General features: G+C 44.5%; 117 protein-coding genes, 1 other RNA gene and 14 pseudogenes (1 of these 132 cut by a window edge). 61 read left to right on the top strand and 71 right to left on the bottom strand.

Going from position 1 to position 113,309, the window contains the following annotated elements; genetic code table 11:
* From AACL30_RS01540 to traJ, 11 genes are all read left to right on the top strand, one after another.
* A protein-coding gene (locus AACL30_RS01540) for a type II secretion system F family protein (RefSeq protein ID WP_339057580.1) crosses the window boundary here: on the top strand, window positions 1-1,080 show its 3' portion. Its footprint begins 36 nt before the window's first position; only the last 1,080 of its 1,116 coding nucleotides appear in the window; the start codon falls outside the window, past its left edge; it ends in the stop codon at window positions 1,078-1,080.
* A gap of 64 nt (window positions 1,081-1,144) precedes the next feature.
* The gene (locus AACL30_RS01535; RefSeq protein ID WP_339057579.1) at window positions 1,145-1,723 is read left to right on the top strand and encodes a type 4 pilus major pilin; all 579 of its coding nucleotides are present in this window, start codon (window positions 1,145-1,147) and stop codon (window positions 1,721-1,723) included.
* A gap of 68 nt (window positions 1,724-1,791) precedes the next feature.
* Window positions 1,792-2,256 carry a lytic transglycosylase domain-containing protein gene (locus AACL30_RS01530; protein WP_339057578.1) on the top strand — a complete coding sequence of 155 codons (465 nt, stop codon included), beginning with the start codon at window positions 1,792-1,794 and terminating at the stop codon, window positions 2,254-2,256.
* Window positions 2,257-2,264: 8 nt separating this feature from the next.
* Complete coding sequence (locus AACL30_RS01525) at window positions 2,265-2,909, top strand: prepilin peptidase (protein WP_339057577.1); 645 nt, start codon at window positions 2,265-2,267, stop codon at window positions 2,907-2,909.
* A 12-nt stretch (window positions 2,910-2,921) separates the two neighbouring features.
* Window positions 2,922-4,178, top strand: coding sequence for a shufflon system plasmid conjugative transfer pilus tip adhesin PilV (pilV, locus tag AACL30_RS01520; RefSeq protein ID WP_339057576.1), 1,257 nt, complete (start codon window positions 2,922-2,924; stop codon window positions 4,176-4,178).
* 52 nt (window positions 4,179-4,230) lie between these two features.
* Window positions 4,231-4,449, top strand: coding sequence for a Rop family plasmid primer RNA-binding protein (locus tag AACL30_RS01515; RefSeq protein ID WP_339057575.1), 219 nt, complete (start codon window positions 4,231-4,233; stop codon window positions 4,447-4,449).
* Window positions 4,450-4,583: 134 nt separating this feature from the next.
* A complete protein-coding gene (locus AACL30_RS01510; protein ID WP_339057574.1) occupies window positions 4,584-4,826 on the top strand; it encodes an AbrB/MazE/SpoVT family DNA-binding domain-containing protein in 243 nt (80 codons plus the stop codon).
* Window positions 4,823-5,218: a type II toxin-antitoxin system VapC family toxin gene (locus AACL30_RS01505; RefSeq protein WP_339057573.1), complete on the top strand. Its 396-nt coding sequence runs from the start codon at window positions 4,823-4,825 to the stop codon at window positions 5,216-5,218. The genes AACL30_RS01510 and AACL30_RS01505 overlap by 4 nt, the downstream gene beginning before the upstream one ends.
* Before the next feature lie 83 nt (window positions 5,219-5,301).
* Window positions 5,302-5,754 (top strand): DotD/TraH family lipoprotein, encoded by a 453-nt coding sequence (locus tag AACL30_RS01500; RefSeq protein ID WP_339057572.1) that lies wholly within the window; start codon window positions 5,302-5,304, stop codon window positions 5,752-5,754.
* A complete protein-coding gene (locus tag AACL30_RS01495; protein WP_339057571.1) occupies window positions 5,751-6,536 on the top strand; it encodes a type IV secretion system DotC family protein in 786 nt (261 codons plus the stop codon). Before AACL30_RS01500 ends, AACL30_RS01495 begins: the two co-directional genes overlap by 4 nt.
* Before the next feature lie 4 nt (window positions 6,537-6,540).
* Entirely contained in the window at window positions 6,541-7,716 is a 1,176-nt protein-coding gene (gene traJ / locus AACL30_RS01490) for a plasmid transfer ATPase TraJ (RefSeq protein ID WP_339057570.1), read from the top strand.
* On the opposite strand, the gene AACL30_RS01485 is transcribed toward traJ, so the two are convergent.
* Window positions 7,713-7,994 (bottom strand): type II toxin-antitoxin system YafQ family toxin, encoded by a 282-nt coding sequence (locus AACL30_RS01485; RefSeq protein WP_339057569.1) that lies wholly within the window; start codon window positions 7,992-7,994, stop codon window positions 7,713-7,715. The genes traJ and AACL30_RS01485 overlap by 4 nt on opposite strands.
* Window positions 7,981-8,244 (bottom strand): type II toxin-antitoxin system RelB/DinJ family antitoxin, encoded by a 264-nt coding sequence (locus AACL30_RS01480; RefSeq protein WP_339057568.1) that lies wholly within the window; start codon window positions 8,242-8,244, stop codon window positions 7,981-7,983. The genes AACL30_RS01485 and AACL30_RS01480 overlap by 14 nt, the downstream gene beginning before the upstream one ends.
* A gap of 119 nt (window positions 8,245-8,363) precedes the next feature.
* Here AACL30_RS01480 and icmT point away from each other — a divergent pair, with 119 nt between their 5' ends.
* Genes icmT through AACL30_RS01460 form a run of 4 tightly spaced genes read left to right on the top strand, consistent with a single transcriptional unit; the run spans window position 8,364 to window position 12,570 of the window.
* Complete coding sequence (icmT, locus tag AACL30_RS01475) at window positions 8,364-8,624, top strand: IcmT/TraK family protein (RefSeq protein ID WP_176488743.1); 261 nt, start codon at window positions 8,364-8,366, stop codon at window positions 8,622-8,624.
* A 14-nt stretch (window positions 8,625-8,638) separates the two neighbouring features.
* Window positions 8,639-11,410, top strand: a complete 2,772-nt coding sequence (locus AACL30_RS01470; RefSeq protein ID WP_339057567.1) for an LPD7 domain-containing protein — start codon at window positions 8,639-8,641, stop codon at window positions 11,408-11,410.
* Window positions 11,411-11,430: 20 nt separating this feature from the next.
* A complete protein-coding gene (locus AACL30_RS01465) occupies window positions 11,431-11,862 on the top strand; it encodes a conjugal transfer protein TraL (RefSeq protein ID WP_339057566.1) in 432 nt (143 codons plus the stop codon).
* A 24-nt stretch (window positions 11,863-11,886) separates the two neighbouring features.
* The gene (locus tag AACL30_RS01460) at window positions 11,887-12,570 is read left to right on the top strand and encodes a DotI/IcmL/TraM family protein (protein WP_339057565.1); all 684 of its coding nucleotides are present in this window, start codon (window positions 11,887-11,889) and stop codon (window positions 12,568-12,570) included.
* A gap of 79 nt (window positions 12,571-12,649) precedes the next feature.
* On the opposite strand, the gene istB (AACL30_RS01455) is transcribed toward AACL30_RS01460, so the two are convergent.
* Both istB (AACL30_RS01455) and istA (AACL30_RS01450) read right to left on the bottom strand, forming a co-directional pair.
* Window positions 12,650-13,447, bottom strand: coding sequence for an IS21-like element helper ATPase IstB (gene istB / locus AACL30_RS01455; RefSeq protein WP_339058365.1), 798 nt, complete (start codon window positions 13,445-13,447; stop codon window positions 12,650-12,652).
* Complete coding sequence (gene istA, locus AACL30_RS01450) at window positions 13,444-14,622, bottom strand: IS21 family transposase (RefSeq protein WP_339056344.1); 1,179 nt, start codon at window positions 14,620-14,622, stop codon at window positions 13,444-13,446. Before istA (AACL30_RS01450) ends, istB (AACL30_RS01455) begins: the two co-directional genes overlap by 4 nt.
* Here istA (AACL30_RS01450) and AACL30_RS01445 point away from each other — a divergent pair.
* Window positions 14,621-14,797: a hypothetical protein gene (locus AACL30_RS01445; RefSeq protein ID WP_339057564.1), complete on the top strand. Its 177-nt coding sequence runs from the start codon at window positions 14,621-14,623 to the stop codon at window positions 14,795-14,797. The genes istA (AACL30_RS01450) and AACL30_RS01445 overlap by 2 nt on opposite strands.
* On the opposite strand, the gene AACL30_RS01440 is transcribed toward AACL30_RS01445, so the two are convergent.
* The 3 genes and pseudogenes from AACL30_RS01440 to AACL30_RS01430 all read right to left on the bottom strand — a co-directional run bounded on the left by AACL30_RS01440 (window position 14,714) and on the right by AACL30_RS01430 (window position 19,638).
* Window positions 14,714-18,733 (bottom strand): NEL-type E3 ubiquitin ligase domain-containing protein, encoded by a 4,020-nt coding sequence (locus AACL30_RS01440; protein WP_339057563.1) that lies wholly within the window; start codon window positions 18,731-18,733, stop codon window positions 14,714-14,716. The genes AACL30_RS01445 and AACL30_RS01440 overlap by 84 nt on opposite strands.
* A 161-nt stretch (window positions 18,734-18,894) precedes the next feature.
* Complete coding sequence (locus tag AACL30_RS01435) at window positions 18,895-19,038, bottom strand: hypothetical protein (RefSeq protein ID WP_339057562.1); 144 nt, start codon at window positions 19,036-19,038, stop codon at window positions 18,895-18,897.
* Between the two features lie 6 nt (window positions 19,039-19,044).
* A pseudogene (locus AACL30_RS01430) lies at window positions 19,045-19,638 on the bottom strand (recombinase family protein).
* A 206-nt stretch (window positions 19,639-19,844) separates the two neighbouring features.
* Between AACL30_RS01430 and AACL30_RS01425 the strand changes: the two are divergent.
* Both AACL30_RS01425 and AACL30_RS01420 read left to right on the top strand, forming a co-directional pair.
* Window positions 19,845-20,084 (top strand): FitA-like ribbon-helix-helix domain-containing protein, encoded by a 240-nt coding sequence (locus AACL30_RS01425; RefSeq protein WP_339057561.1) that lies wholly within the window; start codon window positions 19,845-19,847, stop codon window positions 20,082-20,084.
* The gene (locus tag AACL30_RS01420) at window positions 20,081-20,506 is read left to right on the top strand and encodes a type II toxin-antitoxin system VapC family toxin (RefSeq protein WP_339057560.1); all 426 of its coding nucleotides are present in this window, start codon (window positions 20,081-20,083) and stop codon (window positions 20,504-20,506) included. Before AACL30_RS01425 ends, AACL30_RS01420 begins: the two co-directional genes overlap by 4 nt.
* Window positions 20,507-20,681: 175 nt before the next feature.
* On the opposite strand, the gene AACL30_RS01415 is transcribed toward AACL30_RS01420, so the two are convergent.
* Entirely contained in the window at window positions 20,682-20,879 is a 198-nt protein-coding gene (locus tag AACL30_RS01415; protein ID WP_339057559.1) for a transposase family protein, read from the bottom strand.
* A 298-nt stretch (window positions 20,880-21,177) separates the two neighbouring features.
* Here AACL30_RS01415 and AACL30_RS01410 point away from each other — a divergent pair, with 298 nt between their 5' ends.
* Together AACL30_RS01410 and AACL30_RS01405 are read left to right on the top strand one after the other, a co-directional pair.
* On the top strand, window positions 21,178-21,435 hold the full coding sequence (locus tag AACL30_RS01410; protein ID WP_339057558.1) for a YjhX family toxin: 258 nt from the start codon (window positions 21,178-21,180) through the stop codon (window positions 21,433-21,435).
* A gap of 172 nt (window positions 21,436-21,607) precedes the next feature.
* Window positions 21,608-22,315 carry an MFS transporter gene (locus AACL30_RS01405; protein WP_339057557.1) on the top strand — a complete coding sequence of 236 codons (708 nt, stop codon included), beginning with the start codon at window positions 21,608-21,610 and terminating at the stop codon, window positions 22,313-22,315.
* Between the two features lie 34 nt (window positions 22,316-22,349).
* Here the strand turns inward: AACL30_RS01405 and istB (AACL30_RS01400) are convergent, their stop codons facing one another.
* Together istB (AACL30_RS01400) and istA (AACL30_RS01395) are read right to left on the bottom strand one after the other, a co-directional pair.
* Window positions 22,350-23,147 carry an IS21-like element helper ATPase IstB gene (gene istB, locus AACL30_RS01400; RefSeq protein ID WP_339058365.1) on the bottom strand — a complete coding sequence of 266 codons (798 nt, stop codon included), beginning with the start codon at window positions 23,145-23,147 and terminating at the stop codon, window positions 22,350-22,352.
* The gene (gene istA / locus AACL30_RS01395; protein ID WP_339056344.1) at window positions 23,144-24,322 is read right to left on the bottom strand and encodes an IS21 family transposase; all 1,179 of its coding nucleotides are present in this window, start codon (window positions 24,320-24,322) and stop codon (window positions 23,144-23,146) included. Before istA (AACL30_RS01395) ends, istB (AACL30_RS01400) begins: the two co-directional genes overlap by 4 nt.
* On the opposite strand from istA (AACL30_RS01395), the gene AACL30_RS01390 reads away from it, so the two are divergent.
* The 5 genes and pseudogenes from AACL30_RS01390 (at window position 24,321) to AACL30_RS01370 (ending at window position 28,046) form a co-directional block, all read left to right on the top strand.
* Entirely contained in the window at window positions 24,321-24,458 is a 138-nt protein-coding gene (locus tag AACL30_RS01390) for a hypothetical protein (RefSeq protein ID WP_339057556.1), read from the top strand. The genes istA (AACL30_RS01395) and AACL30_RS01390 overlap by 2 nt on opposite strands.
* Window positions 24,425-25,123: pseudogene (locus AACL30_RS01385) on the top strand (reverse transcriptase domain-containing protein); the annotation flags it as partial. The gene AACL30_RS01390 and the pseudogene AACL30_RS01385, both read left to right, overlap by 34 nt.
* 199 nt (window positions 25,124-25,322) lie before the next feature.
* A complete protein-coding gene (locus AACL30_RS01380; RefSeq protein ID WP_339057555.1) occupies window positions 25,323-25,901 on the top strand; it encodes a tail assembly protein in 579 nt (192 codons plus the stop codon).
* A 60-nt stretch (window positions 25,902-25,961) separates the two neighbouring features.
* Window positions 25,962-26,417 (top strand): annotated as a pseudogene (gpJ, locus tag AACL30_RS01375) (TipJ family phage tail tip protein); the annotation flags it as partial.
* An 88-nt stretch (window positions 26,418-26,505) separates the two neighbouring features.
* Window positions 26,506-28,046 (top strand): IS3 family transposase gene (locus AACL30_RS01370; protein ID WP_339057554.1). Its coding sequence is split into 2 segments (ribosomal slippage): window positions 26,506-26,980 and window positions 26,980-28,046, totalling 1,542 coding nucleotides; the frame shifts between segments, so codons are not numbered across the junction.
* Window positions 28,047-28,085: 39 nt separating this feature from the next.
* Here AACL30_RS01370 and AACL30_RS16275 read toward each other — a convergent pair.
* Window positions 28,086-28,187, bottom strand: a pseudogene (locus AACL30_RS16275) (baseplate assembly protein); the annotation flags it as partial.
* A 42-nt stretch (window positions 28,188-28,229) separates the two neighbouring features.
* On the bottom strand, window positions 28,230-28,430 hold the full coding sequence (locus tag AACL30_RS01365) for a hypothetical protein (RefSeq protein ID WP_339057553.1): 201 nt from the start codon (window positions 28,428-28,430) through the stop codon (window positions 28,230-28,232).
* Between AACL30_RS01365 and istA (AACL30_RS01360) the strand changes: the two genes are divergently transcribed.
* Together istA (AACL30_RS01360) and istB (AACL30_RS01355) are read left to right on the top strand one after the other, a co-directional pair.
* A complete protein-coding gene (istA, locus tag AACL30_RS01360; protein WP_339056344.1) occupies window positions 28,429-29,607 on the top strand; it encodes an IS21 family transposase in 1,179 nt (392 codons plus the stop codon). The two genes, AACL30_RS01365 and istA (AACL30_RS01360), sit on opposite strands and share 2 nt — an antisense overlap.
* Window positions 29,604-30,401: an IS21-like element helper ATPase IstB gene (istB, locus tag AACL30_RS01355; RefSeq protein WP_339058365.1), complete on the top strand. Its 798-nt coding sequence runs from the start codon at window positions 29,604-29,606 to the stop codon at window positions 30,399-30,401. The genes istA (AACL30_RS01360) and istB (AACL30_RS01355) overlap by 4 nt, the downstream gene beginning before the upstream one ends.
* Window positions 30,402-30,503: 102 nt before the next feature.
* On the opposite strand, the gene AACL30_RS01350 is transcribed toward istB (AACL30_RS01355), so the two are convergent.
* Window positions 30,504-31,097, bottom strand: coding sequence for a phage baseplate assembly protein V (locus tag AACL30_RS01350; protein ID WP_339057552.1), 594 nt, complete (start codon window positions 31,095-31,097; stop codon window positions 30,504-30,506).
* A gap of 179 nt (window positions 31,098-31,276) precedes the next feature.
* Between AACL30_RS01350 and AACL30_RS01345 the strand changes: the two genes are divergently transcribed.
* Window positions 31,277-31,591: a type II toxin-antitoxin system RelE/ParE family toxin gene (locus AACL30_RS01345; RefSeq protein WP_339057551.1), complete on the top strand. Its 315-nt coding sequence runs from the start codon at window positions 31,277-31,279 to the stop codon at window positions 31,589-31,591.
* The gene (locus AACL30_RS01340; protein ID WP_176487715.1) at window positions 31,588-31,872 is read left to right on the top strand and encodes a helix-turn-helix domain-containing protein; all 285 of its coding nucleotides are present in this window, start codon (window positions 31,588-31,590) and stop codon (window positions 31,870-31,872) included. Before AACL30_RS01345 ends, AACL30_RS01340 begins: the two co-directional genes overlap by 4 nt.
* A gap of 19 nt (window positions 31,873-31,891) precedes the next feature.
* On the opposite strand, the pseudogene AACL30_RS01335 reads toward AACL30_RS01340, so the two are convergent.
* A pseudogene (locus tag AACL30_RS01335) lies at window positions 31,892-32,032 on the bottom strand (phage virion morphogenesis protein); the annotation flags it as partial.
* 121 nt (window positions 32,033-32,153) lie between these two features.
* On the opposite strand from AACL30_RS01335, the gene AACL30_RS01330 reads away from it, so the two are divergent.
* The gene (locus tag AACL30_RS01330) at window positions 32,154-32,585 is read left to right on the top strand and encodes a transposase (RefSeq protein WP_339057550.1); all 432 of its coding nucleotides are present in this window, start codon (window positions 32,154-32,156) and stop codon (window positions 32,583-32,585) included.
* A gap of 34 nt (window positions 32,586-32,619) precedes the next feature.
* Here AACL30_RS01330 and istB (AACL30_RS01325) read toward each other — a convergent pair whose 3' ends face one another.
* Window positions 32,620-33,417 carry an IS21-like element helper ATPase IstB gene (gene istB, locus AACL30_RS01325; protein ID WP_339058365.1) on the bottom strand — a complete coding sequence of 266 codons (798 nt, stop codon included), beginning with the start codon at window positions 33,415-33,417 and terminating at the stop codon, window positions 32,620-32,622.
* Window positions 33,414-34,592 carry an IS21 family transposase gene (gene istA, locus AACL30_RS01320; protein ID WP_339056344.1) on the bottom strand — a complete coding sequence of 393 codons (1,179 nt, stop codon included), beginning with the start codon at window positions 34,590-34,592 and terminating at the stop codon, window positions 33,414-33,416. Before istA (AACL30_RS01320) ends, istB (AACL30_RS01325) begins: the two co-directional genes overlap by 4 nt.
* Before the next feature lie 120 nt (window positions 34,593-34,712).
* Between istA (AACL30_RS01320) and AACL30_RS01315 the strand changes: the two are divergent.
* Window positions 34,713-34,862, top strand: a pseudogene (locus AACL30_RS01315) (terminase gpP N-terminus-related DNA-binding protein); the annotation flags it as partial.
* Here the strand turns inward: AACL30_RS01315 and AACL30_RS01310 are convergent.
* Window positions 34,859-34,990, bottom strand: coding sequence for a hypothetical protein (locus AACL30_RS01310; protein WP_339058517.1), 132 nt, complete (start codon window positions 34,988-34,990; stop codon window positions 34,859-34,861). The pseudogene AACL30_RS01315 and the gene AACL30_RS01310 sit on opposite strands and share 4 nt — an antisense overlap.
* On the opposite strand from AACL30_RS01310, the gene AACL30_RS01305 reads away from it, so the two are divergent.
* Both AACL30_RS01305 and AACL30_RS01300 read left to right on the top strand, forming a co-directional pair.
* Complete coding sequence (locus AACL30_RS01305) at window positions 34,975-36,033, top strand: phage portal protein (RefSeq protein ID WP_339057549.1); 1,059 nt, start codon at window positions 34,975-34,977, stop codon at window positions 36,031-36,033. The two genes, AACL30_RS01310 and AACL30_RS01305, sit on opposite strands and share 16 nt — an antisense overlap.
* Window positions 36,034-37,080: 1,047 nt before the next feature.
* Window positions 37,081-37,452, top strand: a complete 372-nt coding sequence (locus AACL30_RS01300; protein WP_339057548.1) for a hypothetical protein — start codon at window positions 37,081-37,083, stop codon at window positions 37,450-37,452.
* A 67-nt stretch (window positions 37,453-37,519) separates the two neighbouring features.
* On the opposite strand, the gene AACL30_RS01295 is transcribed toward AACL30_RS01300, so the two are convergent.
* The 6 genes from AACL30_RS01295 to AACL30_RS01270 form a co-directional block, all read right to left on the bottom strand.
* The gene (locus AACL30_RS01295; protein ID WP_339057547.1) at window positions 37,520-37,801 is read right to left on the bottom strand and encodes a type II toxin-antitoxin system RelE/ParE family toxin; all 282 of its coding nucleotides are present in this window, start codon (window positions 37,799-37,801) and stop codon (window positions 37,520-37,522) included.
* Window positions 37,791-38,042 (bottom strand): plasmid stabilization protein, encoded by a 252-nt coding sequence (locus tag AACL30_RS01290; RefSeq protein WP_339057546.1) that lies wholly within the window; start codon window positions 38,040-38,042, stop codon window positions 37,791-37,793. Before AACL30_RS01290 ends, AACL30_RS01295 begins: the two co-directional genes overlap by 11 nt.
* A gap of 149 nt (window positions 38,043-38,191) precedes the next feature.
* The gene (locus AACL30_RS01285) at window positions 38,192-40,363 is read right to left on the bottom strand and encodes a replication endonuclease (RefSeq protein ID WP_339057545.1); all 2,172 of its coding nucleotides are present in this window, start codon (window positions 40,361-40,363) and stop codon (window positions 38,192-38,194) included.
* Window positions 40,364-40,499: 136 nt separating this feature from the next.
* Window positions 40,500-40,874: a hypothetical protein gene (locus AACL30_RS01280; protein ID WP_339057544.1), complete on the bottom strand. Its 375-nt coding sequence runs from the start codon at window positions 40,872-40,874 to the stop codon at window positions 40,500-40,502.
* 76 nt (window positions 40,875-40,950) lie between these two features.
* Window positions 40,951-41,298: a DUF5347 family protein gene (locus tag AACL30_RS01275; protein WP_339057543.1), complete on the bottom strand. Its 348-nt coding sequence runs from the start codon at window positions 41,296-41,298 to the stop codon at window positions 40,951-40,953.
* A gap of 14 nt (window positions 41,299-41,312) precedes the next feature.
* Window positions 41,313-41,525, bottom strand: a complete 213-nt coding sequence (locus tag AACL30_RS01270) for a phage filamentation protein Fil family protein (RefSeq protein ID WP_339057542.1) — start codon at window positions 41,523-41,525, stop codon at window positions 41,313-41,315.
* A gap of 169 nt (window positions 41,526-41,694) precedes the next feature.
* On the opposite strand from AACL30_RS01270, the gene AACL30_RS01265 reads away from it, so the two are divergent.
* Together AACL30_RS01265 and AACL30_RS01260 are read left to right on the top strand one after the other, a co-directional pair.
* Window positions 41,695-42,159: a hypothetical protein gene (locus tag AACL30_RS01265; RefSeq protein ID WP_339057541.1), complete on the top strand. Its 465-nt coding sequence runs from the start codon at window positions 41,695-41,697 to the stop codon at window positions 42,157-42,159.
* 213 nt (window positions 42,160-42,372) lie between these two features.
* Window positions 42,373-42,633 (top strand): hypothetical protein, encoded by a 261-nt coding sequence (locus AACL30_RS01260; protein ID WP_339057540.1) that lies wholly within the window; start codon window positions 42,373-42,375, stop codon window positions 42,631-42,633.
* Between the two features lie 152 nt (window positions 42,634-42,785).
* On the opposite strand, the gene AACL30_RS01255 is transcribed toward AACL30_RS01260, so the two are convergent.
* A complete protein-coding gene (locus AACL30_RS01255; protein WP_339057539.1) occupies window positions 42,786-43,115 on the bottom strand; it encodes a hypothetical protein in 330 nt (109 codons plus the stop codon).
* Window positions 43,091-43,387, bottom strand: a complete 297-nt coding sequence (locus tag AACL30_RS01250) for a Cox family DNA-binding protein (RefSeq protein WP_339057538.1) — start codon at window positions 43,385-43,387, stop codon at window positions 43,091-43,093. The genes AACL30_RS01255 and AACL30_RS01250 overlap by 25 nt, the downstream gene beginning before the upstream one ends.
* Window positions 43,388-43,501: 114 nt before the next feature.
* Between AACL30_RS01250 and AACL30_RS01245 the strand changes: the two genes are divergently transcribed.
* The 4 genes from AACL30_RS01245 (at window position 43,502) to AACL30_RS01230 (ending at window position 45,514) form a co-directional block, all read left to right on the top strand.
* The gene (locus AACL30_RS01245; protein ID WP_339057537.1) at window positions 43,502-43,795 is read left to right on the top strand and encodes a helix-turn-helix transcriptional regulator; all 294 of its coding nucleotides are present in this window, start codon (window positions 43,502-43,504) and stop codon (window positions 43,793-43,795) included.
* Window positions 43,796-43,908: 113 nt separating this feature from the next.
* On the top strand, window positions 43,909-44,322 hold the full coding sequence (locus AACL30_RS01240) for an antitoxin of toxin-antitoxin stability system (protein WP_339056702.1): 414 nt from the start codon (window positions 43,909-43,911) through the stop codon (window positions 44,320-44,322).
* A 154-nt stretch (window positions 44,323-44,476) separates the two neighbouring features.
* Complete coding sequence (locus tag AACL30_RS01235; RefSeq protein WP_339057536.1) at window positions 44,477-44,893, top strand: type II toxin-antitoxin system YafO family toxin; 417 nt, start codon at window positions 44,477-44,479, stop codon at window positions 44,891-44,893.
* Window positions 44,894-45,334: 441 nt separating this feature from the next.
* The gene (locus tag AACL30_RS01230) at window positions 45,335-45,514 is read left to right on the top strand and encodes a hypothetical protein (protein WP_339057535.1); all 180 of its coding nucleotides are present in this window, start codon (window positions 45,335-45,337) and stop codon (window positions 45,512-45,514) included.
* A gap of 419 nt (window positions 45,515-45,933) precedes the next feature.
* Here AACL30_RS01230 and AACL30_RS01225 read toward each other — a convergent pair whose 3' ends face one another.
* From AACL30_RS01225 to ssrA, 8 genes and pseudogenes are all read right to left on the bottom strand, one after another.
* Window positions 45,934-46,149: a Derepression protein gene (locus AACL30_RS01225; RefSeq protein WP_339057534.1), complete on the bottom strand. Its 216-nt coding sequence runs from the start codon at window positions 46,147-46,149 to the stop codon at window positions 45,934-45,936.
* On the bottom strand, window positions 46,146-46,361 hold the full coding sequence (locus tag AACL30_RS01220; RefSeq protein WP_339057533.1) for a helix-turn-helix transcriptional regulator: 216 nt from the start codon (window positions 46,359-46,361) through the stop codon (window positions 46,146-46,148). The genes AACL30_RS01225 and AACL30_RS01220 overlap by 4 nt, the downstream gene beginning before the upstream one ends.
* A 128-nt stretch (window positions 46,362-46,489) precedes the next feature.
* Window positions 46,490-46,828, bottom strand: coding sequence for a hypothetical protein (locus AACL30_RS01215; protein WP_339057532.1), 339 nt, complete (start codon window positions 46,826-46,828; stop codon window positions 46,490-46,492).
* A gap of 429 nt (window positions 46,829-47,257) precedes the next feature.
* Window positions 47,258-48,235: pseudogene (locus AACL30_RS01210) on the bottom strand (integrase domain-containing protein); the annotation flags it as partial.
* Between the two features lie 57 nt (window positions 48,236-48,292).
* Window positions 48,293-49,090 (bottom strand): IS21-like element helper ATPase IstB, encoded by a 798-nt coding sequence (istB, locus tag AACL30_RS01205; protein WP_339058365.1) that lies wholly within the window; start codon window positions 49,088-49,090, stop codon window positions 48,293-48,295.
* Window positions 49,087-50,265, bottom strand: a complete 1,179-nt coding sequence (gene istA / locus AACL30_RS01200) for an IS21 family transposase (protein ID WP_339056344.1) — start codon at window positions 50,263-50,265, stop codon at window positions 49,087-49,089. Before istA (AACL30_RS01200) ends, istB (AACL30_RS01205) begins: the two co-directional genes overlap by 4 nt.
* A 62-nt stretch (window positions 50,266-50,327) precedes the next feature.
* On the bottom strand, window positions 50,328-50,666 hold the full coding sequence (locus tag AACL30_RS01195; protein WP_339058373.1) for an integrase arm-type DNA-binding domain-containing protein: 339 nt from the start codon (window positions 50,664-50,666) through the stop codon (window positions 50,328-50,330).
* 196 nt (window positions 50,667-50,862) lie between these two features.
* Window positions 50,863-51,249: a transfer-messenger RNA gene (ssrA, locus tag AACL30_RS01190) on the bottom strand.
* Between the two features lie 131 nt (window positions 51,250-51,380).
* Here ssrA and AACL30_RS01185 point away from each other — a divergent pair.
* The 6 genes and pseudogenes from AACL30_RS01185 (at window position 51,381) to AACL30_RS01160 (ending at window position 55,145) form a co-directional block, all read left to right on the top strand.
* Window positions 51,381-52,261 (top strand): annotated as a pseudogene (locus AACL30_RS01185) (IS3 family transposase).
* A gap of 73 nt (window positions 52,262-52,334) precedes the next feature.
* A pseudogene (locus AACL30_RS01180) lies at window positions 52,335-52,903 on the top strand (lambda exonuclease family protein).
* A gap of 103 nt (window positions 52,904-53,006) precedes the next feature.
* Window positions 53,007-53,999, top strand: a complete 993-nt coding sequence (locus AACL30_RS01175) for an Rpn family recombination-promoting nuclease/putative transposase (protein ID WP_339057531.1) — start codon at window positions 53,007-53,009, stop codon at window positions 53,997-53,999.
* Between the two features lie 139 nt (window positions 54,000-54,138).
* Window positions 54,139-54,465, top strand: a complete 327-nt coding sequence (locus AACL30_RS01170; protein ID WP_339057530.1) for a KilA-N domain-containing protein — start codon at window positions 54,139-54,141, stop codon at window positions 54,463-54,465.
* 28 nt (window positions 54,466-54,493) lie between these two features.
* Complete coding sequence (locus AACL30_RS01165; RefSeq protein ID WP_339057934.1) at window positions 54,494-54,862, top strand: IS630 transposase-related protein; 369 nt, start codon at window positions 54,494-54,496, stop codon at window positions 54,860-54,862.
* Window positions 54,863-54,887: 25 nt separating this feature from the next.
* Window positions 54,888-55,145, top strand: a complete 258-nt coding sequence (locus AACL30_RS01160; RefSeq protein ID WP_339057529.1) for a transposase — start codon at window positions 54,888-54,890, stop codon at window positions 55,143-55,145.
* Here AACL30_RS01160 and istB (AACL30_RS01155) read toward each other — a convergent pair.
* Both istB (AACL30_RS01155) and istA (AACL30_RS01150) read right to left on the bottom strand, forming a co-directional pair.
* A complete protein-coding gene (istB, locus tag AACL30_RS01155; RefSeq protein ID WP_339058365.1) occupies window positions 55,142-55,939 on the bottom strand; it encodes an IS21-like element helper ATPase IstB in 798 nt (265 codons plus the stop codon). The genes AACL30_RS01160 and istB (AACL30_RS01155) overlap by 4 nt on opposite strands.
* Window positions 55,936-57,114, bottom strand: a complete 1,179-nt coding sequence (istA, locus tag AACL30_RS01150) for an IS21 family transposase (protein ID WP_339056344.1) — start codon at window positions 57,112-57,114, stop codon at window positions 55,936-55,938. The genes istB (AACL30_RS01155) and istA (AACL30_RS01150) overlap by 4 nt, the downstream gene beginning before the upstream one ends.
* Between istA (AACL30_RS01150) and AACL30_RS01145 the strand changes: the two genes are divergently transcribed.
* The 5 genes and pseudogenes from AACL30_RS01145 (at window position 57,113) to AACL30_RS01125 (ending at window position 58,560) form a co-directional block, all read left to right on the top strand.
* On the top strand, window positions 57,113-57,271 hold the full coding sequence (locus AACL30_RS01145) for a hypothetical protein (RefSeq protein WP_339057528.1): 159 nt from the start codon (window positions 57,113-57,115) through the stop codon (window positions 57,269-57,271). The two genes, istA (AACL30_RS01150) and AACL30_RS01145, sit on opposite strands and share 2 nt — an antisense overlap.
* Window positions 57,264-57,455, top strand: a complete 192-nt coding sequence (locus AACL30_RS01140) for a transposase (protein ID WP_339057527.1) — start codon at window positions 57,264-57,266, stop codon at window positions 57,453-57,455. Before AACL30_RS01145 ends, AACL30_RS01140 begins: the two co-directional genes overlap by 8 nt.
* Window positions 57,456-57,712: 257 nt before the next feature.
* A pseudogene (locus AACL30_RS01135) lies at window positions 57,713-57,966 on the top strand (transposase); the annotation flags it as partial.
* Between the two features lie 98 nt (window positions 57,967-58,064).
* Window positions 58,065-58,163: pseudogene (locus AACL30_RS16270) on the top strand (transposase); the annotation flags it as partial.
* 145 nt (window positions 58,164-58,308) lie between these two features.
* Entirely contained in the window at window positions 58,309-58,560 is a 252-nt protein-coding gene (locus tag AACL30_RS01125; protein WP_339057525.1) for a hypothetical protein, read from the top strand.
* Window positions 58,561-58,801: 241 nt separating this feature from the next.
* Here the strand turns inward: AACL30_RS01125 and AACL30_RS01120 are convergent, their stop codons facing one another.
* Window positions 58,802-58,954: a hypothetical protein gene (locus AACL30_RS01120; protein ID WP_339057524.1), complete on the bottom strand. Its 153-nt coding sequence runs from the start codon at window positions 58,952-58,954 to the stop codon at window positions 58,802-58,804.
* Here AACL30_RS01120 and istA (AACL30_RS01115) point away from each other — a divergent pair.
* The 4 genes from istA (AACL30_RS01115) (at window position 58,953) to AACL30_RS01100 (ending at window position 63,021) form a co-directional block, all read left to right on the top strand.
* On the top strand, window positions 58,953-60,131 hold the full coding sequence (gene istA / locus AACL30_RS01115) for an IS21 family transposase (protein WP_339056344.1): 1,179 nt from the start codon (window positions 58,953-58,955) through the stop codon (window positions 60,129-60,131). The genes AACL30_RS01120 and istA (AACL30_RS01115) overlap by 2 nt on opposite strands.
* On the top strand, window positions 60,128-60,925 hold the full coding sequence (gene istB, locus AACL30_RS01110) for an IS21-like element helper ATPase IstB (RefSeq protein ID WP_339058365.1): 798 nt from the start codon (window positions 60,128-60,130) through the stop codon (window positions 60,923-60,925). Before istA (AACL30_RS01115) ends, istB (AACL30_RS01110) begins: the two co-directional genes overlap by 4 nt.
* Before the next feature lie 435 nt (window positions 60,926-61,360).
* A complete protein-coding gene (locus AACL30_RS01105) occupies window positions 61,361-61,726 on the top strand; it encodes a hypothetical protein (protein WP_339057523.1) in 366 nt (121 codons plus the stop codon).
* Between the two features lie 92 nt (window positions 61,727-61,818).
* Entirely contained in the window at window positions 61,819-63,021 is a 1,203-nt protein-coding gene (locus tag AACL30_RS01100) for a hypothetical protein (RefSeq protein WP_339057522.1), read from the top strand.
* 472 nt (window positions 63,022-63,493) lie between these two features.
* Here the strand turns inward: AACL30_RS01100 and AACL30_RS01095 are convergent.
* The 28 genes and pseudogenes from AACL30_RS01095 to putP all read right to left on the bottom strand — a co-directional run.
* Window positions 63,494-63,880 (bottom strand): annotated as a pseudogene (locus AACL30_RS01095) (integrase core domain-containing protein); the annotation flags it as partial.
* Window positions 63,881-64,269: 389 nt separating this feature from the next.
* Window positions 64,270-65,033, bottom strand: a protein-coding gene (locus AACL30_RS01090) for an IS5 family transposase (RefSeq protein WP_422389587.1) whose coding sequence is annotated in 2 segments (ribosomal slippage) — window positions 64,270-64,673 and window positions 64,673-65,033 — 765 coding nt in all. Because the reading frame shifts where the segments join, the coding sequence is not laid out codon by codon here.
* A 72-nt stretch (window positions 65,034-65,105) separates the two neighbouring features.
* Window positions 65,106-65,240 (bottom strand): hypothetical protein, encoded by a 135-nt coding sequence (locus tag AACL30_RS01085; protein WP_339057520.1) that lies wholly within the window; start codon window positions 65,238-65,240, stop codon window positions 65,106-65,108.
* 127 nt (window positions 65,241-65,367) lie between these two features.
* A complete protein-coding gene (gene ftsZ, locus AACL30_RS01080) occupies window positions 65,368-66,534 on the bottom strand; it encodes a cell division protein FtsZ (protein ID WP_339057519.1) in 1,167 nt (388 codons plus the stop codon).
* Window positions 66,535-66,636: 102 nt separating this feature from the next.
* Window positions 66,637-67,893 (bottom strand): cell division protein FtsA, encoded by a 1,257-nt coding sequence (gene ftsA, locus AACL30_RS01075; RefSeq protein ID WP_339057518.1) that lies wholly within the window; start codon window positions 67,891-67,893, stop codon window positions 66,637-66,639.
* Complete coding sequence (gene ftsQ / locus AACL30_RS01070) at window positions 67,890-68,729, bottom strand: cell division protein FtsQ (protein ID WP_339058371.1); 840 nt, start codon at window positions 68,727-68,729, stop codon at window positions 67,890-67,892. Before ftsQ ends, ftsA begins: the two co-directional genes overlap by 4 nt.
* Before the next feature lie 130 nt (window positions 68,730-68,859).
* Window positions 68,860-69,777, bottom strand: a pseudogene (locus tag AACL30_RS01065) (D-alanine--D-alanine ligase); the annotation flags it as partial.
* Window positions 69,770-71,251 carry a UDP-N-acetylmuramate--L-alanine ligase gene (gene murC / locus AACL30_RS01060; protein WP_339057517.1) on the bottom strand — a complete coding sequence of 494 codons (1,482 nt, stop codon included), beginning with the start codon at window positions 71,249-71,251 and terminating at the stop codon, window positions 69,770-69,772. The pseudogene AACL30_RS01065 and the gene murC, both read right to left, overlap by 8 nt.
* A 163-nt stretch (window positions 71,252-71,414) precedes the next feature.
* A complete protein-coding gene (gene murG, locus AACL30_RS01055) occupies window positions 71,415-72,482 on the bottom strand; it encodes an undecaprenyldiphospho-muramoylpentapeptide beta-N-acetylglucosaminyltransferase (RefSeq protein ID WP_339057516.1) in 1,068 nt (355 codons plus the stop codon).
* A gap of 146 nt (window positions 72,483-72,628) precedes the next feature.
* Window positions 72,629-73,981 carry a cell division protein FtsW gene (gene ftsW / locus AACL30_RS01050; protein ID WP_339057515.1) on the bottom strand — a complete coding sequence of 451 codons (1,353 nt, stop codon included), beginning with the start codon at window positions 73,979-73,981 and terminating at the stop codon, window positions 72,629-72,631.
* Window positions 73,981-75,420 (bottom strand): UDP-N-acetylmuramoyl-L-alanine--D-glutamate ligase, encoded by a 1,440-nt coding sequence (gene murD / locus AACL30_RS01045; protein WP_339057514.1) that lies wholly within the window; start codon window positions 75,418-75,420, stop codon window positions 73,981-73,983. Before murD ends, ftsW begins: the two co-directional genes overlap by 1 nt.
* Before the next feature lie 2 nt (window positions 75,421-75,422).
* Window positions 75,423-76,505, bottom strand: coding sequence for a phospho-N-acetylmuramoyl-pentapeptide-transferase (gene mraY / locus AACL30_RS01040; RefSeq protein WP_339057513.1), 1,083 nt, complete (start codon window positions 76,503-76,505; stop codon window positions 75,423-75,425).
* Window positions 76,499-77,758 carry a UDP-N-acetylmuramoyl-tripeptide--D-alanyl-D-alanine ligase gene (gene murF / locus AACL30_RS01035; protein WP_422389586.1) on the bottom strand — a complete coding sequence of 420 codons (1,260 nt, stop codon included), beginning with the start codon at window positions 77,756-77,758 and terminating at the stop codon, window positions 76,499-76,501. The genes mraY and murF overlap by 7 nt, the downstream gene beginning before the upstream one ends.
* A gap of 90 nt (window positions 77,759-77,848) precedes the next feature.
* A pseudogene (locus AACL30_RS01030) lies at window positions 77,849-78,064 on the bottom strand (Mur ligase domain-containing protein); the annotation flags it as partial.
* Window positions 78,061-79,605 (bottom strand): UDP-N-acetylmuramoyl-L-alanyl-D-glutamate--2,6-diaminopimelate ligase, encoded by a 1,545-nt coding sequence (murE, locus tag AACL30_RS01025; protein ID WP_339057512.1) that lies wholly within the window; start codon window positions 79,603-79,605, stop codon window positions 78,061-78,063. The pseudogene AACL30_RS01030 and the gene murE, both read right to left, overlap by 4 nt.
* Window positions 79,592-81,361: a peptidoglycan glycosyltransferase FtsI gene (gene ftsI / locus AACL30_RS01020; protein ID WP_339057511.1), complete on the bottom strand. Its 1,770-nt coding sequence runs from the start codon at window positions 81,359-81,361 to the stop codon at window positions 79,592-79,594. Before ftsI ends, murE begins: the two co-directional genes overlap by 14 nt.
* Window positions 81,362-81,514: 153 nt before the next feature.
* A complete protein-coding gene (gene ftsL, locus AACL30_RS01015) occupies window positions 81,515-81,871 on the bottom strand; it encodes a cell division protein FtsL (protein WP_339057510.1) in 357 nt (118 codons plus the stop codon).
* Complete coding sequence (gene rsmH / locus AACL30_RS01010) at window positions 81,868-82,809, bottom strand: 16S rRNA (cytosine(1402)-N(4))-methyltransferase RsmH (RefSeq protein ID WP_339057509.1); 942 nt, start codon at window positions 82,807-82,809, stop codon at window positions 81,868-81,870. The genes ftsL and rsmH overlap by 4 nt, the downstream gene beginning before the upstream one ends.
* A 16-nt stretch (window positions 82,810-82,825) precedes the next feature.
* Window positions 82,826-83,284 carry a division/cell wall cluster transcriptional repressor MraZ gene (gene mraZ, locus AACL30_RS01005; protein ID WP_339057508.1) on the bottom strand — a complete coding sequence of 153 codons (459 nt, stop codon included), beginning with the start codon at window positions 83,282-83,284 and terminating at the stop codon, window positions 82,826-82,828.
* 415 nt (window positions 83,285-83,699) lie between these two features.
* A complete protein-coding gene (gene corA, locus AACL30_RS01000; RefSeq protein ID WP_339057507.1) occupies window positions 83,700-84,650 on the bottom strand; it encodes a magnesium/cobalt transporter CorA in 951 nt (316 codons plus the stop codon).
* Window positions 84,651-84,787: 137 nt separating this feature from the next.
* Window positions 84,788-86,941 (bottom strand): DNA helicase II, encoded by a 2,154-nt coding sequence (uvrD, locus tag AACL30_RS00995; protein ID WP_339058370.1) that lies wholly within the window; start codon window positions 86,939-86,941, stop codon window positions 84,788-84,790.
* A 169-nt stretch (window positions 86,942-87,110) separates the two neighbouring features.
* Window positions 87,111-88,022 (bottom strand): tyrosine recombinase XerC, encoded by a 912-nt coding sequence (xerC, locus tag AACL30_RS00990; RefSeq protein WP_339057506.1) that lies wholly within the window; start codon window positions 88,020-88,022, stop codon window positions 87,111-87,113.
* A complete protein-coding gene (locus AACL30_RS00985; protein ID WP_339057505.1) occupies window positions 88,019-88,723 on the bottom strand; it encodes a DUF484 family protein in 705 nt (234 codons plus the stop codon). Before AACL30_RS00985 ends, xerC begins: the two co-directional genes overlap by 4 nt.
* Window positions 88,724-88,736: 13 nt before the next feature.
* The gene (dapF, locus tag AACL30_RS00980) at window positions 88,737-89,561 is read right to left on the bottom strand and encodes a diaminopimelate epimerase (RefSeq protein ID WP_339057504.1); all 825 of its coding nucleotides are present in this window, start codon (window positions 89,559-89,561) and stop codon (window positions 88,737-88,739) included.
* Between the two features lie 125 nt (window positions 89,562-89,686).
* The gene (gene lptM / locus AACL30_RS00975; RefSeq protein WP_339057503.1) at window positions 89,687-89,860 is read right to left on the bottom strand and encodes an LPS translocon maturation chaperone LptM; all 174 of its coding nucleotides are present in this window, start codon (window positions 89,858-89,860) and stop codon (window positions 89,687-89,689) included.
* 161 nt (window positions 89,861-90,021) lie between these two features.
* The gene (locus AACL30_RS00970; RefSeq protein WP_339057502.1) at window positions 90,022-91,053 is read right to left on the bottom strand and encodes a glycosyltransferase; all 1,032 of its coding nucleotides are present in this window, start codon (window positions 91,051-91,053) and stop codon (window positions 90,022-90,024) included.
* Between the two features lie 377 nt (window positions 91,054-91,430).
* The gene (locus AACL30_RS00965) at window positions 91,431-91,982 is read right to left on the bottom strand and encodes a MepB family protein (RefSeq protein WP_339057501.1); all 552 of its coding nucleotides are present in this window, start codon (window positions 91,980-91,982) and stop codon (window positions 91,431-91,433) included.
* 212 nt (window positions 91,983-92,194) lie between these two features.
* Window positions 92,195-93,691, bottom strand: coding sequence for a sodium/proline symporter PutP (putP, locus tag AACL30_RS00960; RefSeq protein WP_339057500.1), 1,497 nt, complete (start codon window positions 93,689-93,691; stop codon window positions 92,195-92,197).
* A 1,010-nt stretch (window positions 93,692-94,701) separates the two neighbouring features.
* Here putP and putA point away from each other — a divergent pair.
* From putA to AACL30_RS00945, 3 genes are all read left to right on the top strand, one after another.
* Window positions 94,702-98,703 (top strand): trifunctional transcriptional regulator/proline dehydrogenase/L-glutamate gamma-semialdehyde dehydrogenase, encoded by a 4,002-nt coding sequence (gene putA / locus AACL30_RS00955; protein WP_339057499.1) that lies wholly within the window; start codon window positions 94,702-94,704, stop codon window positions 98,701-98,703.
* Between the two features lie 393 nt (window positions 98,704-99,096).
* Window positions 99,097-99,690, top strand: coding sequence for a thiamine pyrophosphate-binding protein (locus AACL30_RS00950; RefSeq protein ID WP_339057498.1), 594 nt, complete (start codon window positions 99,097-99,099; stop codon window positions 99,688-99,690).
* 525 nt (window positions 99,691-100,215) lie between these two features.
* A complete protein-coding gene (locus AACL30_RS00945) occupies window positions 100,216-100,974 on the top strand; it encodes a LuxR family transcriptional regulator (RefSeq protein WP_339057497.1) in 759 nt (252 codons plus the stop codon).
* On the opposite strand, the gene AACL30_RS00940 is transcribed toward AACL30_RS00945, so the two are convergent.
* Entirely contained in the window at window positions 100,928-101,578 is a 651-nt protein-coding gene (locus tag AACL30_RS00940) for an acyl-homoserine-lactone synthase (protein ID WP_339057496.1), read from the bottom strand. The two genes, AACL30_RS00945 and AACL30_RS00940, sit on opposite strands and share 47 nt — an antisense overlap.
* 973 nt (window positions 101,579-102,551) lie before the next feature.
* On the opposite strand from AACL30_RS00940, the gene AACL30_RS00935 reads away from it, so the two are divergent.
* Complete coding sequence (locus AACL30_RS00935) at window positions 102,552-103,328, top strand: LuxR family transcriptional regulator (RefSeq protein WP_339057495.1); 777 nt, start codon at window positions 102,552-102,554, stop codon at window positions 103,326-103,328.
* Between the two features lie 31 nt (window positions 103,329-103,359).
* On the opposite strand, the gene AACL30_RS00930 is transcribed toward AACL30_RS00935, so the two are convergent.
* Window positions 103,360-103,419, bottom strand: a complete 60-nt coding sequence (locus AACL30_RS00930; RefSeq protein ID WP_339058369.1) for a hypothetical protein — start codon at window positions 103,417-103,419, stop codon at window positions 103,360-103,362.
* 688 nt (window positions 103,420-104,107) lie between these two features.
* Here AACL30_RS00930 and AACL30_RS00925 point away from each other — a divergent pair.
* The 3 genes from AACL30_RS00925 (at window position 104,108) to cmoB (ending at window position 106,928) form a co-directional block, all read left to right on the top strand.
* The gene (locus tag AACL30_RS00925; RefSeq protein ID WP_339057494.1) at window positions 104,108-104,854 is read left to right on the top strand and encodes a helix-turn-helix transcriptional regulator; all 747 of its coding nucleotides are present in this window, start codon (window positions 104,108-104,110) and stop codon (window positions 104,852-104,854) included.
* A 312-nt stretch (window positions 104,855-105,166) separates the two neighbouring features.
* Window positions 105,167-105,964 (top strand): carboxy-S-adenosyl-L-methionine synthase CmoA, encoded by a 798-nt coding sequence (cmoA, locus tag AACL30_RS00920; protein ID WP_339057493.1) that lies wholly within the window; start codon window positions 105,167-105,169, stop codon window positions 105,962-105,964.
* On the top strand, window positions 105,957-106,928 hold the full coding sequence (gene cmoB, locus AACL30_RS00915) for a tRNA 5-methoxyuridine(34)/uridine 5-oxyacetic acid(34) synthase CmoB (RefSeq protein ID WP_339057492.1): 972 nt from the start codon (window positions 105,957-105,959) through the stop codon (window positions 106,926-106,928). The genes cmoA and cmoB overlap by 8 nt, the downstream gene beginning before the upstream one ends.
* Window positions 106,929-106,963: 35 nt before the next feature.
* Here cmoB and AACL30_RS00910 read toward each other — a convergent pair whose 3' ends face one another.
* From AACL30_RS00910 to AACL30_RS00890, 5 genes are all read right to left on the bottom strand, one after another.
* A complete protein-coding gene (locus AACL30_RS00910) occupies window positions 106,964-107,227 on the bottom strand; it encodes a DUF3811 domain-containing protein (RefSeq protein ID WP_339057491.1) in 264 nt (87 codons plus the stop codon).
* Between the two features lie 234 nt (window positions 107,228-107,461).
* Window positions 107,462-108,319 carry an Ig-like domain-containing protein gene (locus AACL30_RS00905; RefSeq protein WP_339057490.1) on the bottom strand — a complete coding sequence of 286 codons (858 nt, stop codon included), beginning with the start codon at window positions 108,317-108,319 and terminating at the stop codon, window positions 107,462-107,464.
* Between the two features lie 190 nt (window positions 108,320-108,509).
* The gene (locus AACL30_RS00900; protein WP_339057489.1) at window positions 108,510-109,343 is read right to left on the bottom strand and encodes a hypothetical protein; all 834 of its coding nucleotides are present in this window, start codon (window positions 109,341-109,343) and stop codon (window positions 108,510-108,512) included.
* Window positions 109,344-109,385: 42 nt separating this feature from the next.
* On the bottom strand, window positions 109,386-110,312 hold the full coding sequence (locus AACL30_RS00895; protein ID WP_339057488.1) for a hypothetical protein: 927 nt from the start codon (window positions 110,310-110,312) through the stop codon (window positions 109,386-109,388).
* Window positions 110,313-110,499: 187 nt separating this feature from the next.
* Entirely contained in the window at window positions 110,500-112,686 is a 2,187-nt protein-coding gene (locus AACL30_RS00890) for an inverse autotransporter beta domain-containing protein (RefSeq protein WP_339057487.1), read from the bottom strand.
* Between the last annotated feature and the right edge of the window lie 623 nt (window positions 112,687-113,309).

Here is a 113,309-nt window from a genome sequence, read left to right as displayed (position 1 = left end):
AAAAGCCTGGCCACGTATCGGCGGGCGGCCACCCGGTGGCTGTATCAATACACCTTCTCAAGCCGTGATCGCCTGACGTTGTATGAAGATTTAGCCTTTCTGCTCGACAATAACCGCACCCTGGAGGTGGCCTTAACCCATATGCGCGATGCCGCTACCGATTTTGGTCGGTGTCATTCACCGTCTGCGGTGTGGCTAAACGATTGTTTGCACGCGATAAGCAATGGTCACTCGCTGGATGTCGCCCTGAAGCGGTGGGTACCCTGTCAGGAAGCGGCCATTATCAGCGCCGGGGTGATGGAAGGGCGGGTGCCTGAGGCGTTACGGCGAGCGATGACGGTGGTACAAGGCATCGATGAAATGAAATCCTCCGTATTAAGCACCCTGGGCTACCCGATGGCGCTCATTGGCACGGTGGTGGGAATAATGGTGTTGGTCAGCCAGCATTTTATCCCGCAACTGGCGAAAATGGTGCCGCGTGAAACCTGGCAAGGGGGGATCTGGTGGTTGGGGACGACCGCTGATTTTGTCGTGGATCACGGCATCTTGTTGTCGTTGATGCTGATGTTAGCCACCGCCTGGATCAGCTGGTCATTTAGCCATCTGACCGGGCGCTGTCGCCGAGGGTTGGACGGGCTGATACCCTGGTCAGTCTACAAAGACTTTCAGGGGGTGGCTTTTTTACTCAATATGGCGGCCTTGCTGCGAGCGGGAGTCAAAACCTTGGATGCGCTCGATATTTTGGCGCACAATGCTTCTCCGTGGTTGCTGGAACGCTTAAATGCTGCTCGCCGCTTAGTGCGCCAAGGCCAACACCTGGGGCTCGCGCTACGCAATACCGGTTATCATTTTCCGTCCAAGCCCTGTGTCAACAAATTGATGTTGCTCACTGACGGTGATAATGCGGAACGTATCATTGAAAATTACGCCAACCAGTGGTTGAAAAACACCATCATAACCATTAAACGGCGTACTGCCCGCCTTTCCACAGCCTTATTTTTGCTGGTCAGTGGCTACATGCTGTTGCTGGTGCAGGTCATCCAACAACTGAATCAACTGGCCGGGCAAATCGGCCAATAAACGTTTTTTTCCCCTTTGTCCTCTTTTGGCGTTACCGCCCATCTGCCCCTGAAAGGAGCTTATTATGAAAAACCTTGCCCGCGCGGTTCATCGCGGCGTATTGACTATTGATTTGGTCGTCACGTTGGCGATTGTCGTCATTTTAATCATTTACATTTTCTCTAACAGCGGCAGTTTGTTTAGCAAAAACAACACCACCATGGAGCTCGGCAACGTGCAGGACATCATCACACAAACGCGCACCTTACTGAAAACCAAAGGGGTGTATGACTTCACCACCGCTGCCCAAATGACCGGCATGTTGGCGCAATTTGGTGGCATCCCTAACTCAATGACCTTACTGGGTAACAAAAGTGCGGGGACAGCGACGGTGATTAACACCTGGGGCGGCAGCGTGACCGTGCAACCTGAAACCTCCGCAGGCAACAACAAAACCGGGTTTTCGGTCAGCTATACCGGGGTACCGCAAGAAGCCTGTGTCACCCTGGCTACCAAGCTGTCGCAAACCAGCGTGATTGCGGAAACCACCATCAATACCACCACCACCATTGGGCCTGTTTCTGCGGCGCTTACCGGGGCGCAGTGTGTCGCTGACACCGGCTCGGCTGGCAATAACACACTGAAATTTAAAAGTTTAACGTAATTTTCGCCGGGTTTGCTCTTCCCCTTCAGAGGGGAAGGGGAAAGCGGGCTTGTTTTCGAGTTATCGCGATGAAAAAAATAATGTTGTTCTCTTTGCTGCTGGGACTCTCTGGCAGTGCTAACGCCTTGTGTTTTCAGGCCGCTGGGCTGCGTTATCAGGTCGATCCGCTGTTGCTAAAAGCGATGGCGGTACAAGAAAGTGGCCTGGATCCGCGTGCCGTCAATATTAACCGCAACAAGGCGGGCAAGGCACTCAGTACCGATTATGGCCTGATGCAAATTAACTCCCGTCACATTCCCACCTTGGTGTCGATGGGGGTCATCAAATCAAAAAAGGAGTTACTCAGTAACGCTTGCCTGAATGTCCAGATTGGCGCCTGGATTTTGGCCAAACACCTGCAACGCTGTGGCGTGAACTGGCCGTGCCTCGGCTCCTACAATGCCGGCTTTGCGCGTCATAACCACCCGCGCCGCATGCAGTATGCCAGACGGGTTTATCAGCATTATCAGCAGTTGCGGGTTCAGACGCCATGACGTCGGTCATGCTTTTTTGCACGCTGTTGCCGATTTTTTTGTTGCTAGGCCATTATCTGATCACCGAAGCCCGCCACTGTATTGGCGATATCGAAGGGACGCTGCCAACCCGCTTGCCTTTTGCTGTCGTGTTGATGACGTTGTTTGCAGGTGTGGCCAGCTTCGTGAGCACCCGGGGGATCTTGCTGGGGCAGTCCTGGCTGCTGGTATTGCGTGATCTGCTGCTGTTGGGCTGGTCAGTCTTACTGACCCAGTTGGATGTGGCCCGCGGCTGGTTACCGTTTAGGAATACCGGTGGCCTGATCTTCAGTGGATTATTATTCTCGCTGTTACCGCAGGCCCCTGTGCCTTTTTTGCAGGCGATGCGGGAGGGGGGTGTGATGTTCTTGGGGTTGAGCCTTTTTCGAGGGTGGGTCAATCGTCATGGCGTTGAGCGCTTTGGCCTCGGCGATGTGTATTTATTGTCCGGATTGAGCCTGTGGCTCACCTTGCCGGTGACAGCGTCACTGACGTTGTGGGCGCTGGGTTTTGTGGTATTGCACGTCGTGGCAGGAAAGCGGGGGGTAGTGCCACAGGTACGCGACATTCCCTTTGCCCCTTATCTTTGCGGCTGTCTTGCCGTGGCTATTTTGATGCAACCCCTTCCTGGATAAATCGGTAAACACATGATGAAAAAACAGACAGTATCGCCCGTACATCGGGGAATAGTGGTCATTGAGCTGTTAATCGGGCTGGTCATTATTATGCTCGCCGGGCTTTACGCCTACCCCCGTTATACCCAGTACCTGGAAGAATTGGAGTGGGGCGTAGCGGCCAATCACCTGTCCACCGTGAGTCGGGCGGCCAAAAGCTATATTCGCGATAAGCGTGATACCTTAGTCAAACGGGTTAAAGTCGGCAGGTCGATCACCGTCAGTGCCGCTGAATTACAGCAAGCGGGGTATTTGCCCGCCGGGTTTTCGTTGAAAAATACCGCAGCACAAACCTATCAAGTGGGGATTGCACGTGATCCCCGCTTTCATGAACAGTGGGTGGCATTTGTGCTGACCTCCGGGGGCAAGGCGATTTCCTATGCCGGATTGCGCACCATTGCGCAAAAAGTGGAAGGGGCCGGCGGCTATATCTGGCCGGATAATGTGGCGGTGGGGGCATTTGCCGGTTGGGAGATGAATTTGCAGCGCTATGGGCTACGGGCAACTCAAGGGCGGTTAGCCGTGTGGTTGTCCTCTGAGGTGCTTGGCACTGATAGGCAGGAAAGTGATCGACTGTATCGTTACAAAGTCGATAATCGACCCGATCTGAATCGAATGCACACCGATATCGATATGGGTAAAAACAATCTGAACGCGGTTAATACCGTGAACGCGGGCAGCGTGAAAGCCAATAGCGGCACGTTTACCGGTGATATCAATGCCAGAGAGGGCACCTTTGATGGCGATATTCGCAGTGAGAAAGGCTGGTTAATCACCGGCAGCGGTAAAGGCTGGAAAGATGCATCGCACCAGGGCGGCTTTTATATGTCTGATAACGAGTGGATCCGGACGTTAAATAACAAAAACATTACCACCGGCGGGCAAATCAAGGCGGGAACCATGAAATCAGACGGAGCCATCGAACTCAATACGCACTTGCAGCTCCACCAATCGGCACGAGAAGGAGACAGCTGCCCCGAGGGAGGGATTGCGCGCGACAGTGCAGGCCAGGTACTGTCCTGTCAATCCGGCTACTGGAAAGGCACGACAAGCAGTATCAACAATGCCGGCTGTCAGTGGTATTCCGCGCCCAATGCGTGGTGGTCTATCAAGGGAGACAAAGTGGCACAATGCCCTAAGGGATCGGTAGTGACCGGCGTCAATTGGGTGCAATGGCCTGTTAAGGTGGATGATGAACATGTCGATGTGTTGTGTTGTCCGTTTAAGTAGTAGGCGCTCAATTGCACGCAAGGGTTAAAAATCGTTATTATTGAATCTATTAATGGATCAACAGAATGAAAAAAAAATCATGGCAAAAAAATCACCCGAGCAAACGGTTGCCAATATGGCCAAATTTCTACAATCTCACACACTGGACTTGCTCGGAAAGTTGGAGGGCTTGGGCTGGGATGAGGTGGCAAATGACTGTGACGAATTGAATGAATTGGTGGGAGACTTACATCAAAAAATCAAAAAAAAATTGGGCCTGCCCCCCGATTAAGGGGTAACACAGCACCTCATTAACGGAAAATCCCCATGAAAAATTATAGGTAAATTGAGCGATTGATTTGACAGACTTAGCTCCTTACTTTAATGTAAGGAGCTAATAACACGCTCACAGTGGAGAAGCAAAATATGGTCACAGCAACATTAACCTCGAAAGGACAAATTACGATTCCTTCTCAGATAAGAACGTCACTCGGGATAGCTGCGGGGGATCGCATTGAGTTTGTAGAAGAAGAAAATGGGAAATATAGCATCATGGCGGCAACGCATTCGGTTAAAGATTTGAAGGGGTTGATCCGCAGACCCACTATCCCAGTGAGTATTGAAGACATGAACCGTGCTATCGAAATGAACGGGGCGGCGGCGCGATGATTGGTCTGGATACCAATGTGCTGGTGCGCTATGTAACACAAGATGATCCCATACAATCACCGAAGGCGACGCATATCATTGAATCCCTTTCGAAGGGAAATCAGGGGTTTATCACTGTAGTGTCGGTGGTTGAACTCGTGTGGGTGCTAACAAGTTGTTATCATTCAAAAAAAGAAGAGATTATCCTTATCCTTGAAATACTGTTGCGAACCAAAGAATTAACAGTGGAACGTGCGGAGGTCGTTTGGCAGGCGTTACACCGATTTTCATGTTCGAAAGCGGATTTTGCCGATTGTTTAATTGAACGATGCGCTCATGCGGCGGCCTGCGAATATACCTTAACTTTTGATAATAAAGCGGCAAAAACTGTCGGAATGCGTCAAATCCCTTAGCAAAAACCCTCTACTTTTACGGACTTCAGGGGTGGCTTTACTTTAGCCACTTTGAGCCGTTTCCCTATAGGAAATTTTTCTTTATGAAAACCCTTTGTCTGACCTTTGTGGCGGGCTTGCTGCTGTCTGGCTGTCAAATGCCGAAAACCGATCAAGCTGCCGCTTCGCGGGCGCTGGATAAGCAAACCGCCGCGATTGCACGTACGCAACAACAGCTCCATCAGGCCGGTGCCATTAATCAAAAAGCCCAACGTTTTCCGCAGGGGATCAGTTGCGACACGCAACGATTGGATCTCGATTGGCACGGGGATGCGCTGGAGTTATTGGCGCAATTAGCGCATCAACGTGGATTACTGTTTGCCTACAGCGGGGTGCGTTTGCCGCTACCGGTCAATGTGAATGTGCGCTATCTCCGCTTTGATGATCTACTGCGTCAGCTTGAAACGCAAATACGCTGGCGTGCCACATTAAAAAAATCATCAAACGCGCTGCACCTCTACTTTGCTTTACCCGATAAGCGAGGCGCTGTGACATGAAAAAATCGGCATTGGCAGGTCTGCTACTGCTATTAACACAGGCGGCGTTGGCCGCTGAACAGGCAGTGCCCCCGCCGGATATCAACGCTTACCTTACTCCCGCGCGCCAGCAACGCGGCATGAGTGACACGGTCTATCACATGCTCACCGAAGCCGGGCGCACCCTCGGATTTCGTGGCGGTAAAGCCCAACGTGCTTGGGAGCTACAGGCGGCATTACAGCGTAAAGAAAGCAATCTCAATACCTTGTATGATTTTCGCCCGCTGATCAGCCGTCAGGGGTGGTTGCCGCCGGTGATCGCCGCGAGCAAAGATATCGCTCATATCACGGCCGATCAAATACGTACCGCCAGCAAGGTATACAAGATAGTGGCGGCGGAACGGTTTGTGAGTAATCCGCCCGGCTGGCGGCAGTATTTACTGGCTGGGTTGGCGACAGCTCCTACCGCGCTCCCCGCCAGCGCGGTGTTACCAAAAAATGACCGGCAGCGCACCCTGTGGCGTCAGGCGGTAGCAAAAGGCTGGTCAGAAGGCCGCCACAGCGCTGATCACACGCTAGAGGCGAACTTTAACCGCTTAACCCGTGATTATGCCGGCATGTTGGATTACTCAACGTTGTTGCAGCAAGGGATGGTCACCGCGCCCCGTATTACCGAGCAACAACACACCGTGACTGGCACCCCGGATCAACTGATCTTGGGCGACAAGGTCAAACGATTAAAACAACGGGCTCGGTTTGATCTCGATAAAACCCATTGGCAACCGATTATTACTACGGAGTAATGCGATGTCTGCTGATACCTTGCCTTCCTTTGATTTCAGTGCGGGTTTAACCGCCGATACCTTACGCCGCTTTTTTACCTGGTGTGCGGGTTACAACGTCACCGATATTCATTTGCAGGGCGGCGCTCCCTTGATTGTCGGCCGTTACGGGCGACTGATCAAAGCCAGTGATTTTCGTCTGGAAGATGCGCAATTAACCAAATTGATCGATGCGCTTTTTACACCTGAAATCAAGGCGATGGTGAAATCCGGGCGGGGGGTTGATCGGGCGCTGCAACTCGATGGCGATGCGGATCAGCGCTACGGGCTGGGGCGCGGCGAACGGCTACGCTTTCGCGCTAACTTTATTCAGGTGACAGCGGGTCGTCAGGAATTAACCCTGGCCGTCACCTTACGGCTGATCCCCTCGCACATTCCGGCATTGGAAAAGCTCGATCTGGAGCCGGATTTGGTGCAGCATCTGCTGCCGCATAAAGGATTGATACTGGTGTGCGGTGAAACCGGCTCAGGTAAATCCACCTTGCTAGCCGCGATTTATCAATATTGTTGCCGTTTGTATCCGGACAGAAAAATTGTCACCTTTGAGGATCCGATTGAATATATTCTTGGCACGCCAGCAGACCTGCTGCCCCCGGCGCAATCCCAGATTGGCCGCGATGTGGCCAGCTTTGCGGAAGGACTGAGATTGGCGCTACGACAGGCTCCCGATGTGATTGGGGTGGGAGAGATTCGTGATCGGGAGACCCTGATCGGGGCGATAGCCTGTGGGCAATCTGGGCATTTGTGTCTGTCCACACTGCATACCCATTCCCCGGGTGAAACCATCCCGCGCGCGGTGCTGATGTTCCCCACAGAAATGCGTGAAGCCGCCGCCCGTGATCTGCTCGGTGTCTTGCAGGTGATTGTTGTACAGCAGCTACTGCGTACCACGGACGGCAAACACCAGGCGATACGTGAATACCTGATCTTCAATGAAGCGGTACGCGATGAACTGGCCCGCTTACCTTATCCCCAGTGGAGCCACTGGATTGACTGCCGTTTGCAAGCGCAGCAAGCCCGTTTGGCTGATAAAGCTTGGCAGCTATATCAAACCGGGCGCATTGCGCGGGATGAAATGCTGAACGTTGTTAGCCACGGGGAGTTGGCGCGGCGGGAAAACCCAGTAACGCGCGCGGTTTAAAACCCGAGTTCACTATGCGATCCAAGTCGTACCAATCGTAAGGTGGCCTCATCTGGCTTTTGATAAATCAGGACTAAATCAGCTTTGATATGACAGTCGCGGTGATCCTTCCAGTTACCCGTGAGAGGGTGATCACAAAAACGCGGCTCAAGCGGTTGATCAGAGACTAACGCTGTAACTGTAAACAAGATGTCAGCATCAAGCGTTGCCTGGTATTTTCCTTTAGCCTCGCGTTTATAGTCTCGTTTGAACTGGCGGGTTCGTTCAATCTTCCGCATGCAGATCGGCCATCAATGCTTGGACGTTGTCTAACTTAACTGCGTTGCCTGAGCGTGCTTCCATCATGGCAGCAATAGTCGTGGCATTGGGCGTCCAGGGATCGAACGGTAGCGCGTGTTCATGCGCAATCTTTGTGAGTAAAAGCCGCACGGCATCGGAGACAGTCAGTCCCATTGCCGCCAGAACCACAGTCGCTTCTTTTTTAATCTCCCCGTCGATACGGGCTTGCACCAGCTGATTGGTCGCCATAATGGATTTCCCCTTGCATCATTTGAATGACATTGTAATGCACTCATGCCCTCACAACAATGGAAAGTCACTACTGCAAACGATTCAATCGTTTTTAATTATTGATTTAAGGAGTTTATTTGGACATTTCGCCCTGGCGGGATGCGTCAAGGCCGTTGACGATTTTTGGCATTCCGGCGTTGTTGTTGACGCTGTATTTTGCTTGGTTTCGTTGGCCAACGCTGCTGACACTGACGCTCTGCACCGCCCTCATCCTCTTCTTTAAAGTCCTCTCGATTTTTGGCTACACCCTGACGATCCTCACCCAGCGCTTGCTGCACCTGATGCGCGGCAATCCGGTGTTGGGTCGCCCTTGGTGGTATCGGAAATTTTTTGAATAAAAGGCGTTATCACTATGATTGCGATTGAAAAGACCTGGCTGGTCATTCCCTATGACCAGTTGTCTGCCGCTAAAAGGGCGGCGGGAAAATTGCCCAAGGGTGAGGATCCCCTGGCATTTGATAATGCGCAGAAGCTTTGGTTTGCAAAGCCCGGTGCAGATCTGAGCATACTCAATCAGTGGTTACCGGATCCGCAGGCGCAACTGTCAGCAGAAACCGATCCACGTGAGGAGTTTGCTGAGGTGTTAGCCTCTGCGGGGTTTGAACTCGATGGCCTCCCTGATATGGATGGGCAGCGCCACCGTGTCCGCACACAGGGCGATAAGTCAGGTGAAAAAACCGGTGTCTATGTGGGTTATCTCGATGGGATCCCCGCGGGCTGGTATCAAGATCACCGTACTCACACTGAACCGCAAAAGTGGAAGACGAGGGGACAAACACAGGATCATCAGGCACAAAAACAGGTGCGGGCACTCGCCTTACAAAAAAAACAGTCCCGAGCCACCGCCCAGGCGCGCCAGTACCAACATCATGCCCATCGGGTGAGTCAACTGATTGCAGCGTTGCCTGAGGCGTCTCACCAACATCCTTACTTGTTGCGTAAAGGCGTTACGGCGACAACGGGCGTAAAACAAGACAAACGGGGCAGGCTGGTTATTCCGCTGCGCAATGCGGCCGGGGAAATCCGAACCGTGCAACGTATCGGCGGTAATGGCTTTAAATCGCTGAAAAAAGGAGCACAGAAAGCGGGCAGTTTCTTTGTCGTCGGGGGTGAATTGCAAGCAGGTCAACCGCTGCTGTACGCCGAAGGCTATGCTACCGCCGCTAGCATCCATGCTGCCACGGCTCTCCCGGTAGTGATGGCGGTGGATGCGGGTAATTTGCCACCGGTAGCCGCTGCACTCGCTACGCGCTACCCCGATCATCAACATGTGTTTTTAGCCGATGATGATCGTAAAAATAGCGCCAACAAAGGCTTGAAAAAAGCCCAAGAAGCGGCTGATCTCACCCAAGGGCGTGTCATCGCTCCGGTATTCACCGCGGAGGAAAGCCAAAAAAATCTCACCGACTTCAACGATTTGCAGCAAGCACGCGGCGTCGAGGCGGTGCGAGAACAACTCGCCGCGCCGCTGGCGGGATTAACACTAAATTCCGCCGCCTTACTCACGGCAAAAGCCGCGCCCGGGGGGCAAGCTAACAACACCGCCTCGCCCGCTGAGAGAGAGGCGCCCCACCCCAAAGAAATGACCTCCGATGATCCATCGACAGTGGCCACCGCCTGCGATAATGGTATCTATCCTGAAGCGGTTGTTAATGAAAAAAATGCGGTGCCCCCGCCGACAAAGCCGGTTGATCTGGATGGGGTGTTGCAAAATATCACCCATCAGTATGAAGGCAATACCGTGGTCTATGCTCACCGAGGTGAACGTGCCTTTATCGATCACGGCAACCGCATCACCATGGCGTCCCCCGCCGCCAGTCAAAATGACACCCTGGTGCTGGCCGCCTTGCTGGTCGCCAAGCAACATTATTACGGCAAAGTGGAATTAACCGGCAGTGAGGCGTTTAAACACCGTGCGATTAATTTGATTGCGCAGTATAACCTGCCACTGGTGCTAAAAAATCCTCAGCAGCAAATGCGGCTGGATGAAGCCAGACAGAAACCCGAGCAGCGTGAAAAAGTACCGCCTGCCGCCCCGGACGATGCTATCGTGGCCCTTGATAGCCCAACAGCACAAAAAGTGAGCCGGCCAACGGTAACGCCCCCCTCCGCATTACAGGCGGAAAACCCCACGGAAAAATTAACCGGAAAGCTGCTAGAACACCGTGCTTCACCGTATCAGTTTAATCAGGCGGAAAGGATGAGTTATTTTGTCAAAATGCGTACTGTCGACGGTGAAAAAGTAATTTGGGGCAAGGAATTAAGCCAGGCTGTGGCGGACAGTGGCCTGAAAATCGGCGATATGATCACCTTGCGCAGCGTAGGCCAACACCCCGTCACCCTCAATGTTCCGGTAAAAGATGAGCAGGGCACCCTCCTCCGTTGGGAAAAAAGAGAGGGGCACCGCAATCAATGGGAGATCAAATCGGCCATCGATCCGCGTCTTTTGGTACGTGATCAGCAGCAGGCCTTTCCTCCGGCCTCCTTACGGGCTTACGACTGGGCGACATTTCAGCAGATACAGCAAGCGCTCCTCCGCCAAAACGGGATCAGGTTATCACTGCCCTCCAGCGAGTCGCCCTTACTTTGGTTGCAACCGGATGGTAAAGGGATCACCAAAGCGGGCAACCCCGAGACCGTGGCATTACCCCCCGTCAATCAAGAGGCAGGCACCCCCGTGATGCGTGCCCAGGGGAAAGAGGGGCAGCTGTCTTTGCAACTGGTGCAGGGAAACGGTGATTATTTGCAGGGGATTGTGCGGTACCAAGGAGAATATCAGCACGTACTGGGGCAACTGTGTACCCGGGAAAATGGCACGCGCTACCTGGCACTGAACGTCGTTGAAGCGCAGGGACTACGCCTGATCGGCCACGGCAATGCGGTGAATCAGGTACCGGGCGCAGCAGTGGCCTATGACACCTTTGTGTTTCATTTGCAAGGGGAAAAAGACAAGCGGGTAGTCAAATTGGATCAGCCAGAAAAAATGCCCCCGGCATGGCATAAAACATGGGGATTTACCCAAGGCTATACCCCAGTAACGCCCATGCCTGCGCCTGATGCGCGCGTGATGGCAGAAAATACCCCCAAAATGCGGCCAAATCATGCCCCCTGTCCCGGAATGTAGCGATCAAGTTGAGTGAGAGAATGAAAAAAGTAGACTGCATATTATTGTTCAGTGTGTTGTTGATGATCACCACGGTGAGTCAAGCTGCCCCTTGCCGTGCGGTCAGTGCGGCGCAAATCGGTAGCCAGCGTGGCTATGAGCAAGCAAAAAAAGCCGCCGATGCGTGGGCGATGCGTGAAACCCAGGCCACGAATACCTTGCAGCACTGTCTCGGCAGCATCAGTACTTCCCTGACGGTGCCGACCTTCCCCAACTTAACCGACCTCCTCGATGGGCTTAAAAACAAGGTCTGTGCCGTCGCACGGGATAAAATCGCGGGCTATATCCCGAGTAACATCAATCCTTGGGGAGAATTGAAGGTGGCAGACACGCCGCTACCCAGCAAAACGTTTTCCACGTCACAATCGATCCTCCCCACCCCTGACCGGGGATCGCCTTTTACGCTTAATTAATGGCGCTATCTGAGGAGTGAAGGTATGAAAAAATTGCCCAGTACAGGGGAGAGCAGTAAGAAAACGTCAGCACTTTCACCCTACCATGCGGCTATTGAGCTGCATCAGCAAAATCAGCTGGGAGCGCGCTTTGCCCGCACGACCCTGAAGGTATGCCTGATAACCAGTCTCTGTTTGGCGTGCTCCGTGTTGCTCAATGGTTATTTGGCCTGGAAAGTGGCACACCCCCCGGTGAGGTATTTTGCCACACAGGAGGGGCGGGTGATCCCGCTGATCCCCACCCATCAACCGGCGTTCACGATGGCGGAAGTGGCTAATTTTGGTGGCAGTGTGATCCGTGATGCCTTCACACTGGATTTTGTGCACTTTAAAGTGCAAATGAGCGAGATAGCCTCCCGTTTTTCTGACGAAGGCTTTACCAGCTATTACCGGGCATTGACGCAATCCAATGTGTTGGCCGCGGTGCGTGATAAAAAGATGAACCTGGCGGTGATGGTCGCCCCCGGCGTGGTGCGACAAAAAGGCCCGCTGTCCAACGGGGTGTATGCCTGGGAAATCCAGTACCCGGTGACATTGAAACTGGCCGGCCAGACCACCTCTTTGCCTGAGCAACGCTTTATTTTTTCGCTGTTTATTCAACGCGCTGACGTCAGGGATAAACCTAACGGATTGGAAGTGACGCAATTGGTGACTTTTGATGCAAAATAAACCGGTTTTCAGTGGGTTATGATTGTCAACGCTACTTTAGATTGACCACTTTTTGCTACTTTAAAATGTCCAGTTTTTGCTAATTTTCCTGTTGGGTTTCTATTCCAGGCGCCTGGATAATATCAGTCGTTTTTATAGGCAACATGCCTGCTTTGCGTTTATTTTTGAGTCGATAGCTTTCTCCTTTAATATTCAATGTGGTTGAATGATGTAAAAGCCTGTCTAAAATCGCAGTTGCTAAAATGTGATCACCGAATACGTCCCCCCAATCAGTAAAACTTTTATTTGATGTGAGAATGATGCTCGCCTTTTCATAACGACGGCTCAATAACCTGAAAAATAGGCTAGCTTCTTCGCGATTCATCGGTAAATACCCGATTTCATCCAGTATTAATACCCTGGCATAGCACAGTTGCTGAAGTTGGCGTTCCAGACGGTTTTCTTGCTTTGCCTTCATTAAGGTACAGCAGAGTCTATCCAGAGGCATAAACAATACCCGATGCCCAGCTGTAGCTGCCTTGACAGCCAGCGCTATCGCCAAATGCGTTTTCCCTACCCCAGGTGGGCCTAACAAAATGACGTTTTCATGATGTTCGACAAACCTCAGCCCCGCCAGCTCGCGGATAATTTTCCTGTCTATACTTGGTTGGAAAGTAAAGTCAAATTGCTCCAAGGTTTTTATCCACGGCAAACGTGCTTGTTTTAACCGCGATTCCAAGCCTTTTTGGTGACGCCCGTTCCATTCCTGGGCTAATGCCTGCTGGAGAAATTCACGGTAGTTCAGTGCTTTCTTGGTGGCTTCTTCACATAAACTCTCCAACGCATCGCCCAGGTAATCCATTTTTAACCGTATCAACAAGTTTTCCATTTCCATCAGAGTAGCTCCTCATACACACTGAGCGAACGAGACGCTACTCGATTGACCTGTTGCCAAAGGGCTTGATGATGTTCTGGCACCTTTTGCCAGCCCTGCGTTACCTCCTGCAAGAGATGCGTCGCGAGCAGTTGCTCATCGCCGTAAATACGTAGCGTATTATCTAAACCGATACGAATATTAACCGCACGACCACACCAGAATGAAGGCACGCTATAGCGATTACCTCTGACATCGATATAGCTGTCCCATGCCACTTGTCGTAGGTCGAAGTAGCTGGTATCGAAATCAGTCGCAGGGAGTGGCATCAAGGCTATTTTTTCCTCAGCAAAACGATTTTCCGGTGTCTGCTTGAATTGACGAAGATGACGCTGGTCTGCCACTTTCGCCAGCCACATCGCTAGCAGTTGATTAACATGAGCGAAACTCTCAAACTGACGGTAGCGAGTGAAAAAATTGTGTTTAACATAGCCCACCATCCGTTCGGTTTTGCCTTTCGTTTGCGGTCGATAAGGCTTACAGGCGCGAGGGCTAAACCCATAGTGATTAGCCAGTTGCAGGAAGCCCGCATTGAACTCGATGTGGCCATTTTGTCCATGTTTGATAACAGCGGCTTTTTGGTTATCTACCAAGACATTTTTTACGCTGCCACCGAAGTAATTGAAGCTGCGAACCAGCGATTCATACGTGTGCTCAGCATCTTGCTTAGGGGCAGCAAAGACATGAAAGCGACGCGAAAAACCGAGCGTATTAACGGCAAAATTAACCGTACAGGCAGAGCCTGCCACCTCAACGATGATTTCTCCCCAATCGTGTTGAAGTTGATAACCGGGGAGGGTTTCAAAGCGTACCGTGTTTTTCGAGGCCCTGAGCGGACGTTTGGGATGTATATAACGTCGGAGCATCGCACTCCCACCCCGGTAGCCTTTTTCACGGATTTCCTCAAAAATAACCGCCGCATTCCAAACCTGTTCACTCAACCTTGAATCGATGTAGTCTTTAAAGGGCTCGAGTTTAGCAACCTGTTTTTTACCGCGTTTTGCTGTTGGCGGCGCAGGATAGCTAATGTGCCGTCTCACCGTTTTTTCTGAACACCCTATCTGATGGGCAATATCAACAATAAATGCCCCCTGTTGATGGCGTTGTTTTATCATGTAGTGGTCCTCTCTTCTTAGCATGCTTATTTCCCTCATGGCTTTGTCACCACAAAGGAAACTGCATTCTGGCTTGAGTGGACAAATTAAATTAGCAATTTACGGTCTTTTATCATTAGCGCTGACACAGCCTGCCACCCTGTTGGCTGAATTTTTCGAGACGCGCCAAATGACCGGCAGAGACGCTGCGCAGCGATGACCACAATGCCGGTTTTATCTCTCCTTTCTCCACATGCTCACTGATTTTTCCCAGCAGCTCATTGGCAACCTCTATGGCGGCAGGCGCTGCACGGGCGGTGAACAGCGGCGTATCCTTATGCGAAGTCGTTAGCGTATTGAGCAGTTGGATTGCGGTATGACTCGAGGTATCACTGCGTTTCACTGTGCTCAAGTAATGGCTTAGCTTTATCGGGTCGAAATATAACCGAGATCGCCAATGAGTTTCATTGAGGTGCTGGAAGGAAAGCGGCTCATCCCCCACTGTCGCCCCCATCTGGCGCAGTGTCTGCGCCGCGATCCTCACTTTGCCAATACGCACCTCGCAGCTCATCGCTGACCGTGCGGGTGCGCGGTGCAGATCATCCAGCACGCTCTCTAGCCTGGCCAGGGTCGGGATCTGATCTCGGGCGTTATCGATATTCACTTTATAGATATCAATACTCTCCAGCGTGCTGTTTTTTCCTTGCAGGTAACGCTTTAATACCGTATTGAGTGCCTGGCTGTTCGCGACAGGATCTGCCCCCTTGCAGCTTATTTGCCCTACTTTCGGATCATACAGATAATAACTTTGCTGCCCCTGTTCGATTTTGCTGGCCAACATCAATACATGATGATTAACTTTTAACAGATAACTGCCTTCAGCACCGTTGAACGGTAACGCGGGCGTGCGAGTAAATATTTTCTGGTCGCTTAACTCGATCTGTTTTAGCCCGGTAAATAGGGTATGGAGCTGATTGACTTGCCTTGTTTCAGGCGTGGGAAGGGCACTCACGGCTTGCTGTTGGTTGATGATGGCGTGAGTGACCAGCCCGGAGAGAAAGCACCTGCATTTGGTTGCCCCTTGAGAGCAGGCAGTCAGCCAGGCCAGCCCCAAGGCAGTTTCTGACGCCAGGGTGTTAAACGTCGGGTGTTCGATATAGAGTGCTTGTAGCGCGACCTGTGCTGTTATGTTGACGCCAGGTAGCGTATTTTTTCTGGCGGTCATGGCCAGCTCTGCAATACTTTTTGCCTGGTTTTCGCGCCAATCTTGACTCAGTTGCAATGCCGCTTGGCTGCTTAGGTTTGCTAGTTGTGGATGAATACGTTGCAATTGCAGCAGTTGATACACTTCCTGATACCATGCCTGACGCTGCTCTGCATCGAAAACAATCTGCATCAACCGCTTGACGTCCAGCCCTTCATCGGCATGTTGGAACGCATCGGCGAGATACGCCAGTTGCTGCTGGGTTAATGACGAATAAGTGATTTTACCTAAGGCTAACTGATCAACAATCGCCTTGATGCGCTGCAAACGTAACGCCAAATCCGCCTCCGTCGCGGGCAGCAATTTACCCTGTTTATTCCAGCGCAGCAGTAACTTGTCTTCACTGATTTTATGCTGCCAATAGCCTTGACTGTCCTGTGTGAACTTCCCACCTGACTGGCTGACCATTACGGCTGTTCGGCGAGCGGCAATGTCCGCGCGGATACCTTGTCGATCCAGTGACAGCGCCAACTGGCGGGCATAATTAGTTGTGGAGTCTGCCTCCACCAGTGAGCAGCCGACCAGACTGATGTAACCTGGCTGACTGTTGATCGAATAATCGTTGTCTAGCCGTTGGCTTAACCTGGCTATCTCATTTGCTAGCGCCAGCGCGTCACTTCCCCCTAATGTCTGATTATGTTTTGCTTTATCATCCTTACGGCCATGCCCCACCACCTGCCAGCGTAAATAGCCATGCAAAAGCGCTGGATCACCATAAACCACCCGATAGCGCCCCTCAGCGTCGAGCTGAACCAACACGCTGTGGCCAGGGTATTTGCCCGCCAGTTTTGCCGCTGCCTTCCGCACCGTGGGGTTATCTTCCAGCTGCAAGACAAGCTGGGCGGCAAAACGGCTGCTTTCTTCCGATCCCTTCGGGTTAACGTCCTGTATTTTCCAGCTATTGACCGCCTCTCTGTGCAGAGCTGGGCTATCGCTGCCTAGTGCTAATCTCTGTTCATCCTTCCAAACCTTATCCAATAACCCTGACAGTTGATGCTGTTGCAGGAAGGCACGGGTGAGAGGAATTTTGATTTCATCGCTTCTCTGTGCCATGACTTCTACCCCTGCCTCCCTACGGGCATCATCGTTATCCTCTAAATTCAGCTGCTGAAGTGTTGCGGTTACTCGGCTAGTGAATGCGTCTTCGTCGTGTAACTGCGCTATCGCTGATTGATAGGGGCTGTTATACAGCCGCTCTAACACCGTTTCCCACGGAGACCAACGTGACAGCCAGGCGGTGAATTCGCTGTTTTCTCTGTGCTTGACGGTCAGCAACGCTATCTCCAGGTCGTCCGGTGTCACATCAGCGGCACCCAAAAAACGCATCTTCTTTACTGCAGAGGAAAGCTGCAAGGGTTCACGCAATTCGACCTGATAAGCGAGATAGACTTCAATTTCATCCACAAAACGCAGCGTTTTTACCTTCTCGCGCGCGAGCCTTTCCAGGCACTCCAAGCGGAACATTTCGCGAGCCTTAGAAACCAGCAACGGCAGTTGGCTGTCATAAAAGCCGTTTTCAACCTCATGAGTAACCCGTGCTTTTTGCATTTCATTGAAGACCAACGACACACGATCTTCACAACGTTCGGTAGCACCCTGGGCAATCAAAAATGAATGCTGACGTAGCCTAGGTTCGGTAGAAAGCAGTGATAGCCAGTCGCTGACAAACTGCCTGAACGGGGTATGCTGTGAATTCACGGTGTGAGCCAAACGGCTGAGAAAGCCAAGAAACGGCTCAGCCCCTTCTTCTTTTGCTATTCCTTGCCACCTTTGTTCCATTTCAGCACGCTGCTCAGGGGGATACCATTCTGCAATGATCTCTTCTATCGACTGAGCAGGGGCTTGAGGGGTGCTTTCTGACATGGAGAAGTAAAAACGCGGTCCCTGTCTGGCGTGAGTGACCAGCTGAAGATCCTGTCGGGTTCTTTCAGACAGCGGGTTATTATCCAAAACAACAGTACAATTTGAGGGTAATGCCATTATTGTCGGCGGTAGCTGCGTTAAGCAATTGTTTGCAACAAGTAGTCTATTCAGAAAGCTTGGTAGAGTCGGTAAATAAGTCAATTCATTGTTATGGACAGACAGTGTCTTCAGAGAACCAGGCAGCACCGGTAACTGAGTCAATTGATTGTAATGTGCCTGCAATTCCTCCAGAGAACCAGGCAGCTCCGGTAACTGAGTCAATTGATTATTATTGGCAAGCAGTTTCTTCAGAGAACTGGGCAGCGCCGGTAAATCAGTCAATGGATTGTCACTGACAGACAGTTTCTCCAGAGAACTGGGCAGCGCCGGTAACTGGGTCAATTGATTGTCACGGGCATACAGCTCCTCCAGGGAACGGGGTAGTCCCAACAACTCGGTTAATCGATTACCATAGACGTATAGTTTTTTCAAAGAATCGGGCAGCGTCGGTAACTGGGTCAGTTGATTGTTGCTGGCAAACAGTCCCTCTAGAGAGCTTGGCAGCGTCGGTAACCGGTTCAGTTGATTGTCACGGACAGACAGTTCTTTCAAAGAACCAGGCAGTGCCGCTAACTGTGTCAGTTGATTGTTGTTGGCAGACAGTTTCTCCAAAGAATCAGGCAGCGCCGGTAATTGGGTCAATTGATTGTAACGGATAGACAGTTCTTTCAGAGAACCAGGCAGTGCCGGTAACTGTGTCAGTTGATTGTTGTCAACAACCAGGTACTGCACACAATCAGGCAATGTTGGCAACTGTGAAAGAGCCATAGACGATAGATCGAGATTTTTCGCGTTTTCTTCATAGCACTCCCGCATTCTAGAAACCGCCTCTGCACGCCTTTCACCAGGCGGCTCATTTTCTTTCCACTGCTCCCATTCAGCGTAAAGGGCTTCTTTGTTTGATGACGGTAACGTTTCTGAATGTTCCATTTCAGCTATTCCTTGTACTATGTGCTTAAAATCATTAATAAACGCTCAGATGAGCTGGCAGGTTGTAGCTTTTTTGAAATGTTCTTTCAACATTTAATTTCAACTGTTACACAGACCGTTGAGTAGCGAACACGCATTACTGCATGTTCGCTACTCAACGCTTAAGCCTTGGCAAGCGCTATTTTTTCATCAAAAGGAACGCTGGATTTCAGCACGCCATACGCCAGTTGAAGTGATTTTTGCATTGCCGCACAGACGCCTATTTGGGGTTCCGCGCCCATTTCCTCCAAAAATCCCATCTTCACGACATATCACATTGAATTGTGAGGAGAAAGTTGTTCATTTTTAGCATCGTTTTTTATTTTTCTTTTCAATCGAAAGTATGTCGCTCGTGAGATCCCTGTTTTATCTGTCACACTGTTCAACGCTTCGCCCTGCAAAATCAGGGTTAGAGCTGCCGGTGTCCGTGGATGGATTTTCCTGCCGAATTTTACGCCTGCTGCAAGTGCCGCTATTCTGCCGTCATTAGTTCGTTCCAGAATACGTTCACGCTCGGCTTCTGCCACGGCGGCCAGGATCTGGATCACCATTTTCCCCATAGTACCTTCTGTACTGAGGCCATTCTCCAGAAAGCGGATTGCAATCCCCTTTTTGTAGCAGGCGTCAACAACATGGATCATGTCGGCGGTGTTACGCCCGAGGCGATCCATTTTTGTACAGATAATGACGTCATCTTTCTCTGCTCGAGCCAATAGGCGCTGTAACCCCTCTCGCTCATCCGTTGCTCCCGTCATCATATCTGTAAAAATGCGATCCTCACGCACACCGGCACTTTTCAGTTCCATAATTTGATGCGTCAGTTTTTGATGGCTGGTTTATACCCGTGCATACCTCAGTAGCGCCATTTTTAGTCTCACTTATCGTTTTTGATACCATCAGGTATCATAATATCCTAAAATCGATTTATGATACCTCTTTCGCGCTGCTTTTGACGGGTATCAAATATCTTAATATTTGATACCCTCAATAGCGCATACTGACACAGATCTTGCAAAAACGATTGCATTTATATATATTGATTGCAATGCAAGTGAAATAGCGAGTGAAAGCTATGGCATCAATTACCGTTCGGAACATAAAGGAAGAAATACATCGTGCTTTGCGAGTGAAAGCGGCTACTCATGGGCGTAGCACCGAAGCTGAAATTCGTATTATTCTTGAAAATGCCGTACGATCCCGTGGACGCATCAAGTTGGGTTCCTTGCTGGCCGAGATTGGCAGAGAGGTGGGGGGCGTTGATCTTGAGATAGAACGCGATAAGACACCTGCTGAGCCGATGAGTTTTGAATGATCCTATTAGATACGAATGTAATTTCTGAGCCGATGCGACTTGTTTCTGATCCTGCGGTATTGGCATGGATAGATGAACAGAATGTCGAAACGCTTTACTTAGCGGCGATCAGCTTGGCTGAGCTTCGTTTTGGTGTTGCAGCGTTGCCAGGTGGCAAGAAAAAAGAGATCCTGCACAACAGCTTGGAGCAGCGTGTTGTTCCCCTTTTCATGGGGCGTGTTCTGCCTTTCGATATCGCTGCATCTGAAGCTTATGCAATGCTTCGGGTACAAGCGCGGACTGCCGGCAAAGCTATTGGTACAGCAGATGGCTATATTGCGGCTATAGCTGTAGTCCGTCACCTGATAGTGGCAACCCGAGATACAGCACCCTTTGAAGCGGCGGGGCTTACTGTCATTAATCCCTGGAATGAAACATCATGACTCGAAACTGAACAGCAATTTTTCTTGTACATCTGTTATCTTATTTAGTTACAACATGCAATTTATACCCACAATACCCCTTTCGTCAAACGACCCCATGATGACAGATGCCGATAAAATGGGTGAATATGTTTCCAAACTACAACGTTTTTCCGTGCAATGGTAAAATTATTTTTCAGCTAAAAAAGAGAGCATAAAAAAGGATAGGATTGCCCCACACTTTTTTATGCTCTCCTGCCATATCACAACCTAAAATCACTCCACAAAATGTCAGCAATAAAATTTCTTCTACACAATAGAGTTTGCGCCTTTGAATTCGATGGTCAGGTATTTTTTTAAAGAAATCAATAAAACCTTCTAATTTTTTGTCCATTTCAAGCCTCTCGATTTTTTTAAATAGGCTCGAAATAATACGGCTTTTTTAACTAAATTTTAATGAGGCGGCCCTGCGTTACCAATGCATCTGTGTTTCCAACACGGAATTAATATGTTATTATTTTAAACTAGATTTATTTTAACTCTAACCGAGGCTTTCATGCTGGAGAATGTAATCATCCGATAATCAGCTTGCCGACCTTTCAGGCCGGACTGGTTATCAATATGTGGAAATTGAATGCGGACACGCATGTGTTTGCACTTTTTGCCTATGATGATTAACAGGGTTTCCCAGTATGAACATATCCCGTCAGGAACAACGTACCTTACACGTTCTCGCCAAAGGTGGAAGTATTGTGCACGTCCGCGATACTTCAGGCCGTGTCACATCCGTTGAATGCTACAGCCGCGAAGGGCTTTTGCTCACCGACTGTACGCTCGCCGTATTCAAAAAACTCAAAACCAAAAAGCTGATTAAGTCCGTCAACGGTCAGCCCTACCGCATCAACACTACCGGGCTGAACAACGTTCGCTCACAGGCGGACGATCGCTGATGCAGACCCACCACACCTCTTTTGTTTACCTGAAAATCGGTTGCCTGCAGATGGCTTTTTCGCGGGCACTCGTTTGCCTGTGCCCGCCTGTCAGAACCAGCGGTTCTGTACCTTGTTTACACTTACTTTTTTTGCGCTCTGTTATTTGCGTACTGATAGGAATTACATTTTCATGACTACACCTAATTTCCCCGAAACAAAAGAGACTTCATTCGAGGATCCGTTTTACCATTCCAACCCCCAATGGCGTTTGCGCTTCTGGGCAATATTCTCCGGGCAGTCACTGTCTTTAGTCGGCTCAGCGTTAACCCAATTTATTCTTCTTTGGTGGATAACAGATACCACCGGCAGCATTGCTACATTGGCCATTGCCGGTACGGCGGCGTTATTGCCACAGGCGCTAATCAATCCGTTGGGCGGTACATTCGCCGACCGTTATAGCCGGCGTATACTGATGATTGTCGCCGATACCATAAGCGGCCTGTGTATGTTGGTGTTGATTGCGCTGTTTCTAACTGAACGTATTGAGTTATGGCATGTTTTCACAATGATGTTTATACGCAGTACCATGCACGCCTTCCAAATGCCGGCCGCATCTGCCAGTGTCGCAATGCTGGTACCGAGCAGCTTTTTATCCCGAGCGGCAGGTCTTAACCAGACTATGCAGGGAATGACGCTGGTTTCGGCCGCCCCGCTGGGGGCTCTCGCAATGAGTGTCATGCCGTTAGGTTGGGCTCTGTCCATTGATGTCTTTACGGCGCTGCTGGGGTGTTTACCTTTGCTTATCTACCGTATTCCGCAAATTTTGACCCATAGCCGCGCAGGTCTGTCAGGCATATGGGGGGAATTTAAAGAAGGTGTCAACGCTACTTTAGATTGACCACTTTTTGCTACTTTAAAATGTCCAGTTTTTGCTAATTTTCCTGTTGGGTTTCTATTCCAGGCGCCTGGATAATATCAGTCGTTTTTATAGGCAACATGCCTGCTTTGCGTTTATTTTTGAGTCGATAGCTTTCTCCTTTAATATTCAATGTGGTTGAATGATGTAAAAGCCTGTCTAAAATCGCAGTTGCTAAAATGTGATCACCGAATACGTCCCCCCAATCAGTAAAACTTTTATTTGATGTGAGAATGATGCTCGCCTTTTCATAACGACGGCTCAATAACCTGAAAAATAGGCTAGCTTCTTCGCGATTCATCGGTAAATACCCGATTTCATCCAGTATTAATACCCTGGCATAGCACAGTTGCTGAAGTTGGCGTTCCAGACGGTTTTCTTGCTTTGCCTTCATTAAGGTACAGCAGAGTCTATCCAGAGGCATAAACAATACCCGATGCCCAGCTGTAGCTGCCTTGACAGCCAGCGCTATCGCCAAATGCGTTTTCCCTACCCCAGGTGGGCCTAACAAAATGACGTTTTCATGATGTTCGACAAACCTCAGCCCCGCCAGCTCGCGGATAATTTTCCTGTCTATACTTGGTTGGAAAGTAAAGTCAAATTGCTCCAAGGTTTTTATCCACGGCAAACGTGCTTGTTTTAACCGCGATTCCAAGCCTTTTTGGTGACGCCCGTTCCATTCCTGGGCTAATGCCTGCTGGAGAAATTCACGGTAGTTCAGTGCTTTCTTGGTGGCTTCTTCACATAAACTCTCCAACGCATCGCCCAGGTAATCCATTTTTAACCGTATCAACAAGTTTTCCATTTCCATCAGAGTAGCTCCTCATACACACTGAGCGAACGAGACGCTACTCGATTGACCTGTTGCCAAAGGGCTTGATGATGTTCTGGCACCTTTTGCCAGCCCTGCGTTACCTCCTGCAAGAGATGCGTCGCGAGCAGTTGCTCATCGCCGTAAATACGTAGCGTATTATCTAAACCGATACGAATATTAACCGCACGACCACACCAGAATGAAGGCACGCTATAGCGATTACCTCTGACATCGATATAGCTGTCCCATGCCACTTGTCGTAGGTCGAAGTAGCTGGTATCGAAATCAGTCGCAGGGAGTGGCATCAAGGCTATTTTTTCCTCAGCAAAACGATTTTCCGGTGTCTGCTTGAATTGACGAAGATGACGCTGGTCTGCCACTTTCGCCAGCCACATCGCTAGCAGTTGATTAACATGAGCGAAACTCTCAAACTGACGGTAGCGAGTGAAAAAATTGTGTTTAACATAGCCCACCATCCGTTCGGTTTTGCCTTTCGTTTGCGGTCGATAAGGCTTACAGGCGCGAGGGCTAAACCCATAGTGATTAGCCAGTTGCAGGAAGCCCGCATTGAACTCGATGTGGCCATTTTGTCCATGTTTGATAACAGCGGCTTTTTGGTTATCTACCAAGACATTTTTTACGCTGCCACCGAAGTAATTGAAGCTGCGAACCAGCGATTCATACGTGTGCTCAGCATCTTGCTTAGGGGCAGCAAAGACATGAAAGCGACGCGAAAAACCGAGCGTATTAACGGCAAAATTAACCGTACAGGCAGAGCCTGCCACCTCAACGATGATTTCTCCCCAATCGTGTTGAAGTTGATAACCGGGGAGGGTTTCAAAGCGTACCGTGTTTTTCGAGGCCCTGAGCGGACGTTTGGGATGTATATAACGTCGGAGCATCGCACTCCCACCCCGGTAGCCTTTTTCACGGATTTCCTCAAAAATAACCGCCGCATTCCAAACCTGTTCACTCAACCTTGAATCGATGTAGTCTTTAAAGGGCTCGAGTTTAGCAACCTGTTTTTTACCGCGTTTTGCTGTTGGCGGCGCAGGATAGCTAATGTGCCGTCTCACCGTTTTTTCTGAACACCCTATCTGATGGGCAATATCAACAATAAATGCCCCCTGTTGATGGCGTTGTTTTATCATGTAGTGGTCCTCTCTTCTTAGCATGCTTATTTCCCTCATGGCTTTGTCACCACAAAGGAAACTGCATTCTGGCTTGAGTGGACAAATTAAATTAGCAATTTACGGTCTTTTATCATTAGCGCTGACATGCATAACAAAATATCCGATCAACGATTTCTGAGATTAATAGAAGTCATGATAACTGCACCTATTATGGACGGAGACAAAGAAGTGAAAAACCCTCGCGGATGCCCGCAAGGCTCGATCATTTCAACTATCATGGCCAATATCTACCTCCACCACGTAATAGATGAATGGTTTGAAAATATCAAACAATCCCACTTTCGTGGCAAAGCTGAATTGATCAGATATGCCGATGACATGGTATACACGTTTGAGCGACCAGATGAAGCAAAACGTTTCTACAGCGTACTACCAAAGAGATTAGCTAAATATGGACTTGAAATGCATGATGAAAAGTCACAGCTAATAATGGCTGGGCTAGGATCAGCACAACGAGCACATAGGCAAGGTACGCGCTTACCAACGTTTAAATTCCTGGGATTCACATGCTATTGGGGGAAGTCGAGGAATGGATTTTGGCGATTAAAACTAACCAGTTGCCGTGATCGTTTCACCGCTAAACTCAAAGGGCTTCGTGAATTCCTCTGGCAAAACTTAAACACAGAGCACCACGCCGATACACTGAAAACAGTGACTCGCGTGGTTAGAGGCTGGATTAATTACCACAATGTCTCTGACAACGAGCGAAAGGTGAATGCTTTTAGAAGGCATTGTATGCGAATTATATTTAAATGGATAAATCGCAAAGGTAGGCGTCACCCCAGGGCGGGATCTAACTCATTAATTAATCAATAAACGTCACATCAACTGGATAACCTCTTCTTTATCTGACGTCATTCAGTAAACATGCTTGATGGGTCTTTGACTTCATTTTTTCAGCAATATCGGAGTCTGAACAAATACTAATCAATAAAAACCCTCCGGCTGCCTTTGCAGCCTTTTTTTATTGGGAACCCATACCATGGCAGCATTCAACCACTCCCTCCGCACCGTTCGCCTGTATGGCAAACTCGGGCAGCTGTTTGGCCGTGTACATCACTTAGCAGTAGAGACGCCAAAAGAAGCGATCAAAGCGCTATCAGTTATCCTCCCTGGATTTGAGCAATTTATGTTGCAAAGCCAAGCAAAGGGACTGACCTTTGCGGTATTTAACGGCGCGAATAACATTGGCAAAGATGAACTTGCCAGTGCTTACGGCAACCAAGACATTCGCATTGCTCCGGTAATTATCGGCAGTAAATGGGGAGGGGTGTTTCAAACCATTATCGGTGCGGTGTTAGTGGCAGCGTCCTTTATCCCCGGGGCACAGTTCTTAGCGCCTGTCGGGATATCGATGATGGTCGGTGGCGTGGTGCAGATGCTCTCCCCCCAACCCAGCGGGTTATCACGCCGCGAAGACCCGGATAACAAGCCCAGCTATGCCTTCGGCAGCCCGGTGAATTCTACCGCACAAGGCAATCCAGTTCCTATTGGCTACGGCCAACGGCGCATCGGTGGTGCGGTGATTTCAGCGGGGGTGTATGCCGAAGACCAGATGTAGAAATAGACAATAGAGCAATCAACCAAGGTCGCCAAGGCGATCTTTTTTTATGGGTAAATTATGGCCATCACAGGAAACAAAGGCGGCAGCCATCGGCCGCCTACGCCGACAGAATCACCGGATAGCCTGCACTCTACCGCCAAAGCCAAAATATTATTGGCACTGGGGGAAGGAGAATTTGCTGGCGAATTAGACGGTACACGGATTTATTTAGATGGCACGCCGCTTAACAATGCCGACGGCACGGCTAATTTTACTGGCGTCAGCTGGGATTATCGCCCCGGTACCCCATCGCAAGACTATATTCAAGGCATGCCGAACGTTGAAAATGAAATCACCGTTAACCGTGAGTTGAAATCGGACACCCCTTGGGTGCAGGCGATTAACAATACGCAATTATCCGCGGTTCGCCTTCGCTTCAGCTGGCCAGCGCTGCAACGTCAGAAGGATAACGGTGATGTGAATGGCACTCGCATTGAATATGCGATAGAAATTGCCACCGATGGCGGCGCCTACCACAGGGTTGCATATTATCATCAAGAAGATCACTGAATAACCCCCTGTGTCAGCATAGTTGTCGCCTGTTAATATTAAGGAGAACACCATGCCGGCAAACCCCGTGCCTATCAATATCAAGCAACAAGGGTTGCTCTGGCTTCAACCTCCGTATAATTGGTCTCACCGGCAAATAGCGAAGAAGCTAGACGTGAGCCCTTCGGTTGTTTCAAGATGGAGAAACGAGTTAATGAGTGATGGCCTGTTATGTGAAGATGAGCAGTTTTTAAAGAATAACGAAGGTTGGTCGCCCGAACAGCGTTTTGCGGTGGTCATTGAAAGCGCAGTGATGTCTGAAATTGAGCTGGCCGAATACTGTCGGCACAAAGGATTGTTTGTTGAACAGGTAAAGGAATGGCGAACGGCTTCGCTCCGGGCTCATGAGCCGAAAGCCTTGAATAATCATAAAGTTGATAAAGTCGTCAAAGAATACAGACAAAAGATCCGTGAACTTGAAAAAGAACTCACCAGAAAAGAAAAGGCGCTGGCGGAAACCGCAGCGCTACTGGTATTAAGGGAAAAGTTCAATGCCCTCTGGGACAACAGCGAGGACGTCTAATACCTCTCCCGGAGCGGCTTAATATAGTTGATATGCTTAGGAATGCGATGAAACAGGGGGCTCGTAAGGCGCAAGCCTGCCAGGTCATTGGGATTTCAGTCAGAACACTGCAACGCTGGCGCAACAATTGTCACAACGCTCCCCTGGCCGACAAACGGTCAACGGCCGTTCGCAATGCCCCCAGCAACAAATTGTCTGATGCTGAACGACAGCGGATCATGGAAATCTGTAACTCACCAGAGTTTTCAAGTTTCCCTCCGAATGTCATCGTTCCGACGCTGGCTGATAGGGGAATTTATATCGCCTCTGAGTCTACGTTTTATCGCGTGCTCAAAGCGAACAAACTGTTAACACCTAGACATCGAGAGAGAAGTTATAAACGTCCAGGCGCACAAAAAACGACAGCACCGAATCAGGTATGGTTCTGGGATAGTAGTTATTTGCCAACACCTATAAAAGGTCGGCATCTTTACCTCTACATGATGATGGACATTTTCAGTCGGAAAATTGTGGGGGCAGACGTTTTTGAACAAGAATCCGGCGAACAGGCTGCAGAGCTACTGCAACGATGCATCTGGAAAGAAAAATGCGCGGGCAAAAAAATCATTCTTCATTCAGATAATGGTGGCCCCATGCGTAGTTATACCCTGTTGGCGAAAATGTACGATCTGGGGGTAATCAGTTCATATTCTCGCCCACGAGTCAGCAATGATAACCCTTATTCCGAATCCTTGTTTCGAACGGTGAAATATTGTCCCCAGTGGCCAGCCGAGGGGTTTACTTTACTCAATGATGCCAGAGCCTGGGTAGCTCAGTTTGTGAACGGGTACAACCTTGAACATAAACACAGTGGTATCAAGTACGTTACTCCAGATGAACGTCATAGGGAGGCAGATAAAGAAATATTAGCTAAACGGAAAGCCATCTATGAATTAGCTCGAGCTAAAAAACCCGAACGTTGGAGCAAAGGCTGTCGTAACTGGAATTTTATTCATGAAGTGATGCTGAATCCGGAAGTAAGTGCTGCATAAAACAGTTTCAAGCGACAACTACATTGACAAACACCGCGATAGGGCAATAAACGTTGCTTTACGCTGCTTGAAGAGCGTTTCAAAATCGAGGGACTCCACGACCTGCGGTGCCGGCAGTAAGCTTAAATCCAGGCTGGGCATTATTGTTCTCCTATCGGCAATGAGAGCGTAAAAGGCACGCCGCTATCGCGTTGATGACCGCTGAGGTCGATTTGCATGTTGCCGTTGATAGCCGAGGTAAGGGTAATGGCGTTTAACGTGATGCGGTTTTCCCAGCGTTGTCAGCGCTAATGATAAAAGACCGTAAATTGCTAATTTAATTTGTCCACTCAAGCCAGAATGCAGTTTCCTTTGTGGTGACAAAGCCATGAGGGAAATAAGCATGCTAAGAAGAGAGGACCACTACATGATAAAACAACGCCATCAACAGGGGGCATTTATTGTTGATATTGCCCATCAGATAGGGTGTTCAGAAAAAACGGTGAGACGGCACATTAGCTATCCTGCGCCGCCAACAGCAAAACGCGGTAAAAAACAGGTTGCTAAACTCGAGCCCTTTAAAGACTACATCGATTCAAGGTTGAGTGAACAGGTTTGGAATGCGGCGGTTATTTTTGAGGAAATCCGTGAAAAAGGCTACCGGGGTGGGAGTGCGATGCTCCGACGTTATATACATCCCAAACGTCCGCTCAGGGCCTCGAAAAACACGGTACGCTTTGAAACCCTCCCCGGTTATCAACTTCAACACGATTGGGGAGAAATCATCGTTGAGGTGGCAGGCTCTGCCTGTACGGTTAATTTTGCCGTTAATACGCTCGGTTTTTCGCGTCGCTTTCATGTCTTTGCTGCCCCTAAGCAAGATGCTGAGCACACGTATGAATCGCTGGTTCGCAGCTTCAATTACTTCGGTGGCAGCGTAAAAAATGTCTTGGTAGATAACCAAAAAGCCGCTGTTATCAAACATGGACAAAATGGCCACATCGAGTTCAATGCGGGCTTCCTGCAACTGGCTAATCACTATGGGTTTAGCCCTCGCGCCTGTAAGCCTTATCGACCGCAAACGAAAGGCAAAACCGAACGGATGGTGGGCTATGTTAAACACAATTTTTTCACTCGCTACCGTCAGTTTGAGAGTTTCGCTCATGTTAATCAACTGCTAGCGATGTGGCTGGCGAAAGTGGCAGACCAGCGTCATCTTCGTCAATTCAAGCAGACACCGGAAAATCGTTTTGCTGAGGAAAAAATAGCCTTGATGCCACTCCCTGCGACTGATTTCGATACCAGCTACTTCGACCTACGACAAGTGGCATGGGACAGCTATATCGATGTCAGAGGTAATCGCTATAGCGTGCCTTCATTCTGGTGTGGTCGTGCGGTTAATATTCGTATCGGTTTAGATAATACGCTACGTATTTACGGCGATGAGCAACTGCTCGCGACGCATCTCTTGCAGGAGGTAACGCAGGGCTGGCAAAAGGTGCCAGAACATCATCAAGCCCTTTGGCAACAGGTCAATCGAGTAGCGTCTCGTTCGCTCAGTGTGTATGAGGAGCTACTCTGATGGAAATGGAAAACTTGTTGATACGGTTAAAAATGGATTACCTGGGCGATGCGTTGGAGAGTTTATGTGAAGAAGCCACCAAGAAAGCACTGAACTACCGTGAATTTCTCCAGCAGGCATTAGCCCAGGAATGGAACGGGCGTCACCAAAAAGGCTTGGAATCGCGGTTAAAACAAGCACGTTTGCCGTGGATAAAAACCTTGGAGCAATTTGACTTTACTTTCCAACCAAGTATAGACAGGAAAATTATCCGCGAGCTGGCGGGGCTGAGGTTTGTCGAACATCATGAAAACGTCATTTTGTTAGGCCCACCTGGGGTAGGGAAAACGCATTTGGCGATAGCGCTGGCTGTCAAGGCAGCTACAGCTGGGCATCGGGTATTGTTTATGCCTCTGGATAGACTCTGCTGTACCTTAATGAAGGCAAAGCAAGAAAACCGTCTGGAACGCCAACTTCAGCAACTGTGCTATGCCAGGGTATTAATACTGGATGAAATCGGGTATTTACCGATGAATCGCGAAGAAGCTAGCCTATTTTTCAGGTTATTGAGCCGTCGTTATGAAAAGGCGAGCATCATTCTCACATCAAATAAAAGTTTTACTGATTGGGGGGACGTATTCGGTGATCACATTTTAGCAACTGCGATTTTAGACAGGCTTTTACATCATTCAACCACATTGAATATTAAAGGAGAAAGCTATCGACTCAAAAATAAACGCAAAGCAGGCATGTTGCCTATAAAAACGACTGATATTATCCAGGCGCCTGGAATAGAAACCCAACAGGAAAATTAGCAAAAACTGGACATTTTAAAGTAGCAAAAAGTGGTCAATCTAAAGTAGCGTTGACACTGTCGCTGATCGCGTTGCCACTGTGGCGGTGCATGCCGAGGTAAGTCATGTGGGGGCTCCCGTCTGATCGCCGCCCCCTTTCACCCCAGGGTGCTGATGGCGGTGCAAAGTGATACCGTTAGAGATCAAATTGCCGCCCCCGTGGGTGAGGTCGCCGCGGAGGGTGCCACCCCGGTTAACCTGTAAAGAATCGGTGATAAGCTGTTGGGTGCAGGTGACTACCGGGCTGTCCAGCGTGATCGAGGTGGCGGCGGTTATCGTTGCTGTTTTGATGCCAGTGACCGCTAAGTGACCCGTTTTAGGCTCATAATGACATTGCGCCCCGTCGGAGAAGCAGAGCAGGATCGCTGCTTCTGAGGCCGACGGTGCCGGATTGGCATCGGAAAAAATCGCCGGTAATACAAACGCTGTGGTCAATTCACCACTGATACTGAGGATCAGCACTTGCTCACCAATTGAGGGCGCTGACCACATTTTGATGTGACCCGCACGTGAGGTCAGCCAGTGTAGCCAATCGGTTTCTAACTCGCCTGTTTTTACCCGGCACCGGCCTTGTGTCGTATCGACTGCCGATACCGTGCCAATGCGGATCACATTTGCCAGGCGGCGTTGATAGTCTGCATGATTGAAGGTTTTCATGCCCTCAGTGTGCCGCCTATCGGGCGCGGGAGCATGTGAGCGGCGTTGTGTGGGGAGTGGGACAGGAGGAGAGTAACGTTATGCTTAGAAAATATAAAATGTTATTTTTAAATTAAATTAGCATTTGTGCTAATTTAATAAATAGACTAAAATAGACATTGTCATTAGGGAGAAGACTCATGTTCGAACTTATTTATCATTCTGAAGTAGTCCAAGAACTTGAGAACTTACCTGCTCCACTAAAAGGTAAAACAGCTTACCTACTTGATAGATTAGAGAAAGAAGGCAATCGTTTAAGGTACCCTTTAAGTGACTCATTGCGTGATGGTTTATTCGAACTGCGTGTAGGGGGAGGTGATATTGCTCGAATTATTTACGCTTTTGCTAAAGGTCGTCGAATATATATATTAAGATCCTTTGTGAAGAAAACCCCTAAGATCCCGCCGAAAGAAATGGCAATCGCTTTTAACAGACTCAAGGAGTTTACAAAATGAAAGGTATTCCCCACGCAAAAGTTAGAGCTAAGTTATTAAGTGATCCACTCTCCTTACTTGCCTATGAAGAAGCTCATCGTGAGGCAGAACTTGCTCTTATGCTACAAAATATTAGAGAAAAAGCAGGTATAACCAGAACTGAAATTGCTCTACGAATGGGAGTCACTCCCCCCGTAGTCACTCGGATTGAACAGAATGTGATAAAAGCAAGCATTCACACATTGGAACGTTATGCTTCTGCATGTGGCTCTAAATTGGATATCCGTGCTATCGATCTTTGATGTTACCTGTAAGGCTACTTTAACCCACCAAATGCACCAACGCCAGATCAGTAATCCTTTCAATATCCTTATCAGTCAACCCCAGTAGCGGACGGCGTTCATAACGTACGGTGACGCCGTTACGCGCGACTTTATCCCGCAGGCCATAATGATGCACCCGTGCTACGGGTGTGACAGGGCGCGCAAAACTTAACGTGGCTTCCTCTGCGCTATGGAAGCCCTGAAAAACCGCTAAAAGTAGTCTATTCTGTCATTAATAATTTTTTTAGGTTAATAGTGAAATGAAAACGAAATCGACGAGACGAGGCGACTTTTTAGCGCAGATGAATAGGATAGTTCCCTGGGAAAAAATTCTGTCTAAACTCAGTATCAATTATCCTAAGCCAACAGCCAAAGGGGGAAGACCGGCAAAACCTTTAGAGGTGATGCTGCGGATTTATTTTTTACAAAATGGGTTTAATTACGCTGATTTATCGATGGAAGAAGCGTTATATGACATCCCCTTACTACGTCAATTTACCGGTGTCTCCGTCGATGCGATTCCCTCCGATCCCACCATTCTGCATTTTCGACACTGGCTGGAAAAACATCATTTAAGCGAATCATTGTTTGAAGAGGTCAATGCGCATTTAGCTTCGTGTGGGCTGTTTATCAAACGGGGTAGTATTGTTGATGCTACGATCATTCATGCTGTCAACGCTACTTTAGATTGACCACTTTTTGCTACTTTAAAATGTCCAGTTTTTGCTAATTTTCCTGTTGGGTTTCTATTCCAGGCGCCTGGATAATATCAGTCGTTTTTATAGGCAACATGCCTGCTTTGCGTTTATTTTTGAGTCGATAGCTTTCTCCTTTAATATTCAATGTGGTTGAATGATGTAAAAGCCTGTCTAAAATCGCAGTTGCTAAAATGTGATCACCGAATACGTCCCCCCAATCAGTAAAACTTTTATTTGATGTGAGAATGATGCTCGCCTTTTCATAACGACGGCTCAATAACCTGAAAAATAGGCTAGCTTCTTCGCGATTCATCGGTAAATACCCGATTTCATCCAGTATTAATACCCTGGCATAGCACAGTTGCTGAAGTTGGCGTTCCAGACGGTTTTCTTGCTTTGCCTTCATTAAGGTACAGCAGAGTCTATCCAGAGGCATAAACAATACCCGATGCCCAGCTGTAGCTGCCTTGACAGCCAGCGCTATCGCCAAATGCGTTTTCCCTACCCCAGGTGGGCCTAACAAAATGACGTTTTCATGATGTTCGACAAACCTCAGCCCCGCCAGCTCGCGGATAATTTTCCTGTCTATACTTGGTTGGAAAGTAAAGTCAAATTGCTCCAAGGTTTTTATCCACGGCAAACGTGCTTGTTTTAACCGCGATTCCAAGCCTTTTTGGTGACGCCCGTTCCATTCCTGGGCTAATGCCTGCTGGAGAAATTCACGGTAGTTCAGTGCTTTCTTGGTGGCTTCTTCACATAAACTCTCCAACGCATCGCCCAGGTAATCCATTTTTAACCGTATCAACAAGTTTTCCATTTCCATCAGAGTAGCTCCTCATACACACTGAGCGAACGAGACGCTACTCGATTGACCTGTTGCCAAAGGGCTTGATGATGTTCTGGCACCTTTTGCCAGCCCTGCGTTACCTCCTGCAAGAGATGCGTCGCGAGCAGTTGCTCATCGCCGTAAATACGTAGCGTATTATCTAAACCGATACGAATATTAACCGCACGACCACACCAGAATGAAGGCACGCTATAGCGATTACCTCTGACATCGATATAGCTGTCCCATGCCACTTGTCGTAGGTCGAAGTAGCTGGTATCGAAATCAGTCGCAGGGAGTGGCATCAAGGCTATTTTTTCCTCAGCAAAACGATTTTCCGGTGTCTGCTTGAATTGACGAAGATGACGCTGGTCTGCCACTTTCGCCAGCCACATCGCTAGCAGTTGATTAACATGAGCGAAACTCTCAAACTGACGGTAGCGAGTGAAAAAATTGTGTTTAACATAGCCCACCATCCGTTCGGTTTTGCCTTTCGTTTGCGGTCGATAAGGCTTACAGGCGCGAGGGCTAAACCCATAGTGATTAGCCAGTTGCAGGAAGCCCGCATTGAACTCGATGTGGCCATTTTGTCCATGTTTGATAACAGCGGCTTTTTGGTTATCTACCAAGACATTTTTTACGCTGCCACCGAAGTAATTGAAGCTGCGAACCAGCGATTCATACGTGTGCTCAGCATCTTGCTTAGGGGCAGCAAAGACATGAAAGCGACGCGAAAAACCGAGCGTATTAACGGCAAAATTAACCGTACAGGCAGAGCCTGCCACCTCAACGATGATTTCTCCCCAATCGTGTTGAAGTTGATAACCGGGGAGGGTTTCAAAGCGTACCGTGTTTTTCGAGGCCCTGAGCGGACGTTTGGGATGTATATAACGTCGGAGCATCGCACTCCCACCCCGGTAGCCTTTTTCACGGATTTCCTCAAAAATAACCGCCGCATTCCAAACCTGTTCACTCAACCTTGAATCGATGTAGTCTTTAAAGGGCTCGAGTTTAGCAACCTGTTTTTTACCGCGTTTTGCTGTTGGCGGCGCAGGATAGCTAATGTGCCGTCTCACCGTTTTTTCTGAACACCCTATCTGATGGGCAATATCAACAATAAATGCCCCCTGTTGATGGCGTTGTTTTATCATGTAGTGGTCCTCTCTTCTTAGCATGCTTATTTCCCTCATGGCTTTGTCACCACAAAGGAAACTGCATTCTGGCTTGAGTGGACAAATTAAATTAGCAATTTACGGTCTTTTATCATTAGCGCTGACAATCCGCGCAGGCAAGCGATGTATTGGTATTGGCAGGGACACAGCGTGGCGGGGATCGCCCAACGGTTGGGGATCAAGTCTGCCACATTACACAGTTGGAAGCGTCGTGATAAGTGGGATCAGTATGGTGCGTTGGAGAAAATGCAGCTGACCACCGCGGCGCGCTACGTGCTGAGGGCACCAGTCATGGCGATGTCGCCTGGGCGATTATGCACGCGCTGTTTAATGAGCCACTGGCGGGGATCACCGCCAATAACCGCAGTTTTATGGAGATATTTTAATGCGTCCTGTTTCATGTCACCCCTTCAATAGAAAAAAGAGACACCCTATCGCCACCCAGCCCATGAAGCAAACGACGCCGCCGCGGGTAGAAGCCTTTACCTTTGGCGATCCGATCCCGATGCTCGATCAACGCGATATGCTGGATTATCTGGAATGTGCCGTAGTTGACCAGTGGTATGAGCCGCCGGTGTCATTTCAGGGGCTGGCGAAATCTTTTCGCGCCGCGGTGCATCACAGCTCACCGATTTACATGAAACGCAATCTGTTAGTCAGCCTGTTTCAACCGCATCGCTATTTATCCAAACAGGATTTTAGCCGCTATGCGCTGGATTTTCTGGTGTTTGCTAATGCCTTTTTAGAGGTGCGCACCAACCGCTTGGGCGGGGTGCTCAAATTGGTGCCCAGTCCCGCTAAATATACCCGTTGTGGCGTGGAGCCCGGTACCCATTGGTATGTGCAATCCTGGGCAGATCCGCATTGTTTTGCCGCAGATAGCGTGTTTCATCTGCTCGACCCTGATATTAATCAGGAAATCTACGGTGTGCCCGATTATTTGGCGGCACTCAATTCCAGCTGGCTGAATGAGGCGGCGACGCTGTTTCGGCGCAAATATTATCTTAATGGCAGTCATGCCGGCTTTATTTTGTACATGAACGATGCGGCGCATCAACAAGAAGACATTGATCGCTTGCGGCAAGCGATGAAAGACGCCAAAGGACCCGGGAATTTTCGTAATTTGTTTATGTATGCGCCGGGTGGGAAAAAAGACGGGTTACAGTTGATTCCCTTGGCAGAAGTGGCGGCCAAAGATGAATTTATTAACATTAAAAATGTGACCCGTGATGATCAACTCGCGGCACAGCGGGTACCGCCTCAACTGATGGGCATTTTACCGCACAATACCGGCGGCTTTGGTGATATCGAAAAAGCAGCACGGGTGTTTGCCATCAATGAATTAGCCCCACTGCAAGAGCGGCTGAGTGAAATCAATGCCTGGCTGGGTGAAGAGGTGATCCGCTTTAAGCCGTATGAATTAGTGGAAAACGCTTCAATGTAAAGGGTGCATGACTAGATTGCATGGATCTGCAAGCGTTTTTGCGGCAACCATTGCCGTTAAAACCGCGGCTATCAACGGTTTTCACCCCGATAAAAGGGTGCAACAGTAATCACACATTAGCCAAAGCGCGGGGGCGTGGCGGGGAGCGCACGCTTGAGGTACGGAAGGGCGTTTTTTTATCCCAAGCATTGGGATCATAAAAAGCCGAATGAAATATCGGGTACAGATAGAGACAGCGATCTCATGAGCAAGTTAGAAAAAATCGCTGAACGCTTCCGAGAAAAATTTTGAGTCGTGAAATGGATAAAAAATTAACAGGCTAAACCTTATTTTTGTACCTGCTGGGTTTGGATATCATGACATGAGTCAAAAAATGAATAGCTACAACGCAGGTAAATTATGAGAAAAATGCTCGACACTCGGTGCAATGTACTTAAAAAAAGCGGCCTTGGCTGGATGAGGTGGCACGCTTAAAAGCACAGGCGGTTGGCGCTGCGTTCACGAAATCGGAGCCTGTAAAAAAAGCTAATTAGTTTGATATTCTTTTAGCGTGGAGATTGTATTTCATCATTAAACAGAATGATGAAAGCCTGACCTTTTTTAAGGTCAGTGACGGTTGAAAAACGGCCAAAAGTTACCGTGGTATATTTCCCGAGAAGAATATTAATAGCAATCAGTAAGTATAAAAATACTAGCTTGAATCGTTGAATTAAGGATGAGGCACTACAGAAGATGAGCCGCATAAAAATGATTACCCTTTACGCTAAACCTAATTGTAACAATGATCTCGTATCTGAGCTGGAAAAACAAGGGCAGAACTTACAGCAGTACTTTCATATAATGGAGATAACTTCTGTAAAATGGGGGTATGAAAGCAACTAGACTGAATTACTGCCAGTACTTGCTACCCTGACGAATTTTGCGGGTCATACTGAAGGGATGAGCCATGATGCGATTAATCGTTATTTGCGAGGTGACCGAGTGACGGGGACGTATGGAACAATGTGCGGGGAGAGCTCGTTTTCTCGCCCCACGGGTATATTGTTTTTGACGATAACCGTGGTTGATAAAAATTTTTCTCGCCATATAGCTGAATCCTTAACGAGTCAAGGTCATCAATTGGGGCGTCCCTTGGCTCCGATGGTGCAGCGTATCAAAACGTGGTTAAGTGCAGGAAAAGAGGTACATATTTTTACCGCCCGCGCCGAAACACCCAGTGGAGTCAGGGCGGTACAATATTGGCTACAGGATAACGGTTTACCTCGCCTTGTCGTAACCAACGTAAAAGACAGTCAGATGACAGCGCTCTGGGATGATAAAGCCATTCGGGTGGTGAAAAATACCGGCAAGCCTTGTTATGTCTGTGCGGGTGTTAATTGCTTTTCGGCACAGGAAGGAAAGATATTGACCGATTGTTAAATAGATAGGACGGATAAGGTTTCCGATAAGTGTAGAAATGAATAATTAAGAGCCGTATAAATTTTATTTAACGCTGATCAGCAGCGTGATAAATGTCATCCCCTGTTCTTTTTCCTATAGCGATTACAAGTAAAACGACTTCGTTATCATTTACTTCGTAGACTAATCTGTAACCAGACGCTCTTAATTTAATTTTATAGCGATTAGTCTTCCCACTTAACCTTGCTGATGGAACATGCGGATTGTCCAACCTTTCAGACAGCTTATTTTTTAACTGTTGTTTCAGTGTATGGCCTAATTTATCCCATTCTTTTAAAGCGCGTTTTTCAAATTTTAACTTATAAATCATCTAGATTTACGCTCACAAATTCGGGTTTTGCCATTCGTTCATCAGCGATAAGGTTAAGCTCAGCATCTTCGGCAAGTTCCCGATAGTAAGCATAAAGTTTAGGCGGTACACAATAAAAAGCGGGTTGATTACGATTAAGTATAGCAACAGCCTCACCCTCACCGTCTGCAAGCGTACCCATAGGGTTACGTTTGAGATCGGTAATACTGGCCGCCATTTCTGCTAGGATTTGATGAGCCATATTTTTCCCCATATATAGTAAAAACTTATAATAGCATCTTTAAAGATACGATATAAAGACTTTTTTATACTTGTGTAATTTGGGCTTTTTAATCTGGTTCTGTTGAGCAATGTTAGCTATTGCGCACGAGTCCTTCTCCCAAAAATACTTCAAACCCGCATCGGCACCGCTACTTTTTTCACCTTCTGCCGTATGATCACTTTTCGTTCAAGGGGACAGTTATTGCCACGAGTCCGAGTCCAAGGGACGGAAAATCCGTCCGGCAGGTCAACAGCAACGACCACCTCATTAGGCTGCTTATCATTTTTCACCTTACGTACCCGTTGCCAGCGCTCGTCATGGGTACCAATCCGCGACTCAATGCCCAGCCGGGGCGACCACACACCGTAAATCTTCATGCCCTTCTCCCCGTAAGCATTCAGGGTATCCGACGCCACATAAGCAGTGCGCACAGTATGGTCTTTACGCGGCACCAACACCCCGCCTTGCTTGAGTATATAGGTGGCCATACACCCGGCATCGGCGGCAGCCAGCACCTCATCCATCGCCTTATCTGCCAGCTGTTGCCCCCTTTTCTTCGTTTTTGATTTGCGCTGCAACTGCCCGGCCAGTAAACGTAATTCACGGTAAGTTTGGCGTGACGGAATACCAAAAAACTGAAATTGCCGTACCCGGTGCAAACTCGCCCACGCCACGACATGTTCAACCGCTTCATGAAGCGGCTTACCGGTCTCATGACTCAATAAGGGTTCCCCCGTAGCCGGATCGGCGGCGCTTTTCAGCACACTGCCATCCAGATTCTTACTCACATATTTGGTCAAATAACCGGTCGGCGTGCCCTTGCTTTTCAGTACCGGCTTGACATCAAAACGCGGTTTGATATTTTTGCCGAGCTCCTCGCGATCACGTCGGATAGCAAATTCACGTAACACCGCGGTAATAGCAACCCGATCTTTTCTCGCCATAAAACACAGCAAATGCCAATGCACGGTGCCATCATGATGCGGTTCAGCAACCCGCACGCCATACCAACGCAGCCCCAGCTTGTTCATTTTTTTACGCACGCCCGCAAACAGATCGACCAAATAATCACTGCTCTCACGCACCGTCTGGAGCGCCCATTTAGGATTGGGTTTGCCGCAAGACAAGGTGGCGTGATAACGCGACGGACAGGTAACGGTATAAAACATCGCATAATCCCCGCGCTGTTCGGCCAAATTTTCCAGCCCTTTGGCGGTCGTCATCATTTCCAGTCGACGCAAGTGGGGATTGCTGGTACTGCGCTTTACCACCTGCTCCATGTCCAGTGTCACCCCGGCTTCATTCACCAATTCATGCGAGCGGATAAAGTCCAAGGCACAGCGATCTTGCTCACGCTTACGGGTCAACGCATCCTGGCTGACATAAGCCGACGCCTGTTTATGCACCAAACAACTCGCCCGGTGTTGCTCCTCACGCCATTCACAACGCAAACGCCACAATTGGCGCGTCCACCACTCAGCACAACAGAGCCGGGCTAAGGCGCCGGGGATCAAATGATAAGGCACCTTGCCCCGATGCTGTATCGTCTGATTTAAACTGTGCCAATAGGGCGGGGTAATCGCAAAGCATTTGGCTTTATTGGCCACCTGCTGATAAATCCGCAATATCTCATTCGGATCAGTATTATCTGCTGGTAACCTGTCAGCAAAAGAACAAAAAACAGTCTCGATATGCCCAGCGACCAAGGTGGCGAGCCGTTTCACCTCCTTGCGCGACAACGCTGGCAGCCATAACAACCCCTCCAGTCGCGCCCAACCGGCGACCTGCTGATAATCTGGCGTCTGCTGCTTATCACGCAGCGCTGCCAGTCGCTGCAAAGCGGGTTTGACCCCCTTTAATAAAAAAGCCTCGGCACGCTTATCGCCCGCTTCCCGGCGCAGATAATCAAGACGCTTTTGTAACGGCTGGCGAATAAATTTTGGCTGTTGTTTTAAAACTTCTTCCACCGCCCACGCCGGCTCGCTGACCCGCCTGCGCTGGTTCTGTCTCGCTTGCCACCGCGCCTTTTCTTGAACCAAATGCCGCTCTTCGGCCTTTTCTATCACGTCTTGCAGCGTCTGTTGTCTGATCTGTTGCTCTTCGGTTAACGCCGGCTTCTGCCGCCGTCGCCGCTGTGCGTCCTCAGCTATCAGCCGCTGTAACGGCGTGAGAGGCTCTGGCGGGAGTTCCTCCATCCGATAGTGATTGACACTTTTTCTCGGCGCGTTCCATCGCCAACAAAAAGGCGCATGACCGAGATAAGCGGTGGGCTGCAAAAGTTCGACTGCCGGGGGGGTCATTATTTTCTTTTTTCCTTGCCGATAATAAAAAGTGAGGGGCAGTCAATAGCGTGTCATCCGTCATCGCCTTATTTTTAGCGAAAACGGATCCCACACCCTAAAAGCGTTTATTTATTTCAGTGATAAATTAATCCTGTTAATTAAGCAGTTGGCAACACTCGATATAGATCAAACGATCAGGCCGTAATAAAGAATATTTTATTCCTTGTTTTATTTCGTCTGTATCGGCATCGGATAGCAGAGAAGTTTTAAAAGCCTCATGGCATAATCGACCCATGCGTTGTATTTCATGTCGCCGGTGTTTAATAAGGTTATTTTTTAATGTCGATAAATGGTGAAATAATAAGCCTTCAATTAAAGTGGCGAATGACGAATAATACGCTAAGAGTTTAAGATAATGGTTGCCGGCTTTTTTTGAGGTATCAGAGAAACGCTTATTTTCATATAAAATAAACCGGGCGTGATACTGACTAATCACATAACGCTGGTCGATCTCAATATAAAGAGGCATGGTAATTTCCGTATTGGAGTGTTAATAACACCGACACAATAATCAGTTTATTTATTTTAAAAATGAATTAATGTTATTATTCCGTTTTATTTGGCACCGGGTCACAATCAATATAAGTCATCCTATTAGGAAATAAACTCACCGCGGCGCGTAATCGGTTCATGGCGTCAATTAAATTAATTTGTTCTTCGGGATAGAGTTGTTTAAATGCCAGCGCATGCTTTTTTCTTTCAATCCCGGCCAAATAATACAGCGCCCCTTTCATTTGTGGATCGGTCTCCTCCATCTCCTTAATCAGTGCTGGGATCTGCCCTTGATATTTTTTATCCGGTAACACTTGCCATAATAAAGTGGTATTTCTCAGACCACATTGCCGCTGGGCTAAATTTAGCGGCACAACACGAGCGGGTTCAGTATTCGCCATCAACGCCACCTTATTTAAGCAAAAATGCCCATCACCCTTGAAAACCACCGGCGGCGCGGGTGACGTATGACGGGAGCGCTTATCCCGTGAATAAATTGCACTGCCTGCGGATTAGGTTGCACGCGACGCCCCTCCGGCGTCTCCAACCAGCCACGGCGGTGACGGTGATGGGTGATTTCAGGAAGGGCGGGTAAGGGGGTCACGGTAGTACAGGATTTAGTTAACATCGGGTATTCTCCATTTAAGTGAAAAGAAGTGCCGGACTATTTCACCCCGTCCGGCGCGGGGTTATGTGGTAATATCGTTATACCTGCTTCTCCACTCAAAGATGACGCAGGCATAACCTCCCACCACCACAAGGATCCACAAAAAACAGAACAGGAAACCGAATAAACAATGAACACACAGCCCCCTCGCGATCTACTTTTTGAACTGTATTACAGTTATTATCTCGAAAAAATGACCGAAACACTGAACAGGAGGATCGACAAACTGGGGTGTTTCTTTCAAATGTTTCTGGGTTTGGTTGTTGTTGTTAACAGTGCTTACGGGTGGCTGTGCGGTATCCTTATCGCTAGCATGTCCGGTTTTCAATTCTCTTTTAAACCAGGTGAGGTAGCGGGTCATGCAAAAAATCAGGCGCTCAAATACCGACAACTGATTGATGAAATAGAAAAAATAAGCCCTGATATTATTGCAAAGAAGCGATTGGAAATTGAAAAGGAAGACAGCCCTACTCTCAGTTCGCTTTTCAATCCAGCAAGGAAGAGAGCAGCGATTACACTCAACTACCCGCAAGAAAAGCCATTGACGCTGAATGAAAAATGCTTTGCTTGGATGGCAGGGGGTATTCCCTCCTGATACCTTCATTAGTCTGTTCATCGCTTTAATTGCCTCAATAACCGCATGGAAACCCTTTCCCGTTCGCAAAAAATAATCGCCTGACTGGCGGGTGATCTGTCGACAAAACCGCCTCACTTTTTCACGCAATAACCTTCAATTCTATAAAGCCCTTTCGCCAATTTAATTGCTCTTCGCTTTCTCTATGAAGAGCCTAAATTCTCTGAGTTGAAATTGAAAAGCAACCAGTCTGATCTTGAAAAAGAAATTGCCGCATTTTCTAAAAAACAGGTAAATAGAGAAAAATATGAATTTAAGGATATTATTCCTGGTTCTGTCGTGATGATACTGAAGCCACTTCATTGCGATGAAGCACTTCCCAAACATATATGCCCCCATTGCACCACAGACTTTGTAATATCTCCGTTGCAGCTTAGAAGACAGGGAAGCGGAGAATGGCTTAATTGTCATAAATATCATCTCGAAATAGTGTAAAAAGCCCAGGGTATAACAGTGTCTATTTTTTGAATTTTAAAATGCATCGGTTGTTCCTGTAATAAATAAAGCCCTTTCGCCAATTTCATTTAGAAGACGGCTTTTATGCGACGTTTTAAAGCGCCTGACGCTTTTTACGTTTTATTTCTTCTTCATGCAGGAGCAATTGTTGCCAACCGGTTAATTTGGTGTGTTTCTTTCGGTACGCCTGGATGGCGATAATCACCGTGAAAAACATCGTGATGGATATCAAGAGTGCTATGAAATAACTCATCTTCTCTCCTTGCTATTTTTTTCATCTGATGTAACTGATCGATGTAATCGGTAGCTTGTGCTAACGCATCCACCTTGCCAAACGACTGATTATCTAACCACAGGTGATAACGGCTCATCGGCTGCGTCGCCGTTTTCGGCAAGTAGGTAATGGTAAACCCACGGTATGCTTTGGAATGACGACTTATGGAAGTAGGGGGGTGCAGCATGCGGGTTCTCCTAATCCTAACCACATTAACCATCCGTCACGGATTTCTTTAGGGCGTTTTTCAAATGCTAGTTTCATTCCACTGTTCCAAGCAGGGAGATAAACCCAATACTCAGCACGTGCTGTTGAGGTTTTCGGATTACGCATCTCCACTGTCGGTAGTTTTCCCTTATCAATCATCCCCTTTACCGCTTCGGGGGTTTTGCCAATATGACGAGCAAATTCAGGGTAAGGCAGGGCATCTGAAACACTACTAACTATCTGCTGACTCATCTGCTAATCTCCTGTTTGGATCTACCCAATTACCTGTGATTATTTGTAATTAACTATTTACATTTAACTTCTTAATGTTTAGATGTAAGCAAATACTATGGAGATGTAAACGAAATGTCAAGTGTACTTGGAGAAAAATTAATTATCATCCGTGAATCAGAAAGAATAAATCGGCGTCAACTTTCTGATTTAGTGGGCATTCCATATGGAACATTAACCTATTATGAAACTGGTCGGTCTACTCCCCCAACGGACGTAGCCATGAAAATATTTAGTCACCCTCAGTTCCTAAAATACACACTCTGGTTTATGACGGGAAAAACCGCGCCGGAATTCGGGCAAATAGCCCCGGCTCTTGCACCCTATAAGCAGGAAGAAGAGAGATTTAGTAGCCCAAACAAAAAATAGATTAATTGGGCTAACACTCCGGAACTTGCGCGCTTACGCAAAAACCTAAAATATCAGTTATTGCCAGCTTGATCTGGATATACGAGAAAATCCAATGTAGGAGTTTTAATGAAATGCTTCTGTGGTCTGTACAAAAAGCTGGAAATAAGTCAGTATTAGGTCTACATTTGGCTCTAATATTGAACTGCTACCCAGTAGAGGTGTTTATGTTGCAGAAAGTTATGTGTGGCTACGCCATACCTATTAGCAAATTCAAATCCAATCCCAGACGTGCTTTAGTTGAAGCCGACGGAGAGACTATAGCGGTTTCGTCTCATAACGAGATCTTGTTCTATGCGGTACCCGCAGAGATCTATGAAGAAATGCTTCGCTTCGTTGAATTTAAACAGCGTGGTACCTCTGAACTCAAAGCAGCGCCCGCTAAGTTTAATTTGACAGCCGAAATAGTTGAAGAAATGACAAAAAAACTCAGAAATATTTCTGATGATGAGGCCGGAGAATTTATTGAATGCGCAAGCAACATATAAAAGTCAGTGGTAATAAAACGGTTTACGCATCCTGGATCCACAATGTCCACCTCAGCGGTAGAATAAACGAAATTTCATCCAATAGATGATCAGCTTAATAAACTTGCCCCGCAACGAAAAAAGCTCTAGATAAGAATATAATATAGGGTTTTCAATGAGAAAGGTTAGGCTATTCCAGAGTAAGCTTATCGTCGATACGATAAGCAAAGCCACCGCAGACGATTTATTGAGCGACTTCAGACTTTACAAAGAAAAGGGCATTTTACCTGTGACCTTTGGGCGGGATGTACCTTACAATTTTACTCACAACCGTGCTAGCCTTGAATTGCAACATATCCATCTCAAGCAAAATGGAAAGTCCTTTCCGCCAAGATTATCACAGTTTTCTCGAACAGCTAGCCACGTGCTGGTTTACTGTCCCGGTTTTTTTGATCGTAATACCTACTTGCTTATCACTGTCATCAAGCATTGGGATCATAAAAAGCCGAATGAAATATCGGGTACAGATAGAGACAGCGATCTCATGAGCAAGTTAGAAAAAATCGCTGAACGCTTCCGAGAAAAATTTTGAGTCGTGAAATGGATAAAAAATTAACAGGCTAAACCTTATTTTTGTACCTGCTGGGTTTGGATATCATGACATGAGTCAAAAAATGAATAGCTACAACGCAGGTAAATTATGAGAAAAATGCTCGACACTCGGTGCAATGTACTTAAAAAAAGCGGCCTTGGCTGGATGAGGTGGCACGCTTAAAAGCACAGGCGGTTGGCGCTGCGTTCACGAAATCGGAGCCTGTAAAAAAAGCTAATTAGTTTGATATTCTTTTAGCATGGAGGTTGTATTTCATCATTAAACAAAATGATGAAAGCCTGACCTTTTTTAAGGTCAGTGACGGTTGAAAAACGGCCAAAAGTTACCGTGGTATATTTCCCGAGAAGAATATTAATAGCAATCAGTAAGTATAAAAATACTAGCTTGAATCGTTGAATTAAGGATGAGGCACTACAGAAGATGAGCCGCATAAAAATGATTACCCTTTACGCTAAACCTAATTGTAACAATGATCTCGTATCTGAGCTGGAAAAACAAGGGATTAAAATAGATACAATAATGCGTTTTTCTGAAGGGCAGGACGATAAAAAGAGCATCACATTCAAAATTAATGAGTTAAATTTGAATGTGATGCAATAGCTGGTTTTTTAGGCAATAATGAGAAAACTGAGATTAATATGTATTTAAATGACCAGCAAAAAATTACAGTTTCTTCGACATATAAGGTCAATGACTTACTTAAAGTACTAGATAAGACTGAAGCTATCGTGACTCGTGCATTAGGTAAACAAAAATAATGGCAGTTGGTAAATGACCTTCCGGTAAATGGATCGACGAGCGCTACTCCAATGAGGGTATCCTGTACGAAAGCAGTTTTCAACACGTGGTGAAGCCCTATCTTTTGAGATAAAGTTACAACTGAATGAGTCAGCGAATGGAACAGCCAAGCAGTTTGTGTTTCAACAGCGACCTACTCAGTCTGACCTCAATAGAAAACGGTATCAATAACCCGCTGCCATTCGGCTCAGTCTGAGCAGGTAAAAGAACCTCAATAATTTTTACTTTTTGAGAACGTGATCACAAAAACCTTGCTGTTTTAATTCACTCAGTACCCAACAGAGATCATCGGCGATATAACTTACGATAGGGGGAAGAACAAATTGCTGCATTCCATTGATGTCTTTTTGTATCAGATCCAAATGCAAAAAGTGCAATAGATTTTTAGCCCGATTTAATTTGTGATAACTTTCAATGCTGATTTGTGACTGTTTCATGACGCGATCTCCCTGGATAAACGCTCTGCATCACGCCCCCTTAGCCAGCTTTCCACCTCATCGGCATACCACCCTATACGACGAATGCCAATGCGGATCGGATTAGGGAAATCATGTTTTTTCCACATTTCATCTAAAGCGCTGTCGGAGGCAATGCGCAGAATGGACTTCACTTCCTTTTTCAGTAAGATTTTACGATTTAACATTGACATTGCTCTTTTTTCCTTGAGTAAACGGGATAGCCCGCGGAGGAAAAGATGATTGATCTTTTTTTAGCAGATAGAAAGAAATGGGGGGCTAATTTAGCCCCCTCGTCTCTTAATTAGCGGTCAGACATTTTTTATAGGTTGTCTTTGACGGCTTCGTACCAGTTTTTAAGCGTGTCTTTATTGAATTTGTGATTACAGCCCGCTTCAAGCGCATAAGCTGACAAGATATTGGCCGCTTGCGTATAATTGGCTGAAATCTTTCCATGTGTTTTTTCGTACAGCGTAATAATGGCTATTTTGCAAGCGAGAGAGAGTCGACCGTTGTTGCTATTTTTGGTTTGGTGACGACTTGAGATTAGGGCGTTAGGAACCGGCTTGCCGGTCGTTTTGAGTCGATGGATTAACGCCTGTCGCTGTAAATAGAAGAGAGTAAAGTTGTATTCGGTATTACAAACAGCAGCCTTTCGCAATGCTTGTATAACCGAGGCGGTCTCGAGGGGGGGCAGTGCTTGATAGTCATCAAAAGGTAGGGGATTGAGAGGTTTACGATAGATTTTTATCGGGGAGAGAGACCCGTGCTGCCGTTAAGGAGGCGGCACAGGTAGGAATGCGCTTCACAATGGTTTAAATAATCTTCAGTGATAAAAGTGTTTAACACAGCATGCAAATCCATATAAGCAAACTCGGCGTATTCGTCAAGAAATGAATCGTTCATTAATTAATGCCTCTCATGATTGACTGATATCCTTCATTTTTTGACACTTTAATGCCCCAAAAAAAAGTATATCAGTCCGTATTGATGAATATTTAACAGGAGTATTATGTACTCAAGATAATAATTACCCTATCAATAAAAGAAGTAGAATATTAATAATAAATTATTTTTACTGATGCAGATCTTATTTAAACTCAATAGTGCTTAATTTGTCAGACTCCCCTTTAATTCTTCTGACACTCTCGGCCGCCGTACATGTCCCGGTTGCTGCCCGCTCGACAAATTCACCCCACCAATCCATCAAGACTTTGCGTTGCTCCAACCAAGAGCTACGATTATAGGCGTTACGGACGGAGTCCCTACCGGTATGTGCCAACACGGCTTCGATAACGTCAGGGTTAAATTCCTTTTCATTCAGTGCGGTACTGGCAATCGATCGCATCCCGTGTGCCACTAATCGTCCACGATACCCCATGCGCTTAATGGCGGCGTTAGCGGTTTGACTGTTCATTGGCTGAAATGCATTTTTGCTGCTTGGAAATAAATAGCTTTTATGAGCGCTGATCGGTTTCAGGGCGTCAAGTACAGCTAGCGCTTGAGATGACAGGTGAATAACATGATCGCGTCTCATTTTCATCCGTTCGGCCGGTATCCGCCATTCCCGCAAGTCGTAATTGATTTCTGACCACCTCGCGCCAGCAGCTTCAGCGGGGCGAGTGATTGTCAGCAATTGCCACTCGATAAGTAATCGGGTCTGTAATTCTATACTGGCAACCGACAGGGCTTGCATCAATTCCGGTAATTCCATTGGTGTCAATGTGGGCATGTTTTTCTTTTTTGGTTTTTCAAAAGCTTTACCGATACCGCCCGCAGGGTTAGCATCAATTAATCCACAGTTAACGGCAAAAATCATGATTTCATTTAACCGTTGCGTTAATCTTTTTACCGTTTCCAGCGCGCCTTTGGCCTTGACGGGCTCCAAAGCAGTAATAAGCGTGCGTGCTTTAATCTCCTGTATCCCTACCTGTCCAACCACAGGAAAAATATCACGTTCAAGCGATCGCCATACATCACGTGCGTGGTTTGCCGTGATACTGGATTGCTTAATTTTAAACCAATCAGCAGCAACCTTTTCCAAGGTATTAATCCTAGCCTCTTGCTCATGTCAACGCTACTTTAGATTGACCACTTTTTGCTACTTTAAAATGTCCAGTTTTTGCTAATTTTCCTGTTGGGTTTCTATTCCAGGCGCCTGGATAATATCAGTCGTTTTTATAGGCAACATGCCTGCTTTGCGTTTATTTTTGAGTCGATAGCTTTCTCCTTTAATATTCAATGTGGTTGAATGATGTAAAAGCCTGTCTAAAATCGCAGTTGCTAAAATGTGATCACCGAATACGTCCCCCCAATCAGTAAAACTTTTATTTGATGTGAGAATGATGCTCGCCTTTTCATAACGACGGCTCAATAACCTGAAAAATAGGCTAGCTTCTTCGCGATTCATCGGTAAATACCCGATTTCATCCAGTATTAATACCCTGGCATAGCACAGTTGCTGAAGTTGGCGTTCCAGACGGTTTTCTTGCTTTGCCTTCATTAAGGTACAGCAGAGTCTATCCAGAGGCATAAACAATACCCGATGCCCAGCTGTAGCTGCCTTGACAGCCAGCGCTATCGCCAAATGCGTTTTCCCTACCCCAGGTGGGCCTAACAAAATGACGTTTTCATGATGTTCGACAAACCTCAGCCCCGCCAGCTCGCGGATAATTTTCCTGTCTATACTTGGTTGGAAAGTAAAGTCAAATTGCTCCAAGGTTTTTATCCACGGCAAACGTGCTTGTTTTAACCGCGATTCCAAGCCTTTTTGGTGACGCCCGTTCCATTCCTGGGCTAATGCCTGCTGGAGAAATTCACGGTAGTTCAGTGCTTTCTTGGTGGCTTCTTCACATAAACTCTCCAACGCATCGCCCAGGTAATCCATTTTTAACCGTATCAACAAGTTTTCCATTTCCATCAGAGTAGCTCCTCATACACACTGAGCGAACGAGACGCTACTCGATTGACCTGTTGCCAAAGGGCTTGATGATGTTCTGGCACCTTTTGCCAGCCCTGCGTTACCTCCTGCAAGAGATGCGTCGCGAGCAGTTGCTCATCGCCGTAAATACGTAGCGTATTATCTAAACCGATACGAATATTAACCGCACGACCACACCAGAATGAAGGCACGCTATAGCGATTACCTCTGACATCGATATAGCTGTCCCATGCCACTTGTCGTAGGTCGAAGTAGCTGGTATCGAAATCAGTCGCAGGGAGTGGCATCAAGGCTATTTTTTCCTCAGCAAAACGATTTTCCGGTGTCTGCTTGAATTGACGAAGATGACGCTGGTCTGCCACTTTCGCCAGCCACATCGCTAGCAGTTGATTAACATGAGCGAAACTCTCAAACTGACGGTAGCGAGTGAAAAAATTGTGTTTAACATAGCCCACCATCCGTTCGGTTTTGCCTTTCGTTTGCGGTCGATAAGGCTTACAGGCGCGAGGGCTAAACCCATAGTGATTAGCCAGTTGCAGGAAGCCCGCATTGAACTCGATGTGGCCATTTTGTCCATGTTTGATAACAGCGGCTTTTTGGTTATCTACCAAGACATTTTTTACGCTGCCACCGAAGTAATTGAAGCTGCGAACCAGCGATTCATACGTGTGCTCAGCATCTTGCTTAGGGGCAGCAAAGACATGAAAGCGACGCGAAAAACCGAGCGTATTAACGGCAAAATTAACCGTACAGGCAGAGCCTGCCACCTCAACGATGATTTCTCCCCAATCGTGTTGAAGTTGATAACCGGGGAGGGTTTCAAAGCGTACCGTGTTTTTCGAGGCCCTGAGCGGACGTTTGGGATGTATATAACGTCGGAGCATCGCACTCCCACCCCGGTAGCCTTTTTCACGGATTTCCTCAAAAATAACCGCCGCATTCCAAACCTGTTCACTCAACCTTGAATCGATGTAGTCTTTAAAGGGCTCGAGTTTAGCAACCTGTTTTTTACCGCGTTTTGCTGTTGGCGGCGCAGGATAGCTAATGTGCCGTCTCACCGTTTTTTCTGAACACCCTATCTGATGGGCAATATCAACAATAAATGCCCCCTGTTGATGGCGTTGTTTTATCATGTAGTGGTCCTCTCTTCTTAGCATGCTTATTTCCCTCATGGCTTTGTCACCACAAAGGAAACTGCATTCTGGCTTGAGTGGACAAATTAAATTAGCAATTTACGGTCTTTTATCATTAGCGCTGACAGCTCACTGGCTAATATCGTTCGTTGGTACTCTTGTGGATCAATCTTTTTTGCCAACAGCGCTTTTGCCGCCTCTCGTTTCTGCCTGGCCTCAGCCAGTGAGAGTGCGGGATAATGGCCAAAAGTGACCGTTGTTCTTTTTTTACTCAGGGGGTGATAGTAGCGAAAGCGCCATGTTTTAACACCCGATGTTTTGACAAATAATAATAAGCCGCCACCATCATGTAATGATAAATCTTTGCCGATGGTTTTTGCTGCTTTTACTTCGGTATTCGTTAGGGGTTTTGCCTGTATTGCCATGTTCATCACCCTTTAAGGACTATGGGACTACCTATTTTGGGATCTAAAAAACAGAGTCCCTTATGTAGTCCTAAAAAAACAGGGTATAACCATGCCACACCCAAATAAAACAGGCAATAAAAAACCCGCAAACCTAATTGGAGTGCGGGTTTTTCTTGTTTTACCGGTACTTTCTGGTGACTACCGATAGTTTATTTGGTGGAGCTGGGGGGATTTGAACCCCCGTCCGAAATTACTACGCCGTCGGTACTACATGCTTAGTCCAGTCGTTAGTTCATCTGTTAGCTGCGGATGGACAACGCCACTAACAAACATAGCTTGATTAGGTTTAACGCTTCAACCCCAAGCAAGGCATCCACGCGATCTCTTTTAAATTTGACCTCTCTTGATCCCCGTCCTAAGAGCGGAGGCTAGGGAGAAAGGACACCTTCAGTTTTTTAGGCTGATTAAGCTACTCTTCTAAGAGCAGCAGGTGCTAGATATTCGTCGTTTGCGACTATTTTTTTTGCGGTTTTTACGAGGCCACCGCACCTCGGCATGCACCTTGGGGTTCGCTAATCTCGTCGAATCCAGAATCAGCCCCAAAGAATCTTTTTGAGTATAACAGAATTCTATGTCATTAAGCCAGAGAGTATTCTGGCCTAATAAATTTGGACACTAAAGAAGGGAAAAATTTTAGTGAATAGAGAGTGAATAGATTAAGGTATAAAGAAGATGTCTACCCAGAAATGTACGCCAGAATTTAAACATGAAGTGGCTAACTTAGTGATTGAGCAAAATTACACAATTTCCCAAGCGAGTACGGCCATGGTTGTTAGCAAAAGTGTGTTACGACAGTGGGTGAAACAATTACTCAGTGAAAAGAAAGGAAATACCCGTTTGACAAGCAAAGCGATAACAGCAGAGCAGCGACGTATTCAATAACTTGAAGCCAGATTGCGCCAGGTTGAACGAGAAAAAGAAATACTAAAAAAGGCTTCTGCTCTCTTAATGTTGGACTCCTACAATCGGTTAGTCTGATTGATAAATTAAGTGAGCATTATACCCGAATGGAGTTGTGTCATGTCTTCGGCGTCAACCGAAGCAGCTACTACTATCAACGTAAACGTCAGCGAGAAGGTGATGCCGAACGCGAACGCCTGAAAATACGATTAACTGAACTTCATCAGGCTAGCCGAGAGTCTGCAGGAGCCCGTATGTTATCAGTAGTGGGGTGGTCTTTTTCGACATCACCCGACAGTGAACTCACCCGACGGGCTCTCATGTTAGCTTATCAATCAAGAGGAAGACCTAAAGATGTCCTGTTTCACTCAGACCAAGGCTGTCATTACAGTAGCCTATCGTATAGACAACAGCTCTGGAAATATCAGATAAAACAGAGTATGAGCCGCCGGGGTAATTGTTGGGATAATGCCCCAATGGAGCGCTTCTTTGGCAGTTTAAAGTCAGAATGGATACCAAAACAGGGCTATAGTACCGTTCAACAAGCACAAGCTGATGTACTTCCCTACCTCACTCATTATTACAATCAAGTCAGGCTACATAGTGTTAATGATTACCAAACGCCAATGATTAAAGAATACCAGGCGGCATAAAACACCTGAATTTGTGTCCAAAATTATTTGACCAGAGCAAACAGAAGCCTGGTTTGCTGCCCGCTGTGGCAAAGTGACCGCCAGTAAAGTGGCGGATGTGATGACAAAAACCAAAACGGGTTACGCTGCTCTTCGCCAAAATTACAAGATAGTGTTAATTTGCCAGCGCCTAACGGGGAAAAGAGAAGAAACCTTTGTCACGCCCGAGATGAAGCGCGGCACAGCACTGGAGCCCGTGAGGCTTACAGGTTGCGTGAATTTGCTGTCGAGGTCACGGAGGTGGGATTGATTGACCATCCCACTATCAAAGGATTTGCCGCCAGTCCCGACGGATTAGTTAACGACGATGGCCTGGTCGAGATTAAATGCCCTAAAACCTGGACGCACTTAGAAACAGTGAGAACAGGGAAAATCAAAAATCAATATGTATTGCAAATGCACGCGCAAATGCTTTGTACTGGGCGTAAATGGTGTGACTTTGTCAGTTTTGATAATCGACTGCCCCCGGAACTGGCTTACTTCAAAACCCGCGTTCAGTTTGATAAGGCGCTGGGGAAGGAAATGGAAACCGAAGTACGCCTGTTTTTAGCTGAACTGGAAAAAGACATCGCCGCCATTCAACGTTATAGGCAGGTGGCGTAATTGCTGATGAAAAAATTCAGCGTCTATGAATCATAATGCGTGTAAAGTTATTCGGTGATAAATCGACACCGTAAGGTAACCATAATCAGAGAGAAAACACGGAATGTCTAGCATATCAAAGCCCCATGACGCCCTTTTCAAGCGGTCGTTACAGCATAAACAAATTATGGTCGATTGGTTGGTGCATCATCTTCCAAAGGAAACATTAGCATTGATTGATACTGCTACATTAGTGATGACCCCCAACGAATATGTCCCCAAATGGCCTGATACGCTGTACAGCGATATTGTTTACAGTTGCAAGATAGGCGGAAAGCCGGGCTATATCTACCTGGCGGCGGAGCACCAGAGCAGTGATGATGAGATGATGGCGTTTCGCATCCTGTGTTACGTTGTCGAGTTGATGAATAATCACCTGAAGCAAGGGCATAAAAAATTACCGATTGTGTTACCCCTGGTACTGTATCACGGAGAAAAATCGCCTTATCCTTACTCAACCAAGATATGGGATTGCTTTGAGAATCCCGAATTAGCCAAAGCGATAGCACTCAAGCCCTTTCAACTGATTGATTTAACGGTCATGTCAGATGAAGAGATAAATCAACACGGTTTAGCGTCAGTGATGGAAATCTTATTCAAACACTATCGCCAAAGGCAGTCACCTTTTAGCTGGTTAGGAGCCTTGTTATCGAAAGGCAAAATGACTACAATTTACACACAAGTGAGCCCAGATTATTTTAAAGATGTCCTGCGGTACTTTATTGAAATATGTGGTAAAGCCAATGAAACCGGCACAGATGAGCTCGATAAAGCATTGGCACTGTGGGTTCAATCCGTTCCAGAGCAGGCACAGGAGGACATTATGACATTTGCACAACAACTTGAAAAACGCGGTGAAGAGCGCGGTAAACAACAGGGTATGCAACAGGGTATGCAACAGGGTATGCAACAGGGTATGCAACAGGGCATGCAACAGGGTCGTCAGGAAAGAAATGTAGAAATTGCCAAACAGCTTCTTGCCAGTAATGTTGATCGCTCCGTGATTAAAATGTCTACCGGACTTTCGGATGAAGAACTTGACATGCTGTTACATTAAGTTTCTTTTCGCTCCCGCTACCTATTTCCTCAGCTAACCGATACCGCCTACGCCAGTACGCGGTTTTTTTACGCCTGTTGATTCAATTAAACCAACACTTAATCCTTTCCCGATAGGCAATAATCAAGGAGAACTCACTATGCCTAAAGAAAATCTTCCCATCGTGGCCGGCATCACTGTCACCACCGATGCAATCGACCGTTTTAACCTTAATGCCATTCACAAAGCGAGTGGCGAAGGTGAACATAAACGGCCATCCAAATGGCTCGCCACCGCTCAATCTCAAGAACTGATAACAGAACTGGAGGCAAGTTTGTTGAAAAATAGTCAAAGCCCGAATTCGGGCTTTGCTCATAACGTCATCGAAGTAAAACATGGCGGGAAAAATTCAGGTACCTATGCCCATGAAATCCTCGCAGTTGAATACGCTGGTTGGATTCGACCTGATTTCCGTATTATGGCATAGGTGGTATAAATTGATGTATAATACTGAGATGACCTATCCATTAAAATTTCGCCAACATGTCTTGGCTATTAAAACGCAAGAAAAGCTCACTTATGCCCAAACAGCGACACGTTTTTGTGTGGGGACAGCGAGCCTGATGCGCTGGGCTAAACGCATAGAACCTTGCCTGACTCGAGATAAACCCGCTACCAAAATAAACCAAGCGGCGTTAATCCTTGACGTAGAAACCTATCCTGACGCGTCTCAATACGAACGCGCTCAACGTATGGGGGTTAGTGCTCGAGGTATCTGCGATGCGTTAAAACGTGCCGGGTTTAGCTATAAAAAAAACATTTTATCATCCCAAAATCGACGTCCAAGCGCGAAAAGATTTCCAAAACAAGCTCCAGGCCTATGAAGCCTGTGATACCCCGATAATTTACGTGGATGAAAGCGGTTTTGCCCATGATATGCCACGTCTTTATGGTGATTCAATGAAAGGTAAGCGCTGTTACGGCCAACACGATTGGCATGCCAAAGCACGTACTAACGTTATTGGTGCCCAGCTTAACGGAAAATTAACCACCGTTTGTACCTTCGATTGCCATATCAACAGCGATATTTTTCATGCCTGGGTCATGTGTCAACGCTACTTTAGATTGACCACTTTTTGCTACTTTAAAATGTCCAGTTTTTGCTAATTTTCCTGTTGGGTTTCTATTCCAGGCGCCTGGATAATATCAGTCGTTTTTATAGGCAACATGCCTGCTTTGCGTTTATTTTTGAGTCGATAGCTTTCTCCTTTAATATTCAATGTGGTTGAATGATGTAAAAGCCTGTCTAAAATCGCAGTTGCTAAAATGTGATCACCGAATACGTCCCCCCAATCAGTAAAACTTTTATTTGATGTGAGAATGATGCTCGCCTTTTCATAACGACGGCTCAATAACCTGAAAAATAGGCTAGCTTCTTCGCGATTCATCGGTAAATACCCGATTTCATCCAGTATTAATACCCTGGCATAGCACAGTTGCTGAAGTTGGCGTTCCAGACGGTTTTCTTGCTTTGCCTTCATTAAGGTACAGCAGAGTCTATCCAGAGGCATAAACAATACCCGATGCCCAGCTGTAGCTGCCTTGACAGCCAGCGCTATCGCCAAATGCGTTTTCCCTACCCCAGGTGGGCCTAACAAAATGACGTTTTCATGATGTTCGACAAACCTCAGCCCCGCCAGCTCGCGGATAATTTTCCTGTCTATACTTGGTTGGAAAGTAAAGTCAAATTGCTCCAAGGTTTTTATCCACGGCAAACGTGCTTGTTTTAACCGCGATTCCAAGCCTTTTTGGTGACGCCCGTTCCATTCCTGGGCTAATGCCTGCTGGAGAAATTCACGGTAGTTCAGTGCTTTCTTGGTGGCTTCTTCACATAAACTCTCCAACGCATCGCCCAGGTAATCCATTTTTAACCGTATCAACAAGTTTTCCATTTCCATCAGAGTAGCTCCTCATACACACTGAGCGAACGAGACGCTACTCGATTGACCTGTTGCCAAAGGGCTTGATGATGTTCTGGCACCTTTTGCCAGCCCTGCGTTACCTCCTGCAAGAGATGCGTCGCGAGCAGTTGCTCATCGCCGTAAATACGTAGCGTATTATCTAAACCGATACGAATATTAACCGCACGACCACACCAGAATGAAGGCACGCTATAGCGATTACCTCTGACATCGATATAGCTGTCCCATGCCACTTGTCGTAGGTCGAAGTAGCTGGTATCGAAATCAGTCGCAGGGAGTGGCATCAAGGCTATTTTTTCCTCAGCAAAACGATTTTCCGGTGTCTGCTTGAATTGACGAAGATGACGCTGGTCTGCCACTTTCGCCAGCCACATCGCTAGCAGTTGATTAACATGAGCGAAACTCTCAAACTGACGGTAGCGAGTGAAAAAATTGTGTTTAACATAGCCCACCATCCGTTCGGTTTTGCCTTTCGTTTGCGGTCGATAAGGCTTACAGGCGCGAGGGCTAAACCCATAGTGATTAGCCAGTTGCAGGAAGCCCGCATTGAACTCGATGTGGCCATTTTGTCCATGTTTGATAACAGCGGCTTTTTGGTTATCTACCAAGACATTTTTTACGCTGCCACCGAAGTAATTGAAGCTGCGAACCAGCGATTCATACGTGTGCTCAGCATCTTGCTTAGGGGCAGCAAAGACATGAAAGCGACGCGAAAAACCGAGCGTATTAACGGCAAAATTAACCGTACAGGCAGAGCCTGCCACCTCAACGATGATTTCTCCCCAATCGTGTTGAAGTTGATAACCGGGGAGGGTTTCAAAGCGTACCGTGTTTTTCGAGGCCCTGAGCGGACGTTTGGGATGTATATAACGTCGGAGCATCGCACTCCCACCCCGGTAGCCTTTTTCACGGATTTCCTCAAAAATAACCGCCGCATTCCAAACCTGTTCACTCAACCTTGAATCGATGTAGTCTTTAAAGGGCTCGAGTTTAGCAACCTGTTTTTTACCGCGTTTTGCTGTTGGCGGCGCAGGATAGCTAATGTGCCGTCTCACCGTTTTTTCTGAACACCCTATCTGATGGGCAATATCAACAATAAATGCCCCCTGTTGATGGCGTTGTTTTATCATGTAGTGGTCCTCTCTTCTTAGCATGCTTATTTCCCTCATGGCTTTGTCACCACAAAGGAAACTGCATTCTGGCTTGAGTGGACAAATTAAATTAGCAATTTACGGTCTTTTATCATTAGCGCTGACACATGCAAGACTTACTACCAAAATCTCCCCAAGGGGCTGTCATCGTAATGGATAATGTCAGCTTCCATAAACGTCAAGACACCCAGGCTGCTATACAGAAAGCCGGCTTTATTCTCGAATATCTTCCCACTTATTCTCCTGATATGAACCCCATTGAGCATAAATGGGCTCAAGCAAAAGCCCTTCGCAGAAAGCGCCAATGTGATATCCATACCTTGTTTTCTGCACCTTTATTTTAAATCAATTTATACCGCTTATGCCATATGGAAGCCCTGAAAAACCGCTAAAAGTAGTCTATTCTGTTAGCAATAATTTTTTTAGGTTAATAGTGAAATGAAAACGAAATCGACGAGACGAGCCGACTTTTAAGCGCAAATGAATAGGATAGTTCCCCGGGAAAAGATTCTGGCCAAATTCAGTCGTCATTACCCCAAGTGAAGCGCTGTTTGAAGAAGTTAATACGCATTTAGCTTCGCTTCAGCTATTTATCAAACGGGGTAGCATTGTCGATGCTACGATTATTCATGCACCCAGTTCAACTCAAAACCGGCAAAATACTCGTGAGCCAGACATGAAAGCCACCCGTAAAGGCAATCAGTGCTACTTTGGCATGAAAGCGCATATTGGCGTGGATGCACAGACGGGGCTGGTGCATTCCCTGGTGGGAACCTCGGCGAATGTAGCCGATGTGACGCAAGTTCATCACCTTCTTCACGGCCAAGAAGAGGTTGTTCATGGTGATGCCGGTTAGCGTGGTCACCTGGCACATCCTCCGACGGAGGGTATTGGCCTTGCCCGGGCAGGAGCAGCAGGTATGGGAAAAACATCGGCATCAGCAAAGTCTCAACGCGAAAATCCGGGCTAAAGTAGAACACCCCTTCCGTGTATTAAAATGCCAGTTCAACTTTAGAAAAGTGCGTTACAAAGGCTTAGCTCAAAATATTGCATTCATTTCGGTTTTTCAGGGTTTCCATAACGTTAAATAATAAACAGGTAATAAAAATTGAAAGGGAAAATTGCTTTTCTGGTGACTATGCTAATAAGAGATCAAAAACCAGTACCGATTAAATGAGGCTAACAGGAAATGATCCGATGAAAAAAATAACAACATTCTTGAAACTGTTACTTATTTTATTATTATTTTCATTAGCAGTGTCTGCATGGGCGTCTTCTGTTTGTAACGCCACTACGTGGAAGATGACTTTTTTTGGTCCCATACCTGTGTGTGAAGACCAAGAAAAAATTGAAAAGCAAACAACCTTGGTTCGTTCCTCTGATAAAAATAAGCCTGAGAAACCTCCATTCAGTTTTTTTCGGCTATTCTTTTCTCACCTATTATGGTGAGATTTAACATGTAAGATAGTTAGAAATAGATAGAAAAAGGAGTATGAAATGAACAAGATAAAAACGTATTTAACGATATTATCCATTTTGCTGTTGCCGATGTCTGTGCTAGCTTCTCAAGAAGACTGGCCGGGGTGTGAAATGTATTGGGGGAGAGTGATGCCCAAAATAAGATGTCTCGCACAACCGCCTACGGTACAAAAAATCGTTCCCTCTCAGACAGAAAAACCGGCAGTTTCTTCTACTTTAAAGAAAGAGGAATTGCAGCGATTGAGGAAGATGACGCTTTTGTCAGCGCTAATGATAAAAGACCGTAAATTGCTAATTTAATTTGTCCACTCAAGCCAGAATGCAGTTTCCTTTGTGGTGACAAAGCCATGAGGGAAATAAGCATGCTAAGAAGAGAGGACCACTACATGATAAAACAACGCCATCAACAGGGGGCATTTATTGTTGATATTGCCCATCAGATAGGGTGTTCAGAAAAAACGGTGAGACGGCACATTAGCTATCCTGCGCCGCCAACAGCAAAACGCGGTAAAAAACAGGTTGCTAAACTCGAGCCCTTTAAAGACTACATCGATTCAAGGTTGAGTGAACAGGTTTGGAATGCGGCGGTTATTTTTGAGGAAATCCGTGAAAAAGGCTACCGGGGTGGGAGTGCGATGCTCCGACGTTATATACATCCCAAACGTCCGCTCAGGGCCTCGAAAAACACGGTACGCTTTGAAACCCTCCCCGGTTATCAACTTCAACACGATTGGGGAGAAATCATCGTTGAGGTGGCAGGCTCTGCCTGTACGGTTAATTTTGCCGTTAATACGCTCGGTTTTTCGCGTCGCTTTCATGTCTTTGCTGCCCCTAAGCAAGATGCTGAGCACACGTATGAATCGCTGGTTCGCAGCTTCAATTACTTCGGTGGCAGCGTAAAAAATGTCTTGGTAGATAACCAAAAAGCCGCTGTTATCAAACATGGACAAAATGGCCACATCGAGTTCAATGCGGGCTTCCTGCAACTGGCTAATCACTATGGGTTTAGCCCTCGCGCCTGTAAGCCTTATCGACCGCAAACGAAAGGCAAAACCGAACGGATGGTGGGCTATGTTAAACACAATTTTTTCACTCGCTACCGTCAGTTTGAGAGTTTCGCTCATGTTAATCAACTGCTAGCGATGTGGCTGGCGAAAGTGGCAGACCAGCGTCATCTTCGTCAATTCAAGCAGACACCGGAAAATCGTTTTGCTGAGGAAAAAATAGCCTTGATGCCACTCCCTGCGACTGATTTCGATACCAGCTACTTCGACCTACGACAAGTGGCATGGGACAGCTATATCGATGTCAGAGGTAATCGCTATAGCGTGCCTTCATTCTGGTGTGGTCGTGCGGTTAATATTCGTATCGGTTTAGATAATACGCTACGTATTTACGGCGATGAGCAACTGCTCGCGACGCATCTCTTGCAGGAGGTAACGCAGGGCTGGCAAAAGGTGCCAGAACATCATCAAGCCCTTTGGCAACAGGTCAATCGAGTAGCGTCTCGTTCGCTCAGTGTGTATGAGGAGCTACTCTGATGGAAATGGAAAACTTGTTGATACGGTTAAAAATGGATTACCTGGGCGATGCGTTGGAGAGTTTATGTGAAGAAGCCACCAAGAAAGCACTGAACTACCGTGAATTTCTCCAGCAGGCATTAGCCCAGGAATGGAACGGGCGTCACCAAAAAGGCTTGGAATCGCGGTTAAAACAAGCACGTTTGCCGTGGATAAAAACCTTGGAGCAATTTGACTTTACTTTCCAACCAAGTATAGACAGGAAAATTATCCGCGAGCTGGCGGGGCTGAGGTTTGTCGAACATCATGAAAACGTCATTTTGTTAGGCCCACCTGGGGTAGGGAAAACGCATTTGGCGATAGCGCTGGCTGTCAAGGCAGCTACAGCTGGGCATCGGGTATTGTTTATGCCTCTGGATAGACTCTGCTGTACCTTAATGAAGGCAAAGCAAGAAAACCGTCTGGAACGCCAACTTCAGCAACTGTGCTATGCCAGGGTATTAATACTGGATGAAATCGGGTATTTACCGATGAATCGCGAAGAAGCTAGCCTATTTTTCAGGTTATTGAGCCGTCGTTATGAAAAGGCGAGCATCATTCTCACATCAAATAAAAGTTTTACTGATTGGGGGGACGTATTCGGTGATCACATTTTAGCAACTGCGATTTTAGACAGGCTTTTACATCATTCAACCACATTGAATATTAAAGGAGAAAGCTATCGACTCAAAAATAAACGCAAAGCAGGCATGTTGCCTATAAAAACGACTGATATTATCCAGGCGCCTGGAATAGAAACCCAACAGGAAAATTAGCAAAAACTGGACATTTTAAAGTAGCAAAAAGTGGTCAATCTAAAGTAGCGTTGACACTTTTTCTGTAGCAGTGCAATAGCGGTAAACTACGTCTATTTTCTACTCCCTTTAACCAGTGAGTAGAGTAGCGCCACCTGTATAAAATCTCATAAAAAAGGCCAGTAGAGGCCATCTTTTGACACCGTAAAAATGGGTGACAAAGAAAAATTTACTGTAAAGATTTCCCCGCCAATAGCGTCTTTTTTGTTCGTAAAATAAGCGTTTCTTGCAAGCACGTCAGAAAATAATTCGGTATAACGTCCCTTGGTATGGATTCGTCAAAATATGTCATGATTCCGATATTTAAAGTAAATATTTATTAATTATATCGTCTGATGGTTATTTGATACCTTTAATTATCATCGCGTTAATCAATGCCATTAAGTTTCTAGTCTAATGGCACGAAATGCTATGGTTTATTTAATTATAAAAGAGAAAAGTAAAATGCCAGGTTCAGTATCAGGTTCATCACACCCCTTAAATAATCAATCTTCCGCAAATTTTCCAGTAAATAATACGAAAAATGAAAGCAAAACTAGCGAACTTACTTCAATGAAAGCTATCACCGGAGGAGGTAATACACCAATCCAGTATAAAGCTACCGTAAGTATCAAAAAACAACATAGATATATTGAAAAATGTCTAAAAAAAATAGAGAAAGTACACCAAAAAAGTGAACGCATATATATTGATATTATAAATAAAAGAGTGAGAGAATTACTTCTATCACCAGATATTTTTAGTGAAAAATACAAAAAATAAATCTAAATGATTTTGGTTTATCAAATGATGAGTTAAATAAAAAGTGCAATGCCGAATTAGAATATAAAACTAACGCTAAAAGAATCAGGGTGTTGAGTAAAGCAGCCAACAAAATTTATGGTTGGCAGGGTACGTTTATTGACTCACCAGGAATATATATTAAAAAATGTCTAGAAAAAATGAGAGCAGTACATGCACACCAAAAAAGTGGACTCACGTATATTTTATCTATAGATGAAAGAGTGGAAAAATTACTTCTATCATCAAATACTTTTCGCGAAAACCCCGCACAAATAGAACTAGATGATTTTGGTTTATCAACCGATAAGCTTAAAGAAGCGTACGACTTCGAATTAGAGCCTAAAATTAACGATAAAAGAATCAGTATTCTTTTAGAAGCAGCCTACGAAATTTACGGCTGGCAGGGTAGTTTTATTGACAGACCAGAAACTAAAACTAGTCCCTCCCCTAAGCAAACGTTCCCGACATCTATCATGATTTCAACAGATGCACCAAACCCAGGCTTAAAAGCGCATGCTGGCAAAAGGAAATATCCATATAACGTAGCTGAAGAAATAACAGAGTCCAAAAAAACCAAGAAAGAAGATAATCCAAGTACAAGTACTGCACACATAACTAATGTAAATCCTCTTCTAACACAACAAAAGATTACCCTCTCAAATGAAGATATCAAAAATTATGTAAGCAATTTATCTGCATTCTTCGGAGCAATAAAGCGTTCTTTTGATGTTCATGTTATGAAGGAACAAATAATAGACTTCAATCGATACTGTCCAATTACACAGAAAAATATTGTTACACAATGGGCTGAATATATTACTCCACATGATAAAGGAAAAAAACGAAAACAGACACCACCACTATTTAGATTACTTGTGTGTAGTCTAGCAAGAGGCAATACCAAGGAAGTTTATGAAATATTGGTTGAGTTAGGTTTCAGTCATGGTGAAAGATCATGCAAAGAGTGGGTAGATTTTTATCGTAAAGTGAAAAGTAAGGCAACACCCCCAGTAACGTTAAATAATAATATTCAGTCCGAAGAGTTAGTTAGTGCCATTGCTGTTCTCAAAAAGGCTAATGACGAGAGAGCCTCCACAAAAGAACTTTTTTCTGAAGAGCATATAGCTTTGGCACAATGGATTATGTATAAGTATTCTGTCACAGTTTTTATATTATCTACCATGACTGGTATAAATAGACACACTCTAAAAAGCTGGAAAGATAAATTCGATTTATCTAGACGATTAGATAGGTTGATGCCAAGTCATAAATAAAAGTGTAAAAATTTGATGCAACAATCCAACATAATCTTAGCCCACTATTTTTACTGGGTTTAAATGATCTTGTATCAGAAACAAAATTAACTGTCAGGGGCTCATTAACTAACAATTAGACATTCGGTTACCGCTGTGCTGGGAGAACGTACTTACTTTCACGCTCCTTCCACTTGGCCAGTGTTCTCGTGAGATTGGCGTGATTCTCCCTTGTTACAGCACTGAGTCATCTCACTGATGACCGTTTCAGCCACTTCATGTTTGTGCAGACAACGTTTCATAAAAACGCAAAAACCCCAACACAAAAGTTAGGGTTTTACAGTTGCTCGCTGTCAAAACACAGACACGGCAACGTACCCTGTTATCCTTGCTCATTTGCTCTTTTAAGTCAATAGCATTATGCCACTTTCTTCACTTTAGCGACGGGTTGGCGTGCTCTGGTCAAATAATTTTGGACACAAATTCAGGTGTTTTATGCCGCCTGGTATTCTTTAATCATTGGCGTTTGGTAATCATTAACACTATGTAGCCTGACTTGATTGTAATAATGAGTGAGGTAGGGAAGTACATCAGCTTGTGCTTGTTGAACGGTACTATAGCCCTGTTTTGGTATCCATTCTGACTTTAAACTGCCAAAAAAGCGCTCTATTGGGGCATTATCCCAACAATTACCCCGGCGGCTCATACTCTGTTTTATCTGATATTTCCAGAGCTGTTGTCTATACGATAGGCTACTGTAATGACAGCCTTGGTCTGAGTGAAACAGGACATCTTTAGGTCTTCCTCTTGATTGATAAGCTAACATGAGAGCCCGTCGGGTGAGTTCACTGTCGGGTGATGTCGAAAAAGACCACCCCACTACTGATAACATACGGGCTCCTGTAGACTCTCGGCTAGCCTGATGAAGTTCAGTTAATCGTATTTTCAGGCGTTCGCGTTCGGCGTCACCTTCTCGCTGACGTTTACGTTGATAGTAGTAGCTGCTTCGGTTGACGCCGAAGACATGACACAACTCCATTCGGGTATAATGCTCACTTAATTTATCAATCAGACTAACCGATTGTAGGAGTTCAACATTAAGAGAGCAGAAGCCTTTTTTAGTATTTCTTTTTCTCGTTCAACCTGGCGCAATCTGGCTTCAAGTTATTGAATATGTCGCTGCTCTGCTGTTATCGCTTTGCTTGTCAAACGGGTATTTCCTTTCTTTTCACTGAGTAATTGTTTCACCCACTGTCGTATATAGTGTCGTCATGAGATCTTGAGCCATAGAGCAAGGCATCGTATTTGTACAGCAGCGAGAAAAGAGGAGGTATTTTTTGCATAACGAGTAGCAATACCTCGCCAGCGCTTTAGGTGCAGAAAAGCATTTTCCACGAGATGTCGATGCTTGTAGAGCGCTTTATCGTACTCACGTTGAATTTTACGATTCTTTTTAGGTGGTATTACGATTTGCATGCCGGCTTCTTCTGCTTTTTTAATGATGTTATCACTGTCATAGCCCTTGTCAGCCAACAGATATTCTGCTGCAATACCTTTGGTTAAATTCGTTGCTTGCTGACAATCTGCTGTGGTACCTGATGTAATAAAAATTCTGACCGGCATACCATGCGCATCCACGGCCAGATGTATCTTACTGTTGAGCCCCCTTTTGTGCGCTCCATATCCTGATTACCGCCTTTTGCGCCTGCTGCATGAGGGTGAACTTTGCTATGAGTGGCATCAATCATCAGCCATTCAAAATCTGGCTCCACAATCAGCGCTTCGAGCAGAGACTCCCATAGCCCCTTGTCACGCCAGCGGCAAAACCGGCGATGAGTATTTTTCCAACCGCCATAATCAGGCGGTAAATCACGCCAGGGAGCGCCGGTTCTCAATATCCAGAAAACAGCATTAATAAACTGCCTGTTATCTCTGGCTATGCCACCCCAAGTGCCTTTTCTCCCCGGGAGATGAGCTTCCAATAGGCTCCAAACATGATCGGATATATCGTGGCGGCGATGGGCTAAATTCATTCCCGAATCATCTTTCATTATTGAATCATCTCAACAGTTGTCGTTATTTGTTACATGATAATATATTTTTTATTACGTGACGACACTACTTAACACACTTTTGCTAACAACCATGGCCGTACTCGCTTGGGAAATTGTGTAATTTTGCTCAATCACTAAGTTAGCCACTTCATGTTTAAATTCTGGCGTACATTTCTGGGTAGACATCTTCTTTATACCTTAATCTATTCACTCTCTATTCACTAAAATTTTTCCCTTCTTTAGTGTCCAAATTTATTAGGCCAGAATATTATTTTTTATTGTCTGAGATCAGTAATGTTAACCAAAATTCTATTTAATCGGCTTGCTTGCGTAAGAAAGCGGGAATATCAAGGTAATCAGGCTCTTTATTATGCGTCACATTAGTTTTACTCCCCGTTGAATCATTCAATACTTTTACCCCCACTTTGGCTTCTTGTGATAATGCTGACAATCCAGGTTGCTGATAACCCTGTGCTAACAAAGGTTTAGTTTTCTTGTTGGTCACCAGTGTTATTTCAGGTCGTTTATCGATGCCAATACCGGTAGCCACGACAGTAACACTCAATTCATCGTTCATGTTAGGATCTAACGAGGTACCGATAACCACAGTCGCATTGTCTGATGCAAATGCACGAACAGTGTTACCGACAGTTTCAAATTCATCCAAACGTAAGTCAAAACCGGCGGTAATATTGACCAGTACCCCTCGCGCGCCAGACAAATCGATATCATCTAATAATGGGCTGGAGATCGCCGTTTCCGCCGCTTTTTCTGCCCTGTCTTCGCCCTGTGCTTTGCCTGAACCCATCATGGCGTAGCCCATTTCCGACATCACAGTACGCACGTCAGCAAAATCGACATTCATTAAGCCAGGGCGGGTGATTAATTCAGCGATACCCTGTACCGCGCCCTTTAATACATCGTTGGCGGCACCGAAGGCATTGAGCAAAGAAATACCTTTGCCGAGCACTTTGAGTAATTTGTCATTAGGAATAGTAATTAAAGAATCGACATGTTTCGATAATTCCGCAATTCCCTGTTCGGCAAACGCCATCCTTTTTTTACCTTCAAAATTAAAAGGCTTAGTCACCACAGCAACAGTTAAGATCCCCAGCTCTTTTGCCACCTCGGCAACGACAGGCGCAGCCCCTGTCCCTGTGCCGCCGCCCATACCGGCAGCAATAAAAACCATATCGGCTCCCTCCAGAGCGGTTTTCAACGCTTCACGATCTTCCTCAGCTGAAGTACGACCTACCTCAGGGTTGGCTCCTGCTCCCAAGCCTTTGGTAATAGCGTTACCAATTTGTATTGTCTGTCCCACTGTCGATTTACGTAAAGCCTGAGCATCGGTATTAATAGCAAAAAATTCAACACCTTCAATTTGTTCACGCACCATGTGTTCAACAGCATTACTACCGCCGCCACCCACGCCGATGACTTTTATCACCGCGTCATTAGTTAGTTCCATCGGTTCAAACATAGTTTTTCTCCGCTCTGCGCTTATTACTTTGAGATCAACGTATTTTTGAGATCAACAATTGTCTCCAGTTTAATCTCTTGGTTGAAATATAAAGTTAAGACATTAAAACTCTTTTCTCAGCCAGCTATTGATACGTTTAAACCAACTGTACACTGAGGCACGTTTTTCTGTATCTGATTCATCATTAAGGTGACTCTCTTTACCATAGTGCAATAACCCAACAGCAGTAGAATAATAAGGCTCCTGCGCATAATCAGTTAGCCCAGTAATATTGAGAGGTTGGCCAATGCGAACTTGAGCATGGAATACCCGTTGTGCGCAAGTAACCAGGCCATCAATCTGAGCGGCCCCCCCTGTCAGTACAACGCCGGCGGCAAGATGATGTTTTACCCCTTGCTGACGTAATTGTTCCTGCAACTGTAAAATTTGTTCATTAACTAAATTAAGTAACTCTGTGTAACGGGGTTCAATGACTTCCGCCAATACCTGTCTTTGCAGACTGCGGGGAGGACGGCCACCGACACTGGGTACTTCTACGCTTTCATCCTTGCTGACAATAGATCCGAATGCGCATCCGTATCTGACTTTAATTGTTTCTGCATCACTAGGGGGAGTGCCAAAAGCGTAAGCAATATCACTGGTCACCACATTGCCGGCATAAGGGATCACTTTGCTATAGCGTAGCGCGCCTCCTGTGTAAATTGCCATATCCATAGTGCCGCCGCCGATATCAACGACACAAACACCGAGCTCACGTTCATCTTCGGTTAATACCGCATAACTGGCTGCCAAACCAGAAAAAATAAGTTGATCAACCTGTAGATTGCAACGTTCAACCGCTTTGACAATATTTTTTGCCATATCGTTATGACAGGTAATCAGATGAACTTTCGCTTGCATCCGTACCCCACAAAGCCCAACTGGATTTTTGATGCCTTCTTGGTAATCGATAGCATATTCTTGCGGAATAACGTGTAAGATGCGATGTTCATCACGTACACGTACCGATTTGGCCGTATGTACTACGTTTTCTACATCTTCCCGCGTCACTTCTTCTTCAGAAATGGGCACCATCCCTATTTCATTTTGACAACTAATATGTTTACCCGACAGCGCCAAATAGACGGAAGAAATTTGGCAATCGGCCATTAATTCAGCCTGATCAATCGCACGTTGTACACATTTTACGACGGATTCAAGATCGTTAACCCCCCCTTTTTCCATACCTTTAGAAGGACAGTTACCGACACCAATAATATTGATCACGCCATCGGGTAGAATCTCGCCAACCAATACAGAAACTTTTGCTGTACCGATTTCAAGACCCACTACCAGTTTTCTGTCTGTTGACTTGATCATGGTTGTTTTGCCTGTATCTGTTGCTGATGACTATCTGGGTGGTTACTCAAAATCGATGACCAACCTACTGCAACACCGGTGTCATAACGTAAATCGATATAATTTAATTTTTTATTATTATCAGGTTGTTTTTCTAACAACGGATACAACTCAATAAAACGTTGTAAACGTTCAATATGGTCATTTCGACCTAATTCGAGCCGAACATCGTTATCTAAAACCAGTTGCCAAGAATGACGCGCACTCATCTGAGCCATTTTTAACCTGAAATTATTGCTAGCCAATATTGGATTGATCGCTCGGTATCCCTTTAACAGATCATGCTCAGTACCTTCTGGACCATAAAGCAACATAGGTGCGCGGTTACCCAAACGTGTCAAAGGCACACTAAATATCTTTCCTTCATTATCAAGTAGATAAAAATCATTCCAACGTGCTATTGGCACATATTCTACTAAATGAATTTTTAATTCATCTGGCCACTGCTTACGTACGCTGACTTGTTTTATCCAAGGTAAGCGTTCAATCTGCTGCTGAAACACATTCACATCCTGTTTCATAAATGAACCTGGCGAACCTAGCGCTAAAATGGCGTGGCGGATATCATCATCAGTGGTGAAATGACGCTCGCCCATCACCACCAATTTTGATAAAGGTAAACGGTCATCACCTTTCATCCAGTGGATGATGGCCCACATCATCAAAAATAGGGTTGCTAATATTATCAGCAAGAAAAGAAGCCCTCCGAATTGCTTCCTTTTTCTATCGCCGTTACTCCCCGCCTCTCTATTTTTTTTCGTCTGGTGCTGATGAGGGTTTCGAGCAGCTTGTGACATATACCCTTCGCTTTTCAAGTTACGGCTTTGTTGTCTGCGGGTGCTCGCCTCATCAGGTAGTATGTCTACTCTCATCGGTCTCACCCCCTGGCCGCCTTGCCGTAACTTGAAATTCATTGGGTATATCGATATCAGCCAATGCCAAAATTTGCACCACTAGCTGAGAAAAATTCAATCCATACTGCCGTGCCGCCATGGGGACTAAACTATGCTCCGTCATACCAGGTGAGGTATTCACCTCCAACAGATAAAAATTAGCATCACTGTCTTGCATCACATCGACTCTACCCCAACCACTGCAACCTAACGCTTGATAAGCTTGTTTTGCTAACGTTGCTAATTGTTGCTCTTGTTTTTCGTTTAAGCCACTTGGACAAAAATAGTGGGTTTGATTCGACAAATACTTAGCATCGTAATCATAAAAGATACCGGGAGCCTGGATCCGAATTGAGGGTAGCGTTTGCTCTCCCAGTATTGCTACTGTGAACTCGGATCCACTGAGCCATTTTTCAATCAGTACTTCCTCATCATAACGGAACGCTTTTTCTAGCGAGGGGAGCAATTCGTTAAACGCATTAACTTTGCTCATCCCGAGGCTGGAGCCTTCATGGCTTGGTTTCACGACAAGGGGAAAACCAAGATCCGCGATCTGTCTTGCTAATTCACCAGAAGAAAGGGTGGCAAATTGCTGAGAGGTTAAAGCAACATGGGGCGCTATGGGCAAGCCTAATGATTGCCATCTTAATTTTGTTTGTAATTTATCCATGCTCAGCGCGGAAGAGGCTGCATCACTGCCAGTATAGGGTAGTTGTAGAGATGCCAACTGTTTTTGTAAGCTACCATCTTCACCACCGCGACCATGGAGCGCGATAAATACTTTACTAAATCCCTGTTCTTTTAACTGGGTCACGGGCACATCCCGCGTGTCTACTGCATGCGCATCAACTCCGGCTTCAATGAGGCCTTTTAACACGGCCTGGCCAGATAGCAATGATATTTCACGTTCAGCAGAAGTCCCCCCGAGCAGTACCGCGATTTTTTCAGCCATGCTTTTCCTCATTTTTACGCCCAGGTTGTAATTTTGATTCGGTCAAATTGCGCGCGATTTTACCAATGTTGCCTGCTCCTTGAATTAAGACCAGATCATTGTCATTTAACTGTTTTGCTAAAATATCAAGTAGGGCTTCATTGTCTGAAATAAAAATCGGCTCTAACTGATCAGGATTACGTACACGTATCGTGCGGCACAGTGAGCGGCTGTCAGCACCTGGAATGGGTTTTTCTCCAGCGGCATAGACGTTAAGCATCAGTAGCACATCGACTTCAGATAATACCTTGGCAAAATCATCGTACAGATCATGGGTACGGCTATAACGATGCGGCTGAAAAATCATCACAATGCGTTTTTCTGGCCAGCCAGCACGAGCCGCTTTGATAGTCACAGCGACTTCGGTTGGGTGATGGCCATAGTCATCAACCAACATGACACTGCCTTTTTTGCCATTCACCTTTTCGAGCGAAAAATGACCAAGAAAATCAAAACGGCGTCCAGTGCCTTGAAAATTGGCCAGTGCTGTTAGAATGCAATCATCACTGATCCCTTCTTCTGTTGCCACCGCTATCGCTGCCGCTGCATTAAGTGCATTGTGGCAACCTGGCGCGTTCAACATCACCTTGAGCTCTGTTTTACCTGGCCGACACAGCGTGAAACATCCCTGTGCTTGTTGCTGTTGATAATCTTTAATCTGTATATCGGCATCATCACTAAAACCATAGGTGGTGATATGGCGACCTATGCGCGGCAATATTTCACGTATTCTGGCATCATCGATACACATGACCGCTCGGCCGTAAAAAGGTAAATGGTGTAAAAAATTAATGAAGGTCTGTTTTAAATTTTCAAAATTTCCTTGATAAGTGCCCATATGGTCTGCTTCGATGTTGGTTACAATCGCCACCATCGGTTGTAAATGGAGAAAAGAAGCATCACTTTCATCGGCCTCGGCGATCAAATAACGACTACAACCTAAGCGTGCATGAACCCCTGCGGCTTTGACCAGTCCGCCATTAACGAAAGTGGGGTCTAGCCCCGCGTCGGCATAAATACAGGCTACCATCGCGGTAGTGGTGGTTTTACCGTGCGTACCGGCGACCGCAATACCATGGCGATAACGCATTAATTCAGCCAGCATTTCCGCACGCCGGATCACTGGAATACGGGCGGCTCGGGCGGCAACTATTTCTACATTATTTTCGGGAATAGCACTAGAAACCACCACAACACTCGCACCCTGTACATTTTCTGCTTGATGATTAAAATAAATTTCCACGTTCAATTGACTGAGTTGATCTGTGACCGGGTTGGAGGTGAGATCAGAGCCACTGATCTGATAGCCTTCATTAGCCAATACTTCAGCGATACCCCCCATGCCAGCACCCCCGATGCCAACAAAGTGAATGTGTTTAACCCGTCTCATTTCAGGCACCACAGTACGTAGTTTCGCCAATTGCTGTGTGTTCACTTTTTCGCCTATTTCAAAAATTGTCGTTGTAACTATACCCAATGAATTTCGAGTTACGGCAAGGCGGCAATCAAGCGAATCCCAGGAGTGTACAATGGTACATGACAGAGGATGAGTGATCGTTGCCAACGCCGCCGTAACTTGAAAGGCGAAGGGTATATCGTTATTTACCGGCTGTTATTATCGCCGCCGCAACCCGTTCCGTTGCATCCAAGATCGCCATCGTTCTCGCTTTATCGGCCATTACCATTAATGTTGCTCGATCCCAACTCGCTAGCAGATTGCTTAACCTTTGTGCAGTTAATCGCGGTTGCTCAATAATTTTGGCGGCGCCTACCTTTTCTAGCGGTACGGCATTCCAATACTGCTGACGATCTTTATGTTGAAACGGAATGAAGATCGCCGGCAATCCAACCGCTGCGATTTCACTGATGGTCAAGGCACCACTGCGGCACACCACCACATCGGCCCAAGCATAAGCAGCGGCCATATCATCAATAAATTCAGTAATTTTATGCTGATGATCTTGGCCTAGCTGTTGATAAATTTGTAAAACGCCGGTCAGTGCCCCTCGCCCCACTTGATGCCATACGGTCACTTTATCGCCAAGCTGTGCTGCGACCTCAGGTAAGATTTGATTTAATATTTGAGCACCTTGGCTTCCCCCTATCACTAACACCCGTATCGCCCCTTGACGCCCTGCCAGTCTTTCTTTAGGGGGAGGTAACGTGAGTACATCCATTCTAATAGGATTACCTACCACCTCAGCATGGGGTAATGCCCCGGGGAAAGCCTGTAATACTTTTTTTGCAATTTTAGCGAGTACGCGATTAGTTAAACCGGCAATCCCGTTTTGTTCATGCACCACCAAAGGGACACCACACCAGCGGGCGGCCAAACCACCAGGACCTGAGACATATCCGCCCATTCCTAGAACCACATGCGGTTGGTAGTCACGCATAATATTTTTTGCTTGGCATATCGCCCGATATATACGTATTGGCGCTAACAGCTTGGCTCGTAAACCTTTGCCACGTAAGCCTGAAATTCGGATAAAATCTATTTCAATGCCATGTTGAGGCACCAAATCTGCTTCCATTCTGTCTGCTGTCCCCAACCAACGCACTTGCCAGCCTTGTGCTATTAGATAGTGAGCCACTGCTAAGCCAGGGAAAACATGCCCCCCTGTACCGCCAGCCATGATCATTAAACGTTTCGTTTCACTATTCATAGGAATCCTCTTAATTAGGCTCTATACCCTTCGCCTTTGAAGCCGCCGTGTTGTTGGCTGCGAGCCCTCGCCCTCATGGTATGTCTACGCTCATCGGTCTCACTCCCTGGCAGCCGAAGGCAACTTCAAGGGCTGTGGGTATAAGACTATTTCATATGCCTAATAAACGCCTGTGCTTTTGCCAAACGTGTTTCAAAATCGATACGTAGCAACAATACAATTGCGGTAAACATAACCAGTAAGCTTGAACCACCATAGCTAATTAAGGGCAAAGTCAAGCCTTTGGTTGGGAGTATTCCTGCCGCCGCGCCGACATTAATTAAGGTTTGAAAACTAAACCAGATCCCCACAGAGCAGGCTAAAAAACCAGAAAATTGTTGTTCTGCCTTTAATGCACGCCGTCCAATGGACATAGCACGCAAAGCGACGAAGAATACCATCAACAACGTGAGGGCTACACCGCAATAACCAAGTTCTTCAGCTAAAATAGAAAAAATAAAATCAGTGTGCGCTTCGGGTAAATAATCCATTTTTTGTATTGAATTCCCCAAGCCTTGCCCCCAAAGCTCACCTCGGCCAAATGCCATTAATGACTGGGTTAACTGGTAGCCAGTGCCGAAACGGTCAGCCCAAGGATCCCAAAACGATGTCACCCGAGTGAGGCGATAAGGTTCGGCAATCACCAGCAGACAAACGGCAAAGATCCCGCAACCAATAATCGCCAAAAATTGCCATAACTTTGCCCCGACTAAAAACAACATGGCCAGTGTGGTGATAAACAACACCACCACCGTGCCTAAATCAGGTTGAGCGAGCAGCAATACGGCGAGGGCTATCATCACCCCCATCGGTTTACAAAATCCCCAAAAATTACTGCGTATTTCTGATGTTTTACGTACCAAATAACTCGAGAGGTAACAAAATAGCGCTAACTTAGAGAGCTCGGAGGGTTGAATACGCAAGGGACCAAAAATGATCCAACGTGATGCGCCATTGACAGAACTGCCTGCTATCAATACCACTAGCAGTAGCAGAATAGAAATAAGCAAAAGAACATGACTATACCTCTGCCAGATCGCCATCGGAATGCGTAAAGTCACCAGCGAACTGCACAGTGCCAACATAAGATAAAGTGCATCGCGTTTGGCAAATAGAAAAGGATCACCCGCAAGTTGTTGCCCGATCGGCATTGATGCTGATGTCACCATGATTAAACCTATCATTGCCAAAGCAAAAGTCAGCCATACTAGGGTTCTGTCATACAGTCTTGGATTACTAAAATCGTCGTTTATACCCTTCGCCTTTGAAGCTGCCGCGTTGTTGGCTGCGGGTGCGCTCGCCGAATCACGTAGTCTGTCTACGCTCATCGGTCTCACGCCCTGGCCGCCTAGCGACAACTTCAAGGGCTGTGGGTATATTACAATCTCATTGGCGGAGGCGTTTTCTGGCGAACGCATCCGCCAATGTGGTAATTTTTTTAGTAATCTCGATAAATACATCAGCCTAACTCCTTTGCTAAATAGGCAAATTCGTTACCCCGTTGTTCATAATTACGAAACTGATCTAAGCTCGCACAGGCGGGAGAGAGTAAGACCAGATCTCCAGTGACTAATTGCGGCGCGAGCAGTCTCATTGCTTGCTGTAAAGTATCGGTACATTGCGAAATTTCAGGTCGTAATTGCGCCAATTTTTGGCCATCACGGCCAAAACAGTAGATACGAATATGTTCACCTTGTAAAAAGGGAAGCAGAGGTGAAAAATCAGCTGATTTGCCGTCACCTCCCAACAGCAGGTACAAGGTTCCTTCGATTGTTAAACCCTCGAGCGCCGCTTTGGTACTGCCGACATTAGTGGCTTTGGAATCGTTAATCCAACTTATGCCCTTATTTTTAAATACTGATTGGAAGCGGTGAGCGAGTCCAGAGTAGGTGGTTAATACAGCCAGGCTAGATGAGCGCGGGATACCTGCCGCATCGGCCAAGGCTAATGCAGCCAAGGCATTGATATGATTATGACGCCCACAGAGTTTCATTTTGCTTGTTTCTAACACTTTCTCACCATGCGCTTGTAACCAAACGGTATTTTGTTGTTTATGCAGGTGATAGTCGCCAACATCCACACCAAAGCTACTATACCCTTCGCCTTCGAAGCTGCCGCGTTGTTGGCTGCGGGCGTTCGCCGAATCACGTAGCTGTCTACGCTCATCGGTCTCACGCCCTGGCCGCCTAGCGGCAACTTGAAGGACTGTGGGTATATAATGCGCGTTGGTATCTTGTTTTGGTTTGGTCAGTGCGTCATCAACATTGACAACACAGGTGTGTGCATTTTCATAAATACGTAATTTGGCTGCTTGGTACTGCTCGAGTCCCAGAGGATAACGATCACTGTGATCTTCACTAATGTTAAGAATGGTTGCCACCTGTGCCTGCAAACTGTAGGTGGTTTCTAATTGAAAACTGGATAATTCCAGTACGATTAATTGATATTTTTGCTTTAATAACGTTAAAGCTGGAATGCCAATATTACCGCCAACCCCTACTTGCCAACCCGCATTGCGCGCCATCTCACCCAGTAGTGTGGTGACAGTACTTTTTCCATTAGAGCCGGTAATCGCCACAATCGGAACCTGATTTTCACGGCAAAATAATTCGATATCCCCGATCACCTCTACTCCAGCTTCCACTGCTTGATTTAGCAGGGGATCGGCCAGCGCCACACCGGGGCTAGCCACAATTAAATCAGCCTCTAACAACCATTTTTGATTGAGTGAACCAAAGTGACACTCTAATACAGCAGGAAGTTGATCTACATTGGGTGGATTAATGCGAGTATCCATCACTTTAGGTGTAACCCCTTTTGCCATAAAAAATTCGACACAGGAGATTCCGGTTAATCCTAACCCAATAATGACCACTTTTTTGCCGCGATAGTCGATCATAATTACCGTACCTTCAGTGTGGCCAGGCCAATCAAGACTAGCATCAACGAAATAATCCAAAAACGCACAATGACCCGGGGTTCTGGCCACCCTTTAAGTTCATAATGATGATGAATCGGCGCCATGCGAAAAATCCGCTGGCCGCGCAATTTAAAAGATCCGACCTGTAAGATCACGGATAAAGTTTCAACCACAAATACACCGCCCATAATGACCAATAAAAATTCCTGACGCAGCAACACTGCGATGGTACCCAATGCCCCCCCCAGCGCCAGCGAACCAACATCCCCCATAAACACTTGAGCGGGATAAGTGTTAAACCATAAAAAGCCTAGGCCTGCACCCACGATAGCGGTACAAACAATCACTAACTCACCTGCATAGCGCAGATGAGGGATATGCAAATAATGGGCAAAATTTACATTGCCAGTAGCCCAGGCAATCAATGAGAAACCGGCGGCGACCAATACGGTCGGCACAATCGCTAGTCCATCGAGCCCATCGGTCAGGTTAACGGCATTACTGGTGCCAACGATGACAAAATACGCTAACAGAATATAGAGCAAACCTAATTGCGGCATAATATCTTTAAAAAAGGGCACCACTAATTGAGTGGCTGGCATCCCATGCGCCATACTATACATGGTAAAAGCAGCAACGAGCGCGATAGCGGATTGCCAAAAATACTTCCAACGAGCAATTAAACCTTTAGCATTTTTGCGCACCACTTTACGATAATCATCAACAAACCCTATCACGCCGTAACTGACCAAAATAAACAACACACACCAGACATAAGGATTAGAGGGATAAGCCCACATTAAAATAGCAATAATGATGGAGAACAAAATCATCACGCCTCCCATCGTTGGGGTGCCACTCTTGGTCAAGTGTGATTCTGGCCCATCATCGCGTACCACTTGGCCAAGCTGTAGCTTCTGTAACCACACAATCAGATAGGGTCCCATCCACAAAGAAATAAAAAACGCGGTTAACAGACTCACAATGGCGCGAAAGGTTAAATAAGAAAAAACATTAAAACCAGAATAAAATTTCACTAAATATTCAGCGAGCAAAACTAACATGATGCTTTCTCCTGTAGCGCTTGTACGACATTTTCCATGCCGCTACTGCGTGAACCTTTAATTAATAGGGTGATAATCGGGTGCGCCTGTAACAACTGTTTTAAACGAGATGTTAACGCCTCCTGATCATGAAAATGCTCACCATTACCACTTGCGCTACTGAGTTGCTGACTGAGCGTACCCACACTCAACACTTTATCGATCCCTGCTTGCCTCGCAGCAGAGCCCACTTGACGATGACAATCTGCCGCGGTTTCGCCTAATTCCCCCATGTCACCCACCGCCATAACGCGGTAACCTGGCATCTCTGCCAATAGCTGTGCTGCTGCTATCATAGAGCCCACATTGGCGTTATAGCTGTCATCGAGTAATAATTTTCCCTCTGCTAATAGAATAGGGAATAATCGTCCAGGAGTTGCATGGGATTGCGCTAATCCTTTAGCTATTGCCTCCAAATCTGCCCCGACTGACATGGCTAAGGCCGCGGCGGCCAATGCATTGGCCACGTTATGTCGACCGAGCAACGACAATGAAATTTCCACTGAACCCAACGGCGAATGTAAAATGAAGCGTGTTGTTTGAGAATCAACCTTGATATCACTGGCAAAAAAATCAATGCCGTCACCGGCATTGAATGCAAAACGCCAAATACGTTGCTGAGATAACATCCCCTGCCAATGTGGCCAGTCGTGACTGTCTGCATTAATAATGGCGTAACCCTGTGGCGGGAGGACAGAAAATATCTCACCTTTTGCCTGAGCCACTGCAGCCAAAGAGCCAAACCCTTCCAGATGTGCTGCCGCTAAATTATTCACTAATACACTTTCAGGACGCGATAAACCGGCGCTGTAGGCAATCTCACCCAAATGATTAGCCCCCAGTTCAATCACTGCAAAATCATGTTCAGCGGTTAAACGCAATAACGTCAATGGCACTCCGATATCATTATTTTGATTACCTGAGGTATAAAGCACATGGCTATTTTTTTTCGTCGGCGTTTTGCATTGACGTAAAATGGCTGCCGTCATTTCTTTTACTGAGGTTTTGCCGGAAGAGCCGGTTACCGCGACCACACGAGCCGATACTTGTTGACGCAGCCAAGAGGCGAGTTGTCCCAATGCGAGGCGAGTATCTTGCACCACGAGCTGAGGGATCGGTAAGGGAACGCTTTTTAATGATATACCCTTTGCCTTTGAAGCCGTCGCGTTGTTGGCTGCGGGTGCTCGCCGAATCACATAGTTATCTACGCTCATCGGTCGGTCGCCCTGGCAGCCGAAAGGCAACTTCAAAGGCGAAGGGTATAAAGAGGGATCAACTTGCTGTTTATTCATTGCAATTTTATTAACCAACAATGCCATAGCGCCGGCGGTAATCGCCTCTTCGGCAAAGTCATGCCCATCAAAACGTGCTCCTTTTAAAGCAACAAAGAGACAACCTGTGCTTAACTTTCGACTATCAATGACCACCTGGGTTACCAGGGCGTGATCACTTGCGTGTTCAATGCCTATCAATTCTGCATTAAGCACCTGGGCTAATTGCCGCAAAGAAAGAGGGATCATGCTATGGCTCCTAAGAGTTGTGCGACAATATGGCGGTCAGAGCAAGTTAGCCGCCGATTTCCCACTAATTGGTAATCTTCATGCCCTTTTCCTGCCACTACCACTACATCCTGCTCTTTTGCTTGCATCACAACGCTGTTAATAGCCTCAGCTCGATTATGTATCACCACAGCATGCCTTATCTCGACCAAACCGCTCAGAATATCCGCGACAATCGCACCAGGATCCTCAGTGCGAGGGTTATCATCGGTCACTACCAGATGATCCGCCCATTGCTCAGCAATGCCACCCATCAGGGCGCGTTTGCCTTTGTCTCGATCACCACCACAGCCAAACACACACCATAATTGACCTTTGCAATGTAAACGCGCGGCGGCTAATGCTTTTTCTAACGCATCGGGAGTATGTGCATAATCCACTATCACTGTTGGTCTATCTAACGCATTAAATACTTCCATTCGCCCACAAACGGCCTGCAACTGTGATACCGTCGCCACGAGTTTTTTTAATGGGTAATCCAATGCTAATAGCGTCGCTAAAGCCATTAATAAATTACTAACATTAAATGCCCCTAACAAACGGCTCACCAAACGCCCCTCACCCCAGCTTGAATCAAACCTGAGTGTGACACCCTGGACGTGATAATTGATATTTTTGGCTTCCAGCCAACGACCTTTCCAATCGGCAGGGATCTTCCCTTCCATGCTCACGGCTACTGCATGAGGTAATTGGTGTAGCCAACGACGACCGACCTGATCATCGGCATTAATAATTTTTTCTTTGGCATGATGAGTAGAAAATAACTGCCATTTTGCCGCCTCATAGCGAGCCATATCGCCATGATAATCGAGATGATCGCGACTTAAATTGGTAAACACCGCAGCAGCAAAGGGTAATGCCGTGACCCGATGTTGTACTAAACCGTGAGAAGACACCTCCATCGCCGCAAAATTCGCGCCTTGTATGACAAAATGGTTAAGTGTTTTTTGAACATCAATGGCTGAGCCTGTGGTGTTTTCTGTGGCTATCAGCGATTGTTGTAATAAACCATTACCCAGGGTTCCCATGACTGCACTAACATTGCCTAACGCTTGGCTCCATTGTGCTAATAATTGTGTGAGCGTGGTTTTGCCGTTGGTACCCGTGACGCCAACCAGTTTTAATCGAGCCCCGGGCTGATGATAAAATTGTCCAGCGAGTTTAGACAGATATTGATTTAAATGATTGAGGTAGACTATCGGCACCCCCTGTATTGTCGTGATATACCCTTCGCCTTTGAAGCCGCCGCGTTGTTGTGTGGGTATAGAAGGGGTTGATTGGCCTTGAGCCTCGGCAATAACCGCGGCAGCGCCTTGCGCTATAGCTTGTGAAATATAATGACGTCCATCCGTTTGGTGACCAACAAGCGCGATAAATAAATCCCCCTTAGCGACAAGGCGGCTATCTAAAACCATTTCACTCAATGGGAGTGACGGAATATCTTGCTTGCAAGGATCCAATAAATAAGGAGCCAGTAAATCGCGTAAGTTACGATCTGCCACCTAATACCTCTTTTCTATTCACGACCAATTGGCTTTCATTCACCGTGGGCAGGGCATCAGGCTCAATGTTCATGGTACGTAATACCCCTCCCATGATGGCGCCAAATACCGGAGCAGAAACCGCTCCCCCGTAATATTTTCCTGCCTGTGGATCATCAATCACCACTACCAACGCGAAACGAGGATTGCTAGCTGGAGCAACGCCAGCGGTAAAAGCAATGTACTTTTTCATATATTTTCCGTCAGAACCCACTTTTTTTGCCGTCCCGGTTTTAATCGCTAGCCGATAACCACTAATCGCCGCTTTTGTGCCACCCCCACCGGGTAAAGCGACGCTTTCCATCATATGTACCACGCTGCGAACTAATTTTTCAGGGAAAATACGTTTACCTATCACAGGGGCATTGACCTTAATAATCGACAGTGGACGATAAATCCCCATGCTGCCGATGGTGGCGTAGATTCTGGCTAATTGTAGTGGTGTTACCATCAGTCCATAGCCGTAAGAAAAAGTAGCCTTTTCTAAATCTGACCAACGTTTTCTTTTACTAGGATATAGACCACTACTTTCGCCCACCAATCCTAATTCGGTGGCTTTACCAAAACCAAAAAGAGAGTAAGTATCGACTAATGATGCCGCAGGCATCGCTAATGCCATGCGAGAAACCCCCACGTTGCTCGATTTTTGTAAGATCCCTGTTATCGATAGCTCGGTATAACGCCCCACATCTTTAATTTCATGGCCATTAATGTAATACGGCAGGGTATTTAATACGCTGTCTTCTTCTACCACCCCATTCTGTAAGGCGGCCATCACCACCATTGGTTTCACGGTTGAACCGGGCTCAAAACTATCTGTTATTGCCCGGTTACGCATCGCGGCTTGAGTGGTATGGGTTAAATTATTCGGATTGTAAGAAGGGCTATTGGCCATGGCTAAAACTTCACCTGTATTCACATCAACCAAAACGGCAGAGCCCGATCCTGCTTTGTTAAAGGCCACTGCATTATTGAGTTCACGATAGACTAACGCTTGTAAACGTTCATCTACACTCAAGGTCAAATTATGGGCTGCCTGGCTTTCAATCGAAGAGATGTCTTCTATCACCCGCCCATAACGATCTTTACGTACCGTACGCTCGCCAGGACGGCCGGTAAGCCAATCGTTAAAACTTTTTTCTATTCCTTCAATACCTTGGCCATCAATATTCGTCACGCCAATAATATGTGCCATCACTTGACCGGCAGGGTAATAGCGGCGTGATTCTTCTCGTAAATGGATACCGGGTAATTTTAATTTTTGAATATAATCACTGATAGCCGGATTGACCTGACGCGCTAAATAAATAAAACGTCCTTCAGGATTAGCATTGATACGTTTAACTAAGTGATCAAAAGGGATGTCCAATGCGTCAGAGAGTGCTTTCCAACGTGGATCTGAAGTGAGTCCCCCTGCGTCAAGTAATGCTTTAGGATCGACCCAAATGGCATTAACAGGTACACTCACCGCCAATGGACGTCCTGATCTGTCGCTGATCATGCCGCGGGCAGTGGGGACGGACTGCACGCGCAGCGAACGCATGTCGCCTTCACGTACCAACTGTTCCGGATTGATCACTTGTAGGTATGCTGTACGGATCATTAATCCGATCATCACCAATAAAATACAGCTACAAAGTAAAGCGAAACGCCAGCTAACAAAGCTGGTTTGTGGCTTTCGATGTTTCAATTTGTTGATTGTTTTAGCTGTTTTCATTAGGTTGCCTTGACCTTGGTCAGTGAGGGGCGATGACTTCCTACCCTTCGCTTTTCAAGTTACGGCGGCGTTGGTAGCGATCACTCGTCCTCTGTCATGTACTACGTATACTCCTGGGATTCGCTTGATTGCGGCCTTGCCGTAACTCGAAATTCATGGGGTATATTTATTTCCATATTGATGGATCAATGATTGATCAATAACAATTTTTTCTTTTTCTGGATCAACATATTGCATTTTTAATTTTTTACGGGCGATAGTGGCAATTCGGTGATGAGCACTCAGTACTTTTTCTTCTAAAATCAAATTACGCCATTCGATGTCTAACGCATTTCGCTCCAAGATGAGCAGTTCACGCTTTGCCGTCAATAAACGAGTCTGGTAAGTCGTCGTTACCACTAAGATTGCAGATACCAATATCGTAAATAGTAATATCAATGGTATCTTGGCATTACGGATTAAATCTGTCCCTATTAGCTGGATTAAACTGTATTTTTGGCAGCTAATCATAGTGCTATCCTTTCCGCAAAACGCAGCACGGCGCTACGTGCTCTAGGATTTTCTGCCACTTCTTCTGCTGATGGCATCATTTTTCCCATCGTTTTTAGATTAGCGCTGCCCATCAGGCGCAATTGTGTTTCAGTCAGTGGCATACCGGCTGGAATTTGTGACCCACGACTCTGTTGACGGATAAAATTTTTGACAATGCGATCTTCAAGCGAATGGAAACTGATCACTGAAATACGCCCTTTTGGCGCTAAGACACTGAGTGATGCTTCCAATGCCCGCGTAATTTCTTCCAGTTCGCTGTTAATATAGATACGAATAGCTTGAAAACTACGGGTTGCGGGATGTTTATGTTTTTCCCGCATCGGCAGGATATTCACAATCAAATCCGCTAATTCTTTAGTGCGACTCATGGGCTGTTGCTGATTGCGTTCAACGATGGCGCGAGCGAGGCGTTTGGCAAAGCGCTCCTCACCGAAGGTTTTCAGCACCCAAGCAATTTCATCCGCGGAGGCTTTCATTAACCATTGTGCTGCAGACAAACCCCGCGAAGGATCCATACGCATATCAAGCGGACCATCGCGCATAAAAGAAAATCCGCGTTGTGGATTATCTAATTGCGGTGATGAGACGCCTAAATCGAACAACACACCATCGATTCGCCCGATAAGATCACCTTCCTGGGCATAACGCGCTAATTCAGAAAAGGGTCCATGGATAATGGAAAAACGTGGATCGGTAATGGATTTAGCCACTTCAACTGCTTGTGGATCACGATCAATAGCAATCAAATGCCCTTTTTGTCCGAGTCGAGAGAGAATCAGACGAGAATGCCCCCCACGACCAAAAGTACCGTCGACATAAATGCCGTCATCACGGAGGTTGAGGCAATGCACCGCTTGCTCTAGCAATACGCTTTCATGCTTACATTTTATTAACATGCTATTTATTACCACACTATAAAGATAAGTCTTGTAACCGCTCAGATAGCGGCTCCTGTGCGGATTGTTCTGCTGCAATATCGTTTTTAACTTGCTGATACCAAAGTTGTTCATTCCAAAGTTCAAATTTATTGAACTGACCGACTAAGATGATCTCTTTTGTCAGTTTGCTATGTTGACGCAATGTGCTGGCGATTAATAATCGGCCGGCGCCATCCATTTGGCATTCACTGGCGTGCCCCAATAATAGGCGCTGAATACGGCGCTCAAATGGGTTGATACTTGATAAACGGGACAATTTATGCTCAATAATTTCCCATTCAGTGAGTGGATAAAGCAGTAAACAGGCTTGATGTAAGTCGATAGTACAGATCATCTGGCCTTGCGATTCCTCATTAAGTAAATCCCGATACCGGGTTGGTACGGCAAGCCGTCCTTTACTGTCGAGATTAATCAACGTTGCTCCACGGAACATAGTGCATCACCTTGTGGTCTTATTTACCACTTTATCCCACAAATCCCCACTAAAGAGTTTACGGAGGGTTTTAAAACCTTGTCAAGGTATCGCCAGTCAGCTTTCAGTTTATTTGTGGGGGTATTTTATGAAATATCGCGAAAAGTCGGGAGGTTGTGTTAGAAAAAAGCAAGTCAATATCATGATAAAAAAGCTATTTTTTATTATTTTGTTTTTTATATAAAGATTAATAAATCAGCAATTAATTATCTTATTAACTCTTACTATTATTTTTATTCGGCATAGGCTCTGGGAGCCTATGCTAAATCTCTTATGCTTGCTAAAGAAAATTTCGAACAGGCTTTATACCCTTCGCCTTTGAAGCCACTGCGTTGTTGGTTGCGGGTGTTCTCCCGAATCACGTATAGCCTATCAGTTATAACCAATTTTTACGTTTAAAATAAAGGTAAGGTGCTAGACCTGCGATAATCATTAAAGTAATGGCACCAGGATAGCCAAACGACCAGTTCAGTTCCGGCATAAACTGAAAGTTCATACCGTAACTTGATGCTACTAATGTAGGGGGGAGGAAGATCACTGAAACTACCGAAAATATTTTGATAATACGGTTTTGTTCAATATTGATAAAACCCATCGCGGCTTGCATTAAGAAATTGACTTTTTGGAAGAGTGATTCGTTATGTGGCAACAAAGACTCAATATCACGCTGTATTTCGCGCGCCTGCTCAAGTTGGCTTGCAGGCAAACGTGCTTTGCGTAGTAAAAAATTTAACGCGCGTTGGGTATCCATTAAGCAAAGCCGTACTTTCCAACCGATATCTTCCTGTTCAGCTAAAATGGATAGCGCCGCGTCATATTTATCTCCTTGTTGACCTTCCATGATCACCCTGCTTAACTTTTCTAAATCAGTGTAAATATTTTCTATTTCATCGGCCAGCTGTTCAATTTTAGTCTCAAATAAATCTAACAGCAGCTCATAGGCGTTACCATCGACTAATATTTGCGTGCGAGCTCGCATGCGGTAAAGGCGAAAAGCCGGTAATTCACGTTCACGTAACGTATAGAGACGACCATTGCGGATGGTGAACGCTACTGTTGCATTACCAGCATGGTCTTCTGCATCTTTATAGTAAAAAAATGAATGAATGTGCAAACCGTCTTCATCTTCAAAGAAACGAGCAGAAGCTTCTATATCACCCAATTCGAGTCGAGTGACCAAATTTTGGTCTAATTCAACTTGCACACGTTCACGTTCTGTCTTTTCTGGTGCCACCAAATCGACCCACAATGCGCCAGTCAAATTATCCGATTCTTCCAATTCCAAACGGGATAATCGATTGTTGTCCAATTTAAATGCACTTAACATGTACTACCAACTCCCTGACAATTACAGCGTTTCTATCCTTCGCCTTTCAAGTTACGGCGGCGTTGGCTGCGAGCCCTCATGGTATGTCCACTCTCATCGGGTCTCACGCCCCTGGCCGCCTTGCCGTAACTAGAAATTCATTGGGTTTCTAGCCTTGCATAAGCGACGATCAGCCACTTAGTCCCCTCGTTTGAAAATGCAACCTGTACTCGGCTATGTTCTCCACTGCCTTCTAAATTAACCACCTTACCGTTTCCAAATTTAGGATGGCGTACCGCTTGACCCACAGTAAAACCACTGTCATTTTTATACAGTGGCGTACCAATAAAACGGTGGTTAACCGGACGAGAAACACTCGCGCGTGACCTTACCTCTTCGATACATTCCAGCGGCAGTTCGCCAATAAAACGAGAGGGGGGATGGTTAACCTCTTTACCATACAGACGACGACTTTCAGCATAGCTTAATGTCAGTTTTTGCATCGCACGTGTTACACCGACATAAGCCAGCCGTCGCTCTTCTTCCAAACGCCCGTTTTCATTCAACGCCATTTGGCTAGGGAACATGCCTTCTTCCATGCCAACAATAAACACTTGCAAAAATTCTAATCCTTTAGCGGAATGAAGCGTCATCAATTGTACGGCGTCTTGATCACCATCCGCCTGTCTTTCACCTGCCTCTAATGCGGCATAAGAGAGAAATGCGGATAAAGGTAACATAGTTTTATCTTCATGATGATATTGCTGCGTTGCCGTGATCAGCTCTTCAAGATTTTCGATTCTTGCCTGACCTTTTTCACCTTTTTCTTCTTGATACATTGTCCATAAACCAGAATCACGTATCACTCGCTCAGTTTGACTTTGTAACGGCATATCCGCTGTTTCGTTGGCTAATGCCTCCACTAGTTCAATAAAACGCTGCAATGAAGCAGCGGCACGATTCGACAGTATTTGATTTTGTAATACAATGAGGGTGGTTTGCCACAATGTTAATTGCTGATCACGCGCGTACTGGCGTATTGTTTCTAAAGTACGATCACCAATCCCACGTGGGGGGGTGTTGACGACCCGTTCGAATGCAACATCATCATGACGGTTGGCAATTAAACGCAGATACGCCAGCGCGTCTTTTATTTCTTGGCGCTCAAAAAACCGTTGCCCGCCATAAATACGATAGAGCACCCTGGCTTGCAATAGCGCATCTTCCAATACTCTTGATTGCGCATTGCTTCGATACAAAACGGCACAATCTTTTAACAAGCCTCCTTGGCTCTGCCAGGTTTTGATTTTACTCACGACAAAGCGCGCTTCATCTAATTCATTAATGGCTGAATAGAGGCTAATCGCTTCGCCTGTTGCACTTTTTGTCCATAGGTTTTTTCCCATCCGCTTAGTATTATGGGCAATTAAGCTATTAGCAGCGGTAAGAATGTGGTGTGTTGAACGATAATTTTGTTCCAAACGAAGGGTTTCTGCGCCGGTGAAGTCATTTAAAAACAGTTGAATATTTTCTACCTGGGCGCCACGCCAACCATAAATGGATTGATCATCATCCCCGACTATCATCACAGTAGCCTGATCTTCTGCTAATAAGCGGATCCAGGCGTACTGAATTTTATTCGTATCTTGGAATTCATCCACCAAAATATGGCTAAAACGTTGACGATAATGCTGCAAAATACAGGGGTTATTTAGCCATAACTCATGAGCACGCAATAATAATTCGGCAAAATCGACCAAGCCAGCTCGATGACAAGCGTCGTGGTAAGTTTGGTAAATACGTAGCCAAATGTTTTCCACCGGGTTGCCGTAATTTTCAATATTTTCTGGACGTAACATCATATCTTTTTTGCCATTGATATAGCTTATGGCTTGACGTGGTGACCATTTTTTTTCATCTAAATCAAGTGATTTTATAATACGTCTGACTAATCGCAGTTGATCATCACTGTCGAGTACTTGGAAATCTTGTGGCAGATTAGCCTCTAAATGGTGAATGCGTAATAAACGGTGGGCTAGACCATGAAAAGTACCGACCCACATTCCTTTATGAGCTCTCCCTAGGTTTTCAATGCGGTGCCGCATCTCTGCCGCCGATTTATTAGTGAAAGTGACGGCAATAATAGAAAAAGGGGAGATATCTTCCTGTGATAATAACCAAGCGATGCGATGCACCAATACACGGGTTTTACCGCTGCCCGCTCCCGCGAGTACTAACAAATGTTTATAGCGCGTAGCAACCGCTTCTCGCTGTTTTTCGTTCAACCCGTCGAGCAAATTAGACATATTTATAAGTACTCTTTTTAAGAATCTGTTCGAAATATACCCTTTGCCTTTGAAGCTGCCGCGTTGTTGGCTGCAGGTGCTCGCCGAATCACGTAATCTATCTACGCTCATCGGTCTCCCCCCTGGCTGCCTTGCCGTAACTCGAAATTCATTGGGTATATATCTTGTGCTCGCTTTATGTTTTATCTCTTTTGGCGCGAGGATGCGAAGCATCGTATACAGTGGCTAAATGTTGAAAATCAAGATGCGTGTAAATTTGAGTGGTAGATAGGTTGGCATGGCCAAGTAGTTCTTGCACAGCACGCAAATCGCCGCAAGATTCTAACATATGAGTAGCAAAAGAATGACGTAATTTATGTGGATTAATGTGATTATTGACACCCTGTTTGATTCCCCACTCGGCAAAACGTTTTTGCACATTACGGGGTGAAATACGTTTACCGCTATTGGATAAAAAAACGGCATCATCCTGCGGCATAAAAACATCACGCAAAGCCAACCAGTTTTGTAACCAAGTGACCGCTGTCTTTCCCATTGGGAGTTTACGTTCTTTATTGCCCTTGCCTAATACCCTAACTTCACCGGAGGTCAAATCAATATGTCGGCAATCCATACCAATTAATTCAGCCAGTCGTAGACCCGCCCCGTACATAACTTCAAGCATCGCCCTATCACGAATAGCTAAAGGATCATCCAGATCAATGTTGAGTAATTGATTAACTTCATCAACATCGATATTTTTTGGCAGATGACGACCTGTAACGGAGGTGGTAACGCCTTTGGCAGGATTGGCCTGTATTATGTCTTGTTTTATTAGGTAATCAAGAAAACTACGTAAAGCGGAAAAACGCACGGCTAAACTAGTGCTTTTTAAGCCACCACGTTTACTGCGTACTAATAATGCCCGAACCTGAGCAGCATCTAAGTTTTTCCAGTCACATATCCCCATCGATTTAGCAATATCGATTAACATCATCAGTTGACGGTGATAGCTGGTTATCGTGAGTGAACTCAGTTGACGTTCTACTTTTAAATAACGTAAAAAAGCATCAACTTGATGCTGTAGGGGCGATAAATCCGCTGTCATTTGCGTTTAATCCAGCGTGCTAACAACCCTGGTAAAAATGTGGCGACTTGATGGAGTATCATGGTACCCATTCCTTGCTGATAATGCAGACCATCTGAACTGCTAAATATGATCACACCAAGGTCTCCTTTTTTACCTAGCAAAGAGAGGGCAACGGAACCTACCCTGTCAAATTTTGGCAATAACAAACGTAACTCGCTCTCACTTAAGCTACCAAGAAAATGTTGTTTTTCCGCCAAATATTGTCGGCGTAGAGGCTCAAAATCTGAACGCAACATCGCCAAATGAGATAGGCCGGGGAATTTCTCAATCTGCCAACGATCACTAAATAGCCGCACCTGGGTGCCTAGCAAGCCGAATGTCTTCGCCCAACATTGTAAACGCTTTAGCATTTCAGGCAGTGTACTCGCGAGCGCCAAATTTGCTTGTAGTTGGAAGAAGCGCTTGCACAGCATTTCATTCAAACCGGCGTACTCCATTAGCAAGGTGATCTCTTCCTGCAACTGGCTAATTTGGCGGCGCTGGCGGTGTAATTGCCATTCGACTAAAGAAATGCTCCCTTGCATGGCTTGAGGGAGGCGCATTTGTTTAACCAAATCAGCGTTACGCATAAAAAAATCAGGATTTTTTAGTAAATATTGCCTCACCTCATCATCATTTAATTTGGTGTTACTGATTACCTGTTCCTTATAAGTGTTCATAGATTCAGACTCGTTATAAATGAATATATCCGTCGTAAATATGGACTGCTGACCCTGTCATATATAATGGATGACCTCGGCCTTTCCACTGAATGGATAACTCTCCCCCTGGTAGTTTTACATCAACATTTTCATTCAGTAGCTGTTGCTCGATACCAATGGCTACCGCCGCGCAAGCGCCACTGCCACAAGCTTGGGTCTCACCGACGCCACGTTCATGTACCCGTAAATTGATATGTTTACGATCAATGATTTGCATAAAACCAACATTAGTGCGTTGTGGAAAACGTTCATGGTACTCTAACATGGGTCCCAACAATGCGACATTCGCCATCGCTACGTCTTCTACTTGTAATACACAGTGCGGATTACCTATCGACACGACACCACATAATGTTGTATGTCCAGCAGTGCGTAAAATATAGGTTTTTTCAGTGGTTGCTGCGCAAAAAGGAATTTGTCTGGGGGTGAACACGGGCTCGCCCATATTAACACAAACCTTTTCATCCCCCTTTATCTCCAGGCTCATACGTCCCGTTTGTGTACTAATATGAATGATTTTTTTGCTGGTCAATCCTTTAAGATGTAAAAATCGCGCGAAGCAACGTGCGCCATTGCCACATTGAAAGACTTCGCTGCCATCGGCATTGAAAATACGGTAGTGAAAATCTAATTCAGGATCATAAGGGGGTTCTACCACCAACATTTGATCAAAACCAACACCCGTATGTCTATTTGCCAATCGACGAATCAGTTCAGGCGAAAAATAAACATTCTGAGTGACATTATCAACAACCATAAAATCGTTGCCAAGGCCATGCATTTTGGAGAACTGCATCTCATGCTCCCCTTTGCCTATCTATTGGAGAAATATATATAGTTTATACCCTTCGTTTTTGAAGTCGCCGCGTTGTTGGCTGCGGGTACTCGCCGAATCAGGTAGTCTATCTACGCTCATCAGCCTCATCTCTGGCCGTCTAGCGGCAATTTGAAGGACTCTGGGTATATATCCATATTCACTGTTGTTATTTTTATTTTTTTCTCCGGTGATGCCGGATAGAGTGATCCTTTGAAACCACAACCGACCAGTCCCAGTGATATTATCGTCACCATTAGCCATTGTATTTTTTTTTTCATTATATTAATGCCTGTTATTTATGCACCTAAGTGGTCTTATACCGTTCGCCTTTGATGTTGGCTGTGGGTGCTCGCCCTCATCAGGTAGTCTGTCTACGCTCATCGGTCGGGCGCCCTGGCCGCCTAGCGGCAACTTCAAAGGCGATGGGTATATGGCACTGTTAATAAAGTAATTTAAAAACATTCAAACTAATTTTTTTTAGACGGTACTTTGCACGGTTCTTTATCCACTTGATATAATCTTTTTGATATCGATTATGCTTTGCGCATGCCTTGTACTCATACACGCGGTGCGGATGAAAGAAGGGGGTGTCTTTCCATTCTGATGCCTCTTTCGCTTTTTTGAATATCTCGCAGGAAGGGTAATTAGCCCACGAATGCCAAGGTTTGGTACTACCAATGTAATGGACAAGAGCGGAATCATTCAAATCTTGTAACGTCCTCGTTTTCCCTTTATGGTCTAAATCGCAAAATGTATTATATCGGGCGTTAATGTTTATTGTTTTACCGAAGAATAAAACATTAAGAATATCCTGATCAAAGTAAACGAGTTTTCCTTCATACTTCTTGCTACTCAAAAGGGCAAGTGCTTGATGAGTGATGTCATGAGCTCTCCAGTAGACCAAATTCAGTAACAGAAAGCCGGAATTGAAATACTGTTGTTCAATGCCTGGAGTATCAAGCCGCATTGATAATTTTGCTCTTGCACTTTTGCCTAATGCGTCTTTAACAACCCCGCATGCGTTATGGCTGAGCTCTATATTATTAAGATCTTCAATTGAATTGTTACAGAAAATATCAGCATCAAGATAGAGTACCTTATCTTTTGAGCCGCAAAGCTGCTCTGCTATTATCAATCTGATGTAGGAAGAGTAATTAAATCTTTCATTGTTTGGTAAATTTTTGAGCTTCTTACAATCAATCAAATAAAGGGTTATATCGGCACATCGATTTTCTGCTAACTGTTGAAATTTAGTCTCGTTTACTAAATCTAAAAAGTCTGTAAATACATGAAAGGAAAAAGAGCGATTATCATTGTTTAAAAGAATAGAAGTGATAGAAATACCACTAGCAAAAAGTAATTTTTCATCAACACCATAGGCTATATCTAATTTTTTCTTTTTTTGAGCAGTGGGAGAATATTTGTATTCTTTAATTGCTTTTATAACATCGCTATTTGCAAAATTCATCATGATTCCATAATTCTCAAAACAAACAATAGAAAACCGTTTACTCGATGCATCTTACTAAAGCAAGACAAATGCTATTGCTATCAGATAAACCATTCATTGTACTGATTAACTTGTCTGCTAACAAATGAGTCAGTTTCCTATAATTATTATATACCCTTCGTCTTTGAAGCTACCGCTAGGCGGCCAGGGCGTGAGACCGATGAGCGTAGATATACCACGTGATTCGGCGAACACCCGCAGCTAATAACCGGCAGCTTCAAAGGTAAAGAGTATATACCCCTGGATTGCTGCTTATCGACTTAACAGTGATCTCGTTTGATATCAATAATCTCATAGCTTAGTTAACGATAAGGATAAATCATTTTAACAATCTCTAGCTAAGTTATGCCAAAAAGCCTATGAACTCGCTCAATGTCTAGAATATGATGCTTATTTGTACCGTTTATACTATTTGCGGAGATAAAATATTCACGTTGCCATTTTTGGGTTGCAATAGCCTGTTTAGCTATAGTTGATATCCAGGGGGCATAAACTCGAATACCTCTTTTACCGCCCTTCCCGCGCATTGAAATAACATTTTTTTGGGCAAGAATGTCCTTGTTAAAAATAAATAGGCCACAATGTTGATGTTCAAAAACGTACACCATAATAAAATCGATGGGATCATGATAATCAAAAGGGGCAATTTCTCCCTCCGAAGCTTGGCGTTGCCAGACAGTAACAAATTGGCCTATCTTTGTTGGGGTGGTATTCGCCACTCGAAATAAAACTGTTTTGCCCTCAATATCTAATCGACATGCCCCATACTCTGCGCTCTCGACTTCTCTGCAAGGTTTTAAGGTTATTTTTAATCCGGCAGCTAATATTATCTCGTTCAATATATGGGTGAGTTGAGCGGGAACTATCCCTATGGCAGGGTTGAGAGACATATTTATATCCTTTGCCTTTGAGGTTGCCGCGTTGTTGGCTGCCAGCTCTCGCCTCATGGTATGTCTACGCTCATCGGTCGGTCGCCCTGGCCGCCGAAGGCAACTTCAAAGACGAAGGGGATACACTTCTGGGATTCGATTGATTGCTGCCTTGCCGTAACTCGAAATTCATTGAGTATAGTCTCCTGTATCAACAGGAGACATGAAAATATTTAATCAGACGGACAAACGGACTTAAATTTTAATTCTGCTTTATGGAAGCGATCGGTAATAACTTGACTAGGCGCGGAATCCATTAGGCTGACGACAAAAATAGAAATACTGGCAAATAAAAACCCAGGGATAATCTCATATAAACCTAACCAAGCAAATTGCTTCCAAATTATTACGGTTACCGCTCCCACGATCATACCAACGAGTGCGGCATTACGTGTCATTTTTGACCAAACAACCGAGATCAATATTACCGGCCCGAATGCGGCTCCAAAACCTGCCCACGCATAACTAACAAGGCTGAGCACTCGGTTATTGGGATCGGCGGCCAAAGCGATAGCAACCAATGATATTATCAATACCATGGAACGGCCGACCCATACCAATTCTTTTTGGCTCGCTTTTTTACGTAAAAAAGCTTTATACAGATCTTCAGTTATCGCACTGGAACAAACAAGCAACTGACAGCTCAGCGAACTCATCACAGCAGCAAGAATCGCCGACAAGACAACTCCCGCAACCCAGGGATTAAAAATTAATTTGGCTAATTCAATAAAGACTTGTTCCCCATTTTTTGACACCGAGCCTGCCAGCTCAGGATGATTTTCAAAATACGCGATTCCGAAAAAGCCGATAGCGATCGTTCCTGTCAGACAAAGAATCATCCAGGTCATACTAATACGCCGTGCATTACGGATGGTATGATGAGAGTCTGCGGCCATAAATCGAGCTAAAATGTGGGGTTGACCGAAATAGCCTAAGCCCCATCCTAATAAAGAGATAACGGCGATGAAATCTAATCGGCTAAACATATCAACGTTGGCTATATTTTTAGCTTCAATCACCATGATTGCGCTATCAATTCCACCGACAGATAAAATGACCATAACGGGTGTTAAAAGCAACGCAAAAATAATTAGCGTAGCCTGTACTGTGTCTGTCCAACTTGCCGCTAAGAAACCCCCGATTAGAGTGTAAATAATGGTAGCAGCTGCCCCTATCCAGAGTGCATTTTGATAACTGATGTCAAATAAACTGTTGAATAATGTTGCACCAGCAACGATACCGGAAGAAGAATAAATAGTAAAAAAGACCAAGATCACTAACGCAGATATAATGCGCAATAATTTGCTTTTATCTGCAAATCGACTGGTAAAATAGTCAGGCAAGGTTAACGCATTATTGTTTGCCTCGGTATGAACGCGTAAACGCCCAGCAACTAATTTCCAATTGAGATAAGCGCCTATCACTAATCCGATAGCGATCCAACTTTCTGAAATGCCGTAGATAAAAACGGCGCCGGGTAATCCCATTAATAACCAACCGCTCATGTCTGAAGCGCCCGCGGATAATGCCGTGACCACACTCCCCAGACTACGGCCACCTAAAATATAATCATCAAAATTATTTGTTGCCCTGTAAGCGATTAACCCAATGAAAATCATTACAAAAATATAAATTGCAAATGTCACCAGCATCGGCGTATTTGTCGTCATTACAACGTCTCCATAAATGCGTCTTTACCCTTCGCCTTTCAAGTTACGGCTTTGTTGTCTGCAGGTGCTCGCCGAATCACGTAGTATGTCTACGCTCATCGGTCTCACCCCCTGGCCGTCTTGCCGTAACTCGAAATTCATTGGGTATTGTCTATTTTTACATCCCGCGTATTGTCGGCGTTATGCTGATTTTTTGTGTTTGGCCGAAAAAGGGTATTTGACCTCACATAAATTATTAAAATTAATATATCATTTATTTTATTTATTTTAATAATTAAATAGTTAATGAATACTTATAAAGTAACCTGTTTTAATTACATGTATCTCCCATGATAGTGTTAATATTTCACCATAGAGTGAGTTCCACTATAGATAAATCGACCATAAACCTTATAGTTTAAAATTATGATAGGCATGACTATAGTACTAAAATACTATAAATACTGGTTTAATATGTGAAAAATCTGACTTATTTCACAGTTCTCCATTTGTCTTGTGTAAGAGCCTATTAGAAATCTTCTTTAGAGAAGCGAATACGAGGAAAAAATGGGCGAAAAAGCGCAGTGGCTTTTTTTACAAAAACAAGAACGTAAATGAGCATTTTAAGCTCGTTTTTGGCAAAAGACTGCTTGCAAAACTGTAGCGAGGGAGAGGGGAGAGAGTCAAGGCGCCCGGTGCACAGCAACCCTAGTGCTCATACGAGTACATGAGGATTGCGAGCACCGCGCAACGCAGAAATTCACACCACACAGTAGGTTATGCAAGCAGTCTAAAATATTAGCGAGTATAAGAGATTTCGATAGGCTATATCCTTCGCCTTTGAAGTTGCCGCTAGGCTGCCAGGGCGACCGACCGATAAGCGTAGACATACCATGAAGACGAATACCCGCAGCCAACACAAAGACGAAGGGTATATAAGCGGTCGTGCGAAATAGCAACAAGCTGGATATTAATGCCATAAAAAACTATCATTTCCCGATTTCCAGAATAATATAGAGGAGCTGAATGGTATGGGTAGTACAAAAATGGAGGTGAGATTTGACGAAGTTACTCGCGATAAAATTGAAAAGGCAGCACAGAATATTAATCGGACACCACATTGGTTAATTAAACAAGCGATTTCTAATTACCTGACTCATTTAGAAAATAATACAACAATAATGATGCCTGATGAAGGACTCAATGATTGCCATCCTGACGACGCGCAGGATAGTATGCCTACCGAATTGATCTCTGCCTATCAACCATTTTTGGATTTCTCAGAACAGGTTTTAATACAATCAGATAAACGTGTTGACATTACTGCAGCTTATCGCCGTCCCGAAAGTGAAACCATTCCAATGCTGCTAGAGCAAGCACGCCTACCTACTGATCTAGCGCAAGCAACCCATAAATTGGCTTATCGTATTGCTGAAAAGTTACGTAACAAAAAAAGCACTAACGGTCGAGCCGGTATTGTACAAAGCTTATTACAAGAGTTTTCACTCTCTTCTGAAGAAGGCGTCGCCTTGATGTGTTTGGCTGAAGCGCTATTACGCATTCCAGATAAAGAGACGCGTGATGCATTGATTCGTGACAAAATCGGCAAAGGAAATTGGCAATCCCATCTTGGGCACAGCCCTTCTTTATTTGTTAATGCCGCCACTTGGGGTTTACTGCTCACCGGTCGTGTTGTTTCTATAGATGAAAAAAATCAGCTTTCCAATTTCTTAAATCTTGTCATCAATAAAGGAGGGAAACCATTAATTCGTAAAGCGGTAGATAGGGCTATGCGTTTCATGGGACAGCAATTTGTTACCGGAGAGACAATCGCTGAAGCTTTAGCCAATGCCCGAAAATTAGAAGATAAAGGTTTCCGTTACTCCTACGATATGTTAGGAGAAGCCGCATTAACTGAATCAGATGCCTCAGCCTATTTTGATTCTTATCAAAAAGCCATTCATGCCATTGGTAAAGCGTCTGATGGCCGTGGGATTTACGAAGGCCCAGGGATTTCGATTAAACTTTCGGCTTTGCATCCACGTTATAGCCGTGCTCAATATGAACGTGTGATGGATGAACTTTATCCACGCTTATTATCATTAACATTGCAAGCTAAGCAGTATGATATTGGGATTAATATTGATGCCGAAGAAGCCGATCGTTTAGAAATTTCCCTCGATTTGTTGGAAAGACTGTGTTTTGAACCACAATTGGCGTGCTGGAATGGCATTGGTTTCGTCATCCAAGCCTATCAAAAACGCTGTCCGTTTGTTATTGATACCGTGATCGATATGGCGCGCCGTAGCCATCGTCGTTTGATGATCCGTCTGGTTAAAGGTGCTTATTGGGACAGTGAAATTAAACGTGCGCAGATAGATGGTTTAGAAGGTTATCCGGTTTATACCCGTAAGGTTTATACCGATGTTGCTTATCTAGCCTGTGCCCGCAAATTACTGGCTGAACCGAGTTTGATTTATCCCCAATTTGCTACCCATAATGCGCATACGCTGGCGGCTGTTTATCATTTAGCAGGGCAAAATTACTATTCTGGTCAGTATGAATTTCAGTGTTTGCACGGTATGGGCGAACCGCTGTATGAACAAGTGGTCGGGCAAATTGCTGAAGGTAAACTTAATCGCCCTTGTCGGGTGTATGCGCCGGTGGGAACCCATGAAACCTTATTGGCTTATTTGGTGAGACGTTTGTTAGAAAACGGAGCCAATACCTCCTTTGTGAATCGGATTGCTGATACCACACTGCCACTTGACGATCTGATTGCTGATCCGGTTAAAGAGGTAGAAATCATGGCTGCATCAGAGGGTCGATTAGGTTTACCTCATCCTAAAATTCCTTTGCCAAGAAATTTATATGGTCAGGAGCGGCTCAATTCTCGGGGGTTGGATCTGTCAAATGAACAGCGACTGGCTTCGCTTTCCGCTGCCTTATTAATCAGTGGCAGCAAACTATGGCATGTACAACCTATGATTGCCACTGAACTCGATCAAAACCTCGATCAATGCCTTGAAAAACCGATTATCAATCCTGCAGAGCCGAGCGATGTGATTGGCTATGAACGTCAAGCGAGTCAAGAAGAAGTTAGCCGTGCCTTAGATGCCGCCGCCGGTCCAGGCTCAATTTGGTTCAATACCCCTGCGAGTGAGCGTGCCATTATTTTGATCAAAGCGGCTGAATTGATGGAAAATCAAATGCAAAATTTGATAGGCATTTTGGTGCGTGAAGCCGGTAAAACCTTCAATAATGCTATTGCTGAAGTGCGTGAAGCTGTCGATTTTCTGCGTTATTACGCCAACCTGATACGATATGATTTTGATAGCAAAGATGAACAGGGTAATCCGACCTATTGTCCGCTCGGCTCTGTAGTCTGTATCAGCCCGTGGAATTTTCCGCTTGCCATTTTCACCGGACAAATTGCCGCTGCGCTGGCGGCCGGTAATTCAGTACTAGCAAAGCCTGCGGAACCGACACCGTTAATAGCAGCACAAGCCATCAATATTTTGTTGGAAGCCGGTATTCCACAAAATGCATTGCAACTATTACCCGGTAAAGGTGAAAAAGTAGGAACATGGCTAATCAATGATCCACGCGTGCGAGGTGTGATGTTCACCGGTTCAACCAAAGTGGCCAGCTTGCTTCAACGTAATATCGCCGGTCGTTTAGATTCACAAGGTCGAACAACACCATTAATTGCTGAAACCGGCGGTCTAAATGCGATGATCGTTGACGCTTCAGCATTAACAGAGCAAGTGGTTACTGATGTAATCGAATCTGCATTCGACAGTGCCGGCCAGCGTTGTTCTGCTCTGCGCATCTTGTGTATTCAAGAAGAGGTTGCTGAACATACGCTACGGATGTTGCGAGGCGCAATGGCTGAATGCCGGATGGGTAATCCCGAGCGTTTATCAACCGATATTGGTCCTGTCATCACTCGCGAAGCACAAGCGGGGATTGAAGGTTATATCCAGGCTATGCGTGTCAAGGGGCGTAAAGTATATCAGGCAGCACGATCTAATATTTTAGATGAAAAAGAATGGCAGCGAGGGACTTTTATTCAGCCAACACTAATAGAATTGGCGAGTTTTGATGAGCTGCAACAAGAAATTTTTGGCCCCGTATTGCATGTGGTTCGTTTTCAACAGCAAGATCTTGATACATTGGTCGATAAAATTAATGCGACAGGTTATGGGTTAACTTTAGGCGTCCACACTCGAGTTGATGAAACGGTTTCACGAATAACGGAACGTGCTAAAGTCGGTAATATATATGTTAATCGAAATATGGTGGGTGCAGTCGTTGGGGTACAACCATTTGGCGGCGAAGGTTTATCCGGTACTGGGCCGAAAGCCGGCGGGCCACTTTATTTATATCGCTTATTATCTCAACGTCCGGAAAATGCTCTGTTAACAGCCTTAACTCGTCAAAATAACCAGCAAGCACCAGAAGTGAATGGACGCGAATCTTTATTGGCGGCACATAGTGCCTTAATGCAATTTTTGACAACAGAACATGAAGCTTTGCTTAAGCCTGCTCAAGGTTACGCTGAATTAGCGCAGGGGGGCACTGTACATCAGTTAGTAGGGCCAACCGGTGAGCGTAATACCTATACTTTATTGCCTCGTGAGAGAGTGCTTTGCATAGCAAACAACCAAGAAGATATTTTGATTCAACTGTCGGCGGTATTGGCCGTGGGCAGTCAAGTACTATGGCTAGACGGTAGTTTACAAAAAGATCTTTTTCGTAAACTCCCTGCGCTGGTGCAATCTTGTATTCGTTTCAGTGCTGATTGGCAAAGCAGTAACATTCTTTTTGATGCTGTTATTTTTCATGGTGATATTGAAAAATTACGGACACTCTGTCAGCAAATTTCACAACGTGATGGCTCCATTATTTCTGTACAAGGCTTTGCTCCAGGTGAAACCGCTATCTTTCTGGAACGCTTGTTGATTGAACATACGGTAAGTATTAATACTGCGGCGGCAGGAGGCAATGCAAATTTAATGACTATTGATTAATGGTATTAAATAATAAAGACCCTGATGGGTCTTTATTATTTTTAGTGACATAATATTCAATATACTTAGCAGACTTCCTACCTCAAGCGCGTAAATTTTCAAAATGCCTGTGAGTGATAAAATTTAATCATTGCTATTTAAGTTTTGTTGATCTTAAAATAAATCGCTGTTGGTCATTAATAGACAAAGGTAATGCTGTGCTTCGAGATATAATTTATTTTAACGATATTTAAAAATAATATCATATACCCAATGAATTTCGAGTTACGGCAAGGCGGCAATCAATCGAATCCCAGAAGTGTACAAATAGTACATGACTGGGGTGGGTGATCGCTGCCAACGCCGCTGTAACTTGAAAGGCAAAGGGTATAGTCTTTTTGAGTGGGAGACGTCATGATAGATGCTGATTGTTTTTTACGCATTCTAGCGCGGCACAATGTAAATTTTTATAGTTGTGTTTCTGATCCATTGTTAAATGAATTCTTTTTTACTGTTGCCGATTACTCTAATGAAATAATCTATCAAACTGCTTGCGATGATAAAGCAGCGATAGGAGTAGCTATTGGTAGTTATTTAGCAACGGGTTATATACCTGCTGTTTATCTGAAAAATTCAGGACTTTACACTGTTGTTAATCCTTTTTACTCTGCTGCTAAACCTGAAGTCTATGGCATACCTTTATTACTGATTGTCGGTTGGCAAAATGAAACTGATATTGAAAAAAATACGCCTCATAATAAATATCATCAACATGATGAGCTAAGAATAGCGCCTATTCCGTTGTTACAACAATTACACATTCCCTATAAAATATTAGGAGAATGTACTGAAGATTGGGAAAGGACAGTTGCATCATTATTGGCTATCGCTCATGATGAATGTAGACCCGTTGCTTTGGTGGTTAAAAAAATCTCTTTTTCAACCACCAAAGCGACGAGTACAAACCGGAAGGTCATATTTAATTCGTCAGCAGAAAAAATTAAATAAGCAGATAAAAATATTCATTCTTATAATCTATTCTGAAGCTCTTATTCTCGCTGATAATTCGTCAAAAACGAGCTCAAAATGCTCATTTACTCCCTTATTTTGTACAAAAAAATAATTGTGCTTTTTCGCCTATTTTTTTCTCGTTTTAGCGTAGCTCAAAGAACATTTCGAATAGGCTCTAAGAGAACACAGACAATAGCGGTGTTAGATGGTTATTTTTTTGACCGTCTCACCCGGGGAGTCTACTTTCACCATGCTTTTTAAGCCCTGCCTTGCTAACATGTTTATTTCAGTAATCATTTATTCCAGCTCTACACTTAATTGTGGCGCTTTCAACATATATTGGGATACTGAGTATTATCTGCACAGATAAAATAAATCATGATGGGGGCAAGATAATATCTGATGCGCACCCATTTTCTGGTAATATTTACTTGAATATGTTTGAGCATATGACCGAGATGGATGTATCGAATCCAGTATATAACACACAATTAGAAGATCAATTTTTTGAAGGAAGATTCAGTGTTGTTTGATAATGAAACGATTAATAATTTAATAAAAGATGATTTAGATAAGGAATTCGAGAGCTATGGAGATATAAAATACGCTTATGCCATAATGAACAAAAAAAATACAACAGAGATGAGTGTAATTTCTAATCGTCCAGATTGGTTTAAAATTTATATTAGAGATCGTTATCAACATATTGATCCTGTTATTATCACGGCACTTAATAGGATTACATCCTTTCCCTGGGATGAGAATATCATGATTAACTCAGACCTTAAGCTTCCTAAAATTTTCAATATAGTTAGTTCGTACAATATCACTAATGGGTATACATTCGTCGTTCATGATAATAAAAATAATCTCGCTTTGTTATCGATTATGATAGATAAGAGTTATATTAATGATATTAATGATATTAATAAATTAATAGAATACAATAAAGATAAACTTCAATCATTACTTATTACAGTACATGATAAAACCATGTCTCTGTACAGAAACATGGGTATCAAATACCATAGGAAAAAAGAAACTGAAGAAATATTTTCTCGGAGAGAAAATGAAATTCTTTACTGGTCAAGTGTAGGAAAAACATACCAAGAAATAGCTATCATTCTTGGTATTAGACCATGCACGGTAAAATTTCATATGGCAAATATTGTGAAAAAATTGGGTGTTATGAACGGAAAACATGCCATAAGACTCGGAATTGAATTAAAATTAATTAGGCCTGTTTTTTCCACAAAGGAAAAGATAGAGGCCAATTATTAAAATAATTAATGGAAGTGTTACATGTATTTATATTATTAATTAATATTTGTTGGTTTTTTCTATCTACAGGCATATATATTAAGTATATGTTTTCTTTTTTTTCTGAAAGTCCTTGCTCTACAACCTTTATAAGCCATCCGGATCGTTTGAAGATAATGAGCATTGGGTGGCTTATAATCGCATAAATCCCATCATGAAAAAAATTCATGGCATAGTTAATCATGGCTAAAAAAAGCATTGAACTTAACGGATACAGGTTTAAGTTTAGTTTTCTCACTCGGGCTTTATCAATAAATAATCGACTTGCGTCAAGACAATTCCCTTCAGTAACATTAATCTTTTTAAAAAAATGACGGAATGTCGTACCTGTAACCATATTATTATATTTCATTTCAATAAAACGCAGGCCGCATATAACGGCATCACCATAAACACCGAAAAGATAGGTGGTGTTTTTGTTATCATACTCATCAAATTCCATATCATCAGTACAGGTTACTGCCCAGTTAAGTCGGTCTTTGAATACCTTTTTTCTGAGAGAAAATAATTCCATTGATCTTTTATCGGACAGTTTATTATATCTAACATCAAATATTTCCATCATTTTATCTCCTTATTAATGATATAGGGTTATCTCAATAATTCGTGCAAAAATAAAAAATCTGCCAAGTTATTTGATTAGCAAGGATGTAATACCTATAGTGTGCGAACATAAAATAGCGACAGCGGCAAGTTCAGGGGTTGAAGCGATAGATAAATACAGCCAGGGATTATGTCGCATATTTACTGAAAACGAAAGCGTGATAGCTACGTTCAAAGCGCTTTTTCCATCATTTTTTCTTTATTGCGATATATTGTATGCTTATTTAACTTTAAGGTATTAGAGTGAACTTATTTTAAGTTCTTATCATTAGATATATTAATAGGATAGATGATATTCTTATCTTACTTTTTCTAATCATATTAAATAAAAATCGGGTGCCATCCTGAGTGATAAAGTGTAGTTTTGTATTATTAATAATACTAATGTTTATTTTTTAGCTATAAGTATTACCTATTATTGGATTTGCCTTTCTTAAGAAGAATACTACAAATAGTTTTGCAGATAGAGTGGATTATATATTTATTTTTCTTGAAATTATGTAAATCTATAAACAAAATTAAACATTAATACATTATATCAACAAAGATCTAGTGCTGAATTGATAATTAATACCCACAAAGTATTGATGGTGTCATATAAATGGTTTAATAGAAAACTATACTCTGAAACTTCCGAAAATAGACTATTTTTAAATCAATTTTAATAACGTACGATTTTTATATAGCGATAATAAAGATAGATAAGGTTTTCTTATGTATATTAGCAACATGATTTCTATTTTTAATTAATCTTGCCCCCCTACTTTTTATGCTCTTTTTCTTATCATCAATATGGATAGCTCATAAAATAGACATTTCTCCCTGCTGTAGATTAGTTTTGCATCGGTGACGACACTTAAGAGTGTAATAAATTGATATATAATTAATTAAAACTATAATGCTTCCTTGTGAAAATTTTTATTAGGTAAACTAAGGTGTCTGACTCATTCTTTAATGATAAAATTATTAATAATGTTATAAATAATTATTTAAATGATAGTCTTAAGGATTATGGCGATGTTATATATGCCTATGCGATAATGAAGAAGAAAAATATGGCAGAATATTGTGTAATATCCAACTACCCAGATGAATGGGTTGATATATACAAAAAAAATAGTTATCAGTATACAGATCCGGTCGTTATTAGAGCGTTAAATAGCTTTTTGCCTTTTTTCTGGACAGAGAAGATTATAATCAGTTCAAGTTTACAATTGATTTTCTTGAATAATTCAATTCTGCAAGAAAAAGCATTAGAGGTGTTTAGTTTTGCCAAAAAATATAACATCATTAGTGGGTGTACCTTTATCCTCCATGATTGCAATAACAACCTGGCTATATTAACACTCTTGATAAATGGCCAAAAAGGAAACACACTTAAGAAAAAAATTGAAGAAAATAAAGATAAATTACAGCTGTTACTTTTGAATACACATGACGCACTTATTTCTCTTTACAAAGAGATGAATGCAGCTATTTGTAAAAACAGTGAAAGTAAAAAGGAGAAATTTTCTCCCATAGAAAATGGTGTTCTTTATTGGTCCAGCATGGGGAAAACCTACCCAGAGATAGCAGTCATTCTTGGTATTAAACTAAGTACAGTAAAGTTTCATATGGGTAATATTGTGAAAAAATTAGGGGTACTGAATGCAAAACATGCCATAAGGCTGGGAATTGAATTGCAGCTTATTAAGCCAATCACCACATGCTAGCTGGATATTTGTATTAGCATCGTCATATTCATCAAATTCCATTAAAACAATTAACAGCCCAATCTAGACGATCTTTGAAGACATTTTTTATAAGAGAAAATGACTACACTGATCTTTTATCAGACAGTTTATTATAGCTAATATCAAATATTTCCATTATGTTATCTCTATTTCTATATATTGTATGCTTATTTAGCTTGAAAGTATCAGCGTGAATTTATTTTAAATGCTTATCATTAGATATATTAATAGAATAGATAATATTATTATTCTGCTTTCTCTCATTATCTCAAATGAGAATATAATACCACCCCGAGTGGTAAAGTGTAGTTTGATGATATCACTAATACTTATTTTTATCGATAACTGTCACCTATTCTTGGATTTACCTTCCTTTATTGATCCCGTGTATTTTTGCAAACAATATGGATTATATATTTATTTTTCTTAAAATTATGTAAATCTATAAACAAGATTAAATATTCATACATTATATCAACAAAGGTCTAGTACCAAACTAGACCTAAGTCTAACTATTATTTTTTTATAGAAAGATATACAGTTATTAGGAAGTAAAAAATAATAAAAAAACTCATTTCGCTTTAGATTAAGTTGTCAGTTGCTAATGCCAGGGAAAATTAATTTGTGACTCAGCGCTGTTAGCGCTATGTCGCTGTAGTGGATTGCTCAAACAAAATTTTTGCGTAGTCGGTACTGCCGCAAATTGCATCGTGGCAGGTAGGGTAGATCGCGCTCAATCTAAATGGAGTTTATTGATTATGAATGATGTTAAAGCTATGAATGATGTTAAAGCTTCGTTAAAATCTTTCCCACTGGTTTCTATTATGGAACGCAGCGACGATATTTGGGGAATAAAAGACTGTGAATCACGGTTTGTCTATACTAACCGTGCCTTTCGTGATTTTTTAGATATTCCTGCTAAATTTAAAATTGAGGGAAAACGTGATGAGCAGCTTCCCACGCCGGTAGCAAAGTTTGCCTCAGAGCTGCAAAAACAAGATAGGGAAACTATCAAAAGTGGGCAAAGGGTCACTCTTATTAAAACCCATTTTTTTAATCGAGAAAAAAAACTAGAACCTTATCTTTACGAAAAATTTCCGCTGTATGATGAAAAAAATGAGTGCGTTGGAACTGTTTTGTATGGGAGAAAAATGGATTTTATTTCTCTGCCACAGTATGTAGAAGAACTCACCACATCAGAATGCGAATTAAAGTCACCGAAAGCTTTGTTATTAGAGCCGCCAAGTAAATTGTTTACGAAAAAGCAACTTAAAGTTATATTTTATGCATTACAGTCTTTAAGCGCCAAAGAGATAGGAAGAAAATTAGATCGTTCTAACAGAACAATAGAAAATTATCTGCAAGCAATATACAGAACAGCGAGGGTAAATTCGTTACCGGAATTTAAGAAATTCTGTAAAGAAGAGGGCTTTGATCGCTATATTCCTGAAGAGCTTATCTCCCCTAAGATACAGTTTATTGAGAATAGGAGAATGTCATCATGAGCAACAGAAAAAGTAAAATGCGAAGACGAAACATAATTCAATTGGCATTGAAAAAAAAGAAAAATAAAAGCTTTTTTTGCCGGTTAACTGATTGGTTTAAGAAAGGAAAAAAGTTTTCAACTAGGTTGCCATAAGTACATTTTTTTATTTTTACAGAAAATAATGTGTTTAACACAGAGCTTCGTTTTTACTGTATTAAAATGCAGATTTAAATTGAGTTGTTTTTTTGATCCTCAAAATCTATCTAATTTGATATAAATTGTAGCTGTTCTCTGTTACAGTGCTGCTTTCATTTTTTTACTTATTAGCATTATGAAAAACATTAATTACTCTCTTAATAGTAATTTGTCTGAACACCTGTCACCGCCCCGCACTGATAATCTATTTGCTTTGCCCATTGCTCAATTAGGGGATTGGACATTTGATGAGAAAGTCGCTGAAGTTTTTCCTGATATGATTCAGCGATCAGTTCCTGGTTATTCCAATATCATTACCATGATCGGTATGTTGGCGAGGCGTTTTGTTCAACCTCACAGCCATATTTACGATCTGGGTTGTTCCTTAGGTGCCGTCAGTCTCTCTGTACGTCGTAATATTCAGGTTCCCGGTTGTAGTATTATCGCTATTGATAATTCACCGGCGATGGTCGAGCGCTGTCGCCACCATTTGGATGCTTTTCGCGACGACACCCGGGTTGAGGTGCTTGAAAAAGATATTTTGGATATCAGGTTGAAAAATGCTTCGATGGTAGTGCTTAATCTCACCTTACAGTTTATAAATCCTAAAGATCGCCTATCTTTATTAACTCTTATTTACCAAAGTCTTATGCCTGGTGGTGTTTTAGTTTTATCCGAAAAATTTACTTTTGAAGATCCTCAAGTGAGTGAGCTTTTATTTGATATGCATCATGATTTTAAACGTGCTAATGGTTATAGCGAATTAGAGATTAGTCAAAAACGTAGCATGTTAGAAAATGTTTTGCGGAGTGATTCCATAAAAGATCACAAAACCCGTTTGCATCAAGCAGGATTTGAACATGCTGACGTTTGGTTTCAATGTTTTAATTTTGGTTCATTGATCGCTTTAAAAACAAAAAAAATCAATGATTGAATTTGATCCTTTTTACCAATTAATCGCTGAAAGTCCTTTAAATCCCTGGCTCGATACGTTACCTCACCAACTCGCTCATTGGCGGCAGAAGCGAGAACGAGATGACATTAAAAAATGGCTTAACATCATTGATAATCTGCCTCAGGTGACGCCGAGTAGATTGGACTTGTTGCATAGAGTACATGCCGAGATCACTCCCGGGTTTTCTGATCATCAACGTGAAGAGATTAAAAAATTATTACGTGGGTTAATGCCTTGGCGAAAAGGCCCTTTTTCTTTATATGGCGTGAATGTTGATACTGAATGGCGCTCGGATTGGAAATGGCAGAGGATATTGCCATATCTTAGCTCACTGGAAGGCCGAACCGTTTTGGATGTCGGTTGTGGTAATGGATATCACTTATGGCGAATGCTTGGTTCTGGTGTGCGGCTTGCTATCGGCATTGATCCCATGCCATTATTTTTTTGCCAATTTGAAGCGGTTCGAAAACTCCTCGCTGCCGATCAGCGGGCGCATTTGTTACCCCTTGTGACCGAACAGCTTCCTGCTTTAAAAGCGTTTGATACCGTATTTTCGATGGGAGTCCTTTATCATCGCCGTTCTCCATTGGAGCATCTTTATCAGCTTAAAGATCAACTGGTCTCTGGCGGTGAATTGGTACTTGAGACGCTCGTTGTTACCGGTGATAAGCATCATGTATTGGTTCCTGGAGATCGTTATGCGCAGATGCGTAATGTTTATTTTATCCCTTCTCCTCAAGCCCTTCAGTCTTGGTTAGCAAAGTGTGGGTTTATTGACATTAACACTGTCAACATTGTTAGCACTACCCTTGATGAACAACGTAAAACTGATTGGATAAAGAGTGCATCGCTAGCCGATTTTCTTGATCCACATGATCACAGCAAAACAATAGAAGGCTATCCCGCTCCACTACGCGCGACCTTGATTGCTCGTAAACCTTGAACGCCCCAATCAATAATGTGGTTAAGTTTTTTTATTTATCTTGCTGGCCGGGTATTGATCGAAGCTGACCAATTAAAAGTTGCTGTATTTAATGTTGTTTTTGCTATTTTTTTTTCTAAACGTGTCGCTTTGATAACATCGGCGCGTTTTTGCATAATTTTATTCACGGCCATATCTTTAATTCTGTTTTGCTCGGCATTCGTGAGCGTGCGACCCAGGTTCGCTTTACTTCTTCCCAGCTGGGTTTTCACTTCAAATTGTTCACTTACTGTCATTTCCTTTAGTGTTAATTTTTTCATTTTTTTCACCTTATTTTTATCTTAAGATCAAAGCATGTTATCTATTTTAAAAAATCTTAGCCACTATTGTCTCCTGTGATACAGCCAAATCAGTTTAATTTGATTTAAGTGTTGTCGTCGCTTGCCGTACTATTTGTACTGTTTGTACTGTTTGTACTGTTTGCGCTCCTCTGCCTTGAATCAAATTAAACTGATTCGGTTATAAAAGTTTGTATCGATGAATGTATCCTAATTCTACGGAAAAGATAACTTTTTTTCTTGCTCACTGTTATTGTTTAATTGCGCAAAAACAGAACTGTTAACCGCTTTAGTATTAGTAACGCTAATGGTTATTATACCTTTTTTATTCGTTTTCATGTTTTGTACAATCAATGGGCTTAATCGACCGTTAATGCGTGGAATCGCTCCATTTGGATCAAGAGCCGCTTGATGAGTGGTGCGTATTCTTACATCCTGATCAGCAACCGGGTTTCCCTTTTCATCGGTCACAATAATCTTTATGCGGTAAGTTTTAGAGCCATCCGCGTTTATTTTACTACCGGTTATTATCATATTGTTCGGAGTAATGAAGGTGTTGGTAACACGTAATTGATAAGTCCGGGATAACCGATGCCATTTGTCTCTGGGTATACCGCTGCTAGAACTTGCCAACACCGCCGTCTCAACGATCAATGTATATTTTTTACCTTCAGCCTGCATAGCATTAAACGAACGTGATTTTTCATCTTCACTCAGATCTTTCCCTCCAGACTGCCAAATAAAAGTAGAGCGCCGATCCTCGATTCTGCTGCTTAATCCTGCATCACCATCTTTATCTGATACAGAGATATCTCTGGTTATATTGGAAAGAGTAAATTGTGCTGGGCTGTCTGATAAGCTCAAAATAGCGTTATCTTGCAGCTTAGTACCATCAGGTGCCAGTACATGCAAAACACCATTAGCCATCGGCGGGCGTCCATGGATAACGCCTGTTTTACCACTAAAAATTGCAGCCGCTGGAGAACAAACCAATAAAGTCAGAAGATATAACCATAGCCAATAACTGATGGAGGTTAAGCTTTTATTTTTATTGCGCGTACCATGTGGATTCATTTAATAATGTTCCTACTTCTTTAAGCTTATATATACCCTTCGCCTTTCAAGTTACGGCGGCGTTGGCTGCTCATTTTCATCCCATTTATGTACTTACCTGTATACTCCTGGGATTCGATTGATTGCCGCCTTGCCGTAACTCGAAATTCATTGAGTAATATTGTCATTAGCTTTTACGATAAAAATTAAATTATTCATAATCGACGGCTAAACTGAATCCCTGAGCACCATCAATTGAACCCGTTATTAATGTGGCTGTAATATTAGCGGGGACGGTATAATCTGTGTTTTTTACTCCTGTATTAAATGCTCCTGATTTTCCGTCTGTGGCACTTTTTCCTTCTAAATACCAAGTATAATTAACGCGATCAGTAATATCTTGGCCGTTATCGAATAATTTGAATATATATTTATTGTTTACTTGCAACGAAGCTGAATTACCAATCAGGTTCGTTGTAAAGCCAGTATCGGTGCTAGCATAAATGCCGGGCACGATATGTGAAGGAAGTTTATCGCCAAAGCCGACGGGGCCGGTAACGCTAATAGGAGTGCCATGTGGATTAGCAGTAATATCATCAATAGTGATAATTTCACCTATATGAGGAATACCGGTTAGCGACGTCGGTATTATTTTTACTTTAAATCCAGTCGCTCCTAGAGCCGACGTTGGAATAGTTAATGTACTTTTACCTGTAGCTGAGTTGTCTGGTGCTGATGTATTAGTAATATCGGTCGCCGGGAGTTGTTTTTCACCTGTTGATGTGATGGCATACCATTCTATGTGATTTGCTGAATCATCGGCATCACCATCTTCATCCTGATAGCTATATTCTAACTGGATCTTTTCACCTATGGTGAATTTCGTACCCGATCCGCTAAATAAAAAATCAATCTTATTTAATTTCGGTGCATGCCCTTGAATAATAGAGGTAGGCTGTGTCCTTATTGCATAAGCACCATTGGTGCCGTAATGGATTAACACCAATAACAGTATTATTTTTTTTAAAATAAAAAATCTCTTCATTTTATTTCTTCCTTCTTTTTCTAGTAGGATCTGTTTCGATGGTTAATTAAATTCAACCATTAAATTGAAGCCTTGATCTCCGGCTAGTGCGCCTGATTTAGAGCGGCTGTTGATAGGTATCGTATATTGGTCGGTAATAGCGCCAGACACTGCTCTTTTATCCAATATTGAAGGTGATTTGTTTCCAACGGCCATCACATTATTGCCGTTTAATATCCATTGAATTTCTTTGAGATTGCGAGTGATATCAGTTTCGTTTACATCCCAAATTCGATTTTTATTGTTATCGATCCACGCGCGGAATAAATAGGTTTCGCCGATGATTAAATTCGGCGCGCCCGGCAAAGTGTAATCTTGTGCGCCTGAACCCGCATGAGGGTTATCTGTTGCCAAAAAAATACCGCCGGTGGCCATCGTTAGTTTTTTCTCAGTGATATGAACATTCGATTGGCTCATCTCGTTGATGGTTATCAGCTTACCAAGATTAGGATAACCGTAAGCAGAGGCGACTTGAATGCGTGCTTTGATCGCTGACGCTCCTTCTGCCTGCGGGGGGAGGGTGACCATTGAACTACCTGGTGTTGAATGATCAGCTAAAGTATTGACGGCATCCGGAATAGGGTAATCAACACCCTCTAAAGTATAAAACCAGTTCACGATACTTTTATCGACATCACCGTCTTCATCATAGTAGTCGTAGATCAACTTTAGGGTATCTCCAGGGGTGAATTTTCCTTCAACAGCTGAAACTCGACTAATATCTGCCATATCAGGTTGATGAGTAGAAGGCGCGCTGATCGTGGGCTTCCGTCCCTGTATTCTTGCTGTTTCCTTGCTCATTCTTGTGCCTGGGATAATGTTTGAATCGGCAGCGGTTTCCGGATCGGCAATCACCGCCGAATAACTGCCGCTCAACCATAAAATTACTGTAATTAAAATAATGGCGGTTTTCTTTAATACTAATGTCATACCCTTTATTCCATGAGTTTTTATCCAACAGCTTGAAATCTCTTGTACTCGCTGATACTTCGTTAAAAACAAGCTCAAAATGCTCATTTATGCTATGTAAACTGCGCTGTTTCGTCCGCTTTTGCCTCGTCTGAGCGTTGCTCAAGAAGATTTCGAATAGTCTCTAAGCCCTCTACCTTTAGCCTCTTTAATAAGTAACCTTAATTTTAAATCCTTGATCGCCACAAGTTAGACCAGTATTACTTTCTTCCTGTCTACGAGGCGTAAAAGTATATCCACGCATTCCGGTGTCATGATCGTTAAGTGAGGCATTGCATTCGATGTTTTCACCGTGTAACCACCATTTGATACTATTGGCCGGTATTTGCTGTGTAATGTCTTCACCATTTTTAGCGTAAAACTTCACCTGATAGCGCTCTCCGATAAGCGGGATACTTTTAGTGCTGAGTAGATCTACTTTTTTTGCATCGATGACTTCTACCCGAACTACCGCCGCACGACTCCCCGTCTCATTGAAAGATAAAGATACGCTATTACTTTCACCGTAATCTGACATTGATGCGGCTAATTTAAAATTTCCGGGCAGGCTACTAATAAGTTTAATTTTATTTTCGCCTCCTTTTTTAGTCGTCTCGACAATGCGGACACAAGGAGTCACTTGCCCATTACTGTCGTTAGGGCAAGATTTTTCCATCACTAATGGCACTTTTTTTCCATCTGTTTTTACCAGATGCCAGCTTGGTTTTATGTCCGCATTCTGAATAGGCATCCCTTTATGATCTTGTAGATTAATTTTCAATAAAATCGCATCAGTGTCTGCACCGCTGGCAGTGGCACTGTTATCTCCTACAATCGATAATTTTCCTTTTCGATGGTGAGTGCTCAGAATATGTATATCGTTAGAAATCGCGGTATTGCCTTTTTGATCAGTAATTTCAAGCGCTAGGCGATAAGTATTATTATGTTTTGATATTGGCTGCCAGGCAGGTATTGTAATTTTCCAACCCTGAGGGTTGAGATCACCCGCCGTGGGCAGTAAAGAAAGCACCATTTTATCGCCAAGCCAACGTATTTTACTGATAGGATATTTGCTCTTAAATAACGGCTGTAGGGTATAGCTATCCCCTTCTAATAATCCTGCTGGTACCGGTGGGAGATCAACGCTGATAATCTGTTTTTCTTTATATTCAAGAACAATATTGTAATTACGATCCACTACATCAAAGCGACTCCCTTTTAAACTCCGGCGCTCCGCTACCTTTTGCGGATCCAATTGTTGATTTAATGGAACACCCCATTGGTAATTCAACGTCAAGCCAAATTGTGTATCTTTGTGGTCTTTCTGTCCTTGTTTATGGCTTATATTGATGGTTGCTAGAGTAAAAGGGGTGTAATCAAGCCCCAAGGTGACAGAATAGGGATCTTGCTGCCATGTTTTTTTATCAACGCCAAAGAGTGCGACTTGATCACCAAAGTATTGTTCATATTTCACTGAAATACCGAATTGAGGATAAGCGGGCAGGTAACCTTGCCCACGAATATCAAATCCTTGTGCTGGACGTTCAAGAAAATCTTTCATATCAGCAGAACCACGCCACTTTGATAATGGATGGTAATAATTGGTTGCCAATTTAAAATAGTCTATCGAGGTCTCTAAACCCATCCCTAAACGCCGATGATGACGACTTAAATCATAATCTAAAAAAATATTATAACCCCAGCGCCAATTATTCTCGTGTATATCAAAACGTTGTCCAATACCAAAATTAGTGATAACACGTCCTTGTTGATCATGGATACCCATCTGTGAAAAAAATAATTGTTTCTGGTTGTCATACCAAGGGGTAAATAATAACGCATTGCTTTTACTAAAACGTCCATGATCATCAACGGATAAATTAAATTGCGCTTGCCCTAAATGCGATAATAATGACTGAATTTTTTGTTGTAGCGGGGTCAGAAAATAATGTTGCGCAGTGCTCTTTATCTTCGTTTTTGCCTCTCTATTTATTTTATCAGTGGTAATATTATTCCAATCTTTGCTTGCCACTGCTTGAAGAGTATTTAGTGGATTAATTTTATCATTGTCTATGAATTGATACCCCTCTTGTGGGGATAACAAATCGGGTAAGTGGTCACTTTTATTGTTATTTTTATCATGTTTTTTATTGCTTAATAAATCCGAATCACAATTTAAAGGTTGATTAGAAAATAAATAATTTTCATTAAGTTGATAACAATTATTGGGATGTGACTCCGCCACTGCTTCATTTTGTCGCGCGAATAACGGGCTAAACATTAGCATGATAACAAAGAAAAAAACGCTAAAATAAATTAATTTAACGTGTGATTTTTTAAATAGAATACGTTGCATTTTTTTAACCAAAATAACATTGTAAACGGTTCTTTATACTGAAGAATAGATAATATTAATATGCAGAAAATTAATCAATGAACCATTAGTTGATTAATTTATAATTGTTTGTATTCATAATATAAGCAATTAATGCATTTTTATCTATTAACGTAATGAAACAAATCGTTCCTCAATCTTTGATTTTCAACATCAGTGAGTTGTTAATGTAACATGAAGGCGCGGAGGATAGCATAATCTTTCGATGTAATAAATAGAATAGAAAAAATTATATTCAAAAGCGGTTGGCGAAAACGGCTTTATTTAATTTTTTCATTAATAACACAATAAGTAGTCTAGCCCTTTCATCTTATATCATTTCAATACTAGTCTTGAATATAATGCCTTCTATTTTAAAGAATAAATGGTTAACAAAAATAAAAAATATAAGTTTCTATTATTACTCAAAGTGTTTAATTATTTTTTGATCTTGGCAAAAAATCTATATCAGATTAGCATTTTTTCAATTAGGCTACAGGAGGGTATAATTTTCATGGCAACACAACAAGAAGGAATAGCTATTACTGTGATCTTGTTCCTGACTAACACACATCTGGCGATGTTTTTATCAGTCTTCATTAATT

The organism is Candidatus Regiella endosymbiont of Tuberolachnus salignus, from assembly GCF_964020115.1.
Lineage (GTDB): Bacteria > Pseudomonadota > Gammaproteobacteria > Enterobacterales > Enterobacteriaceae > Regiella > Regiella insecticola.
Note: the sequence above shows the minus strand (reverse complement) of the source record. Positions and strands in the feature narration are given on the sequence as shown.

Excerpts from the sequence above, each read along its gene's own strand:
- AACL30_RS01535 (WP_339057579.1), top strand. The coding sequence starts at position 1,145 with ATGAAAAACCTTGCCCGCGCGGTTCATCGCGGCGTATTGACTATTGAT.
- AACL30_RS01530 (WP_339057578.1), top strand. The coding sequence starts at position 1,792 with ATGAAAAAAATAATGTTGTTCTCTTTGCTGCTGGGACTCTCTGGCAGT.
- AACL30_RS01525 (WP_339057577.1), top strand. The coding sequence starts at position 2,265 with ATGCTTTTTTGCACGCTGTTGCCGATTTTTTTGTTGCTAGGCCATTAT.
- pilV (WP_339057576.1), top strand. The coding sequence starts at position 2,922 with ATGATGAAAAAACAGACAGTATCGCCCGTACATCGGGGAATAGTGGTC.
- AACL30_RS01515 (WP_339057575.1), top strand. The coding sequence starts at position 4,231 with ATGGATCAACAGAATGAAAAAAAAATCATGGCAAAAAAATCACCCGAG.
- AACL30_RS01510 (WP_339057574.1), top strand. The coding sequence starts at position 4,584 with ATGGTCACAGCAACATTAACCTCGAAAGGACAAATTACGATTCCTTCT.
- AACL30_RS01505 (WP_339057573.1), top strand. The coding sequence starts at position 4,823 with ATGATTGGTCTGGATACCAATGTGCTGGTGCGCTATGTAACACAAGAT.
- AACL30_RS01500 (WP_339057572.1), top strand. The coding sequence starts at position 5,302 with ATGAAAACCCTTTGTCTGACCTTTGTGGCGGGCTTGCTGCTGTCTGGC.
- AACL30_RS01495 (WP_339057571.1), top strand. The coding sequence starts at position 5,751 with ATGAAAAAATCGGCATTGGCAGGTCTGCTACTGCTATTAACACAGGCG.
- traJ (WP_339057570.1), top strand. The coding sequence starts at position 6,541 with ATGTCTGCTGATACCTTGCCTTCCTTTGATTTCAGTGCGGGTTTAACC.
- AACL30_RS01485 (WP_339057569.1), bottom strand. The coding sequence starts at position 7,994 with ATGCGGAAGATTGAACGAACCCGCCAGTTCAAACGAGACTATAAACGC.
- AACL30_RS01480 (WP_339057568.1), bottom strand. The coding sequence starts at position 8,244 with ATGGCGACCAATCAGCTGGTGCAAGCCCGTATCGACGGGGAGATTAAA.
- AACL30_RS01470 (WP_339057567.1), top strand. The coding sequence starts at position 8,639 with ATGATTGCGATTGAAAAGACCTGGCTGGTCATTCCCTATGACCAGTTG.
- AACL30_RS01465 (WP_339057566.1), top strand. The coding sequence starts at position 11,431 with ATGAAAAAAGTAGACTGCATATTATTGTTCAGTGTGTTGTTGATGATC.
- AACL30_RS01460 (WP_339057565.1), top strand. The coding sequence starts at position 11,887 with ATGAAAAAATTGCCCAGTACAGGGGAGAGCAGTAAGAAAACGTCAGCA.
- AACL30_RS01445 (WP_339057564.1), top strand. The coding sequence starts at position 14,621 with ATGCTTATTTCCCTCATGGCTTTGTCACCACAAAGGAAACTGCATTCT.
- istA (WP_339056344.1), bottom strand. The coding sequence starts at position 14,622 with ATGCTAAGAAGAGAGGACCACTACATGATAAAACAACGCCATCAACAG.
- AACL30_RS01440 (WP_339057563.1), bottom strand. The coding sequence starts at position 18,733 with ATGGAACATTCAGAAACGTTACCGTCATCAAACAAAGAAGCCCTTTAC.
- AACL30_RS01425 (WP_339057561.1), top strand. The coding sequence starts at position 19,845 with ATGGCATCAATTACCGTTCGGAACATAAAGGAAGAAATACATCGTGCT.
- AACL30_RS01420 (WP_339057560.1), top strand. The coding sequence starts at position 20,081 with ATGATCCTATTAGATACGAATGTAATTTCTGAGCCGATGCGACTTGTT.
- AACL30_RS01415 (WP_339057559.1), bottom strand. The coding sequence starts at position 20,879 with ATGGACAAAAAATTAGAAGGTTTTATTGATTTCTTTAAAAAAATACCT.
- AACL30_RS01410 (WP_339057558.1), top strand. The coding sequence starts at position 21,178 with ATGAACATATCCCGTCAGGAACAACGTACCTTACACGTTCTCGCCAAA.
- AACL30_RS01405 (WP_339057557.1), top strand. The coding sequence starts at position 21,608 with ATGACTACACCTAATTTCCCCGAAACAAAAGAGACTTCATTCGAGGAT.
- AACL30_RS01390 (WP_339057556.1), top strand. The coding sequence starts at position 24,321 with ATGCTTATTTCCCTCATGGCTTTGTCACCACAAAGGAAACTGCATTCT.
- istA (WP_339056344.1), bottom strand. The coding sequence starts at position 24,322 with ATGCTAAGAAGAGAGGACCACTACATGATAAAACAACGCCATCAACAG.
- AACL30_RS01380 (WP_339057555.1), top strand. The coding sequence starts at position 25,323 with ATGGCAGCATTCAACCACTCCCTCCGCACCGTTCGCCTGTATGGCAAA.
- istA (WP_339056344.1), top strand. The coding sequence starts at position 28,429 with ATGCTAAGAAGAGAGGACCACTACATGATAAAACAACGCCATCAACAG.
- AACL30_RS01365 (WP_339057553.1), bottom strand. The coding sequence starts at position 28,430 with ATGCTTATTTCCCTCATGGCTTTGTCACCACAAAGGAAACTGCATTCT.
- AACL30_RS01350 (WP_339057552.1), bottom strand. The coding sequence starts at position 31,097 with ATGAAAACCTTCAATCATGCAGACTATCAACGCCGCCTGGCAAATGTG.
- AACL30_RS01345 (WP_339057551.1), top strand. The coding sequence starts at position 31,277 with ATGTTCGAACTTATTTATCATTCTGAAGTAGTCCAAGAACTTGAGAAC.
- AACL30_RS01340 (WP_176487715.1), top strand. The coding sequence starts at position 31,588 with ATGAAAGGTATTCCCCACGCAAAAGTTAGAGCTAAGTTATTAAGTGAT.
- AACL30_RS01330 (WP_339057550.1), top strand. The coding sequence starts at position 32,154 with ATGAAAACGAAATCGACGAGACGAGGCGACTTTTTAGCGCAGATGAAT.
- istA (WP_339056344.1), bottom strand. The coding sequence starts at position 34,592 with ATGCTAAGAAGAGAGGACCACTACATGATAAAACAACGCCATCAACAG.
- AACL30_RS01305 (WP_339057549.1), top strand. The coding sequence starts at position 34,975 with ATGCGTCCTGTTTCATGTCACCCCTTCAATAGAAAAAAGAGACACCCT.
- AACL30_RS01310 (WP_339058517.1), bottom strand. The coding sequence starts at position 34,990 with ATGAAACAGGACGCATTAAAATATCTCCATAAAACTGCGGTTATTGGC.
- AACL30_RS01295 (WP_339057547.1), bottom strand. The coding sequence starts at position 37,801 with ATGATTTATAAGTTAAAATTTGAAAAACGCGCTTTAAAAGAATGGGAT.
- AACL30_RS01290 (WP_339057546.1), bottom strand. The coding sequence starts at position 38,042 with ATGGCTCATCAAATCCTAGCAGAAATGGCGGCCAGTATTACCGATCTC.
- AACL30_RS01285 (WP_339057545.1), bottom strand. The coding sequence starts at position 40,363 with ATGACCCCCCCGGCAGTCGAACTTTTGCAGCCCACCGCTTATCTCGGT.
- AACL30_RS01280 (WP_339057544.1), bottom strand. The coding sequence starts at position 40,874 with ATGCCTCTTTATATTGAGATCGACCAGCGTTATGTGATTAGTCAGTAT.
- AACL30_RS01275 (WP_339057543.1), bottom strand. The coding sequence starts at position 41,298 with ATGGCGAATACTGAACCCGCTCGTGTTGTGCCGCTAAATTTAGCCCAG.
- AACL30_RS01270 (WP_339057542.1), bottom strand. The coding sequence starts at position 41,525 with ATGTTAACTAAATCCTGTACTACCGTGACCCCCTTACCCGCCCTTCCT.
- AACL30_RS01265 (WP_339057541.1), top strand. The coding sequence starts at position 41,695 with ATGAACACACAGCCCCCTCGCGATCTACTTTTTGAACTGTATTACAGT.
- AACL30_RS01255 (WP_339057539.1), bottom strand. The coding sequence starts at position 43,115 with ATGCTGCACCCCCCTACTTCCATAAGTCGTCATTCCAAAGCATACCGT.
- AACL30_RS01250 (WP_339057538.1), bottom strand. The coding sequence starts at position 43,387 with ATGAGTCAGCAGATAGTTAGTAGTGTTTCAGATGCCCTGCCTTACCCT.
- AACL30_RS01245 (WP_339057537.1), top strand. The coding sequence starts at position 43,502 with ATGTCAAGTGTACTTGGAGAAAAATTAATTATCATCCGTGAATCAGAA.
- AACL30_RS01240 (WP_339056702.1), top strand. The coding sequence starts at position 43,909 with ATGCTTCTGTGGTCTGTACAAAAAGCTGGAAATAAGTCAGTATTAGGT.
- AACL30_RS01235 (WP_339057536.1), top strand. The coding sequence starts at position 44,477 with ATGAGAAAGGTTAGGCTATTCCAGAGTAAGCTTATCGTCGATACGATA.
- AACL30_RS01230 (WP_339057535.1), top strand. The coding sequence starts at position 45,335 with ATGAGCCGCATAAAAATGATTACCCTTTACGCTAAACCTAATTGTAAC.
- AACL30_RS01225 (WP_339057534.1), bottom strand. The coding sequence starts at position 46,149 with ATGAAACAGTCACAAATCAGCATTGAAAGTTATCACAAATTAAATCGG.
- AACL30_RS01220 (WP_339057533.1), bottom strand. The coding sequence starts at position 46,361 with ATGTCAATGTTAAATCGTAAAATCTTACTGAAAAAGGAAGTGAAGTCC.
- istA (WP_339056344.1), bottom strand. The coding sequence starts at position 50,265 with ATGCTAAGAAGAGAGGACCACTACATGATAAAACAACGCCATCAACAG.
- AACL30_RS01195 (WP_339058373.1), bottom strand. The coding sequence starts at position 50,666 with ATGGCAATACAGGCAAAACCCCTAACGAATACCGAAGTAAAAGCAGCA.
- AACL30_RS01175 (WP_339057531.1), top strand. The coding sequence starts at position 53,007 with ATGTCTAGCATATCAAAGCCCCATGACGCCCTTTTCAAGCGGTCGTTA.
- AACL30_RS01170 (WP_339057530.1), top strand. The coding sequence starts at position 54,139 with ATGCCTAAAGAAAATCTTCCCATCGTGGCCGGCATCACTGTCACCACC.
- AACL30_RS01165 (WP_339057934.1), top strand. The coding sequence starts at position 54,494 with ATGACCTATCCATTAAAATTTCGCCAACATGTCTTGGCTATTAAAACG.
- AACL30_RS01145 (WP_339057528.1), top strand. The coding sequence starts at position 57,113 with ATGCTTATTTCCCTCATGGCTTTGTCACCACAAAGGAAACTGCATTCT.
- istA (WP_339056344.1), bottom strand. The coding sequence starts at position 57,114 with ATGCTAAGAAGAGAGGACCACTACATGATAAAACAACGCCATCAACAG.
- AACL30_RS01140 (WP_339057527.1), top strand. The coding sequence starts at position 57,264 with ATGGATAATGTCAGCTTCCATAAACGTCAAGACACCCAGGCTGCTATA.
- AACL30_RS01125 (WP_339057525.1), top strand. The coding sequence starts at position 58,309 with ATGAAAAAAATAACAACATTCTTGAAACTGTTACTTATTTTATTATTA.
- istA (WP_339056344.1), top strand. The coding sequence starts at position 58,953 with ATGCTAAGAAGAGAGGACCACTACATGATAAAACAACGCCATCAACAG.
- AACL30_RS01120 (WP_339057524.1), bottom strand. The coding sequence starts at position 58,954 with ATGCTTATTTCCCTCATGGCTTTGTCACCACAAAGGAAACTGCATTCT.
- AACL30_RS01105 (WP_339057523.1), top strand. The coding sequence starts at position 61,361 with ATGGCACGAAATGCTATGGTTTATTTAATTATAAAAGAGAAAAGTAAA.
- AACL30_RS01085 (WP_339057520.1), bottom strand. The coding sequence starts at position 65,240 with ATGTCTACCCAGAAATGTACGCCAGAATTTAAACATGAAGTGGCTAAC.
- ftsZ (WP_339057519.1), bottom strand. The coding sequence starts at position 66,534 with ATGTTTGAACCGATGGAACTAACTAATGACGCGGTGATAAAAGTCATC.
- ftsA (WP_339057518.1), bottom strand. The coding sequence starts at position 67,893 with ATGATCAAGTCAACAGACAGAAAACTGGTAGTGGGTCTTGAAATCGGT.
- ftsQ (WP_339058371.1), bottom strand. The coding sequence starts at position 68,729 with ATGTCACAAGCTGCTCGAAACCCTCATCAGCACCAGACGAAAAAAAAT.
- murG (WP_339057516.1), bottom strand. The coding sequence starts at position 72,482 with ATGAATAGTGAAACGAAACGTTTAATGATCATGGCTGGCGGTACAGGG.
- ftsW (WP_339057515.1), bottom strand. The coding sequence starts at position 73,981 with ATGTATTTATCGAGATTACTAAAAAAATTACCACATTGGCGGATGCGT.
- murD (WP_339057514.1), bottom strand. The coding sequence starts at position 75,420 with ATGATCGACTATCGCGGCAAAAAAGTGGTCATTATTGGGTTAGGATTA.
- mraY (WP_339057513.1), bottom strand. The coding sequence starts at position 76,505 with ATGTTAGTTTTGCTCGCTGAATATTTAGTGAAATTTTATTCTGGTTTT.
- murF (WP_422389586.1), bottom strand. The coding sequence starts at position 77,758 with ATGAGCGTAGATAACTATGTGATTCGGCGAGCACCCGCAGCCAACAAC.
- ftsI (WP_339057511.1), bottom strand. The coding sequence starts at position 81,361 with ATGAAAACAGCTAAAACAATCAACAAATTGAAACATCGAAAGCCACAA.
- ftsL (WP_339057510.1), bottom strand. The coding sequence starts at position 81,871 with ATGATTAGCTGCCAAAAATACAGTTTAATCCAGCTAATAGGGACAGAT.
- rsmH (WP_339057509.1), bottom strand. The coding sequence starts at position 82,809 with ATGTTAATAAAATGTAAGCATGAAAGCGTATTGCTAGAGCAAGCGGTG.
- mraZ (WP_339057508.1), bottom strand. The coding sequence starts at position 83,284 with ATGTTCCGTGGAGCAACGTTGATTAATCTCGACAGTAAAGGACGGCTT.
- corA (WP_339057507.1), bottom strand. The coding sequence starts at position 84,650 with ATGTTAAGTGCATTTAAATTGGACAACAATCGATTATCCCGTTTGGAA.
- xerC (WP_339057506.1), bottom strand. The coding sequence starts at position 88,022 with ATGACAGCGGATTTATCGCCCCTACAGCATCAAGTTGATGCTTTTTTA.
- AACL30_RS00985 (WP_339057505.1), bottom strand. The coding sequence starts at position 88,723 with ATGAACACTTATAAGGAACAGGTAATCAGTAACACCAAATTAAATGAT.
- dapF (WP_339057504.1), bottom strand. The coding sequence starts at position 89,561 with ATGCAGTTCTCCAAAATGCATGGCCTTGGCAACGATTTTATGGTTGTT.
- lptM (WP_339057503.1), bottom strand. The coding sequence starts at position 89,860 with ATGAAAAAAAAAATACAATGGCTAATGGTGACGATAATATCACTGGGA.
- AACL30_RS00970 (WP_339057502.1), bottom strand. The coding sequence starts at position 91,053 with ATGATGAATTTTGCAAATAGCGATGTTATAAAAGCAATTAAAGAATAC.
- AACL30_RS00965 (WP_339057501.1), bottom strand. The coding sequence starts at position 91,982 with ATGTCTCTCAACCCTGCCATAGGGATAGTTCCCGCTCAACTCACCCAT.
- putP (WP_339057500.1), bottom strand. The coding sequence starts at position 93,691 with ATGACGACAAATACGCCGATGCTGGTGACATTTGCAATTTATATTTTT.
- putA (WP_339057499.1), top strand. The coding sequence starts at position 94,702 with ATGGGTAGTACAAAAATGGAGGTGAGATTTGACGAAGTTACTCGCGAT.
- AACL30_RS00950 (WP_339057498.1), top strand. The coding sequence starts at position 99,097 with ATGATAGATGCTGATTGTTTTTTACGCATTCTAGCGCGGCACAATGTA.
- AACL30_RS00940 (WP_339057496.1), bottom strand. The coding sequence starts at position 101,578 with ATGATGGAAATATTTGATGTTAGATATAATAAACTGTCCGATAAAAGA.
- AACL30_RS00925 (WP_339057494.1), top strand. The coding sequence starts at position 104,108 with ATGAATGATGTTAAAGCTATGAATGATGTTAAAGCTTCGTTAAAATCT.
- cmoA (WP_339057493.1), top strand. The coding sequence starts at position 105,167 with ATGAAAAACATTAATTACTCTCTTAATAGTAATTTGTCTGAACACCTG.
- cmoB (WP_339057492.1), top strand. The coding sequence starts at position 105,957 with ATGATTGAATTTGATCCTTTTTACCAATTAATCGCTGAAAGTCCTTTA.
- AACL30_RS00910 (WP_339057491.1), bottom strand. The coding sequence starts at position 107,227 with ATGAAAAAATTAACACTAAAGGAAATGACAGTAAGTGAACAATTTGAA.
- AACL30_RS00905 (WP_339057490.1), bottom strand. The coding sequence starts at position 108,319 with ATGAATCCACATGGTACGCGCAATAAAAATAAAAGCTTAACCTCCATC.
- AACL30_RS00900 (WP_339057489.1), bottom strand. The coding sequence starts at position 109,343 with ATGAAGAGATTTTTTATTTTAAAAAAAATAATACTGTTATTGGTGTTA.
- AACL30_RS00895 (WP_339057488.1), bottom strand. The coding sequence starts at position 110,312 with ATGACATTAGTATTAAAGAAAACCGCCATTATTTTAATTACAGTAATT.
- AACL30_RS00890 (WP_339057487.1), bottom strand. The coding sequence starts at position 112,686 with ATGCAACGTATTCTATTTAAAAAATCACACGTTAAATTAATTTATTTT.